This is a genomic window from Halotia branconii CENA392 (assembly GCF_029953635.1).
In the GTDB taxonomy this organism is placed as follows: domain Bacteria; phylum Cyanobacteriota; class Cyanobacteriia; order Cyanobacteriales; family Nostocaceae; genus Halotia; species Halotia branconii.
Map to the genome: position 1 here is coordinate 2249191 of NZ_CP124543.1, position 115343 is coordinate 2364533.

Annotated in this window: 101 protein-coding genes and 1 tRNA gene (1 of these 102 running past the window's edge); 43 read left to right on the forward strand and 59 right to left on the reverse strand. The window is 39.7% G+C overall.

Annotated features, from left to right (window positions below; translation table 11 throughout):
- Positions 1-77 precede the first annotated feature (77 nt).
- The gene (locus QI031_RS09935) at positions 78-1463 is read left to right on the forward strand and encodes a PP2C family protein-serine/threonine phosphatase (protein WP_281485013.1); all 1386 of its coding nucleotides are present in this window, start codon (positions 78-80) and stop codon (positions 1461-1463) included.
- 76 nt (positions 1464-1539) lie between these two features.
- Here QI031_RS09935 and QI031_RS09940 read toward each other — a convergent pair whose 3' ends face one another.
- Positions 1540-2544: a DUF2278 family protein gene (locus QI031_RS09940; RefSeq protein WP_281485014.1), complete on the reverse strand. Its 1005-nt coding sequence runs from the start codon at positions 2542-2544 to the stop codon at positions 1540-1542.
- Positions 2545-3208: 664 nt separating this feature from the next.
- On the opposite strand from QI031_RS09940, the gene ilvC reads away from it, so the two are divergent.
- On the forward strand, positions 3209-4204 hold the full coding sequence (ilvC, locus tag QI031_RS09945) for a ketol-acid reductoisomerase (RefSeq protein WP_281485015.1): 996 nt from the start codon (positions 3209-3211) through the stop codon (positions 4202-4204).
- Between the two features lie 53 nt (positions 4205-4257).
- On the opposite strand, the gene QI031_RS09950 is transcribed toward ilvC, so the two are convergent.
- Positions 4258-5025, reverse strand: a complete 768-nt coding sequence (locus QI031_RS09950; protein WP_281485016.1) for a hypothetical protein — start codon at positions 5023-5025, stop codon at positions 4258-4260.
- Positions 5026-5685: 660 nt separating this feature from the next.
- Between QI031_RS09950 and QI031_RS09955 the strand changes: the two genes are divergently transcribed.
- Complete coding sequence (locus QI031_RS09955; RefSeq protein ID WP_281485017.1) at positions 5686-6783, forward strand: right-handed parallel beta-helix repeat-containing protein; 1098 nt, start codon at positions 5686-5688, stop codon at positions 6781-6783.
- A gap of 39 nt (positions 6784-6822) precedes the next feature.
- On the opposite strand, the gene QI031_RS09960 is transcribed toward QI031_RS09955, so the two are convergent.
- The 14 genes from QI031_RS09960 to QI031_RS10025 form a co-directional block, all read right to left on the reverse strand.
- Positions 6823-9066 carry a GumC family protein gene (locus tag QI031_RS09960; protein ID WP_281485018.1) on the reverse strand — a complete coding sequence of 748 codons (2244 nt, stop codon included), beginning with the start codon at positions 9064-9066 and terminating at the stop codon, positions 6823-6825.
- A 58-nt stretch (positions 9067-9124) separates the two neighbouring features.
- On the reverse strand, positions 9125-10303 hold the full coding sequence (locus QI031_RS09965; protein ID WP_281485019.1) for an endo-1,4-beta-xylanase: 1179 nt from the start codon (positions 10301-10303) through the stop codon (positions 9125-9127).
- Positions 10304-10320: 17 nt separating this feature from the next.
- A complete protein-coding gene (locus QI031_RS09970; RefSeq protein WP_281485020.1) occupies positions 10321-11076 on the reverse strand; it encodes a WecB/TagA/CpsF family glycosyltransferase in 756 nt (251 codons plus the stop codon).
- Positions 11077-11133: 57 nt separating this feature from the next.
- Positions 11134-12216 carry a glycosyltransferase family 4 protein gene (locus QI031_RS09975; RefSeq protein WP_281485021.1) on the reverse strand — a complete coding sequence of 361 codons (1083 nt, stop codon included), beginning with the start codon at positions 12214-12216 and terminating at the stop codon, positions 11134-11136.
- A gap of 81 nt (positions 12217-12297) precedes the next feature.
- Positions 12298-13509: an O-antigen ligase family protein gene (locus tag QI031_RS09980; RefSeq protein WP_281485022.1), complete on the reverse strand. Its 1212-nt coding sequence runs from the start codon at positions 13507-13509 to the stop codon at positions 12298-12300.
- Positions 13510-13599: 90 nt separating this feature from the next.
- Positions 13600-14394 (reverse strand): glycosyltransferase family 2 protein, encoded by a 795-nt coding sequence (locus QI031_RS09985; RefSeq protein ID WP_281485023.1) that lies wholly within the window; start codon positions 14392-14394, stop codon positions 13600-13602.
- 104 nt (positions 14395-14498) lie between these two features.
- The gene (locus QI031_RS09990; protein ID WP_281485024.1) at positions 14499-15482 is read right to left on the reverse strand and encodes a glycosyltransferase family 2 protein; all 984 of its coding nucleotides are present in this window, start codon (positions 15480-15482) and stop codon (positions 14499-14501) included.
- A 51-nt stretch (positions 15483-15533) separates the two neighbouring features.
- Complete coding sequence (locus tag QI031_RS09995; RefSeq protein WP_281485025.1) at positions 15534-16964, reverse strand: oligosaccharide flippase family protein; 1431 nt, start codon at positions 16962-16964, stop codon at positions 15534-15536.
- A gap of 75 nt (positions 16965-17039) precedes the next feature.
- A complete protein-coding gene (locus QI031_RS10000) occupies positions 17040-18008 on the reverse strand; it encodes a glycosyltransferase family 2 protein (protein ID WP_281485026.1) in 969 nt (322 codons plus the stop codon).
- 121 nt (positions 18009-18129) lie between these two features.
- A complete protein-coding gene (locus tag QI031_RS10005) occupies positions 18130-19077 on the reverse strand; it encodes an aldo/keto reductase (protein ID WP_281485981.1) in 948 nt (315 codons plus the stop codon).
- Between the two features lie 39 nt (positions 19078-19116).
- Positions 19117-20793 carry an alkaline phosphatase family protein gene (locus QI031_RS10010; RefSeq protein ID WP_281485027.1) on the reverse strand — a complete coding sequence of 559 codons (1677 nt, stop codon included), beginning with the start codon at positions 20791-20793 and terminating at the stop codon, positions 19117-19119.
- A gap of 78 nt (positions 20794-20871) precedes the next feature.
- Positions 20872-22311 (reverse strand): sugar transferase, encoded by a 1440-nt coding sequence (locus QI031_RS10015; RefSeq protein ID WP_281485028.1) that lies wholly within the window; start codon positions 22309-22311, stop codon positions 20872-20874.
- A gap of 895 nt (positions 22312-23206) precedes the next feature.
- Positions 23207-24625 carry an aldehyde dehydrogenase family protein gene (locus QI031_RS10020; protein ID WP_281485029.1) on the reverse strand — a complete coding sequence of 473 codons (1419 nt, stop codon included), beginning with the start codon at positions 24623-24625 and terminating at the stop codon, positions 23207-23209.
- 25 nt (positions 24626-24650) lie between these two features.
- Positions 24651-25694: a nitrilase-related carbon-nitrogen hydrolase gene (locus QI031_RS10025; RefSeq protein ID WP_281485030.1), complete on the reverse strand. Its 1044-nt coding sequence runs from the start codon at positions 25692-25694 to the stop codon at positions 24651-24653.
- 534 nt (positions 25695-26228) lie between these two features.
- Between QI031_RS10025 and QI031_RS10030 the strand changes: the two genes are divergently transcribed.
- Positions 26229-28637, forward strand: a complete 2409-nt coding sequence (locus tag QI031_RS10030; protein ID WP_281485031.1) for a sialidase family protein — start codon at positions 26229-26231, stop codon at positions 28635-28637.
- Here QI031_RS10030 and QI031_RS10035 read toward each other — a convergent pair.
- From QI031_RS10035 to QI031_RS10050, 4 genes are all read right to left on the reverse strand, one after another.
- Entirely contained in the window at positions 28629-29969 is a 1341-nt protein-coding gene (locus QI031_RS10035) for an oligosaccharide flippase family protein (protein WP_281485032.1), read from the reverse strand. The two genes, QI031_RS10030 and QI031_RS10035, sit on opposite strands and share 9 nt — an antisense overlap.
- 112 nt (positions 29970-30081) lie before the next feature.
- Positions 30082-30420, reverse strand: coding sequence for a hypothetical protein (locus QI031_RS10040; protein ID WP_281485033.1), 339 nt, complete (start codon positions 30418-30420; stop codon positions 30082-30084).
- Between the two features lie 145 nt (positions 30421-30565).
- Positions 30566-31621 (reverse strand): acyltransferase family protein, encoded by a 1056-nt coding sequence (locus tag QI031_RS10045; RefSeq protein ID WP_281485034.1) that lies wholly within the window; start codon positions 31619-31621, stop codon positions 30566-30568.
- Positions 31622-31704: 83 nt separating this feature from the next.
- Positions 31705-32946: a glycosyltransferase family 4 protein gene (locus tag QI031_RS10050; protein WP_281485035.1), complete on the reverse strand. Its 1242-nt coding sequence runs from the start codon at positions 32944-32946 to the stop codon at positions 31705-31707.
- 934 nt (positions 32947-33880) lie between these two features.
- Here QI031_RS10050 and QI031_RS10055 point away from each other — a divergent pair.
- From QI031_RS10055 to QI031_RS10075, 5 genes are all read left to right on the forward strand, one after another.
- Complete coding sequence (locus QI031_RS10055) at positions 33881-34735, forward strand: WecB/TagA/CpsF family glycosyltransferase (RefSeq protein WP_281485036.1); 855 nt, start codon at positions 33881-33883, stop codon at positions 34733-34735.
- A 326-nt stretch (positions 34736-35061) separates the two neighbouring features.
- Positions 35062-37242 carry a GumC family protein gene (locus tag QI031_RS10060; protein ID WP_281485037.1) on the forward strand — a complete coding sequence of 727 codons (2181 nt, stop codon included), beginning with the start codon at positions 35062-35064 and terminating at the stop codon, positions 37240-37242.
- A gap of 54 nt (positions 37243-37296) precedes the next feature.
- Entirely contained in the window at positions 37297-37902 is a 606-nt protein-coding gene (locus tag QI031_RS10065) for a serine O-acetyltransferase (RefSeq protein ID WP_281485038.1), read from the forward strand.
- A 53-nt stretch (positions 37903-37955) separates the two neighbouring features.
- The gene (locus QI031_RS10070) at positions 37956-39179 is read left to right on the forward strand and encodes a glycosyltransferase family 2 protein (RefSeq protein WP_281485039.1); all 1224 of its coding nucleotides are present in this window, start codon (positions 37956-37958) and stop codon (positions 39177-39179) included.
- A 10-nt stretch (positions 39180-39189) separates the two neighbouring features.
- The gene (locus QI031_RS10075; protein WP_281485040.1) at positions 39190-40464 is read left to right on the forward strand and encodes a glycosyltransferase; all 1275 of its coding nucleotides are present in this window, start codon (positions 39190-39192) and stop codon (positions 40462-40464) included.
- A 43-nt stretch (positions 40465-40507) separates the two neighbouring features.
- Here the strand turns inward: QI031_RS10075 and QI031_RS10080 are convergent, their stop codons facing one another.
- Complete coding sequence (locus QI031_RS10080; protein ID WP_281485041.1) at positions 40508-41374, reverse strand: beta-1,6-N-acetylglucosaminyltransferase; 867 nt, start codon at positions 41372-41374, stop codon at positions 40508-40510.
- Between the two features lie 367 nt (positions 41375-41741).
- Between QI031_RS10080 and QI031_RS10085 the strand changes: the two genes are divergently transcribed.
- Positions 41742-42731 (forward strand): O-antigen ligase family protein, encoded by a 990-nt coding sequence (locus QI031_RS10085; protein WP_281485042.1) that lies wholly within the window; start codon positions 41742-41744, stop codon positions 42729-42731.
- 143 nt (positions 42732-42874) lie between these two features.
- Here QI031_RS10085 and QI031_RS10090 read toward each other — a convergent pair whose 3' ends face one another.
- Entirely contained in the window at positions 42875-43930 is a 1056-nt protein-coding gene (locus tag QI031_RS10090; RefSeq protein WP_281485043.1) for an acyltransferase family protein, read from the reverse strand.
- Between the two features lie 456 nt (positions 43931-44386).
- Between QI031_RS10090 and QI031_RS10095 the strand changes: the two genes are divergently transcribed.
- The 3 genes from QI031_RS10095 to QI031_RS10105 all read left to right on the forward strand — a co-directional run bounded on the left by QI031_RS10095 (position 44387) and on the right by QI031_RS10105 (position 48089).
- Entirely contained in the window at positions 44387-45388 is a 1002-nt protein-coding gene (locus tag QI031_RS10095; protein ID WP_281485044.1) for a glycosyltransferase family 2 protein, read from the forward strand.
- Positions 45389-45463: 75 nt separating this feature from the next.
- Entirely contained in the window at positions 45464-46549 is a 1086-nt protein-coding gene (locus QI031_RS10100) for an acyltransferase family protein (protein WP_281485045.1), read from the forward strand.
- A 103-nt stretch (positions 46550-46652) separates the two neighbouring features.
- On the forward strand, positions 46653-48089 hold the full coding sequence (locus tag QI031_RS10105) for a protein kinase domain-containing protein (RefSeq protein WP_281485046.1): 1437 nt from the start codon (positions 46653-46655) through the stop codon (positions 48087-48089).
- Between the two features lie 148 nt (positions 48090-48237).
- Here the strand turns inward: QI031_RS10105 and QI031_RS10110 are convergent, their stop codons facing one another.
- Genes QI031_RS10110 through gyrA form a run of 3 tightly spaced genes read right to left on the reverse strand, consistent with a single transcriptional unit; the run spans position 48238 to position 52814 of the window.
- Entirely contained in the window at positions 48238-48573 is a 336-nt protein-coding gene (locus QI031_RS10110; RefSeq protein WP_281485047.1) for a DUF4870 domain-containing protein, read from the reverse strand.
- 45 nt (positions 48574-48618) lie between these two features.
- The gene (lnt, locus tag QI031_RS10115) at positions 48619-50199 is read right to left on the reverse strand and encodes an apolipoprotein N-acyltransferase (protein WP_281485048.1); all 1581 of its coding nucleotides are present in this window, start codon (positions 50197-50199) and stop codon (positions 48619-48621) included.
- A gap of 17 nt (positions 50200-50216) precedes the next feature.
- A complete protein-coding gene (gyrA, locus tag QI031_RS10120) occupies positions 50217-52814 on the reverse strand; it encodes a DNA topoisomerase (ATP-hydrolyzing) subunit A (protein WP_281485049.1) in 2598 nt (865 codons plus the stop codon).
- 540 nt (positions 52815-53354) lie between these two features.
- On the opposite strand from gyrA, the gene QI031_RS10125 reads away from it, so the two are divergent.
- The 7 genes from QI031_RS10125 (at position 53355) to QI031_RS10155 (ending at position 59521) form a co-directional block, all read left to right on the forward strand.
- On the forward strand, positions 53355-53573 hold the full coding sequence (locus tag QI031_RS10125) for a hypothetical protein (protein ID WP_281485050.1): 219 nt from the start codon (positions 53355-53357) through the stop codon (positions 53571-53573).
- 229 nt (positions 53574-53802) lie between these two features.
- Complete coding sequence (locus tag QI031_RS10130; protein ID WP_281485051.1) at positions 53803-54087, forward strand: helix-turn-helix domain-containing protein; 285 nt, start codon at positions 53803-53805, stop codon at positions 54085-54087.
- 568 nt (positions 54088-54655) lie between these two features.
- On the forward strand, positions 54656-55639 hold the full coding sequence (locus QI031_RS10135) for an alpha-ketoacid dehydrogenase subunit beta (protein WP_281485052.1): 984 nt from the start codon (positions 54656-54658) through the stop codon (positions 55637-55639).
- A gap of 125 nt (positions 55640-55764) precedes the next feature.
- Positions 55765-57180: a protein translocase subunit SecD gene (gene secD / locus QI031_RS10140; protein WP_281485982.1), complete on the forward strand. Its 1416-nt coding sequence runs from the start codon at positions 55765-55767 to the stop codon at positions 57178-57180.
- The gene (secF, locus tag QI031_RS10145) at positions 57177-58172 is read left to right on the forward strand and encodes a protein translocase subunit SecF (RefSeq protein ID WP_281485053.1); all 996 of its coding nucleotides are present in this window, start codon (positions 57177-57179) and stop codon (positions 58170-58172) included. The genes secD and secF overlap by 4 nt, the downstream gene beginning before the upstream one ends.
- A gap of 80 nt (positions 58173-58252) precedes the next feature.
- Positions 58253-58666: a hypothetical protein gene (locus tag QI031_RS10150; protein WP_281485054.1), complete on the forward strand. Its 414-nt coding sequence runs from the start codon at positions 58253-58255 to the stop codon at positions 58664-58666.
- A gap of 372 nt (positions 58667-59038) precedes the next feature.
- Positions 59039-59521 (forward strand): GNAT family N-acetyltransferase, encoded by a 483-nt coding sequence (locus QI031_RS10155; protein ID WP_281485055.1) that lies wholly within the window; start codon positions 59039-59041, stop codon positions 59519-59521.
- Here QI031_RS10155 and QI031_RS10160 read toward each other — a convergent pair.
- From QI031_RS10160 to QI031_RS10185, 6 genes are all read right to left on the reverse strand, one after another.
- Positions 59481-60395, reverse strand: a complete 915-nt coding sequence (locus tag QI031_RS10160) for a sensor histidine kinase (protein ID WP_281485056.1) — start codon at positions 60393-60395, stop codon at positions 59481-59483. The two genes, QI031_RS10155 and QI031_RS10160, sit on opposite strands and share 41 nt — an antisense overlap.
- A 150-nt stretch (positions 60396-60545) precedes the next feature.
- The gene (locus QI031_RS10165; RefSeq protein WP_281485057.1) at positions 60546-61136 is read right to left on the reverse strand and encodes an L-threonylcarbamoyladenylate synthase; all 591 of its coding nucleotides are present in this window, start codon (positions 61134-61136) and stop codon (positions 60546-60548) included.
- 66 nt (positions 61137-61202) lie between these two features.
- A complete protein-coding gene (prmC, locus tag QI031_RS10170) occupies positions 61203-62096 on the reverse strand; it encodes a peptide chain release factor N(5)-glutamine methyltransferase (protein WP_281485058.1) in 894 nt (297 codons plus the stop codon).
- Between the two features lie 19 nt (positions 62097-62115).
- Positions 62116-62925, reverse strand: coding sequence for a Tic22 family protein (locus QI031_RS10175; RefSeq protein WP_281485059.1), 810 nt, complete (start codon positions 62923-62925; stop codon positions 62116-62118).
- A gap of 643 nt (positions 62926-63568) precedes the next feature.
- Positions 63569-63642 (reverse strand) — tRNA-Pro (locus QI031_RS10180).
- A 336-nt stretch (positions 63643-63978) separates the two neighbouring features.
- Positions 63979-64527 carry a GNAT family N-acetyltransferase gene (locus tag QI031_RS10185; RefSeq protein WP_281485983.1) on the reverse strand — a complete coding sequence of 183 codons (549 nt, stop codon included), beginning with the start codon at positions 64525-64527 and terminating at the stop codon, positions 63979-63981.
- A gap of 388 nt (positions 64528-64915) precedes the next feature.
- Between QI031_RS10185 and QI031_RS10190 the strand changes: the two genes are divergently transcribed.
- Both QI031_RS10190 and QI031_RS10195 read left to right on the forward strand, forming a co-directional pair.
- The gene (locus tag QI031_RS10190) at positions 64916-65635 is read left to right on the forward strand and encodes a hypothetical protein (protein WP_012410214.1); all 720 of its coding nucleotides are present in this window, start codon (positions 64916-64918) and stop codon (positions 65633-65635) included.
- 91 nt (positions 65636-65726) lie between these two features.
- On the forward strand, positions 65727-66659 hold the full coding sequence (locus QI031_RS10195; RefSeq protein WP_281485060.1) for an alpha/beta fold hydrolase: 933 nt from the start codon (positions 65727-65729) through the stop codon (positions 66657-66659).
- Positions 66660-66693: 34 nt separating this feature from the next.
- On the opposite strand, the gene tsaD is transcribed toward QI031_RS10195, so the two are convergent.
- On the reverse strand, positions 66694-67740 hold the full coding sequence (tsaD, locus tag QI031_RS10200; protein WP_281485061.1) for a tRNA (adenosine(37)-N6)-threonylcarbamoyltransferase complex transferase subunit TsaD: 1047 nt from the start codon (positions 67738-67740) through the stop codon (positions 66694-66696).
- Between the two features lie 176 nt (positions 67741-67916).
- On the opposite strand from tsaD, the gene QI031_RS10205 reads away from it, so the two are divergent.
- From QI031_RS10205 to QI031_RS10215, 3 genes are all read left to right on the forward strand, one after another.
- Entirely contained in the window at positions 67917-68411 is a 495-nt protein-coding gene (locus QI031_RS10205; protein WP_281485062.1) for a Photosystem I reaction center subunit III, read from the forward strand.
- Between the two features lie 37 nt (positions 68412-68448).
- On the forward strand, positions 68449-68598 hold the full coding sequence (gene psaJ, locus QI031_RS10210) for a photosystem I reaction center subunit IX (RefSeq protein ID WP_281485063.1): 150 nt from the start codon (positions 68449-68451) through the stop codon (positions 68596-68598).
- Positions 68599-68875: 277 nt separating this feature from the next.
- Positions 68876-69397 carry a photosystem I reaction center protein subunit XI gene (locus QI031_RS10215; RefSeq protein ID WP_281485064.1) on the forward strand — a complete coding sequence of 174 codons (522 nt, stop codon included), beginning with the start codon at positions 68876-68878 and terminating at the stop codon, positions 69395-69397.
- 169 nt (positions 69398-69566) lie between these two features.
- On the opposite strand, the gene gmk is transcribed toward QI031_RS10215, so the two are convergent.
- Both gmk and remA read right to left on the reverse strand, forming a co-directional pair.
- Positions 69567-70175: a guanylate kinase gene (gene gmk / locus QI031_RS10220; protein ID WP_281485984.1), complete on the reverse strand. Its 609-nt coding sequence runs from the start codon at positions 70173-70175 to the stop codon at positions 69567-69569.
- Positions 70176-70346: 171 nt separating this feature from the next.
- Entirely contained in the window at positions 70347-70613 is a 267-nt protein-coding gene (gene remA, locus QI031_RS10225) for an extracellular matrix/biofilm regulator RemA (RefSeq protein ID WP_214437244.1), read from the reverse strand.
- Between the two features lie 522 nt (positions 70614-71135).
- On the opposite strand from remA, the gene QI031_RS10230 reads away from it, so the two are divergent.
- Positions 71136-71372, forward strand: coding sequence for a ribbon-helix-helix domain-containing protein (locus QI031_RS10230; RefSeq protein ID WP_281485065.1), 237 nt, complete (start codon positions 71136-71138; stop codon positions 71370-71372).
- A complete protein-coding gene (locus QI031_RS10235; protein WP_281485066.1) occupies positions 71372-71710 on the forward strand; it encodes a type II toxin-antitoxin system PemK/MazF family toxin in 339 nt (112 codons plus the stop codon). The genes QI031_RS10230 and QI031_RS10235 overlap by 1 nt, the downstream gene beginning before the upstream one ends.
- Positions 71711-71777: 67 nt before the next feature.
- On the opposite strand, the gene QI031_RS10240 is transcribed toward QI031_RS10235, so the two are convergent.
- From QI031_RS10240 to hetZ, 3 genes are all read right to left on the reverse strand, one after another.
- On the reverse strand, positions 71778-74081 hold the full coding sequence (locus QI031_RS10240; protein WP_281485067.1) for a transglutaminase TgpA family protein: 2304 nt from the start codon (positions 74079-74081) through the stop codon (positions 71778-71780).
- Between the two features lie 342 nt (positions 74082-74423).
- A complete protein-coding gene (locus QI031_RS10245; protein ID WP_281485068.1) occupies positions 74424-75404 on the reverse strand; it encodes a PatU in 981 nt (326 codons plus the stop codon).
- The gene (gene hetZ / locus QI031_RS10250) at positions 75397-76617 is read right to left on the reverse strand and encodes a heterocyst differentiation protein HetZ (RefSeq protein WP_281485069.1); all 1221 of its coding nucleotides are present in this window, start codon (positions 76615-76617) and stop codon (positions 75397-75399) included. The genes QI031_RS10245 and hetZ overlap by 8 nt, the downstream gene beginning before the upstream one ends.
- A 209-nt stretch (positions 76618-76826) precedes the next feature.
- On the opposite strand from hetZ, the gene QI031_RS10255 reads away from it, so the two are divergent.
- Positions 76827-77300 (forward strand): hypothetical protein, encoded by a 474-nt coding sequence (locus QI031_RS10255; RefSeq protein WP_281485985.1) that lies wholly within the window; start codon positions 76827-76829, stop codon positions 77298-77300.
- An 87-nt stretch (positions 77301-77387) separates the two neighbouring features.
- Here QI031_RS10255 and sds read toward each other — a convergent pair whose 3' ends face one another.
- Entirely contained in the window at positions 77388-78359 is a 972-nt protein-coding gene (gene sds / locus QI031_RS10260; RefSeq protein ID WP_281485070.1) for a solanesyl diphosphate synthase, read from the reverse strand.
- Between the two features lie 1071 nt (positions 78360-79430).
- On the opposite strand from sds, the gene QI031_RS10265 reads away from it, so the two are divergent.
- Positions 79431-79607 (forward strand): hypothetical protein, encoded by a 177-nt coding sequence (locus tag QI031_RS10265; RefSeq protein ID WP_343217849.1) that lies wholly within the window; start codon positions 79431-79433, stop codon positions 79605-79607.
- A 41-nt stretch (positions 79608-79648) separates the two neighbouring features.
- Here QI031_RS10265 and murI read toward each other — a convergent pair whose 3' ends face one another.
- From murI to QI031_RS10290, 5 genes are all read right to left on the reverse strand, one after another.
- Positions 79649-80515 (reverse strand): glutamate racemase, encoded by an 867-nt coding sequence (gene murI, locus QI031_RS10270; protein WP_281485072.1) that lies wholly within the window; start codon positions 80513-80515, stop codon positions 79649-79651.
- A 149-nt stretch (positions 80516-80664) separates the two neighbouring features.
- Positions 80665-82566 (reverse strand): N-acetylmuramoyl-L-alanine amidase, encoded by a 1902-nt coding sequence (locus tag QI031_RS10275; RefSeq protein WP_281485073.1) that lies wholly within the window; start codon positions 82564-82566, stop codon positions 80665-80667.
- Between the two features lie 627 nt (positions 82567-83193).
- On the reverse strand, positions 83194-85071 hold the full coding sequence (locus QI031_RS10280; RefSeq protein ID WP_281485074.1) for an N-acetylmuramoyl-L-alanine amidase: 1878 nt from the start codon (positions 85069-85071) through the stop codon (positions 83194-83196).
- Between the two features lie 644 nt (positions 85072-85715).
- Entirely contained in the window at positions 85716-87191 is a 1476-nt protein-coding gene (locus QI031_RS10285; RefSeq protein WP_281485075.1) for a cation:proton antiporter, read from the reverse strand.
- A 90-nt stretch (positions 87192-87281) separates the two neighbouring features.
- A complete protein-coding gene (locus tag QI031_RS10290) occupies positions 87282-87692 on the reverse strand; it encodes an EVE domain-containing protein (RefSeq protein WP_281485076.1) in 411 nt (136 codons plus the stop codon).
- Between the two features lie 225 nt (positions 87693-87917).
- On the opposite strand from QI031_RS10290, the gene QI031_RS10295 reads away from it, so the two are divergent.
- On the forward strand, positions 87918-88664 hold the full coding sequence (locus QI031_RS10295; protein ID WP_281485077.1) for an SIMPL domain-containing protein: 747 nt from the start codon (positions 87918-87920) through the stop codon (positions 88662-88664).
- Between the two features lie 132 nt (positions 88665-88796).
- Here QI031_RS10295 and QI031_RS10300 read toward each other — a convergent pair whose 3' ends face one another.
- Genes QI031_RS10300 through QI031_RS10305 form a run of 3 tightly spaced genes read right to left on the reverse strand, consistent with a single transcriptional unit; the run spans position 88797 to position 89555 of the window.
- A complete protein-coding gene (locus tag QI031_RS10300; RefSeq protein ID WP_281485078.1) occupies positions 88797-88979 on the reverse strand; it encodes a DUF6887 family protein in 183 nt (60 codons plus the stop codon).
- Complete coding sequence (locus QI031_RS31710) at positions 88960-89148, reverse strand: DUF6888 family protein (protein WP_425526030.1); 189 nt, start codon at positions 89146-89148, stop codon at positions 88960-88962. Before QI031_RS31710 ends, QI031_RS10300 begins: the two co-directional genes overlap by 20 nt.
- Before the next feature lie 44 nt (positions 89149-89192).
- Positions 89193-89555: a single-stranded DNA-binding protein gene (locus QI031_RS10305; RefSeq protein ID WP_281485079.1), complete on the reverse strand. Its 363-nt coding sequence runs from the start codon at positions 89553-89555 to the stop codon at positions 89193-89195.
- Positions 89556-89921: 366 nt separating this feature from the next.
- Here QI031_RS10305 and QI031_RS10310 point away from each other — a divergent pair, with 366 nt between their 5' ends.
- From QI031_RS10310 to ribD, 4 genes are all read left to right on the forward strand, one after another.
- Entirely contained in the window at positions 89922-90929 is a 1008-nt protein-coding gene (locus QI031_RS10310; RefSeq protein WP_281485986.1) for a rod shape-determining protein, read from the forward strand.
- Positions 90930-91023: 94 nt separating this feature from the next.
- Entirely contained in the window at positions 91024-91833 is an 810-nt protein-coding gene (mreC, locus tag QI031_RS10315; protein ID WP_281485080.1) for a rod shape-determining protein MreC, read from the forward strand.
- Between the two features lie 23 nt (positions 91834-91856).
- On the forward strand, positions 91857-92486 hold the full coding sequence (gene mreD / locus QI031_RS10320) for a rod shape-determining protein MreD (protein ID WP_281485081.1): 630 nt from the start codon (positions 91857-91859) through the stop codon (positions 92484-92486).
- 364 nt (positions 92487-92850) lie between these two features.
- On the forward strand, positions 92851-94059 hold the full coding sequence (ribD, locus tag QI031_RS10325) for a bifunctional diaminohydroxyphosphoribosylaminopyrimidine deaminase/5-amino-6-(5-phosphoribosylamino)uracil reductase RibD (protein ID WP_281485082.1): 1209 nt from the start codon (positions 92851-92853) through the stop codon (positions 94057-94059).
- Between the two features lie 63 nt (positions 94060-94122).
- On the opposite strand, the gene QI031_RS10330 is transcribed toward ribD, so the two are convergent.
- The 4 genes from QI031_RS10330 to QI031_RS10345 form a co-directional block, all read right to left on the reverse strand.
- Positions 94123-94338 (reverse strand): hypothetical protein, encoded by a 216-nt coding sequence (locus tag QI031_RS10330; protein WP_281485083.1) that lies wholly within the window; start codon positions 94336-94338, stop codon positions 94123-94125.
- Positions 94339-94539: 201 nt separating this feature from the next.
- Positions 94540-94998 carry a MarR family winged helix-turn-helix transcriptional regulator gene (locus QI031_RS10335; protein ID WP_281485084.1) on the reverse strand — a complete coding sequence of 153 codons (459 nt, stop codon included), beginning with the start codon at positions 94996-94998 and terminating at the stop codon, positions 94540-94542.
- Positions 94999-95143: 145 nt separating this feature from the next.
- On the reverse strand, positions 95144-97783 hold the full coding sequence (locus tag QI031_RS10340; protein WP_281485085.1) for an EAL domain-containing protein: 2640 nt from the start codon (positions 97781-97783) through the stop codon (positions 95144-95146).
- A 634-nt stretch (positions 97784-98417) separates the two neighbouring features.
- A complete protein-coding gene (locus tag QI031_RS10345) occupies positions 98418-100202 on the reverse strand; it encodes a ShlB/FhaC/HecB family hemolysin secretion/activation protein (RefSeq protein ID WP_281485086.1) in 1785 nt (594 codons plus the stop codon).
- A gap of 559 nt (positions 100203-100761) precedes the next feature.
- Here QI031_RS10345 and QI031_RS10350 point away from each other — a divergent pair.
- Together QI031_RS10350 and QI031_RS10355 are read left to right on the forward strand one after the other, a co-directional pair.
- Complete coding sequence (locus tag QI031_RS10350) at positions 100762-101490, forward strand: phosphoribosyltransferase (protein WP_281485087.1); 729 nt, start codon at positions 100762-100764, stop codon at positions 101488-101490.
- 171 nt (positions 101491-101661) lie between these two features.
- Positions 101662-101943 carry a peptidase gene (locus QI031_RS10355; RefSeq protein WP_281485088.1) on the forward strand — a complete coding sequence of 94 codons (282 nt, stop codon included), beginning with the start codon at positions 101662-101664 and terminating at the stop codon, positions 101941-101943.
- Between the two features lie 111 nt (positions 101944-102054).
- Here QI031_RS10355 and hflX read toward each other — a convergent pair whose 3' ends face one another.
- Positions 102055-103800 (reverse strand): GTPase HflX, encoded by a 1746-nt coding sequence (gene hflX, locus QI031_RS10360; protein ID WP_281485987.1) that lies wholly within the window; start codon positions 103798-103800, stop codon positions 102055-102057.
- A 287-nt stretch (positions 103801-104087) separates the two neighbouring features.
- Here hflX and QI031_RS10365 point away from each other — a divergent pair, with 287 nt between their 5' ends.
- Positions 104088-104717: a Uma2 family endonuclease gene (locus tag QI031_RS10365; RefSeq protein WP_281485089.1), complete on the forward strand. Its 630-nt coding sequence runs from the start codon at positions 104088-104090 to the stop codon at positions 104715-104717.
- Here QI031_RS10365 and QI031_RS10370 read toward each other — a convergent pair.
- The 7 genes from QI031_RS10370 to cofG all read right to left on the reverse strand — a co-directional run bounded on the left by QI031_RS10370 (position 104714) and on the right by cofG (position 110090).
- The gene (locus tag QI031_RS10370) at positions 104714-105220 is read right to left on the reverse strand and encodes a PIN domain-containing protein (RefSeq protein WP_281485090.1); all 507 of its coding nucleotides are present in this window, start codon (positions 105218-105220) and stop codon (positions 104714-104716) included. The two genes, QI031_RS10365 and QI031_RS10370, sit on opposite strands and share 4 nt — an antisense overlap.
- Positions 105213-105467 (reverse strand): UPF0175 family protein, encoded by a 255-nt coding sequence (locus QI031_RS10375; protein WP_281485988.1) that lies wholly within the window; start codon positions 105465-105467, stop codon positions 105213-105215. The genes QI031_RS10370 and QI031_RS10375 overlap by 8 nt, the downstream gene beginning before the upstream one ends.
- Before the next feature lie 108 nt (positions 105468-105575).
- Positions 105576-105821 carry a PemK-like protein gene (locus QI031_RS10380; RefSeq protein WP_281485091.1) on the reverse strand — a complete coding sequence of 82 codons (246 nt, stop codon included), beginning with the start codon at positions 105819-105821 and terminating at the stop codon, positions 105576-105578.
- 61 nt (positions 105822-105882) lie between these two features.
- A complete protein-coding gene (locus QI031_RS10385; RefSeq protein ID WP_281485092.1) occupies positions 105883-106104 on the reverse strand; it encodes a hypothetical protein in 222 nt (73 codons plus the stop codon).
- Positions 106094-107485, reverse strand: coding sequence for a tetratricopeptide repeat protein (locus QI031_RS10390; protein WP_281485093.1), 1392 nt, complete (start codon positions 107483-107485; stop codon positions 106094-106096). The genes QI031_RS10385 and QI031_RS10390 overlap by 11 nt, the downstream gene beginning before the upstream one ends.
- An 11-nt stretch (positions 107486-107496) precedes the next feature.
- Entirely contained in the window at positions 107497-108831 is a 1335-nt protein-coding gene (locus tag QI031_RS10395) for a P-loop NTPase family protein (protein WP_281485094.1), read from the reverse strand.
- 266 nt (positions 108832-109097) lie between these two features.
- Positions 109098-110090: a 7,8-didemethyl-8-hydroxy-5-deazariboflavin synthase subunit CofG gene (gene cofG, locus QI031_RS10400; protein ID WP_281485989.1), complete on the reverse strand. Its 993-nt coding sequence runs from the start codon at positions 110088-110090 to the stop codon at positions 109098-109100.
- Between the two features lie 230 nt (positions 110091-110320).
- Here cofG and psbA point away from each other — a divergent pair, with 230 nt between their 5' ends.
- Positions 110321-111403 carry a photosystem II q(b) protein gene (gene psbA, locus QI031_RS10405; RefSeq protein WP_281481119.1) on the forward strand — a complete coding sequence of 361 codons (1083 nt, stop codon included), beginning with the start codon at positions 110321-110323 and terminating at the stop codon, positions 111401-111403.
- A 294-nt stretch (positions 111404-111697) separates the two neighbouring features.
- A complete protein-coding gene (locus tag QI031_RS10410; RefSeq protein WP_281485095.1) occupies positions 111698-112135 on the forward strand; it encodes a DUF6918 family protein in 438 nt (145 codons plus the stop codon).
- 311 nt (positions 112136-112446) lie between these two features.
- Here QI031_RS10410 and QI031_RS10415 read toward each other — a convergent pair whose 3' ends face one another.
- A complete protein-coding gene (locus QI031_RS10415; protein ID WP_281485096.1) occupies positions 112447-113256 on the reverse strand; it encodes a nuclear transport factor 2 family protein in 810 nt (269 codons plus the stop codon).
- Between the two features lie 85 nt (positions 113257-113341).
- On the opposite strand from QI031_RS10415, the gene murG reads away from it, so the two are divergent.
- The 4 genes from murG to QI031_RS10435 all read left to right on the forward strand — a co-directional run.
- The gene (gene murG, locus QI031_RS10420; protein ID WP_281485097.1) at positions 113342-114415 is read left to right on the forward strand and encodes an undecaprenyldiphospho-muramoylpentapeptide beta-N-acetylglucosaminyltransferase; all 1074 of its coding nucleotides are present in this window, start codon (positions 113342-113344) and stop codon (positions 114413-114415) included.
- Positions 114416-114547: 132 nt separating this feature from the next.
- The gene (locus tag QI031_RS10425; protein ID WP_281485098.1) at positions 114548-114838 is read left to right on the forward strand and encodes a nucleotidyltransferase family protein; all 291 of its coding nucleotides are present in this window, start codon (positions 114548-114550) and stop codon (positions 114836-114838) included.
- A complete protein-coding gene (locus QI031_RS10430; RefSeq protein WP_281485099.1) occupies positions 114835-115173 on the forward strand; it encodes a HepT-like ribonuclease domain-containing protein in 339 nt (112 codons plus the stop codon). The genes QI031_RS10425 and QI031_RS10430 overlap by 4 nt, the downstream gene beginning before the upstream one ends.
- A gap of 44 nt (positions 115174-115217) precedes the next feature.
- On the forward strand, positions 115218-115343 hold the start of the coding sequence (locus QI031_RS10435) for a glycosyltransferase family 4 protein (RefSeq protein ID WP_281485100.1). Its footprint extends 1080 nt past the window's final position; only the first 126 of its 1206 coding nucleotides appear in the window; it begins with the start codon at positions 115218-115220; its stop codon lies beyond the right edge, outside the window.

Below are 115343 nucleotides of genomic sequence, written 5' to 3' on the forward strand. Positions count from 1 at the left end.
TGGTTTAGCAATGCCAAAAGCAAAGAGTTTATAAATAATCTATATCTGTTGCTTCTAAGCGCAATAATAACTGTACTGTGTCTCAACTGCCCTCTCAACCCACTGATAGTAATAGTAGTGCCACGACAGATGTCACCCCAGTCGTGGCACTTAAAGAACTTGTGGCGCGGTTGCACCGAGAACAAAATAAAATTCAAGATTTGCTCAGTTCTCTAGGATTTGCCCTCAGAAGTTTTAATAACTTGAATCAGTTTTTAGAGCTGATTCCATTGATGGCAACAAGAGTTACAGATGCAGACGGCAGTGCTTTGTTTCTTTACAAACCTAACGGTCAAGTCAGACTAGAACAGTTACACTGGCAGGACAGTCGCCAGCGAAAGAACATCCGTAAAGCTTTAGAAACAGCTAGTAGTCAAATCATCCTCCCGCACAGTACTGCCCCTTTAGCAACTGCTACAGGGATTTTGGATGACCAAATGCATCAGTATTTGGGACCAGACGTACAAGTATTTGGTACAGCAATTCTGGTCAAACATACGGAGCGAGGGTGGCTTTACGTCTTGAGCCGCGATCCAGAATATAGTTGGACAGATACCAGACAAAAGTTAGTTCGGTTAGTTGCAGATCAAACGGCGGTAGCAATTGAAAACGATGAATTAGCAGTAGAACTCAGAAAGAAAGAACGCTTAGATCAAGAACTAGAAATTGGCGCAGAAATTCAACGGCGACTTTTACCCCGTCAATGTCCCATTATTCCTGGTGCAGTTCTGGCTGCAAGGTGTAAACCTGCAAATCGCGTTGGTGGAGACTACTACGATTTTATTCCTACTAATCACAATCAAATTCAACTTAGCAACAGAATTGCTCAAAAAGTTGGCCGTTGGGGTTTGGTAATTGGGGATGTTATGGGTAAGGGTGTCCCCGCAGGTTTAATTATGACAATGATGCGAGGAATGCTGAAAGGAGAGGTGTTGCATGGTAATTCTCCCGCTGGAATTTTGCAAAACTTGAATCGAGTTATGTATGCGGATTTGGAAAATTCCCACCGTTTTGTCACGTTGTTTTATTCAGAATATAATCCCCAGACACGGATTTTATCCTATAGTAATGCAGCCCATAATCCTCCCTTGTGGTGGCACGCAGCCACAAAAACTATCACCCGGTTGGATACCCTAGGAATGTTGATTGGTTTAGATGCTAATAGCCAATATGAAAATGCCCAGGCACAGTTAGAACCTGGGGATACAATAATTTATTATACAGATGGTCTCACTGATGCGGCTGCGGCTAGTGGCGATCGCTTTGATGAAGAAAACTTCGTTACCGCCTTCAGTGTAGCTTGCAGCTACTACAACGGGCCACAAGAAATTGTAGATTATCTATTTGACCAAGTTCAACAATTCATCGGTAATGGTCAGCAAAATACTGATGATATGACGCTAGTTGTTCTACAAATTCAATAGTTGATTAGCTTTTGATCAAAAGAAGCAGGGGTTTGAAACCCCGACTACATTTGCCTCCTGTTTCTTCGTTGACTAATCAAAACACAATTGTCCAACCTTGCTTTTGAATATCTTGCTTGGTATAAGAAATACCATCAATCTTGATGCCTTTATCATCAAGCAAAGTGATGATCCCACCATTGTTACTTAATTGGATACCGTCTTGACGTAAAGATACTTTTAGAGTTTCACCCGCATTGATAATGTCACTTATAGATTGTTTGTTCTTGGCTCTGTCTGCCAATGCCCAACCATTTAAGTCAATTTTATCTGGTGAGGTGTTAATTAAAGTCACTGTCTCCTTACCTATATCATCTCCTGAAGGATTTACCAAAGCAGCAATAATGCGAACCGCCGAAGTTACCGCAATTGGTGTTACCACATCATCTGTATCTATTCTGTTACCTGTGGTATCATCGGTATGGAATGCTTGGGATTGGAAGGCTAAAAAGATGCCTACCCATTGATTTCGGGTTGGGTAGTGAATCAACAGACCACCATCTTGCCAAACACCGTTATCTTTTTGAAATTGAGCAGCATTACCCTGGTTCATGTGGATGTCATGGATACCGTTACCAGGGAGAAAACCAAAATACTTATCCTTGATATCTTGTTCTGGACCCCACTTTTCACCAAAAGGATAGAGAACTGCATCTGGTGAAGCGATCGCCCGTGCAATGTATAGTTCTAGTAATTCGTTGAGGTCATTATCTGGCCCTGGTACGTTGTACGGCAACGGTTTCATCTGTTGTGGATCAAACAAATTTCCTCGAATGTAGTCTAAAGCTAATCCTCCAGGTTTGCTTGTCAACTCATTGAAGCCGAAATCCAATTCCTGTAGTTCTTTAGTGATTGGATGAGAGAAATTCTCGTCTACAAAGTAAAGCAATTCTGATGGACTTTGCTTTGATTTAACGTTGATAGCGATGCGATGCTTTTGTTTTTCGTCAGTCACAAGCACTTGGTAATGGGGAGATGGTCCCTCACCCAGCTTGCGATTTATAGCCCGACCTTTGAGAACACCGTAATTTTTTAAAGGCATCTACTTCTCCTACAATTTCATGGTGCAAAAGATGACATTAGGGTAATACTTAATATCGGGCGTTGAAAGTTTAATCATCAAAGGTACATAATTTCGTACCTTGGTAGTCAATCGCAAGCGAATTAAATCCTCTGCTGTTTTTTCTAGGGTTTCTTACTGTAAGGTCATAAGCATATCCACAGAGTTGGCATCATACTAACATGACGTTTTTGTGTTGTTTAGTCTGAGAGTACATTTATAAAGCAAGAAAGCGAAGCGGGTATAAAGCCAAGGCTTTCTCCTCTGCACTCTGCAATAATTCCTCTATATTGCAAAATAAGAATTAAGATTATGCAATAATTGCATATTGGGGATGCAAGTAAGTCCGACAGATGCCATTCTCATGAATAGGAATAGAGTCGATGGCATATTACAGATAAATCCCCTGGTGCTTACCAGGGGCTTTTATTTGGAGGTTAAGATGCCACCGCACGATATTTGCCATACTTCTAGTCAATATTTCCATAGTTGAGCTAGCGATCGCTTTCGTTTTTGACAGATGCAAACCCAAATCAAGTCAGACTTTCTTAATTACGAATTACGGTTGTCCTTTGGTTCCTCAATTTGGGGTACAATCAAAAGCCTGCCAATAAATGACGATGCTTGCTGACAGGAGATGCTTCTTATGGCCCGGATGTATTATGACGAAGATGCCAATTTAGACCTTTTGGCGGGAAAAACTATTGCGATTATCGGCTATGGTTCCCAAGGTCATGCCCATGCCCTCAATCTTAAAGATAGTGGTTTGAATGTGATTGTGGGTTTATATCCGGGTAGTAAGTCAGTAGAAAAAGCCACAGCGGCCGGCTTAACTGTGAAAAATGTTGCCGATGCAGCCAATGCGGCTGATTTCATCATGATTTTGTTACCTGATGAAGTGCAAAAAACAATTTACAAAAATGAGATTGAACCAAATCTAGAAGAGGGAAACGTGTTAGCTTTTGCACACGGGTTCAATATTCACTTTGGACAAGTCGTACCACCTGCTAACGTAGATGTAGTGATGGTAGCACCCAAAGGGCCGGGACATCTGGTACGGCGAACTTATGAACAAGGAGAAGGTGTACCAGCGCTGTTTGCAATTTATCAAGATGCTAGCGGTCGGGCGCGCGATCGCGCGATGGCTTATGCTAGAGGTATTGGTGGTACTCGTGCGGGAATTTTAGAGACAACTTTCCGCGAAGAAACTGAAACCGATTTGTTTGGTGAACAAGCAGTATTATGTGGTGGTTTGAGTGCTTTAATCAAAGCAGGATTTGAAACTTTGGTAGAAGCAGGTTATCAACCAGAATTAGCTTATTTTGAATGTCTTCACGAAGTCAAATTAATTGTTGACTTAGTTGTAGAAGGTGGTTTAGCTAAAATGCGCGATAGCATCTCTAATACCGCAGAATACGGCGATTATACCCGTGGTCCGCGGATTGTCAATGACCAAACCAAAGCTGAGATGCAAAAGATTCTCAGTGAAATTCAATCAGGACAATTTGCACGGGAGTTCGTTTTAGAAAATCAATCTGGTAAACCGGGATTTACCGCCATGCGTCGCCAAGAAGCCGAACATCCCATTGAAGAAGTTGGTAAGGATTTACGTGCGATGTTTAGCTGGTTGAAAAAGGTTTAGTTATAATAGATGTTCGGTGAACAGTAAACATTTAACTGAAAACTGTTCACTGATTATTGTGAATTTCTCAAAAATGAATTTATTCTAAAAACTGCATGTCTAATGCTGTTTTCATCACTATATTCTGGATTAATTGGGATATTTTTACCAAATTTCATTATGATTACAGATCGATAAAGCTTAGAATACTTAAACTGTTTTTCTTGAATATCAATACATATAATTTGTTCTAATGGATGTTCTATAATTGTTTGACCACGTAAACCTTTACGTTCTATTAATACTTTATTAAGAGTTTTATAAAAAGTGCAATTGCTGACAGGTGATGTTGCCAAAAAAACGCCAACAGTCATCAGAATTAGCATCAATAAGCTGATAAAAAATATATGGTTACGCTGATTTTGTTGCACTAATAGAGAAGATCGCTGAGAGCTGATAAAATCGTTGATTTGAAAAGCAACTTCCTGGTTTACTTGATAGCTAAGATGTGACAACAAAGCATACTCTCCAAAGGAAGTGACAACTACAACTTGATATGTTTTTCCCCCCTTACTACCGCTTCTTGTGATCATATATGCTTCTTGGGGGTCAAAAATTTTAAGTTTTTCTGCATTTCCCAGTAAATTAAACCGCTTCAATTCACAGTTAATTTGATTTGATGAAAGGCGATCGCAATTTAAACGAGCTGAAGCAGCATCGAAAAATAGACAATAAATCAAAAAACTTAAACAGACTGCAAAAATACTTATCCCACTTAACCATTTTGTGATTGGTCGATGCTGCAATCGCAATCGAGTACGAGTTTCTTCTACAACTTTCATCAATATTTTTGTATAAAATGTCTAGTCTATAAGTCCAGTATTCCCTCCATAGCTCATCTAATTACTTTCCTTTTCCTTATTCTTCTGGTTATATTCTCCCAATAATCGGCAAAATCGGTTGGTGGATAAAGATGTGTCTGCGATGGATGAAAGAAACGAAAATCAGGATTATCTAAGAAGGCGATCGCAGACACAAAATATGAGGTTAAGGTCAATCTGAAGTATAAATACGCTACATAAATAGTTATGAAGAATACATGAAGTTATTATCCTGTTGCTATCTTTTGCATACATAGTTGTTTAGTGTAATCACAGTTGGCACACTTATTTCTTCAAAGTATCTTTGGATGGCGGTGTTCATAAAAGTGTGTTCCTATGTTAGTGAAAAGTGTTGTTTCAAGCTTATCCATCGTATTTTCCTGCGTATTTGTTGGTTATTTTAATGTACAAAAAGCAACTTCAGCGACAAATATTCAGACCGGATCTAACCATGAAGAAGAGATAAAGCATGACTCTAAGCTAATCAGTATTGCAACTCCGACAACATATTATGTTAGTGGTAGCGGGAGTGACAGTAATAGTGGACTCTCTACTTCTTCGCCCTTTAGAACAATTCAAAAGGCAGCAGATCTCACAAACCCTGGGGATAGAGTGCTAATCATGAACGGAGTGTACACAAATGCATACCCTAGTTATGTGGTATACCTAAGTCGCTCTGGAACTAACAACGCCTGGATTAAGTTCCAAGCATATCCGGGACACTCACCCAAAATTAAACACAACGGATGGCATGGAATTTTGATTACCAAGGGAGCATCATATATTGAGATCAAAGGGTTAGAGGTCGAGGGAAACAATGCTAATATCACTCTTGATTATGCTAAGAGTCAGCAATACAACGGTAATAACCCACTGACAAACGGAAACTGCATTAGTATTGATGGACAAAAAACTACTCATTCTCATCACATACGTATCCTGAACAATAAAGTACATAATTGTGGAGGTTCAGGTATTGGTGCAGCCCAAACAGACTATTTGACTATAGATGGAAATGAAGTATTTAATAATGCTTGGTATTCTATCCATGCCAATAGTGGTATTGTGCTTTACCAGAATTGGAACTCTGATACCAACAAGACGGATTATAAAATGTATGTTACTAACAACAAGGTCTACAACAATCGACAATACATTCCCTGGATAGTAAACGGGAAAATAGTAGACGGCAACGGCATCATTGTAGATGATAGTCAAAATACTCAAAACGGTTCAACATTAGGCGCATATCAAGGGAGAACCTTGATTGCTAACAACCTCTCATATAAAAATGGTGGTTCAGGCATTCTTAGTTTTCGCAGCGATCGTATAGATGTTATCAACAACACACTCTACTTGAATAGCCTCAGCCCAGAAATCACCAAGGGGCAACTTGGCGCTGATGAATCTTCTAATGTCATGTTTTTCAATAACATTGTCTATTCTTCCCCTGATAAGAAGGTTAACAGTGCTTGGTTAAGTACAAATGTCACTTATAAAAAAAATATGTACTTCAATAGTTCCAAAATCTATCCTGTGTTCAGTAGTGACATTGTTGCCAACCCCCAGTTTATTAATCCTTCAACAGCTGATTTTCGATTAAAGACTACTAGCCCCGCAATTAATAGTGGCGTTAACTTCATAAAAACAGATTTTCTAAATAATCCTCGTCCTTCTGGTTCAGCTTCTGATATCGGAGCGTACGAGTACCAATTCTAATAACGAGGATACTATGGGGTTGTGTATCAAAAACTGGAATCATAGAGAAGAACTTTTATTTCTTCTAAAATTTTGTAACACAACCTCTTTCCTTGATTCTTGAGAATTGAAATATTTTGAAGAATGGTAAAAATAGTTGCTAGATTCATTTTTGTCAATGATTCCATTTACCACTAAACCTAAGACGTTGTGATTGGCTCTGTTCAACATTTCTTGAACAGCCAATGCACTGCTAGAATCAATTACACCAGGTCGGCTTACCAACAAAATTCCGTCAGACATCTGGCTTAAAGCCAAAGCATCAGCAGTCAAAAGGGCTGGTGGAGCATCAATAATTATAAAATCATACTTAGATGAAAAATCTTCGATTAATGTTGCCATCCGCTTTGAGTCCAGCAAAGCCAATGGATTCGGAGGTCTAACTCCCGCAGTTAATACATCAAGATTATCCATTACTTTGTTGACAGCCATATCAAATTTAGACTGACCTACTAAAATTTCACTCAAACCAGCTATATTTGTAAGTTCCCAAATATGATGCTGTGAAGGAACTCTCATATCTGCGTCAATAAGTAAAACTCGTCGGCCTAATTGAGCGATCGCGGCTGCTAAATTTGCTGAAACTGTAGACTTACCTTCTTTCGGTACAGCACTAGTAATTACTATAGTTTTCAAAACTTTATCAGAACTGAGAAACTTCAAATTAGCTTGAATCATCCGATACATTTCGCTAGTTAAAGAATGAGGTGTATCTCTAACAGCAACTTCTGCAATTGTGGGTTCTACTTGACGATCGCGGGAGCGTAATTTAGCAGCAGTCAAGGGAATACCACCTAGTAATGTATATCCAAATACTTCTCTTATTTCCTTTAATGTTTTGAGAGATTTATCTTTCATTTCTAGGAAGAAAACAGTAGTCGTAGACAAAAAGACACCAAGCATCACTCCTAGAACCACAACGATTAGTTTTTTTCCTGATTCTGGCTTTTGAGGAATTGTCGCCTGAGCTACAATCCTGGCATTGGGTGCATTTCTGTTTTCTGCTACCTGTAGTTCTTGTACCTTTTTTAAAAGAGTTTGATAAGTAGACTCAGCAACTTGTACCTTCCGTTCTAACTCGCGCTGAGTTTGTGTCAACTGAGGAATGATTTGCATCCGTTTTTCGTAAACAGAACGGGAGTTAGATAAAGAAGCAAGTCGATTTGACAAGCCAGAGCGTTGCAATTCTAATTGTAAGTAATTTTGGATTAGTGTTTGTCTAAGTTCTCCAAGCTGCAATAGGCGTTGCGGAACTTGTACTGATGTGCCTACAGTCTGGATAGTTTGCTGTTTTAGAAGTGCTGTTAAATTAGCTTTTCTGGCTTCGAGATTAACGATTACAGGGTTGTTTTCTTGGAAACGGCTGCGATCGCTGGCTAATTGTCGTTCTATTTCTTGAAGTTGTGTGAGAATTTCCTGCACAGCTGGTGACTGACTTAAGGCACTGACTGCGATCGCTTGTTGAGAATTGAGACCGAGTTTCTGACGCAGTTCACTAGTTTGAGCAGTTACATCTTTGAGTTGCGCTCGCACAGTATTAATCTGAGTATTTAAATCTCCGATAGTAGCAACGGCTGAATTAGTTTCTTCAGTTAAATCTGCAATGTTATTCTTCTGTTTAAACACGCGTAATTCTATTTCTGCCTTTTCAACGGCATCTTGAGTTTGTGGCAACTGTTTAGCCATAAATTTCCGCGTTGCTTCTGCCTCAGCCCGATTAGTCAAAATATCATTTTCTAAATAAAGATTCATGATGGTGTTGACTATTGCCGCGGCTTCTTTAGGATTACGGCTTTTATAAGCTAGCTGCAATACATCTGTACCACCAACTATCTTTAAAGTCAGCTTTTTTTGTAAATCTTCAACTTTTAATGCTTCACTTTCGTTATTTTGAAGTTGCAGTTGATCAATAGTGCGCTGCAACAAAGGATGAGAAGAAATTACTTCTACTTGCGTACTGATCGGATTTTGAGTTGCTACCAAGGATCTTAAATCGCCGGGTTCTTCGCCGTCAGAAGTACTAGGCAAGAGGTTAGAACCAACTACTTTAAAGGAGGGAACTCTAAATAGTAGTTTTCCTTCGGCTTCATAGGATGGTTTAAGATATAGCGTTGCTAGAGCACTCAGCGCAACTGTACCCAATAAAATGCTAGTGGCTGGCAGCCATCGCCGTTTTAAGATTAACAAGTAACGACTGAAGTCTAAATCGATAGGTTCTCTAGCTTCTATGGGGTTTGCTGACATAATATTTTAAAGGTTCAAAATTAAAGGTTTTGGGCTTTAAGATTAACTTTATACTAATCTAGCGTTCAGGAGCCTGATCAAAAGATCGGGCGATCGCATTCCAGGCTAACTTGCGTTGCATTTTAGTATCAAAGGGTAAAGGACGTACAGGAGCTTGATCTCGTCTAGGTTGAAATTCACTTAACCAAGTATAGCGATCGCTCAGTCCCCAGTTAATTACAGCGATCACTGCTTGTTCATCCAAAGCTGCGGCAAGATAATCTTCATATAGACCAGCAATAATGCGATCGCGAACCACAATATCTAAAGGTAATTTTTTGTCTTTCACATCCATTTCTGTGATCATAATTTTCAATTCTAAACTAGCTACATCCCTCAGAAACTGTCGTAGCTTTTTAGGATTAAAATTACGATTAGGTGACAAGTGAGCTTGAATGCCAAGGGCATGAATCGGAGTGCCTTGAGACTTTAAACGTTCTAATAACTTTAAAACGGCAGTCCTCTTAGCTTCGTTTTGAGGTGTGTCATAATCTAAACCAAAATCGTTGTAAACTAAAAGCGCTTGTGGATCAGACTCAGCAGCAAGACGAAATGCTAAGTCAATATAATTCGGACCTAAAAGTTTCAGCCACGGAGTTGTTCGCAAACCGTCGGATCTATGATCACTTGTATCAATAGCCTCATTAACAACATCCCAAGAATGAATTTTGCCAGCGTAGCGTTTAACAACAGTTTTAATGTGTCTTTCTAAAAACTGTTTTGCATTTTGCCTATTAACTGTACTCTTAAACCAAGGGGGTAAAGACTCGTGCCATACTAAAGTATGACCTCTCAAAAGCAACCCATGAGTTTTAGCAAAATTAGCCATCCAATCTGCCCTAGTAAAGTCAAAATTATATGGACTAGGACGTAAAGGTTTTTTGCCAACATGCCACTTTAACTCCCATTCCGGGACAAGTACTCTGCACTCGTGCTTTACAATATTTGCAAGTTCTTTATCCGATGACAATTGAGAGTATTGAATAGCTGCTCCGTACATTAATCCTTTAGCAGCAGCACGTTCTTTTAAAGAAAAATTACCAGATATAGAAAACTTCCTATTAGGATTATCAAGTACTTGAATTTGGTGATTAAGAACAATGGTTTTGGAAGTTGTCACAGCACCTACGCCACCAGCAAACATCCCAAAACCTAATTTTATAGCACGCCGTCTAGTTACTAAAAAGTCGTTATTCATTAATAAGTAATTCCTAACTAAAACTTGGATAATCCTAGTTTCTGCTTCAGAACCAGCCACATGAAGAGGGGATTACCAACTATGTAACGTTGCCAAAGGCGTTTGGGTTCTACTATCAAGCGAAATAACCACTCTAATCCATGTTTCTGCATCCAAAGTGGCGCTCGTTGCACCATACCTGAAACTAGTTCAAAACTTACACCAATACCAACGGAAATCGGCACATTTAGTTGTTGGTAGTTAGCATGTATCCATTTCTCTTGTTTGGGAGCGCCTAATCCAACAAAAAGAATATGCGGTGCAGCATCAATAATCTTGGCATTTATCAGTGCTAGTTCTGCGGCATTAGATTCAAACCCATAAGATGGACAATAAGTCCCGACAACTTTCAAATTCGGATACCTAGCTTGAAAAACTTCTGCTGCTTTCTCAGATGCTCCAGGACGACCTCCCAACAAAAATACTTTTAATCCTTTAGAAGCAGCAACTTCGCAAAGCTTTTCAAATAAATCAGTACCATTCACCCGTCCCTTAAGTGGTTTTTGTAAAAACTGCGCTGCCCATAGCAGTGATACACCATCTGGTACTACTAAAAAAGCATTGTTATAAATTTCTTGAAATTTGATATCTTCTTGTAATGTTAAAATATGCTGTGCATTAGGTGTTACAACATATTTGGGTGAACTCCCTATAATTGCATAGTCTACAATTATTTTAACCACTTCTTCAAAGCTATATTTATCAATTTGTACACCTGTAATGTTGACTTTCATATATTTTATTTAATTGGTAGATTAACCTTTGTTGTGCTTCAAATTAACTATATTTAATTACTTGGCATTAGTTGTAATCAGATTTTTAGTAAATAATGCTACTAGCTCAGAACAGTATTTACGGATATCAAAAGGAATTATCGTTTCTCTAGCAGCTTTTCCCAGAAGTAACCTTAAAGCCTCATTTTCAATCAGAGACTGCATTGTATGAGATAGTTGTTCAATATCACCAGGAGTAACTAAAAAACCATTTTTCTTAGAAACTACTAATTCAGGAATTCCTCCCACAGGGGTACTTATGACTGGCAAACTCCAAGCCATTGCTTCTAATATTGCCATTGGTAGACCTTCATTATAGGAAGGTAGTATGAATACATCAGCACTAGCTAAAAGTTCGTTTCTTTTTTCTGAATTTACCCAACCCAAAAAAGTAATGCATTCTACAAGATTAAGACTATCAACTAAATTCTGAGCTTGTTCTAAATCCCCATCTCCTGCCAATATCAAATTTGAGCAGTTTTTTATCGTATCAGGTAATTTGGCAAACGCCTTAATCAAATCAAATGCTCCCTTTCGCTGGCCAACACGTCCACAAAAAAGCAGAGTTACTTTTTTAGTATTCAAACGCTGTGGAGTCTCAATAGGTAGTTCTGTGGGATTGGGCAAAACAAAAACCTTTTGAGGATCTAAACCTATATTGATAACATAATAATCTTTCCAAGTCTTAGACAGAACAATAAAACCCTTGCAATGACGAAATATACTATTCAGCCATTTTTTTGTCCACTTAGGTAAGCTAGAGTAAGTTACATGAAATTCTGCTCCATGTGCATGTATGAATACAGGCTTCTGGAAACTAAATGCAACTAGGGCAATAATCGCTTTTCTTAAAACACTACCGCCATCTGACAAATGAATATATACAATATCAAGTTTATCAAACATCAATTTCGATAACAAGCTTACTAAAGCCTTGATAAATACTATCAATCTATGTGTAATAGAACCTTCATCATGGCTAGTAAAATGCTGAATTTTGATGTGATGAGGAGTATGTTTGAGAATAAGATTTTCAACAGTTGCGATCCCACCATTTTGTTTTAGACTAGCTCCTATCATGGCAATCCGAATTGTATCCATTTTTCACTTTTTTATAGTTTAAATTAACTTGACATTTTAAGCTAAACTTTAAATAATAATTTTGTACAATCATAATTTATTTCAATAATGATTTATTGTGAGACTCTTATGATTTTTATTATTCAATGATGCAGATAGCAAATAAGACAAAGATACATAAATTACCCAACCAAAATCATTTTGCACCATTAGTCCACTCTCACTGAAATTAGATATTGCAAAATATGAGATTAACATACAGGGGAAAAGCACTTCGGGTGTCTTATATTGGCGTACTAACATTAATGAAATTGCTAAATTTCTGATGAATCCAATGGCAAAGATGAATAATCCTATAAAACCAATATTAAGCAAAATATCAATATAACCATTATGTGCATTTGGAGGATGCCAAGGAATAGCTCTCCATACTTCTTCAGAAGCACTGTTCAACCCCCAAAATGCACCATATCCATAGCCTAACCAAGGCCGACGTAATGCCATATCTATTAATAATTCCCACAAATCAGTACGACCAGTGAAAGTTGTATCTTTACCAAAGACTCCTAATATTTCATTTGCATTATCTACAGCCCATAAAGTAGTTATTGATGTTACTAACATCATAAAAGCAATAATAGGCACTATTAAATCATATTGTAACCGCAGGACATTTAAGAGAGAAAATATGATAATCATATCTAAAAAAACTATTATAGCTGCGGAAGATCTCGAAAGAACTAACATGAAAATTGATAAACCTAAAGCTGCCTCCCAAATAAAGTATTTTTTATCAACTTTAAGACATTTTAATAAACAGATGATAGCGCTTAAAACCATCCACTTTCCAAAAGCATTTTTGTGAACGTAAATGCCGCGCCAACTGCCAGCGTGGATACCTGACATGACACCATACTTGGGCAATACTACAGAAAATATAAGACTTACAATTACAATGAGTCCAAACGTGAAGCTAACTATTAATAAATGCTTTTCTAAACTGTTATAGCTAACAGATAAATAAACACCAAATAAGGTTGTTCCTATAAGTGCAACAATACGTGTAAAAGTTATAGTTGGATCAACAGACCATAGGAGAGAAAAAGCTGCAATCCCAGTTAATAAAACAATATTTTGATTTTTAGTTAATACATAAACAGTCTTTTTCCAACGGATAGCTAGGAGAAAAAAAGTAATAACGTAAATTAATATAAATGTTAATTGGACAATGGCAGTATCTCCGGCAGATTCTACTTCTCCCTCACTTACACCACCCTTAACAAGAACAGTCAGTGGACCACCTGTATAAAGCATTAAGGATACCACTGTAAAACCTGTTTCGAGGAATTTGAGAAATTTTCTCACGTAACCTGACTCTCAAGATTAGCGAATTAAATAACGTAACTACAACAAAGGATAAAGATGAAATTCAGCACGAAGTTCATCGGTAAGTTTCTGTTCATTAAACGGGGCAAGAATAAGTTTTTTTATGCCTCGAAAAGCTTCTTTAGGATTACGTTTTAATTTGGCAACAAGTGGTTCCTGCAAGGAAACACTTTCGCCTATTTTATCTCTAACATAAATTGTGCCTGGAAAAGGTAATGGTTGAATAGGCGTTCCGCGTGCTGCTAAATCTCCTTTAGCCAGAGGATGTCCTGATAAAAATCTATCATAACCAGTCAACTGTCCATAGGGCAGTGTTTTCTCTGGAAGAGTCAACAGACGGTAATTGATAATGTTAGAAGTTCCACACACTTTATAAAAGTTTTCTTTCTTAACTATGATTTTGCTGCTTTCCTCTTCATATTCATAACCAGTCTCCATATACCAACCATTACTTTGCTTATTTTGATTAACAAAAGCTGCTAATCGATTACTGATACAGTCATCAGCATCTACACTCATAATGTGTGATGGCTGAAGGTCTTGAGCAGCTAATAGTCCAGCAGCAACTTTTTGTGCTCTATCTTCCATCTTTTCGGTGTAGTCCGAACTAGGAATAGGAAAATTAACTTCTATATATTGAACTTGAGGATGATAAAAATTAATTTGAGGTTTTTCATGGCAGACTACCATAACATGAAACTCTGAAGAGGTTTGATTACAGATAGACTGTAGACATCTTTCAAACATTTTAGATAGTTCTGTCCATGATTTTGCTACTTTAGAACTTTTAATCGGAATAATAAAAACTAACATATTTTCAATGTTTCCTTTGTTGATTGTATGAATCTTTTATTAGAGTAATTAACTGTCAACTATTTAGTCTAGTAAAAGTCTATACTGTAAAATGTAGACAATATTTATTTAGATTTAAAGCGCTTAGCCAAAGCACGAATTTGTTGCCGTAAATCTTGAGGAAGTAACCAAATTACCATATATAGTAGATAATCTATCAGTCTAGGTTTGCCTAATTTTATAGATTCCCGCAATAATATCCAAAAGGCTGACCAGTCTTTTCTAATAGAAGCTTCGTGACTGACAATAGTCATAATGAAGCCTGAATATGCTTTTGATGTAACTAAATGTTGAACTGATCTAATCCATTCTAAAGAGTATTGCCAGTCACCCATATTGCTTAATCGTTGACGGCCAATATCTGAATGCCAGTATGCTGTAGGTTCAGATACAAATTCTATGCCAACATTTTCTAGATTACTAACTTGAAGAAGCCATTCCCAATCCTCATGTTTGTACTTTTTGTTGTTGAAAGGAACTTTTATTAATAGTTCTTTTTTAGTAAAAAAGGTCGAAGTATGCATAAAGCCTTCTCCAGCAAATAGAGAATTGCGTGCAAAAAGATAGTTACTTAAGGGTTCAGCAGGGGCTATTAGTCTTCTTGGCCAGATTAATTCACCTTTTGAGGTCAATGCAATAAAGCGGCTAGATACAACAGGAAGTTTAAACTGTGAATGTTCTGCTAATTCAAGTTGAAGTTTAAGTTTTCGAGGCAACCATTCGTCATCATCATCCAAAAAGGCTATCCATGTGGATTGAGCCTCTCTAACACCAACATTCCTAGCCTCTGAAGCTCCCACATTTTCTAGTAGTTCTATCACTTTCAACCTAGAATCAGCTATTTGGGATAATGACTTAACTGTTTCTTCATCAGGACCATCTATAATTACAATCACTTCAATTGCTTGCAGTGTTTGTGCTAATGCACTTTTCACAGCCCTACTTACAATTTTTGGTCTATTTCTAGTAGGAATAACAACACTAACTATTACATGGTCGTTTGCATTATCCCCGAAAATATTACCGTTTTTTAGTATTTCTGTTTGCATGATTTATTTTTTTGAGAAACTGTAATTTCTACGTAAAATAAAAAATTATATTTATCCTTTATTTAGAAGTTTTGACCAAATAGCTTGGGGACTTCCTAGTTTGTTAATAACAAGTAAGCCAACAATTAAAAGGTAATAAAAACTTGAGATCAATAAGGTTAAAAGAAAATTTAAGTTAATTTTCTGTAATATGAGTAATACAGGTATCATCAGAGTACTAACTAGCAAAGGACGACGAATGATCTGCCATACGTTCAAAGAAAATATGCGAGTATACGTACAGTAAACATATTGGCTAAAACCAGAAATACGCATTAGTAACTCAACTGCTGCTGCACCTACTAATTTAAATTGCGAAATTAATACTACACTTGCTAAACTTCCTAAAATAGTTGTAACTATTACTTCTCTTAAATTAATTTTCTCAAGACCATTTGCTAAAAGTAAAAAAGACAAGGAACGATTAAAAGGCAAGAAAAATAATGTTAAGGCCATAACACTTAGTGCAGTACTTCCCTGAGCAAAGTTAGGATTGTAGAGAAAAATTAATAATTTATTACCAATAATTACTAGTCCTGCCAATAATGGTAATGCGATAATTAGTAATATTTCAATAAAATTTTCAATAATTTGACGCTGGTTTTCCCTTCCTTGATTTACCGCTTTTGATAAGCTAGGAAATACTGCCGTAGCTACACTATTGGCAATAATTAGAAATGGTTGAGTTAACTGTACAATGCCACCATAAATACCAACAAGAAACTCGCTTCCTAGAAGAGATAGAATCAAAATTTGACTTCTACTGTTAACTATAGCTATTCCTTCAATAGCAAAAAATGTTCGTGAAGCTTTAACACTATCCCAAATAAAAGCTTTATCAATTTGCCACTGGGGCTTGACTATACTTGTTAATAAAGCCCATTCAATCACCAAAATTATTGATTCGGAAATCACTAAGACAGTTGATAGAAAATCTACATTATAATAATGTTGCATTGCCCAAATCATCACAATTAGGCGCAGTACATAAATTGGCACAGTAGAAATAGCAATGAGATGCATTTTCTCATGAGCCTGAAAAATTGCCTCTGTAATATTGGAAAGGGAAAAAGGAATTATTGTTAAGCCCATGATATAGCAAACAGCCGATGTCTCAGTACTATAGGGAAGTAAAAATACGACAATGACTAGTGCCACATAACCAATAAGGCTAAATATTAATTGTAAGCATGTCCCACTTGTAAGAAAAATTGGTGTCTTTTGTGGATTGCAGGCCAATTCTCTAGTGAATAAAGTTTTTAGTCCTTGGGAGGCAATACTAACAAAGATAAAATAGTAGCTAAATGCTAGTAAATATTGTCCTAAGGCTTCAGCTCCCAAATAACGGGCTATAGTTGCTGTTAATACAAAAGTACTAACACTTTGTGCTAAACGGTTGGTGATTATTGAAAAAGAGTTGTTTATTAATTTGCGTTTTTCCACGATTAATAGTTAGTTAGTTTAATAAAACAGTCTGATAGTTATAGTTAACGATCGCCAATAAATATTTGTCATTGCTTATACAAGTTTCTGTTTAAAAAAATAATATTTAAAGCGGCGGTTAAAGATTGGCTGAATTTGACCAATTAAATGAATAAAAAAATAAGGGTTACGTAATGCTTGAAACGAAGCTTTTAACCAATTTTTTTGCTTGAGCGGTTCAACAACACTGTAGTAAACTTTGTTTTGCTCAAGTACTTTTATGTTTTGAGATAGAGCTTGAACTAATTGGGGATTATTCTTAACAACGTCTTTATACAAAAAATCTTTAGTAGCAAGACTTAATTGATTCATAAATTTGAGTTTACTTTGTGTAACTAGGGAACCAGGACGAGTACGATAGAAATAGTAGGCTTGGGGGATAAAAATTAAGTAAGCATCTTTAATTAAACATTGCAGCATAAGATGGAAATCTTCGACTCCTTGAAATCTTCGGTCATATTGAATGTTATTTTTTAGCAAAAAATCTCGCTTAAACAAAGGCTTAGATATACCTAGATGTAAACCTTTTTTCCTATAAATATCTGTTTCAACAAAATAAGTTGCATTGATGGGTTTTAGAGCGTTAATCTGCTCTCCACTTTCACCGAGTAAAGTACTCCAAGGAGATTTTTCACCGTCTTGGATAAAATATAAATCATCGATAACGATGTCTGCACTTTGTGTCTGTGCTACTTGTAAAAATTTTTCGATCCGTTCTGGCGCATACCAGTCATCAGAGTCAAGAACTGCGATCCATTTTCCCTTAGCTTCTTCAATAGCACAATTGCGTGTGTGACTAACTCCCTGATTTGGTTGATTCACTAAAACCTTTAATCGAGGGTCAGAGATACTCTTAATTACTTCTAAAGTGGAATCAGTAGAGGCATCATCAACGACAATTACCTCAATATTTTTGATAGTTTGTCCTAAGGCAGATTCTATTGCCTGAGCAATATATTTTTCAGTATTATAGGCAGGAATAATAATAGAAACTTCTGGATTCATATTAGTTAAGCGTGTGTTTTTATAAAGTTAACTTTGTGCTAAAACAGATTATGACAAGTCAAGATGAAAAAAACACTATTGACTTGTCATAAATGGTCAGCTTAATACTCTAAGCTAGAGTTTAGCTGGAGATAAGTAGGCTCTCTAATTGGCGTTTTACCCAGCCCATTCCCCGTCGAGCGACGCTGAGTGTAGCAACAGAATTATTCATCTGTTGTACTTCTTCATCTGATAATTGCACTGATATTGAATTTGCTGAGTCTTCAATGCTGGAAGGCCTTCTGGCTCCAATAATAGGCACTATAGCTGGCGATTTTGCTCGCAGCCAAGCTAAAAGAATACAATATGTTGAAACTCCTTTGGCTGCGGCAAGTTCCTTTAGAATTGCTATGCTATCTAAATCGCTAGTACGCCGCTTGCCAGCAAAACCACCAAGAGGACTCCAAGCTAAGAAAGTCAGTTTTTCTTGTTCGCAGTATTCTAGTACACCGTTAAATTCTGAGTTACGGTGCCAGAGATTGTACTGGTTTTCAACTGCAACAATATCTACTACTTCACGGGCTTGCTTGATTTGGTTAACAGAGAAGTTAGAAACGCCTACAAACCGAATAATTCCCTTTGCTAGTGCTTCTTTTGCAGGAGTTAAAGATTCTTTAATCGAGTATTTGGGATCGGGAGAGTGGTACAACCATAAATCAATAGGCTTGTCTCCACCAAGCGCCTCGAAGCTATCCTGGATGGACTGTCTCAAATAATCTGGATTGCCGTTAACAACCCACTCACCATTAGGTCGTGTAAATCCACCTTTAGTGACTGTAAAGATTCTGCTAGTGTCACCATCATACTGCTGTAAGGCTTGATGAATTAATTTTTCGTTGTGGTGTTTCTCAGATTCATTTAGACAGTAGGCATCGGCCGTATCAATGAGGGTAATGCCAAGAGATAAAGCACGATGAATAGTCTCAATTGCCTGTGACTCTGGAGGCCTCTTACTTAAAGACATTGGCATTCCACCGAGTCCAACAACACTTATTTCAATTCCTGTATCACCTAGTTGCTTGGTTTGCATCATCGTATTTGGTTTTTAATTTACATTTGAAATTAACCCTTAGCACTCGACAGCAAGTGGAGTAGCTGAGTTGGTGATTAGGGGCTTGCCTTCTAAATATTCGGGAATTGGCGCACCCATTAATTTCAAAATAGTTGGTGGTAAGTCAATAATGTCACCTTGTAACAAATCTGTTCCAGGATTGATACCAGGACCTTTAGCCATGAAAAATCCTCGATCCCAATGAGAACCAGCACGGAAATAGGGAACAGGGCCAATTCTGCCAAAGTCTGGGCTGTCTACGACATCTGTCATTTGCTCGTTCCACAGAATAATTAAGTCAGAATCGGGGAGTTGTGGGTCGTTTTCACTTGCCGAACGACGTGTACGGACAACTTTTTTGACAAGAGATTTGCCTGTGCGAGCATCTGTGAGGCGATAGAGAATTTGTGACAATTCCTGGCATACTGTTTCGTACTCATCTGCTGTGACGATTCCATCCCGTTCTCTACCTTTGAGGTTAATACGAATATGACCATCGGCAAAAGCAGGGAGAGCAAAAGCTTTCATTTGTGGCCAGATGGGTTGGAACCACATTGCAGGCATCCAGCCCATTGCTGTTGCTTCAGCTTCTGTTGAGTAAGGAGAACGTAAACCATACTGACTAGACTGAAGAAACTTTTTGTGAGTCCAGGTTTTGAACAGCTTTTTAATGGGGTTAGGTTCATGCAAAGTAACCCAAACATTACCCGGCCAGGAGTTCCTCACGGGCTTTGTGATTATTGGTGGCGGAGTTTCACCTAATTTTCCAGGTGCGATCGCTACTTTTCCTGGGAAACTATAGCGATAAAGGATCTCTGGTAGGAAGGTCTGACTTAACATATCGCTGAAGTTCAGCCCCATGCCATGTGGTGAGAAACACAATACATAAGCATCTTCTGGTGCTTCAGATAAAATTTCTCCAATGGCTCGATCAATATCTTTGTAAGTTTCTAGCACAGGATCACTATCATTTCTTCCACTTAAATGAGGATAAAGTGGATGTTCAGGATCACTGAAAGCATAAAGATCATGACCTGCTGTATGAGGCTCATTGAAATTCGTAATGAATAAATCCCAAGATTCACGGCGCAACAAATCCCGGCAAATAGCCGAATGTCCCTCAATACTCTGCTTAAGTGCTGGTTTTTCCCAGTTAATATAAGCGTTATCCCACCACACTCCATAATCATTGAACAAAATTGGATTTTGTCCGTACTGCTTTGTTATATCTGCAAATACTTCTGGAGGGTCAGAAGCACTAGGTGTATAGGGGTAAGTTCCTCCCCAACCTAAAACTTGAATGCCATTGACGCGATTAGAGAGTTTTGCGTATGGTTGATCAAAAACGGCTACTTTGTAATTCTCTCCTAATGCATAAAAGGGTGGGTATTGTTCGTAGTTGTAGCCACTATCATCTAATTCGCAATAAATTTCATAACTGCCGGGATTGTACTTGACCATATCCCAATTTCCAGTTTTATTTGCTTGCATACCTGTGATAAATGTTGGCCACAATACCTCAGTTGAACTCAGTTCTTCTGGAACTCCGCAATAATTGACTTTGGTTTTGAGATGACCATATATTCCCTGTTTCCGAAGCTGGCTGAAGGTTTGCAGATGTCCAGCATTCATCCATTTTTCTAGCAACATTGAATCTGCTGCATCCAGTCCAATAACTATTACAGGATTTGTCATATTTTGCCAATTGGTTATTCTACATTTTTTGAGATTACGGTTAGTTATTTATTAAGCTAGGCTCATAAATTAAATTTGCTAATAAGCCCCTTCTTTTTTTAAAACTACCATAATCGTTCTCAACAAAATTTTAAAGTCTAGTTTGAGTGACCAATTCTCAATATAGTGAAGATCAAGATTTATTACTTGTTCAAAATCCATAATATTGGAACGACCTGAAACCTGCCAAAGACCTGTAACTCCAGGTAAAACTTCTTGACGAATAAAATGGCGTTCAGAAAATTTATCAACATCTCGAGTAGGTAAAGGACGAGGGCCAACTAAACTCATCTCTCCCAACAAAACATTAAACAGTTGTGGTAACTCGTCTAAACTATAACGGCGGAGAAATTTACCAACTCGCGTAATCCTAGGGTCATCTTTTATTTTGAAAATGATACCATCTTTTGTCTCATTTAAAGCTTCTAATTTTTTCTGTAATTTATCCGCATTAGACACCATAGTACGGAATTTCCATACTTTAAATGGTTTTCCATGTAGACCTATGCGGGTTTGTTTATAAAATATTGCTCCTGGAGAGTCTAGTTTAATAGCTAGAGCGATCGCTATATAAATAGGAAACGAAAATATGAGAAATAAAGCAGTAAAACAAAAATCAAAAACCCGCTTGATCCAAAAATCATTACCTGTAATTATGGGACTATCAAAGCTTAAACAAGTCATTCCTCCTATCTTCTGTAATCCTACGCGTCTATGAATTGGCTTTAATTCCATTGGTAAAATATGTACACTTATACCAGATGTTTGAAAAAGCCAGTATAAAAACATTCGATTCTGGATAGCATCCCAAGCAATAAAGACTTCTGTTATATCTAATTTTTTAAGTGTATCCAAAGTTTTCTGACGACAATATCTATCTAACGATCTAGCATTTGCAGTTCCACGAACAATATAACGCTTTTCTTTTTTAATTAAGTTTACTAAATGTTCAGTATCTTCAGGCTCGCAAATAATAAAAACAGAGTTGCGACCTAATAATTTTTGCTTACGAAAATATTCAAGATTGAAATTTATTATTAATCTACCCGAACAGATAAAAGATATACTCATCAACCAAGACAAGATGAATGTAGAACGTGGAACATCCAAAATAGGCTGATAGAGAAAACAAACAATCAGTATCAATCCGTGGGCAAAACTTAGTGTTTTGATAATACCAAAATAGTCACAACGACTTTTACCTGATTGATAAATACCTTGAAGCGCCAATGCTGCTATTTGAATCATAACTAACATCGGTATATAACTGCTTGGTGTGTTCCAAAGAACATCTACAGAAGAAGCATGATGTTGAGCTAATATCCAAACCAAAGACAGAAGAGTAGAATCCACTAAAGCTAGAGTTATTAATCGTAGCCACCATGATCCTTTTTTGACCCTAACAAATGCAGATGCACGTAAATCAAGAGGGACTTTGTCTAATTGATTATTTGCAATAGTTTTTGTTTGATTGCTCATAGATTTACTAGTAACCTGTATGGTTGCATGTTTGAAGTAATTTTATACAGCGTTCTCTAGCCTATAAAGGTTCATTTTTATAAGCTGAAGCTGAGATTTTGCATACCTCATCTGATCAATAAAAGCTATACAGACAAGATAAATTAATAGCCTTGAAACTTTTTTATCAAAACTGTCTAAGTCCGTAATATCTGCATATTAATCTCAACGCTGTAGCTATAGAGTCTCACTGCTCTTACCGACTCAAAAGCTAATAATCTTTATCATTTTACATACATCAAAAATGAGAATAATTTGTTTTGTGATGTATGTAATATGACATGACGGATTGGCATGATGCTTATACTCACATTGTAAATAAACTAAATTAAACTAGTCAATAAATACACATCTAGTTACATTCCTTTACACAACATGAACATAGTAGTACTTATGAGTTCAAAAGTCATCTAAGTATTTAACATCTTCATGAAAACTTTACACATAATGTATAAAGTATTTAATAATAACTCACAGAATATGCAATGAATGCTATTTGGTAGTTTTAGCATGTTTGTATAACCTTGATAGCTTGCTGCTAGCTGCATTAGAGATTAACTATAGTCAATAAAACATAGCTAAATGACTTAGATAATTCAGTAATAATGTTGTATTTACAAGTATTATATACTACGCAATTTATTTTTAATAAATTTAAAATAACTTCATTAATATTGGTTTGAATATGTGCATATTGTTTAAATCTGTTTATAAATTCCAATTAAAGTATGTAGCGAAAAAATCACTACATTTTAATCTTTTGCAAAAAAATGTATTTTTTATTACATTATATAGAAATTGAAACAATATACATACGGTTAATTTGGAAAACTAATACTGTTTACCAAGTTGCATATTAACCATGATCAAACCACCAAGGATCGCTACTAGAATTGGTCTTAATCAAATAAGCTTTCTTTCGCATGAATCGTTTTAGTGCTGCTGCACCCATGCGCGAACCTCCGATACCGGAGAATTTAAAAGCATTTTTTTCTCCCTCATGCATAATGGCAGTCAGAGCAGCATCATTAATACTAATTGCACCTGCATCTATTTGATTGGCAACTGCTAGTGCTTCTGCTTCTGATTCGGCAAACACCGCAGCACTCAGCCCATAAATAGAGTCATTTGCCAAGTAGACTGCTTCTTCAACTGTGGGAAAAGACATTACTGGCATGATTGGGCCAAAAGTCTCTTCGGTCATGACTTTCATGGAGTGATTAACCTGAGTAATCACTGTGGGACGACACCACCAACCTCCACCTAATTCTTCAACTTTACCGCCGCAGTGAATTACTGCTCCTTTTTCGACTGCATCCAAGATATGGTCACTAATAATTGCTGCTTGTCTTTCGGCAATGATCGGGCCAATTTCTCCACTTTCAACTGTGGGGTAAGCTAGCTGAAGACGGTAAGCTTTGGCTACTAGTTGATGATAAAACTCTTCAAATATCGATTCAGCAACGTAAATTCGCTCAATTGATAAACATGACTGGCCAGTGTTAACGACTGAACCCCACAAAATTGCTGAAGTTGCTAACTCTAAATTAGCAGATTCTAAAACGATCGCAGGGTCTTTTCCTCCTAATTCTAAAAAAGCTGGAATAAACCGTTTAGCTGCGACCTCTGCGACTTTTCGTCCTGTCGCCACACTACCTGTAAAGCAAATTAAATCGACATTTTCAATTAAGTTAGCACCAGTCTCCCCTGCTCCTTCTACAAAACCCAATACATCACGTAATATAGGAACAGTATTAACAGCAGTCATCAGCGGCGCGACAAACCGGGGAGCAATTTCACTGGGTTTAATAATTACAGCACAGCCCGCCAGCAAAGCGGGAATGGCATCAATTGTCGATAGCAACAACGGAAAATTCCACGGGCTAATTACCCCAACTAAAGGATAAGGAACTGATTTTTGTTGTAATGCAATAAAGGGAATGGCCGTATTTTTTGCTGAATCTTGCAGTAACTCTGGCGCTAAACCACACCAACGATCAATGCTGGAGAGGAAAGAGTCTATTTCTAGTAATGAGATTGATAATCTTCCCGTATCATTGACTAAAGCCTCTGTAAGCTGTTCACGCCCAGACAATATGGCTTGTTTCCATTGTTGTATGGCTGCAATTCTAGCTTCTAAACCTATCTGATACCAACGAGTTTGCGCTCTGCGGGCGCGGTTACATTGCTGTGCCAGTAGTTTCGGGGGCGGTGGGATTATTACGTAGTCAAGTTTTCCCGTCCGGGGATTACGGACTTCTATTGGTTTAGTCATTAGTCATTTGTCCCCATTCCCAAATTTAAATTATCCCCAGTTTAGCTAAGCGTTCAATAGTTATTTGTTGTGTTTGGATGAAGTGTTTGCGGTCTACTTCTTGATTCAGCATAGTATTTGCTGGGTAAAATTGTGACTGGCTGTAGCTTTGGGCGTATAATTCAAAACGTTGCCGTGATAGTAAATTATTTAACCCAGGACGACGGCGATCGCGGCGTAAAGCTGCTAAGTCAATTTCTGCAAAAGCTGCCATACTCTCACCTGTAGCTGTCTGTGCTAAAACGATTCCTCGATAATCAATAATTTTAGAACCACCATCAGCAGAAGCAATAGGGATAGAAATATTAGCGATCCCTGCGGTATTAGCCGAAACTACGTAAACCATATTTTCCACGGCACGAGTAATTTTGGCTGCATCTTTAGGTGCTAATGTCTGGCCATATACTTCTGATGTGGAGTGGAGAAAAATTTCTGCTCCTCGCATTGCCAAACACCGCGCTACTTCTGGATACAAAATTTCTTCTGATGCCAAGGCTGCTAAATTACCAATAGCTGTCTTCGCCACCGGGAAAACTCCCTCTAAGCCATAGCAATCAAGATATTTATCCCAGACATCATGGGGTGTGGGAGCAAATAAAGAATTTAACCGTCGATATCGTAAGACAACTGACCCGGAAGGGTCAATTACAAAACTCGTTTGAAAATACAAACCTGGGAAATTAGGATCAAGTTCGTAAGCGTTACCAGCCAAAAATATCTGATACTTTTGAGCAATTTTAGCAAGTGCTTCATACTCAGCCCCATTCATTGATAAACAAGCTTTTTCTGCCCAACCTGCTAAAGAATCTCCCATCGGAAAACCTGTGAGGAAATATTCAGGCAGGACAATTAAACGACAATCTAAACCAATGAAAGCAATACTAGCGGCAATTTGTTGTTCTAGGCGGTTAATAGAGTTTAGCATCAACAAACGAGCTGCTTGGCGATCGCTTGCCTGATTCACTGCATGACATGTTACTTGCAATGCTAATGCACGGAATGAGTTGAAATGATCAGTCTGCTGAATCATTCTAAAGATTGAGCCGATAATGCTACTACATGTAACAATTTACACTAATACAGATGCAAATCTCAATTTTCTGTGTCTCAGGTAATAAGACTAAATGTATAAGATCTTGATTTAATCAAGTTAGTAAAATTCTGAAATGCCCACAGGGTAATACCGCTACGCATAAGACACTCATAAGCTTAACAATACTTATTCTAAATTGTCGCCAATTTGTGCAACGTGGGTTATAAATAAATCTCCAAATATCTAACTTAAGAAGCGATCGCTATTCATGCATCTTGAAATAGCGAAATTTTCGTGACACTAACTGTTTGCTCATCAATTTTGAAGAGTTAATTTGAGTCATCCACTTAGATCTCTAAAGTATATCACTGATTAATCTGCGGAATATAAATTTCAGAGTGCCATAGTATGAATATTGCTTATCACCAAATATTTCCAGCCTATTCAATTAAAAGATTTCGATTGCTACTTTTGTTCGGATTCACAGTATTGTTCTTATTTTTGTTGTCCGTAACAGGAATACTTTCTGTAATGCCTTATCAATCAAGACAGTTGTTTGATTGGCAAAGTGTCAATACTCAAGGTATGGGTTATGTGACAGGGTTAGCGATCGCGCCATCATCGCCTTACGATGTCTATGTTCGCACAGATGTTGGTGGTGCATATCGGTTCACCAACCAAAGTCAACAATGGGTTCCCCTGATGGATATGTTTGATTCCAACTTTTCTGGGGGAGGAATTGGGGTAGAAAGCATCGCCATCGATCCTCAACAACCGCAACGCGTTTATGTAGTAGTCAATCACAATACTGTCACTTTTCAGGATACTGACGGCAAGAAAAAATATAAGTATGCTGGCGAGGTAATGGTTTCTGAAAATAAAGGAGTCAGTTGGCAACCAACAAATTTAGGTGAAAAAAACGTCTACGTTGGCCCCAATCAAGCTTACCGTTCTGATACAGGCGAGAGATTAGCAGTCGATCCCAATCAGTCTGAACTACTTTATTTTGCTTCTCGTAGAAATGGCCTTTGGAAAAAGGATAATCAACAAGTATGGACTCAAGTCTCTAATGGTTTACCCGATCCCAGTAGCTTGCCACAATATAAAAAGCCTGATGGTTCTGACAATCCAGATATACCTGGTTTTACCTTTGTTGAGTTTGACAAAAACAGTGGTAAACCGAACAATCCTACTCAGAAAATCTATGTGGGAGTTCATGGTAGTGGTGTTTGGCACAGTAATAACGGCGGTAAATCTTGGACAAATATTGTCGGTGGGATAGATCCATTACGCAGTGCGATTGCTTCTGATGGAACTTTGTATGTTAGTTTCGGTACATGGGCGGGGGATGGTACACAAACATCTGGTGCAGTCCGCAAATACAAAAACGGTGCATGGACTGATATTAATCCTGACGGGACTAACAGATTCTATTCAGCAGTTACCGTCCAAGCAGACCAACCCAATACAGTTATGGCAATCTCTGATCGCAATGTCTATCGTTCCACCGACGGAGGTATAACCTGGAATCAACAGACTATGTACATGGGTGCTTATGATGCTAATAGTACTGAAGATCATGTAAATTTCTCTGCACCTCCTTATTATCAGTCGTACTCCGCCACAGGTGCAGCAGCAATTGTTATCGATCCCAGTAATCCCAAACAAGTTTGGTGGACAAATGGCTGGGGCGTAGCGCGAACTGATGACATTACAGCTGCTACCCCGACTTATAAATGGCTGATGAAAAATTTGGAGGAACTCGACGCAAACATGGTGCGCGTTCCGCCCAAGCCTAAGGCAAAAGGAGGAGCCGATTTATTAAGTGCCGTACAAGATATGATTGGCTTTCGTTATTTAGACCGCAAACATATACCATGCACCAAGATTAATCCTACAAACATTCCCATCAATCCTGCCTATAAATGGGCAAACCCCGATTGGAAAAATTATCCTACACCATTCCCTCATGTTGCTGGCGCAACAGGTATGGATTATTCCTACAAAAAACCTGATTATGCTGCATTTGTCGGCTTCCATCAATGGCAGGGTTATTGGCCAGTCTATGGTATGACTAAAGATAACGGTCAAACATGGCAGGCCTTTGATTCCATTCCCACAGAGACATTTTGGAAATCAGATAAATCTGGTCAGGAGGAAGCTATGCCAATCGGCGGACAGATAGCCATGTCTCCCACTAATCCGCAAAATATGGTTTGGGCCCCGACTTGGGGATCTTGGCCACACTACACCATAGATGGTGGTAAAACCTGGAAACTGACTAACAACCTAGATCATCCGGCTCCACCCAGTCCTTATGATCCCCAAAACAAAGACCATACACACTACACAGCCCTACCCAAGTCTTGGCCTAATACAATTTCTCCGTGGGTGAATACATATATATTGGCAGCAGATCGTCAAGATCCCCAAGGAAAAACTTTTTACTATTACGACGGTTGGACGTTTTACTACAGCAGAGATGGCGGTGCAAATTGGCAAAAAGGGGCATCGGGAAATTTACCTACATGGCTAATTCGCCCAGCAATCATCCCGAATCCCACAAAAATGGGTGATGTTTGGATGAGCTTTGCTCGCAACCCTGAAGATGTCGATGGCAATAAATTATATCGTTCTACTGATGGCGGCAAAACTTTTAATACTATTGCCTCGGTAGATAGTTGTGAGTTGATTACCTTTGGTAAAGGTTCCTCAAATACCAACCCATATATTTATATCTTCGGTCGTGTTAATGGTGCTACTCAAGACACGATGTACAAATCTGAAGATATGGGGAAAACTTGGATACCGATCAGTAATCCTAATAAATTGCAATTTCCGGGATTGGCTTATATGGAAGGTGATATGCGATCGCCCAATCTGATTTATGCAGCCTTAGCAGGTCGTGGGATTATGGTAGGGGAACTCCCATTAAAATAGCGCCCGAATTGGCAGCCCAAACCCTAGATAATTTCTCATAGCTAGGAATACAGTCAAAATGCCGATAAAAAAAGCAGTAACCTGAATGTCTTGAGTTAAACAAGAGAGTTTTTCTCGCCAAAGCCCATAGAGGTTAACTAAATATAAAGGCAAATCACTCACTGCAATCAAGATTATTGCTCCGACTGTACCAAAATAAAAAAATACTAGAGGTAATCCTAAACCAATGACCACAAACCCAGCTAAATTACTTTGGGCAGTATACAAGGGCTTACCAATTGCCAATAGAGCCGGACTAATAGTGTAAAATAACACGGAAAACCAAATACCACAGGACAAAATTGGCATCATCCAAGTTGCATCTGCATACCTGTTGTCATAAAGTACGCCTATGACTAAATCGCCAACAGTCACTAAAGCTGCTAATGATACTGCAAACCCAATTAACATCAGCCGACGTTGGCGGAGAATCTTCGTCCGCAAACTTGACCTTGGTAAATCAATTTGATTGGAGATTGCCGGAAAAATAACTCTGTGACTAACAGTTTTAATAATTTCGCGAGGTATACCTGCAAGAGTATAAGCTATTGTATAAACTCCTAACAACTTAAATGAAAGTAGTTTAGCCAGAATTAAGCGATCGGCTTGTTCATTTAAAAATGTTAATCCTGTGGCTAGAAATATCCATTTACCGAAAGATATGATTTCTTTAAGTGCATCTTTTTCCCAAGCAAAGCGATTGGAATATTTAGGTATTAACAAATAACTGCCTAACATTCTATATATTGCTCCTGCTACTACTCCAATAGCTAGGGATATAATACTGGGATTTAAGTAGGCTAAAACAAGTAAAGTAGTCAGCGTTAATACTTGTACTATAAGTTCAAATATAGTATATCTACCTAAATTAATCCGCCGATGTAGAGTATGTATGCTAGTGGAACTAAACCCGTCAAACACCGAGGATAACCCTACAATCGGAATTAACCACAGCAGCCGATTATCATTGTAGAAATTTGCCATTGGCCAAGCTAACAGTGAGCAAAAGAGCCAAAGTGTTAAACCACGAATTATGGCTAATGTCCAAGCGGTATCTAAAAAAACTGGCTCATCACCACGTTTATTGTTAACAATACTTTGAGCAATACCAATATCTGAGAATAATTCGATACCAACTCTTAAGGTGTTGGCTACAGCCATTAGACCAAAAAATTCTGGTACTAATAGGCGAGTTAGAATTAAGTTGCTACCAAACCGCAGGACTTGACTACTCCCATAACCTGCTATTGTCCAGACTGCTCCACGGATAGCTAGTTTTTTTAAAGATGTCATAGTTATTTTAAAGTCAGTGGAATAATGCACCTATTTAAGGATATTTAAATCATCCAATAATGTCATTACTAGTGCGTAATACCGTTTCTTTGTGAAGCTGCGCCAAACTTCTTTAATTTCTTATTTCTTGGCGCACTTGGCGCACTTGATAAAGCAGTTCAGTCTTGGGGGTTTCCACCGCACTTGCTACAAGTCGGTGGCACTTCCTACAAGTCGGGGAACCGCAAGGGCGCAGTGCCTTGGGAACCCGCCCAACGCAGTGGTTCCCCATGAGGAACTGCTGTAAAGCCTGCGGCATAGCTTCGCTTAGAACGTAGCGTCTTGTAGAGAACGTCACCCGTAGGGCGGTTTGTCTTTTATTTTTTGCATTCAGTCCTAAGATAATTAGCGCATCTTCATACACAATTGGTATAAGTCCTACTAAAATGTTGCACTCATAAAATCTGTTCAAGGCTAAAGTTAAGTAGTGCGTTAAGTGTAGATTGGACTCAGCAAAGCAAAATCCAAAACTGGTCAGGATGTTGGGTCTCATTCTTCGACCCAACCTACAAATTTTTCGGCATCAATATAATCTTGTCATGCCAGTAATTTACTTTTTATGTAGCAATGCTTCTTCTCTTCAACTTTTTGAGTGTAAACATATATGGAAATTCTAGTTTTGAGCAAATCATAATCAGAGCAATAGGGGCATAAATACCAATCGTCGTTCCTAAAATAAAATGGATAACCGGATCTGTAATCCCAAATATTTTTTGAATCCCAATGCGTAAAATAGATGCGGCAATAGTGTGAGCAACAAAAATTTCTAGAGAAAATATTCCCCAGTTTTTTATAGATGATACAAGATTGAACTTTTCCAGCACAACTGCCAAACTGATTGAAGATCCAATCCCCAATATTGCCAACAGAGGAATTGCAATTAAATTTTCTGCAAATTGTAGTTGAACTGCTAAACCAACTAGAAGGTATCCCCCCAAGATAATCAAGAGCAAAATATAAAGCTTGGTTCGCTCAATCAATGATGTCAAGACATTGCTACCTATAACTGCTCCTAGAGCAAAATAAATCGCATGGCGACGGAATAAATACAACACGCCCCAAGGGCCGAAACTGACATCTAAGACATGTAAACCATAGATTAAAATAGAAAAAACTAAGAAGAAGACTGGAGATAGTTTCAGTTTATTGAATATTCCATAGACTAAGAAAATAGCAAATAAAGTGTACAAAAACCAAAACTGCATGATCGGCTCATAACCAATCTTCAAAATATCGGTAAATGAAGATGGTTTATTAGTGTAACGCGATCCTACAGTTTGAAATATGCCTTGTATTACAGACCAGATAAAATAAGGATAGGCAATTGTATACACCTTATCCAGCATAAAACTGTTTAAAGGTTTAGATAGCGATCGCTGTACAAATAAACCAGAGATAAAAAAGAACAAAGGCATGTGAAAGGCATAAATCCAACTATCAACAAAGTTCAGCAATGTAGTTGGTTGCAATATGGAACTGTTTAACAGTCCTCGAAGAACATGCCCAACCACAACCAGAAAAATGCCGATGCCTTTAGCATAATCAACCCAATACAATCGTCTCTGCATTGAGGTATTTGAAGCAACTGTCTTTAAAAATTCTTCTTGAGTCATAATAATATGTATGTAATCAAAGTTTTGAAGTTATTTAAGCAGATTAACCAAGGTTTTGATTAGTACTGACAACTGATAACTGTTCACTGATTTAATTGTTGTCGGTGTTGAACTTCTAAAGATTTCTGACCATCTCGAAATAGATTGATTAACTTACTCGCTTCTTGCACAACATCATGCATTTGCTTTACAGAGTCATGTCCAGCTTTACCCATTTGCTCAAGTTTATCTGGGGAAAATTGCAGTACTTGATGTATGGCTTCTGCTAAAGCTGTCACTGAACCTGATGGTACAAGCCAGCCATTGACTCCTGGTTTTACCAGTTCAGGAATCCCAGCAATATAGGTACTAACTACTGGACGCTCTAACGCCAAAGCTTCCATAATTACTACAGGTAGTCCTTCTGCAAAACTAGCTAGAATAAAAGCCCTAGAGTTCATAATATATTTTTGAACCTCAGCACCACTAGCCCAACCAGTAATCTTGATGTGCTGTTCCAGACGATATTCTGCAATTAAAGCTTCTATTTCTGGTCTCAAAGAACCATCACCTACTAAAGTTAAATTACACTGCAAACCTTCAGATGCTAGTTGCTTGACTGCTTCTAGTAATAACAATTGTCCTTTTTGTTCACAAAGGCGACCAACGCATACTAAGTTTGGCTCTGATGTAATTGCTGTCGTAGGACTATTTAAAAAATAGTTGTCTACACCACAGCGAACCACATGAATCTTTTTCCACTGTTGATGATTACACCAACGATAAAGCTGACCTCTACTGAAGTCACTAATAGTGACAACAAATGCAGCTCGGTTTATCTTTTCTGTCAGAGATAAACTTATGGGTTGGTCAAATTCCTCTGGGCCATGAACCGTAAAGCTATAGGGAGGCCCACCTATCGCCTGACATAACATTGCGACAGTGGTTGAATTGGTTCCAAAGTGAGCGTGTAGATGAGTAATGTCTGATTTACGCAACCAATTCAGCAAAATACAAGCTTCGGCTAGGTAGATGAGATGATAAAAAACACCTCGATTTGAAGCTTTACCAATTTTGAGAGCTAAAAATAAACCTCTCAGCCAGAGAATTGGGCTGTTTATAGCCACTCTTAATAAGTTAAACAGCAGACCTAACACACCTACACCCAAAACTATTTGAGTTTTTTGTAACTCCAGTTTGTCTTCTGGATCAACCAATTCAGATTCGCACGAGCGAATGGAAAAGCGCGACACTGATAGACCGCTATCTTCAATTGCAGCGATTTCACGTCGGATAAAGCTGTGGCTGACCTTGGGATACTGATTAACTAGATATGCAATTTTCATGTTGATTTTGAATACATTTATTAAGCTTACTGATGATTACAAGGTATTTGAAAATACAACATGGTAATTTTCTCAAGATTTAAAAATATACAAATTATTTGCACGTTAGCTTAAACCAACATAAACCCAACTAAAGTCAAGGAAGCTACACACGCTTAAAGCATTTTCTATTGATAACCTGTTCAGATTTAAATACTGCGTTTACTACTTAATTAAGTAATAAGTACAGCTTTCTGAAACAAATATGACATTAACACAAGACTTTTGCAAAGTATAATCAATAAATATGTGTGAATTTTACTTATAGATACTAAGTTGTTTTTAAAACTTACTGTAAAGATTACTTTCTCAATTATTTTTCAAATGTGCCAGATAAACACTGTTAAAACAAGGTCAGTTAAAGTTTTTAAGTACTTTAGCCAGTAATCTTGAACACAGTATTATCCTTGCTTAAACAGTATAAAAATAATATATATGCAACCGTATACAGAGAAAGACAAAAGATTCAGATTAAAAATGACACTATTTTGAATGGCTAGTGGAATCTTATTAATACAGTAATTTTTGGATAATGAATAATCTCTTTTCAGTACTTCTAGCAAACTTTTATGATTGTTAATAACACAGCCTAACTTTAGTGTTCTTTACAACCTCTTTAAAAATATTTTCAGTATTTACATGTTAATTTTATCTTAGCTTTATATTAATTGTTTGCAATTACCGAAAAAAAAGTTATATTCATCTTGAAGATTAAGTAAATATACACAATTCAACTTAGTTATTTACTAATTTTTCGGTTTCTAGCGTGTGTTTTAACTTAAACTTCGCTTTTGTCAATTGCATATTTTTGGTTATCTGTGAATAAAATTACTGATCTTAGCCAAATCAGTAAAAATTTTTTTACTTAAATTTAGTAATTATTGTGACAGCAGTTATGAGACAAGCTAAGGTGCTAAATATATCCATCAATAACATTACAATGGCTGAGTTGTTAGAAAATTTACGGTATGGCGGTGTTGTATTTACACCTAATGTTAATCACGTTATGCAATTGCAGAAAAATCAAGATTTCTATCATGTCTACAAAGAAGCAGACTATATAGTTTGTGATAGCAAAATCTTGATGTATGCAGCTGATTTTTTGAATATACGAATTAAAGAGAAAATTTCGGGGTCTGATTTATTCCCGGCTTTTTATAAACATTACAAACATGATGAAAACGTCAAGATATTTTTGCTAGGGGGTGAACCAGAATTAGTGAAGACTGCACAACGAAAAATTAACGCCAAGGCTGGTCGGGACATAGTTGTTGCAGCTCACTCACCTTCTTTTGGATTTGAGAAGAACGAAGAAGAATGTCAAAATATTGTCGATATGATTAATTCTTCAGGAGCTACAGTTTTAGCAATTGGTGTAGGCGCTCCTAAACAAGAGATGTGGATCGCTAAATATAGAGGCCAACTCAAGAAAATCAAAACGTTCTTGGCGATTGGCGCAACTATTAATTTTGAGGCGGGAAATTTCCAGCGATCGCCTAAATGGATGAGTGAAGTTGGAATAGAATGGTTACATAGGCTACTAAGTGAACCTCAGAGGCTTTGGAAGAGATATCTTTTTGATGCCATTCCCTTTTTATTGTTAATATTGCAACAAAAATTGCAACTTTATAAAAATCCTTGGTCAATAGCTAAACAGCATCAATACAGTAAAGGGGAGTACAGGACATTTTCCCAAGCTGGAAATAAAAGGGACAATATTAAAGAAGAAGTTCTACAAGAACACATCTAGGCGATGTTTCCAGCAAGCCGCGAAATCATCTACAAAGAGAAATCCGACATACTTAGTTAATATGCTGTAGTCCTTTGTGAAGAGTTTTTAGGAAAATGTAGAAAGTTCTGGTCTATTCCTTAAAAGATTTGCTAAGTTATTAGACATCTTAACAATAGTAATTTTTGCAACATGTAAGTAAAAGTAAAATTAATTTTTCTCTCTACTTTTACCTATAAGCCTTTTCGAGGCTAATGCTGCGAAAAGTTTATATGAGTTAAGTTATTCAAAGTCAAATCTTGTGAATATCTCTAACTACCCATTCATCCACAACTTAAGTAACTTTTATGGAGACTAAAAACTATTCCGAAGAAATAGACGTTCAAAAGTATTGGCTAGTTCTGAAACGCCGCTGGTTAATAATTGCAGGAGTATTTACAGCTTTTACAACATTGGGCGTAGTTAATTTCTTGATTCAACCACCCACATACGAAGCAAATGGTAAGTTGCTATTTGAATTGAACCGAACCTCATCCTTGACCGGAGTTGGAGAAAAAATAGGAGATTTAGAATCAATTGGCTCTAATCCTCTAGATACACAAGCTTTGCTAGTCCAGTCTGTGCCTGTTTTACAAGAGGTAATCGATACCCTCAAGCTCAAAGATAAAAATGGCAATCCCCTTGATACAGAGTCAATTGAAATCAAAGTTGAAACAATCATAGGAACTGATGGACTCAAGGTCTCTTATGTATCTAAAGATCCACAGATTGCTAAAGAAGTAGTTAATCAAGTGATGAAATCTGCTGTTGCTAATAATGTCTTAAATAACCGTTCTCAAGTAATGGCAGCAGGCAAATTTCTAGAGAAACAGTTACCCCAAGCTAAAAAAGAATTAGACCAAGCAGCAGAAGCCTTACGTCAGTTTAGATCTCAAAATCAGATTGTCGATTTGGAAGAAGAGGCGACTGGAACAGTAAAATCTATGCTCGCTATTAATGACGAATTAAATAATACTCGTGCTCAAATAGCAAATTTGAATACGCAAGAACAACAAATACGTCGTCAATTACAATTATCAACAGATCAGGCTTTAGATGTTACCTCGCTTAGTCAAGTATCTGGCGTACAAGAATTGTTAGCTGAACTGCAAAAAGTTCAAACTCAGCTCACAATTCGTCAAGCAAGCTTTACCGATGAAGATCCCAAAGTCATTGATCTGAAAAGTCAAGAAGCTGGGTTGCGAGATTTATTGCAAAAACGTATTGCCGAGTCTTCAGGCTCTCAAACAAGAATTGATCCTGGTAAATTGCAAATAGGTGAAATCAAGCAAAATTTAGCTTCAGAATATATTAAACTCCAATCAGAACGCTTAGGTTTAGAGAGTAAATTACAATCTATAGCTAGCATTAAAAATTCTTATAATCAAAGAGCTTATGCTCTGCCAAATTTAAAGAAAATCCAAGGAGAACTAGAACGAAGATTATCACTAGCGCAGAAAAATTATGAAAACTTTTGGACAAAATATCAAGAGATAAAAGTAGTAGAAAGTCAAACTATTGGAAACGCGCGCATACTGCAATATGCCGAAGTAGGTCACAATCCTTCGGCGCTGAAAAAGAAAGTCCTGCTTTTAGTAGGTGGAGTACTTGGCGGATTACTACTTGGTGTCGCGACTGCCTTTTTGATTGACGTACTTGATAAAAGAGTTAAGACTTCTAAAGAAGCAGAAGAACTTTTCGACAATACTTTGTTGGGGTTAATTCCGGCTTTTAAAATTAAAAATCCATCACAGCGAGAAGCTTTAAGCTTAAAACAAATTTCTCGCCGAATTATTGTGGAAACATCTCCCCAATCAGTAATTCATGAATCATATCAAATGCTTCAGGCAAATCTCAAATTCGTGAGCTTAGATAAAAAAGTTCGGACAATTGTAGTCACAAGTTCTATCCCTGGAGAAGGAAAATCAGAAGTTTCTGCTAATTTAGCAGCAGTAATCGCTCAAACAGGACGAAGAGTACTGTTAGTTGATGCAGATATGCGTCGTCCGTCTCAACATCATCTTTGGGGTTTGGCCAACACTGTAGGTTTAAGTGATGTGATAGTTGGTCATGAGAATCTGTTTGATGCTGTACAAGAAATAACTCCTAATTTATCTGTACTCACGACTGGAGATCTACCACCTAATTCCCTGTCATTGATTGATTCAGAGCCTATGCTCACTCTAATTGATACATTATTCCAGAAGTACGATTACGTCATTTTTGACACTCCTCCCTTAGTTGGAACTGCTGATGCAGCCGTTTTAGGCAAGATGGTAGATGGAGTATTAGTCGTAGTCAGACCTGATGTTGTCGATTCCACGAGTGTTAATGTAGCTAAAGCCTTATTATCGCGTTCTGAAGCCAATATTTTGGGCATTGTTGCTAATGGCGTTAATATCAAGCAAGAAGCACCTAATTACTTTTATTACAACAGTTCACACCCAGAACAAAAGATTGAAAAGGTAATTACTGTGCCATTATCTTAGGTTGATCTGCTTATATAAAATCACTGGCTACTGAAACAGGAACTTAATCAGATTATGAGTACACCATTAGAGTTGAGAGTAGATATTGAGGAAACACAACCGACTACTCTCAGTCTTTGGCAACAAATCAAAGAAGACTGGATTGCTCATGGACGAGATTGGACTAAACCAGGACTTAGAGCAGTAGTGGTTCAGCGTTTTGGAGTCTGGAGGATGAAGGTTCAACCTAAGCTTCTGCGCGCACCTCTCAGTATTCTTTATCGAATGTTATTTCGTAAAGTTCGCAACACTTATGGAATTGAATTACCTTATACTGTGCAACTTGGTCGCCGAGTGATTATTGAACATCAAGGGGCGATTGTAATTCATGGGTACTGTGTAATTGGCGATGATAGCATTATCCGCCAAGGTGTGACTTTAGGAAATCGCTATTTAGATCGGCCGTTAGATGCACCAAAATTAGGTAAAGCTGTCAATGTTGGTGCAGGTGCAAAAATATTTGGCGATATTACTATTGGAGATCATGCAAATATTGGTGCTAACGCTGTAGTTCTCTGTAATGTTCCACCAGGAGCAACAGCAGTTGGCATTCCTGCAAAAATCGTCAATTATTCCCAATCTAATCACCAACTAGAAACTAACGAACTTAGTCAGTTATAGAAGTTGTGTATAACTATAAAAATATTTAAACCAAGGAATTACAGGTATAACTAATGACTATTAATTCATACTTGGTTTTAGGCATTGATGCTGTTCTGATAGTAAGCGCATTAGGTTTACTAGTTCTAAGTATAGTTCTATTTGTAGAATGTATTGCGGCCTTGTTTGCGGTTCCTTCTCAAGTTAGTCAAGACGATTGGCAAAATACAAAAGTTACAGTATTAGTCCCGGCACATAACGAAGAAGTTGTAATTCGTTCAACGCTTTTAGAGATCAAATCACAGTTACAAAAACAGCATCGTTTAGTTGTAATTGCTGATAATTGTCATGATGCAACAGCAGAAATTGCTGGCGCAGTTGGTGCTACAGTGATCGAGCGTCATGATCTTTCGCTTATAGGTAAAGGATACGCTTTAGATTGTGGCTTGCGATTTTTAGAATCAGAGCCACCGGATATTGTTATATTTATTGATGCTGACTGCAAAGTTGAACAAGGTGCAATTGAGCAATTAATTCAGTATGCGATCGCCACAAAGCGACCTGTTCAAGCTACCTACTTAATGTCTAAACCTAGTAGTTCTAATCCGAAAGCATCAGTGTCAGCATTTGCCTTTAAGGTAAAAAATTTAGTTCGTCCTCTGGGGTTGGCGCAACTGAAAATGCCCTGCTTGCTCACTGGTACAGGTATGGCTTTTCCTTGGTCTGTGATTAGTACAGTTGATTTAGCCAACGGTTACATAGTTGAAGACATGAAACTCGGCTTAGATTTGACTATAGCCGGACATATACCCGTATTTTGCCCCCAAGCTAATGTGACTGCACTATTACCACAACAAGCGCAGGCCACTAAAAGTCAAAGAACTCGTTGGGAACATGGCCACTTAAAAAGTTTACTTAGTTACGTTCCTGTGCTGTTGAAGGCATCAATAAAGCAAAAAAGGTTAGATTTGTTAATCAGTGCTTTAGATATGTGTGTGCCACCTCTATCTTTGCTTGTTTTTCTTTGGTTATTGCTGACGGCAGTTTCTTGGGTATTTGGAGTCTTCACAGCACTCTGGATACCAGTAACTTTTTTAGCTACAGCAGGTTTATTTCTACTGATTGCAATTCTGGGAGCTTGGGTTAAGTTTGGGCGTACTGATTTACCTTTACAAGAACTCTTGACTGTTCCTTTTTATGTAATTTGGAAAATCCCTATTTATCTGAAGTTTTTGGTACAACCTCAAAATAAATGGATTCGTACAGAACGCGACTCAGTGAATATTTCAAAGCCTTAATTAATTTTTTATGCAAAAGGAAATTTTATTAGTAATGCCTGTTCCGTTTCGGACAGTAGAAGGGCGTTTAGGATTTGACGATCAAACTTGCGAAGGTTTGGTATGCTGGGCAGAAAATTTTGATCGTGTTGTCATGGCTTGTCCTGTGATGCCAGAAGACATTGCTGCCAACAGTGACACTTCTATGACATGGCAGGCGATCGCTGATTTGTCCTGTGCAGACCGACTAGAATTAGTTCCATTGCCCTACGCTTATAAAATCCCAGACTTTATTAAGCACTATCAAACGATTAGTCAATTATTAAACAAAAAAATTCAAGAATGTCAGTATCTTTGTTTTGCACTTAGCGGAGTTGTGGGAGATTGGGGAGCGATCGCCTGTCTAGAAGCCATCAAGCTTAAACGCCCCTATGCCGTCTGGGCAGATCGTGTTGAATATGAAGTTGTCAGTCGCACTTTATTCAAACAAGAGTCACGCAAGCAAGTACCACTCAAGCGTCTTCTCAAGGAATTATTAATTACGCTGCCGTTGCTCAAACCTTATCAGCGCTACTTGATTCGCCATTCTCAGTTAGGGCTTTTCCAAGGACAGGACTGTTACAGTGCATATTCACCTTTCTGTAAAACCTCTTATTGTGTATACGATATTCACACGAAAAAATCAGATCAAATTGATGCTGCCAGTCTTGATTTGAAAATCAAATCATTATCTAACGAGCAGCCTTTATTGATTTGTTATACAGGACGAGCTGCACAAATGAAAGGCCCCTTTGATTGGCTGCGAGTTATACATTATCTTTGCGAAGCTGGTGTTAACTTCCAAGCAACTTGGCTTGGTGATGGCCCACTTCTTGTTGATATGAAGTCACTCGCTAATGAATTGGGTATTACTGATCGCATCCATTTTGTTGGATTTGTTGATGACCGCAGTCAAATTTTGTCAACGATGAGAAAGCATCATATCTTTTTATTCTGTCACAAAACTCCAGAGTCACCTCGATGTTTAGTTGAGTCTTTAGTTTCTGGTTGTCCTATTGTTGGTTATAGCAGTCCCTATTCTCAAGGACTTTTATCAGAACATCAAGGTGGGGCATTAGTGCCGATGAATAATTGGCAGAAACTAGCCGAGTTAATAGTTGAACTCAACTCAAACCGAGCCAGATTAAGTGAGTTGATTCTAAAAGCTGCATTATCTGGTCAACCCTTTGATGAACAGGCAGTATTTCAACATCGAAGTGATTTAATCAAGCAACACTTATTGCCAGAACTTGTTAGCTCGATCTAAATAATTATGTGACAATAGACTTGCTCGATTCAAGTCTAGGTGATCATTTAGCAGATACTCCTAATATTTTTTGGTCAATTAAATCTAATACATCTTGATCTCTAGTGATATCAAATTTCCTAGCAAATAATTTAGGAGAATTTATCAGCTTATCTAAATAACTTTTATCTAGAATTGCCGGAGGTGTAGGATTCGCGTTTTCCCAGTCAGCATACTTGAGATCGTCATTAACAATATCATTTTTGAACTGAGAATTGGAGACAATGGTCTGAAAGAAGTTTTCATCAGGAATAAATACATATTTAAAGTAGTTAACAAAATTGGGATTGCTAATAATGTAATTGTCAATGTAATGTATACAATCTTTTGAAAGACACCACCATTGAGAGCCACCGTATGGTTGAAGATGCGGTAAAAACTTACGCTTAAGAGTGAGATAAAAATGTTTACCACGAAGACGAAAATGCCAATATTGTACTCTATTTAAAGCTTGATAGCATCCATCTTGATTAGTCCATCTATTCTCAGAATTTAAGGAAAAAGATTCTATGAACTGCTTGCCTTGTGATTTTTCTAAAAACTCTTTTATTTGACTGTTAGTCTTAATTAAATAATCTTGGCCTGATAGGAGAATTGTATAATCAAAATCTATGTTTGTTTTAATTAATTGTCTAATACCTTCTATAGTTGCCTTGACAATATTAAAGTCTCCCCAATAACAACTATGTCTTTTTAAAAAATAAACATTTGAGATGTTCTGAAGTTGCTTTACTAGATGTTTGTATATCTTGTCACTTGTTCTTTTATCAATATGAATAAAAAAAGATGTATTATCATTTTTGAGGCGAAAAATCAAACGTACTAACTGTTCGGGGTTTTTGTGTGCCAAAATTATATAAGCAATCTTCATAGTGATGTGTTTTTTGATTTTTATAGCATAATTTTGAACTAAATTTATCTACTATATTAACAAATTTATATATTTGATTAAACACAAAAACTCAAAAAGCGTTTATACAATAATGATAAATCAATTTTAATCAAACTCTTTATTTTTTATTATGAAAAAATTTCTCACAATTGCTGAAAACTTTTTCGTTGTTTTAAGCTTAACCTTTTTCACAGGAGGCTTAACTGTTCTTGTTCCATACAGCATACTCACATTAATCAGATATTTTACTTGGGTAACTGTAGGGATTGTAATTTGCATTCAGTGGAAGAAATCTCTTTTTATAGTTAGTCGAAATATACTGCTTTGTATATTAACACTAATCATCTTGCTGTCATTTATCTGGTCATTATCTCCAGTATTCACACTTAAAGATTTGCGTGAAGTTTTGCAAATGACCATGTTTGCTTTATATTTTGCCATGCGATTTAGCTTTAAAGAGCAGGTAAAACTAATTGCATGGACATTTACTATAGGAATTTTACTGAGTTTATTTTTTGCCCTCGTAATACCTTCTGTTGGTATACATGGAGCAGATCACCCAGGAGCATGGAAAGGAATCTACGATTATAAAAATACCTTTGGCAGCATGATGGTTTTAAGCTCATTAGCATTTTTTCTGCTGCCCGCCGAAAAACCAATATACCACTTATATAAGTGGACAGGTTTTGGTGCATCGCTAGTGATGATGGTGCTTTCAACTTCCAAGTCTTCTTTGATAATTTCTTTGTTTTTGATATTTATGGTGTGGGCATATCGTAATTTTCAGTGGCAAGGGAAACTTAGCATCGTTTATGTAAATATTGCAGTTTTGGTCATTGGATGTATTGCTACAGTAGGTCTAACAGAATGGGTGTCTATTGTAACTGGTTTAGGGAAAGACCCAACTTTAACTGGACGGACAATTATTTGGGATGTAGCGTTAACTAAACTCCAAGAAAGCCCATTGCTAGGTTTTGGACGTGGTGCGTTTTGGGCTCCAGGAAGTAAGTATGCGATCGCAACTGGTAGAGCAGTAGCAGTTGGTTTTATACCACCTCACGCCCACAATGGTTTCATTGATTTAGCTTTAGATGTGGGCTTGATCGGTTTACTGTTATTTCTAATTAATTTTGCTATCACGTATTTTCGAGCTTTGAACAAGGCTTACGCAGCTAAAAACCCAGAGGATGCTTGGCCTTTAGCCTTTCTGATGTTTTTAGCAATGAATAACATGACGGAGAGTTATCTGCTACGTTTATCTAATATTTATTGGGTTTTATATATAACAATTGCTTTATCTCTAAGCCAAAGAAGTAAAGCTAGCAACTCTAATTAACCAAACAAAAGTTATCTTAATTGTCATATATAAATCTGATTTGATTCTTGAAGTTACTTGTCTAGAAAAGGGAACAGGGAACAAAGAAGAAAAGTATGAGATGTACTGAGTTTTTTTCAAAAATCAAATACTATTCCTATATTTTAGGATAACTTTTTGCGTAGTTGTGCCACTGGAAACTCTATAAATTTGTAAATTGCATAAGCTAATCCAAAAGAAATCAACAAAGCAATTCCTCCTTGGATTGCTTTATGAACTTGGGGTAGATACATGTGAACTGCATAAATAACAGTGTGGTGTACAAGATAAAGTGAATATGAAAGTAGCCCAATAAAGCGCATCCATCCCAAATTTAACCACCGGAATAATCCCCAATTGGGAAAGAGAATAGCGGTAACAAATATTGGATATAAAGCAATTCCTTGAATGGTGTAACGAAAGGTTTCTTGAAATTCAGGAGAGCGATATAAAAAAGAGAAAAGAAGCAAGGCAATTCCTAAAGGGAGAAAAAACAGCTTCCATATTCTGTTAGACCAAGGCTGAGAATCCATCATTGGATTACCATTAACTGCTAAGGCACAGCCAAATAAGATGCCATCTATTCGGGTATCTGATCCATAAAAAGTACGGCTTGAATCTACTCCCAAGCCGTAAATTAGAACACATCGCCACAATAAGACAGCTAAACACAAGCCCCAAAAAATTAACATTTGTTTTTGGGGACTCAAACGCAGCTTACGTAAAGCTAGATAAAGGAATGGAAAAAGCAAATAGAAGTGTTCTTCGACAGCAAGAGACCAATATACGCCACTACCAATAGTGATTCCACCGCCAATAAAGATGAAATAATAGTTAGCATAATGCAGAACTTGAGATAGAAAAGCTGGCAGGTAAATTTGCCCCTCAAGAAATCCTAAAAAAGTTAATGTGACTCCTAATAACAACACAAAGTAAAATGGCGGCCAAATACGTAATGCTCGCCTGAGATAAAAGCTTTTAAAATCAAGATTTTGATAGCGATCATACTCTCGTCGGAGAATAGTTGTAATTAAGTAGCCACTCAGAAAGAAAAAGACTGTTACGCCAAAGCCTCCAGGCACAATCTTACTCAGCCCTGCATGAGCTAAAAAGACAATTAAAAAAGCAACAGTTCTCATCCCATCAAGGGAAGGTATGTAGAATTTTGATGAATCGCTCATTATAAATAAATAATCTTACTCAGTTTTTTTTATTAATTTTCCAAGTCATTTACAGACTATGCCATTTTTAGTAAATCTTAGACAAATCAAAATTAGCAGTATATTTATGGCTGCAAATATACCGACAGAAATTGTTTAACTAATTAAAATTTTACTCGGTATAAAGTTCGTTATTATTATTTTTTCAGGGCAATAGTTTAAATTGTATGTAGATATTGATGAAGATAATATAAAGAAGCTAAATGTGATCACTGATTATCCTGGTCGTATCAGTTAATATAACTAGGAGCAGCTATTTTTTGACCAGAAAATTGAGATATTATTGCATATAGTGTTAAATTTATAGTGAATACTACTTACTTATGAAAAATCGCTAACTGAGAACTTTTCAAACTTAATTTTTATCAACTACTGCTTCATTTGAATGAAATATTGGTGAGTGTGGGAGGTTAAAATTTGCAGCCAGTAGGAATAGTTATTATCGGACGCAACGAAGGCGATCGCCTCAAAGATTGCTTAATTTCAGTGATAGGTGAATCAGTAACAATTGTCTATGTAGATTCTGGATCTACAGATGGAAGTTTAGTACTAGCTAAATCTTTAGGCGTGCATGTAGTAGAGCTGGATTTATTAATTCCTTTTACTGCTGCTCGTGCTAGAAATGCGGGGTTTGAACACTTGTTACAAGTAGAACCAAATATTGAATTTGTTCAGTTTGTAGATGGTGACTGTCGAGTGGTCAAGGGATGGTTAAAACTTGCTATAGATGAGTTTTTGACTCAACCAGATGTTGTAGTAGTGTGTGGCCGACGGCGTGAAGAATTTCCTACTCAGTCTATTTACAATCGCCTGTGTGACATCGAATGGGACACTCCTGTTGGTGAAGCTAAAGCCTGTGGCGGCGATTCAATGATGCGTGTGAAAGCCCTCAAACAGGTTGGAGGATTTAATCCGACTTTAATTGCCGGCGAAGAACCAGAATTGTGTGTGCGGCTGCGTCAGGCAGGTGGCAAAGTTTTACGGATAGATGCAGAAATGACATTACATGATGCTCAAATTACTCATCTGAGTCAATGGTGGAAGCGATCGCAGCGAGCCGGTCATGCGTATGCTGAAGGAGCATGGTTACACGGTGATAGTCCTGAACGCCATTGGCTCAAAGAAAGCCACAGTATTTGGTTGTGGGGTTTAATTTTACCACTCCTAGCTATTACGACTGCATGGTTAACTTGGGGTTTGAGCATCGTTTTTCTAGTGATGCTTTATACGCTATTAATGTATCGCGTATATCAAAGTACCGTGCAACGAGGACTGAAGTTAAAAGATGCGCTTGTTTACTCCTTATCTTGTGTAATAGCGAAATTTCCGCAAGTGCAAGGACAAATCCAATTTCACATTTCCCGGTTGCTTAAACGGCAGCGTACTTTAGTCGAATACAAAAAAGCAACCTCAAATTAAACACTACTTGATTTTGAAATATTTTGTACTGCTAGTTACGGAAGTATCTACAGACTTTTTGTCCAGAGGTAAATCATGAAACAAGGTAGCCCATTGGCACCCCTAACTGAAAAATCTTCTAAAGTCCGTTTTTACTTTCTTGATGCCTTTAGAGGACTCGCTGCATTGTGGGTTGTTCTGTATCATGCTGAGTCGGGCAATCATATCACTCAATTAAGCAAATTTCTACCCGAATGGATTGTACTTGTAGTCTTCAAATGGGGACATCTGGGTGTATCTATATTCTTTGTCTTAAGTGGTTTCGTGATTGCACATTCGTTACGAGCTAAGAAGATTAATCTAGCCTACTTCAGTAATTTTACTTTAGGTAGATTTATCCGGTTGAGTATACCTTATTACGCATCAATCGTTTTAGTTCTCTGCTTGATGGTTATCTCGTCCAAGGTTAAAGGCGAAGTATTAGTACTACCATCTTTAGAAAGTCTGTTAGCGCATCTATTATATCTTCAAGAAATTCTTGGACTAAAGCAGATTAATACTGTCTACTGGACTCTGTGTCTAGAAATGCAGTTTTATGTGATTTTCTGTTTGGTATTAGGTTTATCACAGAAGTTAGATGATTTTAAAAATGTGAACTCTGGTCGAGCATTAATTTTTGTCCCTGTATCTGTGCTTGCTGCTGTGTGTTCACTACAAGTCTTCAACAATCATCTCTGGTCTGCATTGTTTCTGCCCTATTGGTATAGTTTTCTTCTGGGAGCTTTTGCTTATTGGTCATATACCAATGTGTTGAAGCCTGTATATTTCTACTTTTATTGTGCAGTTATAACGTTTATATCTATCAGCGATCACTCATTATTCATGTTTACCTGTGTTATTGTCGCAACTCTGTTTTTAGAAGTTGGACGAACTAATCGTCTGCAAATTTGGCTAAACTGGCGTTGGCTACAATTTATCAGTTTGATCTCGTACAGCCTTTACCTTGTGCATAATCCAATTACTGGTGCGACATTCCTGGCAGGATTTAAACTACTAGGTCATTTTGTTTGGACTGAAGTCTTTTTGTTAATAGTTACTATTATGGCGTGTACTGTCTGTGCTTGGATTATGTGGAAATTGGTAGAACAACCATCCATAGAGCTTAGTAGAAAAGTCAAGTAAGCTAATCTTGATCTGAATCTTGAAGATACACAAAAACTTTAATCTGTTGCAGATGTAATAGGAAGTTACAATACATCTGTTGGCTTGCTAGGCGATCGCTTTTATGTTGGGTCAGTTACTAGACGGACGCTATAAAATTCTTCAAACCTTGGGTTCTGGTGGCTTTAGTCATACCTATATTGCCGAAGATACCAAACTTTACAACACTCGCTGTGTAGTTAAACAACTCAAGCCGCAAGCAACTGACCCCAAGCATTTGCAATTAGCCAGAAGATTATTCGACTCCGAAGCCCAACTTTTGCACGAATTGGGTAATCATAATCAAATACCCCAACTACTGGCTCATTTTGAAGAAAACCAGGAATTTTATTTAGTTCAGCAATTTATCCCAGGTCATCCTTTAAGCCGTGAACTGACACCTGGAAAACGGTGGAGTGAGGCTTATGTCATCGCCTTATTACAAAGTATCCTTGAGCCTTTAGTCTTTGTCCATCAAAATCATGTCATTCACCGAGATATCAAACCTCCTAACTTAATTCGACGGCAATCTGATGGCCAGATTGTCTTGATTGATTTTGGAGCCGTCAAACAGATTGGTACTAGAGTATTGAGTCCTCAAGGACAAACTAGAATGACTGTATGCATTGGCACACCTGGCTATATGCCTAGTGAACAAAGTCAGGGTTGTCCCAAATTAAGTAGCGATATTTATGCGGTAGGTTTGATTTGTATCCAAGCCTTAACAGGATTAATGCCTGACCATTTGAAAGAAGATCCCCAAACTGCTGAGATTATTTGGCGTGACTTAGTATCTGTTGATCCAGAACTGGGTGATGTTTTAGATAAAATGGTACGCTATGACTTCAGGCAGCGATACCAGTCAGCCGCAGAAGCGTTGGCTAGAGTACAAAAGCTGGCAAATACTTATGCATTAACATCACAGTCAGTTACTCGCACATATACACCGATTCTTGAACATAGTCATACTCAACCACCCCTTTTTTCTGTACCGCCCCCAGTTCTACCTCAATACAGTCGAGAAGTTGCTTTTCCAGCTAAACTTTTATCGCCTCTAAAACCATTCGTAATAGACCATTACCTAAGGGTAGGATGGAGCTTTTATTTTCAATGGATATTAGCGAGTGTTTTTGGTTACGCTGGAGGATTTTTTATTGGGTTTGGTCTTCTGGGAAATTTAGGTGAGGTAGCCTCTATTTGTTTTTGTGGATTAGCTGTGGGAGTTAAGCAATGGATAGTGCTACGGCGGAAAGTTTCACAGCCTTCTTGGGAATGGGTTTTGGCAACTACTCTGGCTGTTGTGATTACTTTTTTTCTCAGTGGATTAACTAACCTTAAAGATTTTATTTTTTTACATGGATTTATTATTGGCATTGGGCAATGGTTCGTACTGCGGCGATTAGTTTACCGAGCTGGTTGGTGGATATTAGTGAATGCCATTGGTGGTTGGATTGGTGGAATTATTTCTGGAGTAATGCTGCTGTGGTTGTTACAAAGACCGAAAAGCACGAGCAATCCTTGAGTGATGAAAATTATATTTTATAGAAAGCGGTGAGAAACTCTATCCCTTCATCAGTGGTCAAGGTTGCTCCTCCCGCTGCTTGGGCATTGGACATGGGGAAGAAGTTATATCATGTCTAGTGAAAGACTTTTAAATGCGTAACAGCTTACTATACGAAACGAAAAATTAACGGGTAACGATAGGGTACATGAGGTTGGTTCAGAACATTAACTATGGCAACAATTGGCATGATAATACTGACCACCCATAGCCCAGCCAATAACACAAATCCAATCCCAATAAAAATCAACAAACCAAATATAATCCCATAAATGAAGAGATTAATGTGAAAATTAAGGGATTCTTTAGCGTTTTCTTTAACAATAGGGTCGTTATTGATTAATAAAATCGCTATGGGTATCCCAATCGAGATAACTGTAGAACTAAAAAATATCGCTCCGTGAGATAAAGCAGACAAAAGCTTACTTTGTGGTGAGTTTTCCATAACACAATATTCTCCTTTGTATTTGGCGATCGCTACCTTTGGATTTTATGATCTCAACTCGGTATTGCCATCATTTTGCCAGAAAATATTAACACCCCATCCCAAAGCAGCCAATCCTAACAATAAAGGAGTCAACCAATCACCCCAACGCACATACAAAGTTTGTGTTTGCCGTCGATAAATAGTTTCGGCGTGAGTTTCATAAGTATTATATCCAGATATCCACAAGGTTTTGCCGTGAGGATTTACAAAAGCTGAATATCCTGTATTAGTTGCCCGCACTGTCCATCTATCAGTTTCTATCGCCCGCATAATATCTTGGGCGTGGTGTTGCAAGGGCATGGGCGTACTGTAATGGGCATCATTAGAAGAACTGAGGATAAATTGCCCACCATTTGCAGCTTGACGGCGAAATACTTCAGGAAATGCCGATTCATAACAAATACCAACGATCGCCCGTCCAAATGGCGTATCAAACACTTGATTTGCTAAACCTGGAACTTGGTGTTCATCTAAAGGCGACAAGCGCTGAACTATACCACCCAAAATGTTTTCAAAGGGAATATATTCGCCTAAGGGTACTAGTTTGGCTTTATCGTAACGGCTGGTAATTTCACCTTTATCTGTAACATTAAATAAGCTGTTGGTATAACTGCGTCCTCGTTCTCCAAAAGCCCCAATCCAGGCAACTACATTTTTTTCCTGTACTGCTGAGACGAAAGAAGTTGAAAGCAAGTCGTGCTGAAAAAAAGGCAAAGCCCCCTCTGGGGTGAGAACTGCATTTACACCTTGATCTACTAAAGTTAAATACCCATTGGTATAACCTGTCAGGGCGCGACGCAAACCTTCGGGGATGAGTTTAATTTTATTAGGGATATTACCTTGAATAATTCCTACTTTTAAGGCGGCGGCTGGTGGTTCAGCGATAGGACGAATATATAAAATTAAGCCAATAAGATGGCAAATGATAAATATACCACTGGCGATCGCTAAATATTTATTTCTGTGTTGACGATTGATCCAAGCTTCGGCAACTAAGCCATTGACAGCTGCGATCGCGGCTGTCACAGTATTAGGGCCAGAAAGTTGACCAAGGTGTAAAATTACCAGATCATGCGGTGACTGAGTATAAGCCAAAGAACTCCACCACAAAGGGCCAGCACTCCACAGACTTTCTAAACCACACCAAACAGCTGTACCAATTAAAACACGTAACCACGGTTTTTGCTGGGCAAGACGAGCCATCACAGTTGCCCAAATAGCAACGAATATTCCTCCCCAAAGGCTAACGAACGCCCAACAAAACAGGGTAATTGCCAAACTCGGCCACCAAGGAACACCCAACCAAGTCATCGGATGAATGCCAGTAATCCAAGATAAGGCGACACCGTGGTAGCCAATACCCCAAGCTGAAGCAATTAAAAATGAAGACTTTTCTCCAGAATTTTTAATTTTTAATTTTTCATTTTTAATTATGAAAACCCACAGAGGGGCTAAGGCAATCCACCCTAAAAACCATGCGCCAACTGGGGCTACGGTTAGCCCCATTACAACCCCACTTAAGAAGGATAAAGTGTAAAGGCTAAAAACTGAAAACCGCTTTTTGTCGGATACTTCATATTTCATCCTTCACCTTTGATCCTTTATTCTGCTTCTTCTGTTTCTGCTTCTGCTTCACTAGCAGCATCGGGAGGAACTATGGCCACCCCTGTAATTGCGTCATCTTCGTCGAGACGTTGCACTCTTACCCCAGTAGCCGATCGCGACTGTACCGAAATTGCATTCACTGCTTGACGAATGATAATACCGCGATTTGTCACCATCATGATCTCGTCGTCATTGTTGACAATACCCAGGGTAGCTAATTTGTCTTTGGTTTTGCGGTTTTTAAATTTGGTGGCCATTAAACCTTGACCGGCGCGATTTTGCAGTCTAAATTGAGCAACTGGTACGCGTTTGCCGTAACCTCCCATTGTGATTACTAATACCCAAGGGCCGACATTACCGTTGCTTGGTATTTCTGTAACTTCTTCGTTAATTTCGATTTCTTCGGTTTCAACTTCTTCAATTTCCACTTCATCTGGATTCAAGGTGTCCAAAATGGCTGCTGGAAGAATATCCATCCCTACCAATTCATCACCCTTTTTCAGTTTCATTGATTTCACTCCACGAGTAGCCCTACTTAAAGGACGTAGTTGTTCGTGGGTACATCTAAAGTGAATCGCCATACCCAGACGAGAACCAACGATTATGCTGTCTTCAACTCTGGCGCGTCGCACCCAGCGCAGTTGATCGCCTTCTTCTAAAGAAATAGCAATTAAGCCATTTGCCCGAATATGACTAAAGGCTGCTAATTCGGTTTTTTTGATATTGCCGCCTTTGGTGAGCATAACTAAATATTCATCGCTGCTAAACTCACTGACTGGGACAATGGAGGTGATTTTTTCGGCTCTGGGAATGGGTAGCATTTGCACAATGGGCGTACCGCGACTGGTACGGGAACCCACGGGGATTTGGTAAGCTTTGAGGCAGTACACTACACCGCGATCGCTAAAGAATAAAACGCTGTCATGATCGCAGCAAGTCAAGAAATGTTCAACGGTGTCATCAATTTTGACCTTGGCTGCGGCTTTCCCTCTAGTGGCACGGTTTTGAGCCTCGAAGGTATTAACGGGCATCCGTTTGATGTAACCTTGCTCTGTAAGAAGAATGATCGCCTTTTCATTGGCAATCAAGTCACGTTCATCAATTTCTCCTTCTGCATGGGTGATGACTGTGCGTCTAGGAGTAGCAAAGCTTGTTTTGATTTGGGCGATTTCGGTTTCAATAATTTCTAGCACCCGTTCTCGCCGTGCCAAAATATCTTGTAAATCAGCGATTTGTGTTTGTAAATCCTCGTGTTCTTGGCGAATTTTGTCTGCTTCTAAAGCAGTTAACCGCCGTAATTGCATCTGTAAAATGGCATCGGCTTGTACTTCTGAAAGCCCGTAATTTGTGATCAATTCGCCTTTAGCTGTGGGGGCATCCGGTGCATGACGAATTAAGGTAATAATCACATCTAAATGAGATAAAGCAATTAATAACCCTTGCAAAAGATGGTCGCGTTCTTCAGCTTTTCGCAGTTCGTAGCGGGTACGTCTGGCAATAGATTCGATGCGAAAATCGAGGAATACTTCTAAGAATTGTTTGAGGGTGAGGATTTGGGGTTCACCATTCACTAAAGCCAACATGTTAGCCCCAAAGTTGGCTTGCAGTGGGGTTTGTTTATAAAGGTTGTTTAGTACTACACGGGGATAGGCATCGCGCTTAAGTTCGATGACGATTCTCATGCCGTCGCGATCGCTTTCATCCCGAATATCTGCAATTCCCTCAATCCGCTTGTCATTCACCAACTCGGCGATTTTTTCAATCAGCGCTGCTTTGTTGGTTTGGTAGGGCAATTCGGTAATAATAATTGCTTCTCTTTCTGGCCGTCCCCGCTGTTCAATAGTTTCAATATTGGCAACACCGCGCATGGTAATCGAACCACGCCCAGTAGTATAAGCTTCTCTAATTGATGCCGTTCCTAGAATCTGCGCCCCAGTGGGAAAGTCTGGCCCTTGGACATACTGCATTAACTCCAAGTTGGTGATTTCTGGATTGTGAATTAGTGCCACTAAGCCATCAATCAATTCGCCTAAGTTGTGGGGAGGGATATTAGTCGCCATACCCACGGCAATCCCCGAAGATCCATTTAGCAGCAGTTGGGGAATCCGTGATGGTAAAACTGTAGGTTCTTGTTGAGAACCGTCGAAGTTATCAGCAAAGTCTACGGTTTCTGATTCGATGTCTTGCAGTAGGGCGGCACTGGTTAAAGCCTGTAAGCGGCATTCTGTGTATCGCATTGCCGCTGGCGGATCGTTGTCTACTGAACCGAAGTTACCATGCCCATTAATTAGGGGCGATCGCATCGAAAAATCCTGCGCCATCCGCACTAACGCATCGTATACTGCCGTATCGCCGTGGGGGTGATATTTACCCAGCACTTCCCCGACTACACGGGCGCATTTCCGAAAAGGTCGATCTGCGCTTAAACCCAACTCGTGCATAGCGTAGAGGATGCGGCGATGCACAGGTTTTAGACCATCCCTGGCATCTGGCAGCGCCCGACCCACTATTACACTCATGGCGTATTCGAGATAAGATCGGGACATTTCGTTCCGCAGATCTGTTGGGATAATCCTCTCCTGTGAGAATGTCATAACCTAGAAAACTCCAAAAAATGTAGATTGTAGCCCTTACAGTTGACAAAGCGCCAAATTATTCCAAATTTTCCTTGAATAATTGCCATATTTTGATACAATTCTAACATAATACTGTCTTTTTTTGCTAGGTCAGTTAACTCAGATATCTTGCCAAAACTCTTGTCAAAAAAGAGTTAATGATTGTCGCTTTATTTGCAGTCAAAATTTCAAACATAAATTATTAATTTAAAATTTAAACTCTAGTATCTAGTGTTGAGTTTGATTTGTAGCAGAGGTCTTTATTTGGTGGCACTATTTAATTTTCTATTGAATAACTTTAATGGAACATCAAATATTTAATCTTATCTTTTTGGATATTAAATACTATTTAATTTAATAGAACGTTTTATTACTAAGGAAGTTATCATTTTTCCTAATATATTTAATAGGTTGTACAAATGATTGAAGGTTATTTGAAAATAGTAATTTAAGTCGCAAGATAGTGTTAATGTTTCTACGTCATCCCTTAAGCTTAGGCTATGAATTGGAAAAGTATTGATGAATAAGGAAATAAATCCCAACCAAGCAGAAAAAATAAATTCTGAAAGCGACGCATCACAATTAAGTCCGGAGGTAGTTGACAAAATCAAACATCCTCTAAAAATGGATGACGTGATCCGGCAACAATCACTAGCAGAACGTAGAAGTAACCCAACTTTAGTACCAGAAATGTTAGAAGAACCAAGCGATGCAATGCTTGATATTACTAAAGAATAGTGACGTAAGTCCTAAATAATGAACAGTTATCAGTGATGTATTTGGGTTGAAATTCCCGACTGCTCACCAGTGGTAGGCTTCATCTGATAACTGATTTAATCAGCCTTGTTTGCAAGAGAAGGCTGCGATCGCTTATAAAGGAATATAGTTAACAATTTTTTTTGCAATTGATATTGCTATCAGTTGATTTAATAAATTACTTATAAACTTTTCAAGGGGAGCATGAGATATGGATATGCAAGTCCTGAGAGAGCGTGCTGGACTTAGCCGTGCAGAGGTTGCCTTCAGACTTGCAATCAGTGAAACCAGTGTTCGTAACTGGGAAGCTGGACGCACTGAACCCACAATGACACCAAAAAAATATTTAGATGCTTTGCGCCTGTTTAAATGTACACCTGAAGAATTGGCAGCCGCAAGCGAAAAATCAATTAATCAGCGGCATAAACGTAAACCAGGAAGGCCTAAACGCTATCCAGATAACCAAGTCACTCAGTTAAGCTCATCCTCAAGGTGAAATAAAAAACTTCACGCCAACTTGCGGGATGAAGTTTTCAGACATAGGGAATTTGTACTGAGTTGAGCCTGAGCGCAGTCGTAAAGCCTGCGGCATAAGCTACGCTTAGCGCGCAGTGTCTTTGATAGGAGAAGGGCGCAGCCGAAGTAGCTTGTCTAAGTGTTCACTGATTTAACCACTAATGAAGGGATAAAGTTTTCTGCCGCTTTCAATAAAGTATGGGACGTTTGTTGTTTCCCCAGAATGCTACTGGATGATTTAACGATACTTCGTTGATTTGACTAAATCTTAAGCTGCTCTTAAATTGATAGTCACCTATATTGAATAAATTAATCGTGCAGTTATTGGCAATTTGGGAATAGCTTTAACTTCAGTTAGCACAAGCGATAGGGAAAACACCTAGAAACAGGAAAAAGCTGATGAATTTTTAGTTGTTAGCTATTTATTCTGGCTCTGTAACTAAAGTAGTAAATCTCTAACTAGTGCGATCGCTCACCATATTTGCCACTGCGGCGCGATAAGATTCTAAAACAATAGTCGTACTCAAATAGTCGTACTAAAGGTCTAAATGGCAGAAACACTATTTTTCAACGCTCTGCGGGAAGCCATTGATGAAGAAATGGCGCGTGATTCGAGTGTATTCGTTCTTGGTGAAGACGTAGGACACTATGGCGGTTCCTACAAAGTTACCAAAGACCTATACCAAAAGTATGGCGAACTCCGAGTTCTAGACACCCCCATCGCAGAAAACAGCTTTACTGGCATAGCAGTGGGAGCAGCTATGACTGGGTTGCGACCAATAATTGAAGGCATGAACATGGGCTTTTTGCTGCTTGCCTTTAACCAAATATCTAATAATGCTGGCATGTTGCGTTACACTTCCGGCGGTAACTTTAAAATTCCAATGGTGATTCGCGGCCCTGGAGGCGTGGGCAGACAGCTAGGGGCAGAACATTCCCAAAGGTTAGAAGCCTACTTTCAAGCCGTTCCTGGGTTAAAGATTGTAGCTTGTTCTACACCTTACAACGCCAAAGGACTGCTAAAAGCCGCTATCCGTGACGACAATCCAGTATTGTTTTTTGAACATGTTCTACTTTACAACTTAAAAGAAGACCTACCAGAACAAGAATATTTGCTGCCCTTAGATCAAGCCGAAGTTGTGCGTCAAGGTAAAGATGTCACAATTCTCACCTACTCACGGATGCGCCATCACGTATTACAAGCCGTCAAAACTTTAGAAAAACAAGGTTATGATCCAGAAGTAATTGATTTAATATCACTCAAACCCTTAGACTTTGATACCATCGGCGCATCCATACGCAAAACCCATAAAGTGATTATTGTGGAAGAATGTATGAGAACTGGTGGTATTGGTGCAGAATTAACCGCCTCAATTAATGATCGCTTGTTTGATGAACTAGATGCTCCGGTACTGCGGCTTTCTTCCCAAGATATCCCCACCCCTTATAACGGCAACCTGGAAAGACTAACAATTGTCCAACCAGAGCAAATAGTGGAAGCTGTAGAAAAAATGGCAGCCTTGCGAGTCTAAAACTTAAAAGTTAAGAATTAGGAGGAGAAATCGTTACTCCTAATTCTTAATTTATAACTCTTAACTAATACTCATAACTCCTAAAAAGAACGCTATTATAGCCTTTGTCAGTTGCGAGTTATGGTATGCAAAGACAGCGATCGCTATTAGCCTTGATTTTAGTCCTGCTCATCGCCGCTATTGTGGTGATTGCGAAAATTCCTGTACCTCTAGGATTGGACTTGCGCGGAGGCTCACAGCTTACAATTCAGGTGAAACCAGCACCAGGAATGAAGGAAATCACTGAACGAGATTTAGAAGGCGTTCAGAAAGTTGTCGAAGGACGAATTAATGGTCTCGGCGTTTCTGAACCAGTGATCCAAACTGTGGGTAAAGACAAAATCTTAGTACAATTGCCAGGAGTCAACGATCCAGAGCAAGCCGAACGAGTACTCGGTGGTACAGCACAGTTAGAATTTCGTCTACAAAAGATCGGTACAGAAACTCAACTATTTGCTTTTCAATCATCACGAGCCGAATTGAAAGCCAAGCAAGCAGAGTTGAAAAACAGTAACGATCAAGCAGCAATTACTAAAAATCAAGAAGAATTACAAAAAAACAACCAAGCGATCGCCGAGTTATTTGAAAGTACCAATCCACCATTAAATGGGCAATACCTCAAAGATGCCTATGGTGAACCCACTCAAGGCAATAATTGGAATGTTGCTATTCGCTTTGAGCCAAAGGGTGGTGAACTGTTTGCTCAATTGACAAAAAACCTTGCAGGTACTGGGCGTAGTATTGGTATTTTTCTCGACAATGAATTGATTAGCGCTCCCGTAGTCGGCCCAGAATTTGCCGCTACTGGGATTACTGGAGGCGCTGCTGTAATTACAGGTCGATTTACCCCCCAAGAAGCTAACGATTTAGGCGTACAGTTACGTGGTGGCGCGTTACCCGTACCAGTGGAAATTGCCGAGATTCGGACTGTGGGGGCAACTTTAGGTAAAGACAGCATTACTAGTAGTATCTACGCTGGTGCTGGTGGTTTAGCTTTAGTCCTAATATTCATGGTGGTGTATTATAGACTACCAGGATTAATTGCGGATGTAGCACTTTTGGTTTACGCTATATTGACCTGGGCTAGCTTTGCTTTGTTAGGTGTTACCCTAACTTTGCCAGGAATTGCTGGTTTTATTCTTAGTATTGGCATGGCAGTAGATGCGAATGTGCTAATTTTTGAACGGACGCGAGAAGAATTGCGGGCAGGCAAATCTTTATATCGTTCTGTAGAATCTGGTTTTTACCGAGCATTTTCTAGCATTTTAGATGGCAATGTGACTACAGTTATTGCTTGTGCGGCTCTGTTTGGGCTGGGGGCTGGTTTAGTGAAGGGCTTTGCCTTAACCTTAGCTTTAGGGGTAGCAGTCAGTATGTTTACGGCAATTACCTGTAGTCGCACATTATTGTTTTTAGCAATTTCCATTCCCTCATTGAAGAAGATAGAACTCTTCTGTCCTAAACTGCCAGTGTCGAATAATCAGGCAGAGGTAGCTAGATGAAACTAAGTATTAATAAATCGCGATCGCTGTGGTGGGCTATTTCTGGTGTAATCATTCTTATTGGAATCATCTCAATGGTGATTTCTTGGCAAAACCCAGAAATTAAAGCCCCTTTACGTCCTAGTTTGGATTTTGTCGGTGGTACACGAGTACAGTTGGAGCGAGATTGTACTCAACCGGGTAACTGTGATCAGCCAATTGATATCAATGTCGTTAGGGAAGTAGCTAAAGAACAAGGATTAGGTGACAGCAGCATCCAAATTGTGGCTGACAAAGATACAGGTTTACAAAATGGTGTATTAATTCGTACAAAAAACTTAGAGGTTGAGCAGCGTACCAAGTTGCAAAATGCCCTCAGCGAAAAAATCGGTACTTTTGATCAACAAAAAAACCAAATAGACAGCGTTGGCCCTACCTTGGGGCGAGAGTTATTTACCTCTGGTGTCATTGCGTTAGTTGTTGCTTTTGCAGGCATCATTCTATACTTGAGTTTCCGCTTTCAATTGGACTACGCTGTATTTGCGATCATTGCTTTATTTCACGACGTTTTGATCACCGCAGGTATTTTTTCTATTTTAGGTTTGGTACTTGGTATTGAAGTAGATAGCCTCTTTATTGTGGCTTTGTTGACGATTACAGGTTTCTCAGTCAACGACACAGTGGTAATTTATGATCGCATTCGAGAAACTATTAAAACCAACCCTAACCGCCCAATTGCTGAAATTGTCGATGATGCAGTCAACCAAACTTTGGGACGGTCTATCAATACGACCTTAACCACAATGCTGCCATTGTTTGCGATCTTTATATTGGGTGGCGAAACCCTCAAAAACTTTGCTTTAGCACTAATTGTTGGCTTTACAGCGGGGGCTTATTCGAGTATTTTCATCGCCAGTACTCTTTTAACTTGGTGGCGAGAACGTAAAGGTCAATCTACACTGGTAGCGAGTACTGAGGCAATGGATACATCCGCTAGTTCCCAGGACAGTTAACAGTAAACAGTGAACAGTTAACAGTGATAACTGATAACTGATAACTGGTAACTACCCATGCCCTGCGATTTTATTGCTTTATGGATCAACCGGAACAACCATCAATTTTTAGCAACAATACCGAGAATACCGACCCATCTTTTGCTCAACAAGTACAAAGACTACACCAATTGACTGTTTACGGTCGTTGGCTATTTGTGGGCTGTCTATGGCTGACTATTGCACCTCTTTGTTTGTGGGATTTACGTACAGAAATTGCTCTTTGGCAGCAATATTTTACCTGGGTAGCAGTGCGCTACGGACTCTTCTACCATCCACTCTCTACCCTTGGTTTAGCGTTTTGTATTGGTATGACCGTGGCTGTTTTAGTATGGCAAAGCCGCAATATTCTCGTAGGCTTACCACAACCGGAAAAGGAACGCTTAGAAAAACAAGTTTGTCGGATACGCCAACAGGGAGTAACTCATCCTCTATGGAAATGGATTTGTCAATAAGGAATGTAGATAAATACTATCTAGAACTTACGCAATAACTCTTTGAAAGTCCTATTTCTCTGTGTTCTCAGCGTCCTCTACGGTTAGATTTTCCGTTGCCTGTGCGTAAGTCCTGATATCAATGAAATACACTACTCTAGTACTCTGTCAAGATAATTTTGCTGGGTTAATGTGAAAAAGTCCAGTTCTTTTCTCCCCCTGCTTCCCCTGCTTCCCCTGCCTGCCTCCACCTGTCATTTTTGGGTTGACAGACCACTAGTCCCTAGCCCCCAGTCCCTAGCCTCTTTTCATAACTAAAGCGTATTGCAAACAACCGAGAAGCGCTATATAACTTAACAATAGAGATGACACTGCCAAATTGGGGTGCAAGACATGAACTCTCTTCAGATTCAATTTCGTGAACAGATTTGCGATCGCCACTCTCAAATAGATCTTTATCAACTCCAAGAATTGTTCAATATTTCAGCTTTCTGGGCAAAAGGACGTAGTATTGAAGATTTAGGTATAGCTGTTGCCAACAGCGACCCAGTGATTTTTGTTTGCAATGGAGAGCAACTGATTGGCTTTGCCAGAGCAACCTCTGATGGCATTTATCGTGCCACAATTTGGGATGTTGTTATCCACCCAAAATACCGTGGCACTGGCTTAGGCAGTAAGTTAATAAAAACCATTTTGAATCATCCCCGTCTCAAGTGTGTTGAGCGTGTGTATGTCATGACCACTTGTCAACAAGGATTTTACGAAAAAATCGGTTTCCAGCCCAATAGCAGCACCACAATGGTATTACACAGACAATCTAAACTTGATTCGGTAACTACTGAGGAAGTTCAGCTTCAGGAATCAATAGTGGGATAGACACTTGCAGCCTAGCAAATTGCTCAAATTGTTCAGGAGATGGCATGAGTGCCAGTTTTCCACCCATCACTTCTAACAGAGTTTGATTAAGTAAGAACTGCATTCCTACCGAAAGACTATCATTATCTTGTTCAGGATGAAGAGGTTTGTCTTCAGACTTGAGCAAATCAATCGACTCACTTTTATATAAAGCGTGAATAGGCACATCCAGACAAATGTAAACAATTTGATTTTCAGGTGAAGTGCTACTAGAAATATGGATACTGCCTTCTTCCATTTGAGTAAGGGCAGTATCTATTAAATTTATTAATATTTGGCGTAGCCAACGTTGGTCTACCAAAACATAGATTTCTGGCTCAGGAAGTAACACCCGCAAAGGAAAATTGCGGTTCGCCGCCAGCATATAAGTTAGTTGATTAACTTCTTGTAAAACTGCGGCTAAGGAATGCGGCTGAAGATCTAATTTATTAGTGCCGTGTTCTGTTCTAGCAACACTGAGAATTTCATCGATTAAATGTAGCAACTTCAACGCCCGTTCATGGGCTTGGGCAATAAATTCTCGCTCCTCTGCCGGATTTTCGCACAAATCTGACAAAATTAACTGATGTAAACCAATCAAACCGTTAAGAGGCGATCGCAATTCGTGGGTAGTCCGTGCCAAAAAACCAGCTTTAAACTGACCCATTTCCTGTGCCATTTGGTACGCTAGTTGCGTTTGCTTGATTTGTTGCAGCAGTTCTGGCGTATGGTGTTGATCTTCTGGCACTGTTGGGGATAAGTCAGAGGCAGTGCTTGTAGAACGCGCAAATAATTGACGCAAACCCACCCCCGCTATTAATCCCACTCCTAGATAGATCCAGTTACTCCAATTCATAGTTTGGCCATAATTAACTTGTTAGTTGACCATAAAGGTACAAAACAAAGTTCCGGATTTCTCAATTCATCCGTTTTTATCTCTAGTCTCGGCTAAAAAGCAAGTCAATACCAAGAAAATAACAATATTTACTTATTTTGATTTAGCAGTTTATAAGTCTAATCTGACTGCACCCTGTCGCAAAATTTGCCAATTTATTCCCGTCCATTTAGCAACAGTGGAAGGTACACCGATTCCTAGGGTTTCACCTTGACATTCTGTAGTTGCCAGAGTCGTGACTTCAGGAAATTGAGCCTCAATTTCTGTCAAACTTTGTAAAGGCGGTTGTCCTGAAAAATTGGCACTAGTCGTAGCCAGAGCGCCTGTTTGCGCCAAAATAGTTTGGGCGATCGCATTATCAGGAACTCGTATACCAATTGTAGTTGGGTCAGCAGGATTTATTTGTGGCGGTAAGCGATCGCTTGCTGGCAGCACCAAGGTCAACCCTCCTGGCCAATATTTCCTGGCTGCTTCCTGCCAAATTTGGTAATCATTCTCGCTACCTTGAACATAAGACCATAAGTCTTCTGCACAAGCTGCCATTAAAATCAAAGGTTTATCCTGACTCCGCTTTTTAGCTGTAAAAATTAATCCTGCTTTTTCTGGTAAAGCTGCCAATGCAGGAACAGTATCTGTGGGAAAGCTAACTAAAAAGCCAGCGCGTGCGCTAGCTATCAGATCTTTTAAGGATACTTGGGTCATGTTTACACAATTAGCAGTTAAGAGCTAAGAGCTAGAAGTAATTTCCTAACTCCTAACTCATCAGTTCTAATTTCTGTAAGCAAGTGCAAAGCGTTCAATTCCTGCTAAATCAGCGTGGATTTGAATATTGCAATAACTGCCTTGATTTTGCAACATTTCTCGCACCGTATCTGCTTGTCCCGCCATCATTTCAATTAGCCACACACCACCAGTTCGCAAATAACCGGGTGAGGTCTCTATGAGATGGCGGATGCAATCAAGGCCATCAGCACCACCATCCAGCGCTAAATGTGGTTCATGTTTAACTACTTCCGGTTGCAGGGTAGCGATGGTGCTTGTAGGAATATAAGGTGGGTTAGACACCATACCACTAAATTCACCTTTGAGGGGTGCTAGTGGTTCCCACCAGTTACCTTGATAAAATCTCACTCGTTCAGCAAGTCCCAGATTGTGGGCGTTTTCCTGAGCAATTTTCAAGGCTTCTAGACTGCAATCAACGGCATGAATTGTAGACTCTGGCAAAGCATCTGCTAATCCTAAAGCAATTACGCCACTGCCAGTCCCCAAGTCTGCCCAGTGTCCTGCCTGTGAAGGTGCAGCTGCCACTGCTAAATCAATCAAGCACTCTGTTTCTGGTCTGGGGATCAAAACTGCACTCGATACCGCGATTTTAAAGTGTCGCCAAGGTGTCACTTTGGCAATGTACTGTATTGGTAAGCGATCGCGCAACCGACGCTGCCATAGATCATCTAACTCTTCTAGAGATAACTTGATTTGAATTTGAGGCCAGTCTTTGAAAGACTCCAAACGCAGTGCTAAACGGTCTAACCTCGCAACTTCCAGGAGAAGCCAATCAACCTCAGTTAATGGAACATCAGTTGCAGCTACCGTATGGATTGCCTTTTTATACCACTGCCAAAGTTGTAAACCGGAAACTACCTTTGGCTGTGTATTGGTCATGTCTTAACCTGAAGAAAACCTATTTTTTTGGTGCAGCAGATGGAGCAGGGGTCTTGGGCGCGTTATTTCCAGGCAGTGTCTTAATATATTCTCTAGATTCTTGAGACGGCACTAAAACTACTTGTTTGAGCCAATCGTCGTTTTTGTCCTGTAATGTCTTAATAACTCCGTCTACGTCTATGACTTGAATATCAGCCTTAGGAAACTTTGGCTTCACCTGACTTAATAAACCTTGTGCATCTTGCTTGCTTAAAAACAGAGGAATTAATTGTTCCTTGCCAGAGTTCAATTTAATTGGCACGTATCCCTGATCTGGTGCAAATCTGACAGCAAAAATAGGCACACTCTTAAATTGCTCTACCTTTTGACCGCTTTGGCGTAACAAATCCATTGCCCCTTTAATTTCCTGTTCTACAGGTTTAAAAGCAAATAAAAGACGGTCTGGCTGGTTCTTGCTTTGTTGTAGTTGCTGATAAATCACCCCTAGAGGTAATGCTGTCACCTGTAGGCTTTTTACCATTTCTTCCATCTTCGGATCTTTGCCTTTAGCATTCCGCAGCTCAGTAATAAAAGCCTGAGCTTCTTGTCTGCTTAAATAAACACCTGTCACAGAACCACCAGGTTTTTTACCGTTTTGAGTTTCTGGTAAGGGGCGACTCAATGGTAAACCTTTCTCATTGGTAATCACATATACAGGTACAGAGTCTAATTTCTCTTTTATTTGCTGTTCTGACAATGCCAACACTGGAGCATTTCCTACAAAAACTGTTCCCAGCAAAGTACTCCCAACCAAGCCTAATGTTGCTCCCCAGCGAACCAATGCTTTCATAACAAATCCTCGCATCATATAGTTCAATTAAGTCAGACAAGTTGTTGGATTTGCACAGCTCCAACTGGCTAGTTTTAGTTATATAGCAATCCGTCTGATATGTGAAAACTTCATGTTTGTCGTTAAATACTAACAGCTGAGTGCCAAGACCTAGTCTTTTTAAACTTGAGAGAATTGCGATGTTATCTTTGTCACCAATTGCAGTACTAAATTGTGTTTTTCTCAAGTTAGCCTTGTTATTGACTGCGTAATATTGTAGATGCTTATTGTATTTTGCTCTCAAGGAGAAAAAAAATTCCCCAACTGTTGAAGCGATCAATGCCATTTTACTGTCTTTCTCAAAGAGAGTGACGTAACCACATAATTAATCGTTCCACCTGTGACTGGATTTAAAAATTGCCAGATATGCAATCTAAGTACAGAAGTTCCTTCCTTTAGGAGGAGATTTTGCTTGTTCATCTTCAAAGCACAGTCTAGTGCCAGAATAGCCAAAATGGCATTCTTGGATAAACTTACAATTTAAACGTAGATTGTACCAAAAAATTTCCAATAAATACCGAGTTTAGTTAAGAGCAAAATTTGATGTTCTAAATTATGTATATACAAAAAATCCCACAAAAAACGTGGGTACATAATCTATTAATCGGGATGACAGGATTTGAACCTGCGGCATCCTGCTCCCAAAGCAGGCGCGCTACCAAGCTGCGCTACATCCCGGATAAATTAATTCTACTTTGCGATGGTTTACCAAAGGTGGTATTTCTCACAGAAGCTATTTAATTATATCAGATTTTAGAAATATTTACTAATTTTCTAACATACAATTAATTACTTCACTATCACTATCTAAAATTGTGCTGCTGGATAGGTGGGCTATGTAGGATTATAAGGGTTTAGTTCCCTGAGCCTGCTTGGCTATCACTATTTAAAATTGTGCTGCTGGATGGGTGGGCTATGTAGGGAAACATGTTCGCTATCACCAGATTTACTCCCAATTTATCAGATTAGCTAAGTTTTTTTAACAGCGACCTACTCTTTATTTATATACAAAATTTAGTGGGGATACCAAAACATACCTTTGATGCCTTCGGGGTCTGACATGAAACCCATACTTCTGTAGAAATCTACAACATGGGGATCAGCAAAAAGAGTAACGTTGCTAATTTCTTCACTTCTGAGTTTTTTGAGTACATATTTCATCAATGCCTTTCCCAGTCCTTTACTTTGAAAATCTGGGTGAACTACCACATCCCAAATAGTGGCATTAAAAGCATGATCTGAAGTAGCACGGGCAAAACCAATGAGCCGTCTTTGGTTTCCTCGCACCTGCCACATGGAGGCTACCAAAAAACTATGCTCTATGGCTTTTTTCACTTTTCTCAAAGGACGACGCGACCAGCCAACTGCATCACAGAGTTCTTCTAGTTCATACAGATCAAGATCTCGCTCGGTACTAAAAACAATGCGAGCCTCTTTAGATGAAGTTTCGCTAATGTTATTGGGGCTATTGCCCACAGATGCTGCTGTATGCTCTTCAAAGGAAGTAGTCTTACTTGTCGTTAAAGATTCAGGAGTACTAAACCAAGTTTTCCAAAAACCCATGCCAACGTGGTTCGGGTAGTATAACTGAATTGGTTGCCACTCTATTTGAGTGGTTGATTCACGTCTTACAAAAGCTACTACCATTCAAATTACCCTTACACTTAAATTTCTTCAGGTGTTTTTGGGATTCCCGATGGCAACAGCATTCGCAGCGTGTTTCACACCAATCATTTTCAACTTTAGCATTTTGTTGTAAAGCCTAGGAGAAATTCCCCAAAAGACGAAAATATGAGAGTCAATTATATATGGGGCATTGGGCATTGGGCATGGGAAAAAATTTAATCCCTAGTCCTTAGTCCCTATTCCCTTCCCTAGTCCCTAATTCTCAGTTCTCAGTCCTCAGTCTCCAGTTCGCTGGTGACGAAAGCAAGCGAGTCTTACCCCAACGATGGCTTCTGGTTTAAAATCTTCGACACTGGAACTTTTAAAGCGCTTTAATCGAGCGTTTCCCCAGTTTTATGAGCAGTTTGTAAGTAGTGAGATTCAACTACAAAATCTACGGCTAGCCTATCGGCTCTATAAAACCAGACGCGCTGTTATAGAGTTAAAGCCGGAAGGAAGCAAAAGTGCTTTACACTTTGCTTACCGCAATCAGTCGTTTCTCCTGAGTGATATTTTTGGTGTGCTGGCGGCTTATGGGCTGACTATTCACGGTCTGAGCCTGTATGGTCAGATTCGACCGCCAATGTTGGTTTTTATCAAACTATTAGTATCTCGTGGCAGTAAAGCCTTAACTGAGAAAACCGCAGAAAATGTCTGCCGCGCTATTCGTGAGGCTTTAGGAGGGCGGTTTGAAGTAGAAGAAATGCTGGCAGTAGAATTTAACCTTGATACTGGCTTAGAACAAGTACAGACAGAGTTTTATGTTGACCCAGTATTTCATCTCCCAGCTCTGGTGATTGAAGCGGATAATCAACCAGGGTTGTTTTATAAAGTAATGTACGCCATTTGGCAAGAAGATTTGCTAGTAGTCAATGCCAATTTGTTGGTTTGGCGTGGGCGTACACGTCTTATTCTCTATTTATTAGGGCCGAATGAAAGCTTGATTCCTGAGTATTTGGGACACAAAATTGCTGAAGGAGTGCGTCAAAGGCTTTTGGGTAAATGATCTAAAGGATGAAGTATAAAAAAATTCAGTATTTATCCTTTTTAAATTCCATATTTTAGTCTTACCCCTTCTTAAGGGTACGATATTAAGTATGGCAACCATTGAAATCCTAGGCGTTCCACACGCATACGAGCTTACGGCTCCCACCTCCTGCCCTCACGCTTTAGTATTTATTCATGGCTGGTTAAATAGCCGTGGATACTGGCAACCTGTGATTTCCCGCCTATCAACTGATTTGCAGTGCCTATCGTATGATTTGCGTGGTTTTGGTGAATCTCAATCATTGCCAGAAACTGATTCTAATCGGACACAAACTTCTTTTGACTTAACTGTCAAATTTGGTAGTGCGCTTAACTCATCCGTTGATTCTCTTTATACTCCGGCTGCATACGCTCAAGATTTGGTAACTCTTCTGCAACAGCTAAATATTCACAGTGCTTGGCTGATTGGGCACTCCTTAGGAGGCACGATCGCTTTGTGGACAGCAACTCAAATGCCAGAGTGTATAAAAGGGGTGATCTGTATTAACGCAGGTGGTGGCATTTATCTTAAAGAAGCTTTTGAGCAATTTCGGGCAATGGGGCAGCGATTTTTACAACTGCGTCCACGCTGGTTATCTCAGATGCCTCTGATTGATTTGTTATTTACCAAAGCCAGTGTAGCTCGTCCTTTGGAGCGCTATTGGGCGCGTCAGCGAGTGATTGATTTCGTCGTAGCTGACCCGGAGGCTTCTTTGGGAACATTGTTAGACTCTACAACCGAGGAAGAAGTCAACCGTTTACCTCAACTTGTGTCTCAACTTCAACAGCCAGTTTATTTTTTGGCTGGTGCTAACGATAAAGTCATGGAACCCAAATATGTCCGCCATTTGGCTAGCTTTCATCGACTGTTTCAATACTCTGGAGACAATGTAATCGAAATTCCTGATTGTGGACACTTGGCAATGTTAGAGCAGCCAGAGGCGGTTGCTAGTCACATACTGTCGATAGTTAGTGTTCAAGAGTCAGTGGTTAGTGGTCAGTAGTCAGTGGTCAGGGGCGTACGAATTACTTTGGATGTCAATTAGATTGATATAACTTCATCACCTGAGTCAGAGCTAATCGAGATTCAACGCCTAGGGTGATGGGAGATGTATGACCGAGGGATAAATGATCAGCGGCGGCACAGGCAATCATGGCGGCATTATCAGTACAGTATTTTAGGGGAGGAAACAAGACACGTAAATTATGCTTGGCAGCGGCAACTTGTAAGTTTTTTCTCAGACCGCTGTTAGCCGCTACTCCTCCACCCACAGCAATGGTGTTGAGATTATAATCTAGGGCACAGGCGATCGCTCTTTTAGTTAGCGATCGCGCTACTGTTTCTTGGAAGCTAGCCGCTACATCTGCTACTGGCACTTGTCCACCATCTTTTTCTAACCGCTCTACTAAACGCAGCACCGCTGTCTTCAAACCACTAAAACTTGCATCGTAGGGATGATATCCTCCACCGGGTAGTGAAACTTTACCTTCTGGCAAGGCAAAGGCTTGGGAATTACCTGCTTGTGCTAAATGATCAATTATTGGCCCGCCAGGATAACCTAGCTTTAACAACCGGGCTACTTTATCAAAAGCTTCACCTGCCGCATCATCACGGGTTTGGCCTAAAGTTTTGTAATCACCACAGTTTTTAACGTAAATCAAGCTTGTATGTCCGCCTGAAACCAGTAAGCTAAGAAAAGGGGGATCTAAAGTTGTCTCACTCAAGTAAGTCGCGTAAATGTGACCTTCAAGGTGGTGAACTCCTAAAAATGGTTTGTTGTGTAAAATTGCCAGGGTTTTTGCTGCCGTTAAGCCTACTAAAAGCGCTCCCACCAGTCCAGGGGCACAAGTGGCAGCAATTCCATCAATTTGCCCCCAGTTTAATTGTGCTTGCTCCATTGCTTGGGCGATCGCCCAATTGATCGTTTCTAAATGCTGGCGAGATGCCACTTCTGGCACTACTCCACCATATTGCTGATGCACTGGAATTTGTGAAGCAACAATACTACTGCAAACTTGACGATTATTAACAATTGCGACGGCAGTTTCATCACAGCTGGTTTCTATTGCTAAAACGATTGCCATTCTAGGGTTTTGCCAACTAAGGACTTGTTTGAGAAGCTTTAACTTTTATTTACTTAAACTTTACTCGATTCCCACGCAAGAGTATGATGACTTGCTAGTTATGTAAATAAAGATTGTACAAGCCGCTTCGTTTTGTACAAGAAACTTTGTGTTTTGTAATAAAAGGAAACAACTCCATGCGACGATTGTTTGCTTTGATTTTAGGGATTTGTCTTTGGTGCAATTTTGCTCCCCCCGCACAAGCGCTAGGAGCTAACCTTGTACCCTGTCAAGACTCTCCCGCTTTTCAAGAGCTAGCAAAAAATGCCCGTAATACCACCGCTGATCCCCAATCAGGGAGAAAGCGGTTTGAGCGTTATTCTCAGGCGCTATGCGGTCCTGAGGGTTATCCTCACTTGATTGTTGATGGTCGTCTTGACCGCGCTGGCGACTTCCTCATCCCCAGTATTCTCTTTTTATATATTACAGGTTGGATTGGTTGGGTAGGCCGTTCCTACTTGCAAGCAATTAAAAAGCAATCAGATACCGAACAAAAAGAAATCCAAATCGATCTTGGTTTGGCACTATCGATCATTTCCACAGGCTTTGCTTGGCCTGCGGCTGCACTTAAAGAGTTCTTGTCGGGTGAGTTAACAGCTAAAGATTCCGAAATCCCTGTTTCTCCCCGCTAATTCATCTTAACTGATTCATTTTTTGGAGACTAAATTCATGGCGGACAAAGGCGACCAATCATCTTATTTGGTTAAATTTATTTCCACAGCGCCAGTAGCAGCTACTATATGGCTGACAATTACAGCAGGTATTTTGATTGAGTTCAACCGTTTTTTCCCAGACCTACTTTTCCATCCACTTCCATAGGTAGAAAATAGGATTTTAAAGATAGTTGAATTAATTGTCTTTTGCCTAAAATTGACTGGTTAGTTGACTCAGCCTAATTAGGTGAAACTATCACTTAATTAGGTGATAAAAATAATTTTTTGAAACTCGTAATGCTTAAAACAGTTAACGAGTTTCATTTTTTTGAAAGCTGCTAAATTAATTTTTCTAAACTTATGAGCTAAAAGGTAACTTGATCCACAAATATTACTAATATAAAAATGCCACCATTCTAATCTTAGAGGGAAACATAAAAATTATGGCGCAAGCAGTAGATGCATCCAAAGATCTCCCCAGCGATCCTAGAAATCGGGAGGTTGTTACTTCAGCAGGACGTGATCCTCAGCAAGGCAACCTAGAGACCCCGGTTAATTCTTCTCCCTTAGTCAAGTGGTTCATTAATAACTTACCCGCTTATCGCCCAGGCCTGAATCCTTCTAGACGTGGGCTAGAAGTTGGCATGGCTCATGGCTATTTGCTGTTTGGCCCCTTTGCTAAATTGGGGCCTCTGCGGAATACAGTTAATGCCAACTTAGCTGGTGTATTATCAGCAATCGGTTTAGTTATAGTTCTCACCGCTTGTCTATCCTTGTACGCTAATAGCAATCCTCCTAAAGCACTTGCTAGTGTTACAGTACCGAATCCTCCAGTAGATGCTTTTAACTCCAAAGAAAGCTGGAATCACTTTGCTAGTTCTTTCTTAATTGGTGGTATTGGTGGAGCAGTAGTCGCGTATTTGTTGACTAGCAATTTGGGAATTATTCAAGGACTATTTGGCTAATTAAACTTCTGTTTTCTGTTAATTGGGCATAGGGTATTAGTAATTAATAATTTTTTACTATTCATTGATACCTTATGCCTAATTATTTATAATACTTAAGTTATTGACAATTAAGCAAATTGGCTATATTTTCATTAACTTGATTATAAAAACGGCTTGATTGTGGTTTTCAGGAATTGGAATTAAATAAAGCTGTTTCTATCGCATTGAGAGCAGTTTCAAAATTATCATTGACAACTTTAATATCAAACTCACCTGCTGCTTTCACTTCTTCTTTGGCACGGCATAGACGACGGGCGATCGCTTCTTCAGAATCTTGACCACGACCGCGTATCCGTTTCTCTAATTCATCAAAGTCAGGCGGTAGAATAAAAATGCTGAGAACATGAGGAAAAAAAGTACGGATTTGTCTTGCCCCTTCTAGTTCGATTTCTAGCACTACCAACTTGCCTGAGCGAACTTGATTAAGTACAGTTTCACGGAGAGTACCGTAATAGTTACCAGCAAATTCCGCCCATTCTAAAAATTCGCCTTTAGCAATCAACTGTTCAAACTTGCTGCGACTAATAAAGTAATAATTTTTGCCTTCGATTTCTCCTGGACGGGGAGAACGAGTAGTTACAGATACGGAATAATACAATTGGGGATGGCGCTGCAACAGCGATCGCATTAAAGTGCCTTTACCAACCCCACTAGGCCCAGTTAAAACAATTAACCTGCCTGGAGACTGGTCTTCTTGGGTATTAGCACAACTCTGGATAGGTAAAGCTTGCATTATCCGTTCAATCTGCGAATTAATCAATAAATGTTGTTCATTAGCCTTTATATTTCGTTGCAAAAATTAAATTTAACTAACGAATTTGTAGCACGAGTGACAGAAAACTAGTCTAATTCACATAGTACTGCGGATATGGTGCAAATAAAACTAGGGCTATTAACTTACCCCTAATCAATTATCTACAACATGATGCTCGCGGGAAATCACAAAGCGATTCGCAACCGTTTCAGGCTGAATCGCCGACAGGATAACGTGGCTGGAATCCGTAATAATTACAGCCCTAGTCCGACGACCATAAGTTGCGTCAACTAGCTGGTTTTTATCCCGCGCCTCGGTAATAATCCGCTTAATCGGGGCAGATTCTGGACTAACGATCGCAACTACTCGGTTAGCAGATACTATGTTGCCGAAACCGATATTAATTAACTGTATTTCCATATAAAATTAACACCACGTATGGTGCGCGAAGCTGGTAAGGAAGTTATTTCCATGTTATCCCCAAAAAATTGGAGTTACAACGCTTTAGGTATAGCCAGCCTTAGTTTTTAAATAGCAGATGCTTTTTTTAGCTGTTTATTAGCCAAAACACCTTTAAATATTCCTAAAGACACATGCATAAGTATAATAAGCAAGCTAATCAGCAATTAAAAATATCAGATGTATCAGACTACAAATATGTATTATTATATTACAATTTATTGGATAGCGATCGCTACCTTGGATTCATGCCACTTTAGTAGTTGCTGAGTGAATTGCAGTGCCGTCAGTTGGTGTAAATATGATCTATTAAGGTTTGTATCTCTAATCTTCAGGAAATTTGATGCAGACGCAAAGTTGGTAAGACTTACGCACAAACTTTTATTACTCATAAAAAAATATAGACTTATTGTACGAAATATTTTGAAATTTGGTATAACTAAGGTATAACCCAAAAGTGTAGTAGTAACAACAAAAGTACCTATGAAAACTGCAATTTCGCTTCCAGATTTAGTTTTTGAAGAGGCAGAAGCACTAGCTAGAGAGTTAGGTATATCACGCAGCGAACTTTACACAAAAGCTTTGAAAATATATTTACGGAAATACAACCGTAATCAGATCTTAAACAAACTGAATCAAGTTTATTCTCAAGAGTCATCTGAACTAGATCCAATATTTGCAAAGTTGCAATTTGTGTCTTTATGCCGTGAGGATTGGTAGTGTATCGCGGAGAAATTTGGTGGGCAAACTTGCCTGATCCACTTGGTTCAGAACCTGGATATCGCCGTCCTATTTTGATAGTTCAAGATGATATTTTTAATCAAAGTCGTATTAGCACCGTAATTGTGGTAGTTATTACCTCTAACATTCAGTTAGCAAAAGCGCCAGGTAATGTGTTGTTACTACGTGAAGCTACAGGTTTATCCAAAGATTCTGTAGCTAATGTTTCTCAAATTTTGACTGTTGACAAAACGTTTTTAGTAGAGCGTTTTGGAGTATTACCAGAATATCTACAAGAAGAAGTAGACGAAGGACTGCGAACTATATTATACCTTTAGCTACACAATGCTACTTTTATTGAAATCAAAAAGGTTGCCCAATAAACAACCTTTGTATGTAAAAAAATTATTTAACAGTCTTTTTTAGAGTTTGCCAACTTTGTTGCAATTGCTTCAAGTTAGGCGTATGACCACCATAACGCCAACCCACATAAGCTTGACAAATTTCATCTATTACCTGAGCAGTGGCTGGAGTATGATGCTGATATGATACATTGGCATACTCTAAGGGTGTTTGTGCTGGATGTTTACCTAAACCTTTTTGAGCTGTCCATTGCAGCATTTGTTGATAAAGGCCTTCCATTGGTGGTAATTTACCCAACCAACGGCGATCGCGCCACTCTCGCCACTGATTTAACCCCAGCCAACCCAAGAAAGCTATTGTAGTTGTCAAGACTAAGCCAGTCAATACACCAAACCAACCTTGAGTGAATAAAGCGAAAAACCAAGCGATCGCCCGACTCACATAGCTAAATATTGTCCCAAACACATTATTCAGTAAACCTGTAACTGGGGAAGGTAGCCAGCCAGCCACCCAGCGCCAAAATTGCCGCAAGACACTAAAAGTTTGAGTATCTTCAATTGAGGGAGGAATCAAAGGATGGTTGGGAATTGGGTCAAAAGCAAACCAGCCATGTTTGGGAAAGTATACTTCTGTCATTGCGTAAGCGTCTGTATTACGGACAACATACATCCCCGTAAATGGATTAAATTCCCCAGCACCAAACCCTGCCACTAACCGTGCTGGGATGCCAATAGAACGTAGCATTACTGTGAGAACCGTCGAGAAGTGGTCTGGATATCCCCCCTTATACTTGAACAAAAACGCTTCTACTAAGTCATCTTTTTCCTCTAAATAAGGCAGATCTAAGGGATTTTGAGGAATAGAATAGTTTTGCTTGAGGTACTGAGTTAGATAAAGAGCCTTTTCGTAAGGTGAATCTAAGGTTTTTAAAGATTTTCCCACCCGTTCACGGTTATAGTTGGCAAGAATTTCTTTAGTACGTTCCTTGACTTTTTTCTCAATTTCGGGAGGAACTTGCAGGTAATAATCGGTAATTTTTTTTAAATAATTAGTAGAAGCCTTTCCTAAAGCAGCGCGATCGCGGTATGGTACTTTGGAAATAATTGTGTAGGTAAGATCTTGGGATAATCCGACAGGTGCGCGTAACCCATCTTCTTGATCAATGGCAATTATAGGTGTGGGAAAGTAAACTTCTTGAGGAAAAGTCATCGCTGGAATCAGGTTAGGCAAATCTGAAACCATCGTGTAAGTTTGCACAACATCTCTAGTTTTACCAATGATATCAGGTGTAGCTACATAAATTTGGTAAGACCAAGGCAATCGCTTGATAGTTCTCACCTTTTCATTGCGGGAAATTTCCCAACCTTTACCTGTATAACGGTCAAATGCCAATACTCGCCAAAAACCCTCAGCTTGCGATCGCACCCGCATTACTACTTTGGGTTTCATCTCTCCGCGCAAGTTTTGGTTAATCTGGCTATTAAAACCGTAATAAGAACCGTTATCTAAGCGTCCTGGCTCACCTGTTGTTTGGTTTTGTCCTAGACTATTGCTACTACTACCTTGATTATTAGCATTGCCTTGACGAACATAACCAGGATTGATAATACTGCGACCTGTAAAACTACCTTTGACCTCAATCGGCGAACTTACAGGAAAAGTCCGCAGTTGATAACCAGGAAATCGAGGTAAAACAGCAAAAATCCCTAGCCCTAAACCGACAACTAAACTAAAAAGTAAAAAATAAACAGGTATACGTGAAGATAATTTAATTTCTTTTGACTTTTGACTGGCTACTGTTGACTTTTGCAGTCCCAGTTGCGAACGGTAATTTAATCCTAAAGTTGGTAGGGCGATCGCTAAAAATAATAACAGCACTGGTGCAAAAGCTAAAGTTTGGCTTAGTGTTGCTGCTACACCCAATAAAATTATGCCTATAACTATAGAATAGCCCAAGTCTTTGCGACGAGGCATATCAAAACTGTGGAGTATTTGTAGTTGAATTAATAACTCTGCCAATGCCAGCCGTGTATCGTTCAATTCTCCCAACAATCGCCCAAAAAAAGCACCCAGTGCAATTAACATGCCGATGGCGATGCAGAATTTAACGGTGACATTAGCATGGCGACGACGGTAGTAACTCCAAATTGCGCCAACAATACTTGGTGGTATTGCCCAAATACTAGATGTCGTTTCAGTGGCAATATCTGTGGCCACAATGCCGATAATTACCAACGCTAGCACTAGCACACGCAAGGAAATAGTATCTTCCGCTTCTTTAAAAGGCGAACCTTGGGTATTTTGTCGCCAAACATGACCCATAGATAGAGGCCAAAACCGGTTCATCCTGGATAATTTAAACATTGAGAGTGTAAGCAACCTGATGATGTAGATGCCATGACACAATGCTGGGGATGTCAACTGACTACCCTGCTTTTTCAGACTCTATTTTTCAGGAAGTCCCTCTTCAAAAAACAGGAACTCCCCGAAGGAGGCCTTTGGGAGTCTAAGTATCTGGTACATTATGTCTTTTTAATTGTTGTTGATCGTAGAAACCCTAATGGCCGTTTGCAAAAAAGTAGAAACCCTAATGATCGGTTATTAAAAAAAGCTCAGGTGCAAAACCAAGAAAATCATCTTAATTTGTCGGCGTGGATCAATTTAGAATGCTAGCGGTGGATATAGTGGCTAGATCATCGGATTAATCACAAACACCAATGGCTGTGCGTCTAGTTCTGGAAACTCAACTTCTAGAGTATAAGTCGGGTTTAGTTGTTGGCAGTGTAATTCTACACTTAAGTTTCCTGAACCAGAAGATTTTGCTGTAGCTTTGCTACCGCTGCCTTGCAGTTTCAAAATACCTTTAGTAGGCAAATCACTATGAACATGTAACTGTGTCCACTGACCTTGAGATACATATTCTACTCTCAAGGTGAGAAGACCCGCACTAGTTAGCCATTGTCTCTCAACTACTGGATGGGATGGCGATACTGGTAAAGTTAAATTCTCTAACAGTTGTTTAGCAGCCAGCAGCGACAATGCCATTTGTTGACGCGGTTGTAAATCAAAGTAATCGCTCTGAATACTAGGCATCATAGCCAGGGTATCCACAGATCGATAGGTGCTTCTTAGCACCAATCCAGCTATATTATTGAGTGTTTGAGATTCACTAGGGAAAAAGCCTTCAACTACTTGAACTAACTTTGCCCCTAATGGCAGTGAAGATGTTATCAGCGTTTGGCACTGTTCTAGTAATTCCCGGAAAACGTTCTCCGGTAAGGAAATGGGTAGGTTCAGCTTTGAGCGCTGTGCCATCCATCCCCCAGCATTACTAAGTACTAGCGATCGCTCTTCAATACAATCTGGATACTCGACTATTTGTGATTCCCAGGGGAATAACGGCGGGTGGTTCTCGGTTTGGATTTGTAACCGACGCTTGAGGACGGCTTGAAAACGTTCTTGCACAGTAGGAATTTCTCCCAATTGAAAGGTTTGGGGGGTTCCTCCCAATTTTGGCTGACTACTTTTTGATGTAGCTGCTTGCTTGAGAGGGTTATCCACCCCGTCAACTTCCTCACAATCTACCAAGTTCTGCTCGTGAGTATTGATATTATCTACCAACAACCAATCAAGCAAATGGTCTTGTAAGGATTCTGAGTCACTATTCATGAGTAGATGCACCTGATCCGGACACTAAGGAGTTACGAATTTCCCAAGCTTGTTCAAGAATTTTAAACCATCGTTTTTGGAGTTGGGCTGTCGATAGTCCTAAAGTCTTGGCAATTTTTTCGTCTGGCTGTCCTTGTTGCTTTAAATCCAGAAGCGATCGCTGTTTATCGTCTAGCTGTGCTGTGTATACTTGCCATTGCTGAGGAGTTAAGCCCAAATTGGTATTTAGTGAAGCTTCTAACCATTCATGGACTAATTCCCAGCGATGCAACAAAGCAAAACGAATTAAATGATATTTGAAGCGCTGTTGTAAGTAATCTCGCTGACGAGGAGTTAAACCTAAAACTGACTCAATTTCCTGTGTAGATAAATCCTGGAGGCGGAGGGAAAAATAGTCAGCACAATCAGATTGTTGCCGTTGTTCGAGATAATCCATTAATTCTGTAACTACAACCGAACGCAAAGTATCTTCTTCTGGTTCAGGTGCTGCTTGCGTTGCCATTGTTGAGCGCAACTGCTGTACTGCTGGCTCTTCCCAAGAACCGTCAGAGTCGTTGCTGCTACCTTCTGCGGCTTGTTCAATATCTACGTTGGTTTCTGGGGGCTGCTGTTGGGAGAAGGTTTGAGCGCGCAAAATAATCAACTGTTGCTGACGACCTGGTAAAGGAATCCGCCGCTTACCATAGCGTTCGGTGAATGCCATGTACTCTGACAATTCCAGGAGAGTTTGGGGGCGATAAGTCAAGCCAAGTTGGCTTTCCCGCCGGAAAGCGTTTAAGGCTTCTAGATAAAAACCTTGCAGGAAATCTTCAATAATCGTCAATCGCCCTTGATAGCTCAATTGGCGCTGAGGAGGATTAATGTAACGATAAATAATCGCACTGAGAGTACTGTGCAGTTCTACTCTGCCCCGATTTGAACCTAACTGATAGTATCTCAGACACTGTTGTAGTCGATGCCGAGCCAAAGTCATGGCTGAGTTTTGGATCGCACCAGAAGCCTGGATACGTTTACTTTCACTACAAATCCGGCTTACTTCAGTGGTAATTCGTGTCGCTACATCGTGGCAATTCTGGGCTGAAGCTTTAGTTGCTTGTTGAAGCTCCTGGAATAGAAGTTGAAATATCACCTCCACGCCGATAGAATTTTCTCCCTGAACTGTTGGGGTTGGAATTGTTGTGTTTGGAATTGTTGCGGTTGCGGCTGAATTCATAGTCTTGGTTTTCAAAAGACCCTAAAATGTTTAAATACAACCTGTACGACCGTAGGTATTGGCTTTTTGGGTTTTACGTATAAGCTAAACGCAGAGGCCAATCCTGCGTTTAGGATATGGCTTAATTTTATTGTTCCCAATTCTGATGGGATTGTTCACACTTAGCTTTTATGTTATTGCCATTACCTAGGAGTCGTTTACAAGTCATTATGGATTTAGAAAGACAAATTCAATTGCTGATTGACAATGCACCCCAGGATGGTATTACACCAAATCTTGTCACAGCAATTTCTCCTGTGCTGAGTGCGATCGCTCAAAGATTACGCCATTCCCAATACTATATTCTCCAAAATTCGGAGTCAGAGTGGGTGCTAACTACATTGAGTAACCGTGCAAATCCAGGATTGGAAAAACATGTGATTTACGCTTTTTCTACCATACAGGATGTTTCCCTAATTCCATCTGCTGGGCTTGACCCTCAAATCGTCGCGAAACCTCTTCCTGTTACCCACATTTTGTTCCAATTGGTGGCATTAGAACCCGTAGATAGTATCGTTTTTTTGGAAACGCCGGGTCAGACCACTCATACCGTTGAAGTGAAGCGAGATGAATTGCAAAAACTCATGCAACAACAGGTAAAGCAACAGCAAAAGCTTAAACAAGTTCCACCTGATATTGCATAAATAAATTTAGGAGTTGGGATTTATTAGATACAATCAAAAATCCCAACTCCAAATTTCAAAATTTTAAATTTAAAATCTAAAATTATTTTAGTAAAGCCGACTTAATACATACTCAGTCATATTCATTAATGCCTGATGTGATTCCGAGGGTGGAAGAACTGCTAGATGTTCAGCAGCTGACTTTGCATGTTGAGCCGCTAATTCCCTAGCCTGCTGTACACCTTGACTATCTTGGATTAGCCCTAACGCTTGCTCCAAGTCTCCTTCTTGGGCAAATTCTCTCTCAATCAGCACTTCCAGATAAGGTTTTTCCTTTAAGGCGAATAAAACAGGTGCAGTAAAATTGCCACTTTTAAGATCAGACCCCACTGGTTTACCTAAAGTATCTTCTGTGCTGGTAAAATCGAGAATATCATCCACAATCTGGAATGCTAGACCTAAATGACGACCATAGTTGTACAAATGTTCAGCAGTTTCTAAAGAAACTTCACTGAGTAAGCCAGCTGCTTTAGAACTATTGGCAATTAACGAGGCTGTCTTGTAATAGCTCTTTTTGAGATAAGTTTCAACTGAAATGCTAGCATCAAAACGATTCATGCCTTGTTGAATTTCTCCAGTGGCCAAATCCATGATGACTTCTGAGAGTAGTTTTACCACCTCCAAATTATCTAGATTGGCCAAATACCACGATGATTGGGCAAAAAGAAAATCTCCTGCTAATATAGCAATCCGATTGCCAAATAAACTGTGAACGGTAGGAACGCCTCGCCGCATTTCTGATTCATCTACTACATCGTCATGCACCAAGCTGGCGGTGTGAATCATTTCTGTGATTTCTGCTAAACGACGGTGACGTGGCGTAATATCTTGTTCTAGCATTGTGGCCCGCGATATCAGCAGAACAATAGCTGGTCTGATCCGTTTTCCCCCAGCTCCGAATAAATGTTCGGCAGCTGTAAAAAGAATGGGGTGGCGATTTCCAACTAGCTGTTTTAAGTTTTCTGCTAGTAATTGCAGGTCTGCTTCCACAGGGTTAAACATGGAGATGGCTGGGGTCATGGATGGGCGGACTCTGACTTAGGTTACGAAAGTTTACATATCCTATACTCATTTTAAGATAACCCTGTGCCGACGCAAAGTTTTGATTAGATAATACTCACTTGCTTACCATTACAGACCTGAAAGTGTATGTAGCGGCTTTAATCTGATAGTACCCTAAGTATTTTCCGTAGATTACTTAGTTGATCAAGATAAAATATACTAATAAGTCTTCTCTTGAATTCCATACAATAAACCTATTTTCCATTTTTGAGAGCAACTTCTTTTGAGAAAAAGATATTATAAGTAATATTAAGCACACCGCCTCAGGATTTCACTTTTTTCTAGATGATTAGCTTTGACACACTGGCTATCTTGAAATGAATACTAAGCTTGATTAGTCTGAGATTTAGCAATCTAAAAATTTTCAAATTTAGCTCCAAAGTCGGCTTAAAATTCCGGGCTGTTGTGTTACGCTAAAATATAGGAATTTTAAATTTTTCGAGTATTCATCCTCCAAAAATAAATTACTATTAAGTAATTTTACTTATGCGGGGTTGGGGGTTTAAGATGACTCTTCGCTATATACCGAAATTAAAAAGTCGCTATTAAGTGATTTTGCTTTTAAGGGGTTATGGGGTTGCGAGTCTAAAACAACTAACTGCCATGCAAATCGGAATTGAGGAAGTAATTTCTCCGATTTAGTTATGGCAAACAAGCTTCTGAGAATAGAGCTATGCAATGTCCTTAGGGATACTTGCTAAGAGTCTTGAGTATGCGTTTAGCATCAAGGCCACTCTTGCTTATAGAGGTGAGTATAAAAATAATGCAGACTAGGTAAACTGCTGAGGAGTGTAGTTGAAAAATGCTATTTGGCAATTTTTTAACTGCTGTAGTGTATAGTCTGCAAAAAATTTAATTCAATAACTAGCTCATTAACCATAGAGAATCATAACTCTAAGGGGCAATTTAGTGTAGCCAGACATAGCCATCAAGCAAGTACTTGTTTGGCTAAGATTCTATTCGTTTGATGAAATTTCATATTCTTTTAAAGAAAGTGCTGGGAGAACGATGATTTACGGAAATATGCCTATGATGATTTTTATTCTAGCTGCTGGATATTTGTTCGCAGTTTATCTGTTGTTGGCCTTAGCAAAACGAACTGGACGAAAACCGACTCCTAAAAGTTTTACTGGGACAACTCAAGAAAAATATTCGCAGGATGTAGCAGTAACATCACAAGTAACTGAAGTTGTCAATAGTCAATAGTTTTAGAAGTTTTTAACTACTGACTATTGATTAGATAAGTCTCAAGAAACTTGGGAGGCTACGATATCAGTAAAGTCTACGACCTCAACCATTGGAGTACAGCCTAACCATTGTACTCCAGATTGAGCAAATTGTTGTGGACAACCACTGACGACGAAGCGAGTCGGTAGTGGGGGGTGGGTATTGTTTAAGCTAAGCAGTTCAAGTTTTTGGGCGCAAGCTGCCACAGTATGAACAGCTGGGTCAACTAATTTAACTTGAGAAGGAAGAAGCGATCGCAATACTGGTGCAAGGTGGGGATAATGAGTACAACCGTAGACTAAAGTATCAATTTCTTGCTGTAATAAAGGCTCCAGATAAGAACGCGCGACTTCGGTAGTATAAGGGTCGTGAATGCGGTTTTGCTCAATCAGTGGTACAAATTCAGGACAACCGACTTGCCAAACTTGGGCATTTGGATCAATTTCTAAAATAGCGTGTCGATAGGCATTGCTCTTGGCTGTGGCTGGAGTAGCAATTACACCAATTCGCTTTCCTTTTTGTACTGCTGCTTTTGCCCCTGGCAGGATGACTCCCATAATTGGGATGCTAAATTCCTCGCGCACTGTTTCTAGTGCTAAGGCAGAGCTGGTGTTACAAGCCATAATCACCATTTTTACACCCTGCTGTTGCAGCCAAACGATAATTTCGCGCACAAACTGTAAAATTTCTGTTTGTGAACGAATGCCATAGGGAAGTCTGGCTGTATCTCCAAAATAGACAATTGATTCGTTGGGTAGCTGCCGATAAAGTTGTCGCAATACTGTTAAGCCACCCACACCACTGTCAAAAACGCCGATTGGGGCGCGTTGAGGTTCTTGGTCAGAGAAATTGTAAAGATTACCGTCAAAGAAAGAAGATGAATACACAGGCGGATATTAATTTAAGTTATTGGATTTAAAATACAGAATCTAGCAGACATTTTGTTAACTGACCACTAAATTCTGTATACAACAGCAATCTCAATACCACCTCTTTGAATTAGTAATTTGTACTATAACTTTACTTGGCTGTATTTTTATCTTTGCTTTAAATACTTAAGAATACCAGAAGCGATCGCCTCGGCCATCCGATTTTGGTATTCTGAAGTTGCCAAGCGGGGATTATCTTCCCGACCAGTCATATAACCTGTTTCCACTAAAATCGACGGCATAGAACTTTTTCTAAGAACGTAAAATCTGGCTTTGCGCGTTCCTCGGTCTTTAATAGTACCAATATTCTGAAGAATACTTTTGCGGACTGTTTCAGCCAGAGCATAACCACTCTCGTAATAATAAACTTCTAACCCATTGACATCAGGGCGACTATCAACCGAATTAGCGTGGATGCTGACAAATAAAGTCGCATTCACTCGCTCAGCAATATCTACTCGCCCTTGAAGTTCTACAAAATAGTCAGAATCCCTTGTAAGTACTGCTTGTACGCCATTTTGCTCTAAGATGGATGCTACTCTTTTGCCTATTGGCAAAATGACATTCTTTTCTAACAGACCACCTAAACCCGGAGCGCCGGAGTCTTTACCTCCATGTCCTGGGTCAATAACTACTAGCAATTTCCCTCTAGGAACTGGTGCTGGTCGAGACACAGGACGAGGGTTTTCTATATTTTGGTCTGGTAGTTGAGCTTGGTTGGGTGGAGATAGGGGCGGCAAAGCAACTGGGGGTGTTATCTGACGAGAGCGCTGTAATTGCAGAGCCAGCAGTTGGTCACCGACTTGGTTAAGTTCCCCAATTTGTACACCTGCCGCTGGCTGAACTAAAATAACAACTGTATTAGGTTCTTGTGATTGCAGACGCACCCGCAGAATAGGGCTATTAGCATCAAAAGCGGGACCTGTAACTCTGGGAGATAACTTAGCATTATCGATAACAATACGATATAAACCAGAGGATCTATCCCAACCACTTTTAGCAGATAAGGTCTGGTCAGCTCTTATCAGCAGTTGGCTACCATTATTGCCAGTCAATTCCACAGACTGAATAGTTGCTGGTGAATCAGTAGCAGATGCTATGGGGTTAGAGTCATTATCTCTAGGTAATGTGCCAGTGGCACGATTGGGAAGAACTACAAACCCGCCTACACTGCTTGTACTTGCTCGCCAGTCTGGACTATTTTTGTCCACCTGTAATGTCATGCGAACAGTCGGCTGTCTGTTTTGTAGTTGAGTGAATTGAATGCGGCTTACACCATAGCGATTAACCGACAAATCCTGTTGCTCTAGATTGGGTGATAAAGATGCACCCGAAATATCAACATTAATTGTCTTTTTGTCCCCACTGCGGTTTACCTGAATCTGAGGATTACCACCATTGGTACGGACAAAAAAACCATCACCTGTAACTCGTAAGTTTTCAATTTGAGTCACAGATGCTGCGGTTTTAGAGACTGTTTGTTGATTAGTAGCTGGCGTGATCGGCTTAGTTCTCACCACATTGTAAATACTTCTGGGTGAGAGTGCTGAGGCAGATGACCTTTCAGGGATTTGTGGTGGATTGGATGATGCTATTTCTGGGGATGAAGCCGCACCTTCAGTTTTTGGGGTTGGTAATTGTACCATCCAGCGACTCGCCGTCATCCCGACAAATTTCACTTGGTTGGGGTCAATAGTATAACCGGGAGAAAGTTCAACGACTATGCGCGTTGTTTGCGGGTCAAATTGTCCTACACGAATATTACGAATCGCTCCGCCTATTTGTTGCGTTAACTGCGATCGCCCGAATATAGTACCCGGTAAATCAATTACTAGACGTGTAGGGTTAAAAATAAGTTGTGCTTGGGGTTGAACAGCCCCGGAAGTATTGATTTCTAGACGATTTTGATTGCTATCAAAACGCCAAGATTCCAGTTGCGCGGACATTGCCGGCGACGATAGTAAGAAGATAGATCCAATAGTACCGGGTACTAACCAGTGTAATTTCACAATATTTTCTCCTGATTCGAGTTCATGGGAACCGTTAATATTTCCACATATTGGTAAATCCTCACACCGTCACCGAGCAAACATTAGCTTTGATACAGCAAAATAATTTTTTGCTGGTAATAGGGGCATAGCTAATGGCGTAAAATCTTAGCACGCTCCTGTAATTTTGCCATGCTGTAATGACATAAAAAATTCTGACCACACAACATTTAGATCACACCAAACAAAAGCTAATCAGAATTAACTGCACACAGTCAACCCCAGTCAATGACACTTAGGCTCAAGTGGGGATTAGTGTTGAGTTGTTTAGATTGGCTGTAGTTGATGCACCACTAGAAAAACTACCACTACTATCAACTTTTGTAGTAAAGCTGGTGACAGCTACACACTGATATTGTTCCCAATATTTATGGTTATTTATGCCGAGTGGTAAAGATGAGATTAATTACTATTGCACGGATTTTCATCCGTGTCAGTCATGTAAGTTCTATCTTTGCTAGAAATGCTAGTGTAATCACTGTCATCAAAAACATTAAATTAACGTGAGTCTCCAAAAGAAACTCACGTTAATTGAAATAAAAGTAAGCAACAGTAGAATTTTTGTCTTAATTCCAGTCCCAAAATTACCTATTTTCGTTTGAGGTACTGGAGGATACCACGAGCGATCGCTTCTGCCATTTTATTTTGGTGAGCTTGAGTTTTTAAGTTAGCAGCATCCTCTCGACCAGTTAAGTAACCTGTTTCTACAAGAATAGAGGGCATAGAACTTTTTCTGAGGACATAAAATCTAGCTCGCCGCACTCCCCTATCTTTAATATTCACACTTTGAAGAATATTTTTATGGACAATGCGAGCTAAACTTAGACCGCTATCGTAATAATACGTTTCCAAGCCACTAACATCTGGACGACCTAAACCAAGGGAATTAGCATGAATACTCACAAATAGATCGGCATTAGCTTGTTCTGCCATTTTGACTCTTCCTGGTAAACTGACAAAATAGTCAGAGTCGCGTGTCATTTTTACTTGCACGCCATTTTGCTGCAAAATCTCTGCTACTTTTTTACCAATTGGCAAAATGATTCGTTTCTCTTGCACTCCCCCAATCCCGACTGCTCCAGAGTCTTTACCACCGTGTCCGGGGTCAATCATCACTACTACTCGTCCTCTAGGAATTGGACGCGGCTGTGGTTGAGTTGGTACAGCTGGCTGGATTCTATCTGTTGGAACTGGTAATTGTCCTTGGAGTGGAGGTAAAGGAGGCGTTCTTGGGGCAATAACAACTCGACGAGAACCTTGTAATTGTAGAGCTAACAGCTGGTCGCCGATTTGATTGAGTTTGCCAATTTGCACTCCTGCTGCTGGTTGTACCAAGACAATCACAGTATTTGATTCTTGTTTTTGCAGACGTACCCGCAGAATCGGACTTTTGGCATTAAAAGTAGGACCTGTAACCTTGGGAGCTAATTTAGCATTAGTAATTGCAATGCGGAATAGACCAGAAGATCTATCCCATCCACTGGTAGCAGATACAGGTTGGTCAGATCTAATGAGTAATTGTGTACCATTATTAGCCAGTTCTACAGCCTCAATAGTTGCTGGTGAATTGTTGGCAGATGGTCTATCGGAAACAATGGAGATTTTTGGCTGTTCTGTTCGTGAGTCGTTCTGATTATTACTAGGTAATCTGACTACACGACTAGGCAAAACTACCAAACCATCAGCACTACTTTGAGTTACCCGCCAATCTGGACTATTTTTATCTACTCGCCAAGTCATGCGAACAGCACCTGGTCGGGTTCGCAATTGAGTAAATCCAATACTATTCACACCATATTTGTTAATGGATATCTCACTTTGTTGCGCCAACTGTGATGATAAAGTTGCGCCAGAAATATCCATGAAAATAGTAGCGCGATCGCTGCTGCGATTTACTTTCACTTGTGGCTTACCGCCATTGGTATGAATGAAAAATCCATCCCCGGTTACTTGTAATTTCTCAATTTGAGTTGTCCCTTTGACAGCGCTAACAATATTATTAGAAAACTCCGGTTGGCGATCGGAGTCAACAGTCACCACATTGTAAACATTTTTGGGAGAAGACTCTGCTTGCTCTGCTTTTGGAGTTGGTAATTGTACCGTCCAACGACTTGCTGTGATGCCAACAAATTTGACTTGTTTGGGGTCGAGAGTATAGCCAGGAGAAAGTTCGACAACTATACGCGTTGTTTGTGGATCAAACTGCCCCACACGAACATTACGAATCGCCCCACCTACCTGTTGCGTTAACTGTGGTCGCCCAAAGATAGTGCCTGGTAAATCAATTACTAAACGTGTAGGGTTGAAAACAAGTTGTGCTTGAGGTTGAACAGCCCCCGAAGTATTAATCTCCAGGCGATTTTGATTACTATCAAAACGCCAAGATTCTAGTTTCGCTGCTACAGCAGGCGATGATAATAAGAAGATAGTTCCAATAGTACTGGGTAGTAACCAGTGTAATTTCACAGTCTTTTCTCCTGATTCACGTTCATGGGGCCGTCAATATTTCAACATATTGGTAAATCGTCACACCATCATTACCTAATCTTAAAGATCTGATATTTTTTTGACTTCTATGCTGTTATCAAGATGCAATTAACTGTGTAAAACTCTCCGATGCCTTCTTATTCTGTTTTACTATCAGTGCATAAAAATTATGTCCGAACAGCATCAAATTTGACAAAAATCGCCAGAATTAACTGCACTCAGTCAACTTCAGGTGGTGATACTTGAATTAGCCAAATATTAGTGTTGAATTGTTTGATTGTCGGCAATTGATATCCTATGTAAAAAATTCAACTACTTTTAAATGATGGGACAAAATTTGCAGTTATTACTTCCTCATTACAAAAAAAATGTCGAAATGAGGACTAGAAAATGAGGTATAACTGGCAACAAATAACATTCCAAATGCTAGTAGTAATGAGACAAAAACTAACTTAGAGGAGAGGACGGAAATTTGAGGATAGAAGTTTCCATTGACTAAGAAAGGGATGGTTATTGAGTTGTAATAAAAATTTTCCTTGTTTCAAACCCCTAAATCCTAGTACAGTATGACGGAAGAAGCAGGGGAGCATAGTCGAAACACTGCCCTTCTGCCTCTTCTTTGACTAATTCTCTAGAGAATCCGGCGTGGTTTCTCGACTACTAATATCATTTGAGTCTGATACCGACTGAGGTGATTCTATTGCTACCGCTGTTCCAGAGACACTATCTAAGATTAGTTTCTCTGAGTCTGCGACCGAAGTTTTTGGGTCGGGAAATACGAAACGTAATAGGGGAGGAGCTAAAAAGGTGGTTAGGATAACCATCATGATAATTGCCGCCCCTAGTGGTTTAGAGAGAGCGCCACTGGCAGCACCAACACCAGCAAACACTAAGCCGACTTCACCTCTAGGAATCATCCCTACACCGATCGCTAAACGGTTAATTTCAGGTTGGCCAAACACACTGAAACCTGTGATCACTTTACCGAGAATAGCTACGATAATCAGGAAAGTTGCCATAATCAGTCCTTCCTGGTTACTAGGAATTGCTGGATTTAACACTCCTAAATCGGTTTTTGCTCCTACAGTCACAAAGAAAATCGGCACTAGCATATCGGCAATCGGACAAATCTGCCTTTGTAGATCTTTGCGTTTATCAGTTTCCTCTAGAACTAAGCCTGCGGCAAAAGCTCCCAAAATTGCTTCTAACTGGATTACAGCAGCAATATATGCCATCACAAAGGCGAAAATGAATGCTGGTATTACCAACTCACCCCGTGTTTTGAGTTTATTAGCGATCGCCACAAAGGTTTTATTGAAAATATTACCTAGGACGATCGCACCCAAAAGAAAGCTACTGGCACTGATAATTAAATAAATTACTTTGCCTACATCTACAGCACCATCTTTAGCTAGGCTGGCAACTACAGCTAAAACGATGATTCCTAGCACATCATCAATGACGGCAGCACCCAGAATAATCTGCCCTTCTTTAGAATTGAGTCGTCCCAATTCTGTCAACACTTTGGAAGTAATCCCAATACTAGTAGCAGTCAAAGCTGCCCCAGCAAAAATTGCGGGTACAGCATCAATACCAAACAAAGTCATCAAACCTACAGTACCAGCAGTAAAAGGCACTATTACCCCTATTACTGCGACGACAACGGCTTGAGCGCCGACTGCCATGAGGTCTTTTAAGTTTGATTCCAAACCAATTTCAAACAACAGGATGATCACACCCAGTTCTGCCAAAACAGAAACGACCTCTGATTGTGCCTCAAATACCGCTGGAGTCGCTTCAGGCGTTAAACCAGCAGTAGTTTGGAGGAAAGTCATGATCATCGAGCTAGAACTGTCTGCACCACCTTCTGGAAACACTAACAGATGTAAAACGGAAGTACCAACTACCACACCGCCTACAAGTTCACCTAAGACAGGAGGTAAACCTACTCGGTTAGATAACTCCCCGCCAACTTTGCTAGCAAGGTAAATTACCACTAAGCTCAGTAGCACTGCTTCTACTACCATTGAAGCGTCTGCGGCTTCTGTTGTGCTGGCCAGCAGAGGAAAAGAGAAGTTAATTACACCTAAAAACTGCATTTTTTCTGTGAAAATCCTTCTCTTTATTTTTACTCTTTTCTGGAAATAATTATAAAACCGTTATCTCAGCACTACTGACAGCAGCACTAATTAATTTGTATTTGTCAACTTCAATAAGTATTGCCAATAAAGCTCAGACACTGGAACTACGGAAAGCCTAGGCAATCTTAGCAAGTCAAAATCTCTAAATTTGCCATCTTGCTTAATTTGCCCTAGATTGATCGGCTGAAAAACTTTTCGTACTGCCCGCACATCTACAACAACTCGTTTAATTTCATTTAATACTGGATCAACATAAGGTTGACTGACTATCTCTGCTACACCGATAATTTGCCGTTCTTTGCCTGTGTGATAAATCAATGCTAAATCACCGGGAAGCATTGTACGTAAATGTTTGAGAGCTAGAGCATTGTTAACTCCATCCCAAACTGTACTGCCATCCCGTTCTAAATCAAAGTAGGAATAATTTTTTGGTTCAGTTTTCAGCAGCCAATATGCCATCACAAAATCTCTACAAGTTTTGGTGTAATTTTTTTAGTTTCCAAAAATGTAACCATTGCAACTTTTTACTATGGCAATGACAAAGTAGGAACATACAAATCGTATCAATCAATCGCCTTTGAGTTGTGTAAATCTCGTGGTAGCTGTTGACTATTAATAGTTGGCAGTTAACTGATGATTGCTAGATACGTTTTATTTAATATTTTTGAGAGGAGTGCAAATCTTATGTACCGAGCCGCTTTATCCGGTTCTCAGTTTCACGTTGGGAATTTTTGGAAAACTTTACCGTTAGCCTTGGTTTTATTGGTAACTTTTGTTCAGCCTGGGTTAGCCCAAGAACAAGAGAAGTTGTGGCGAACTCTTACAGTCAGTGGTCGTGGTATGGAAACAATTCCGACAACTTTGTCGGAAGTTAATTTAGGAGTTGAAGTTCAAGGTAAAACTGCCCAAGAAGTCCAGCAAGAGGCAGCCCGCAGGTCATCGGCTGTAGTAGCTTTACTGAAAAACCGGAATGTAGAAAAGTTACAAACTACAGGTATTCGTTTAAACCCAGTTTATAGCTACAAAGATAATGTGCAGCGGATTACTGGATATGCAGCTACTAATACCGTAAGTTTTCGTATTGCTACCGATAAAGCTGGCACATTATTAGATGAAGCCGTGAAAGCAGGTGCAACTCAAATTAATGGTATTAATTTTATCGCCACTGACGAAGCGATCGCGGCTGCTCAAAAACAAGCACTCAAAGAAGCCACCCAAGATGCTCGACAACAAGCAGATGCCGTTTTCAGCGCTCTTGGTTTCCAACCCAAAGAGGTAGTAAGTATTAAAGTTGATAATGCTAGTTCACCTCCACCACCTGTGTTATACCGTGCTGAAACTGCCAAGTTAGATAATCAAAATACTTCCACGCCTGTAATCGGAGGTGAACAGCAAGTTGAAGCATCGGTGACGCTGCAAATTAGTTACTAATCAAGAGTCAGTTGTCAGTTGTCAGTAGCAAACGAAAAATAACGAACAACTGACTACTTGGTGTTTTATGGCAGAATATAAAGCTTTGTGCTGCAAACACAAGGCTTTATCAAAAATTTGGTCTTGGTGGTCTCACTCTTGATGTGATTGCGGTCTGCGTATTACATTAGGCAGCTGTTCTGGAGAGTCTAGCTTGATTCCATTTGCTTCAACTCGGTTAGCTAAAGCATTGATGGCATTTTGATCGTCTCGGTGTTGCAGAACGTAGGTTCGTAGTTGCTTTGTAGTCATCGCCTCATAATTCGGGCTGGTCATAACTTAATTTTCCTTGCTTATTAATAATAATTACTGACTCTTCACCCGCAATAACTACTATTCTCGCGTCTCTATAATCAAGCGTTACAAGATAAATCGGCAAGTACATTTTTGTTAACCAGCAACAAGCTATGTAAACAGTCCTTAACTGTTGTGGCGTTGGTTTAATCTGTTTATTCTTTTATTTTCACCTCATAGTTGACAGTTAAACAATTAAAAATGATCTGAGGACATATCTGCCATCCCGCCATCTCCATCTTGCTTTGAACCCAATAACTGTAATTGGTCTACTAAAATAACTGGTGAAGAACGGTTGGCTCCGGTTTGGCGATCGCTCCAGGTATCTAACTTCAAAGAACCTTTAACGGCAATTTGTTTGCCTTTACGTACATAGTTACCAGCCACTTCTGCCGTTTTGCCCCATAGTTCCAAATTGAACCAGTCGGTATGTTCTCCCTCTTTAGTACGTCGATTCACGGCCAATGTCAATCTACACTTAACACTACCAGACTCGAAATATTTAATATCTGGGTCGCCGCCGACACGACCAATGAGAGTGACAATATTGATGCTCATCTGAGTTACCTTTTAGTACATACGTACTTACTTGTCTTGATTTTCATCATAGCGAATTGTGAACCTATTGAAAATGTGTTAAAAACTGAACAACCTAATCGGGTATAAAAAGATAGAAAATGACAGAGGTAAACTGAAAAACTGTACGGATATACTGAAGTAGCCAAAGAAGATTAAAAACGTAGAGACCTGAGACCTAGCAAGAACTGCTATAAGTTTAAAAAACCGCCTAACTGGCTGGACTCAGGCTAAAAAACGTAATAAAATCCAGCACAATTAACTCTCATAGTTGTAGTCAAAAAATATCGCAAATAAGGGGCGTAGAGACGCGTGGGTCTTTTTCGGAACTTTCGCTCATCGTGGGATATGGGTATCGACCTCGGTACAGCCAATACCCTTGTTTATGTATCTGGTAAAGGTATTGTACTCCAAGAGCCTTCTGTAGTTGCTATCGATCAAAATGAGAAAGTAGCACTGGCTGTGGGAGAAGAAGCCAAAAAAATGCTTGGTCGCACACCTGATAATGTAATTGCCCTCCGCCCCTTGCGCGATGGTGTAATTGCTGACTTCGATACAGCCGAGTTGATGCTGAAAAGCTTTATCCATCGTGTAAATGAGGGTAGATCTTTAGTTTTACCCCGAATTGTCATTGGCATTCCCAGTGGTGTTACAGGGGTAGAAAGGCGAGCTGTGATGGATGCAGCAGGTCAAGCTGGGGCTAGAGAAGTGTGTTTAATTGATGAGCCTGTAGCAGCGGCAATTGGAGCAGGTCTACCAGTTATTGAACCAACTGGTAACATGATTATCGATATTGGTGGAGGTACAACAGAAGTTGCAGTACTGAGTCTCCAAGGTACTGTGCTAAGTGAGTCAGTACGGGTTGCGGGAGATGAACTTACAGATTCGATTATCCAGTATATGAAGAAAGTTCATAACTTGGTAATTGGGGAACGGACTGCGGAAGATATCAAAATTCGCCTTGGCTCTGCTTATCCTAGCAATGATGATGGAGATCTGATGATGGAAGTTCGAGGTTTACACTTGCTTTCTGGTCTTCCAAGAACCGTTACTATTAAAGGGCCAGAAATTCGTGAAAGTATGTTGGAACCGTTATCAGTCATCATCGAAGCTGTGAAACGGACATTGGAACGCACTCCTCCGGAACTGGCATCTGACATTATTGATAGAGGCATTATGCTGGCTGGTGGTGGTGCTTTGCTTAAAGGCATAGATACCCTGATTAGCCATGAGACGGGAATTGTCACACACATTGCTGCTGATCCTCTTAGTTGTGTTGTGCTGGGAACAGGTCGTGTGTTAGAAAACTTTAAACAGCTAGAACGAGTTATCAGCTGGCGTTCTCGCAATATGTAGAAAAAAATATGAGATATTGGGTTCTATTTGCCTATTATTTGGGTTCTATATAAACAGAATCCAATATCTTCTGAAATTATATAAATAGGTATAGATGGTTACTTTACGTCGTTGGTGGGATCGCAAAGGATTACAAATTGGGTTACTCGCTTTAATACTAGGTAGTACTTGGATACTGCGACAAACCCAAGGGCAACTGCTGATGGAAGTTTACCAAGTAATGACCCGTCCATTACAAATGTTGCAGACAGGACCAAGTCCAGAAGAACGTCTCAAAGATGCTCGGTTTTTAGAGTTGCAAACACGCATAGCAGATCTGGAAAGTCAAAATAAAAAGCTCCAAGATTTATTAGGCTATGTTGAAAAACAGCCACTCTCAGCGCGCCCAATTCCAGGACGGGTAGTGGGACGCAGTGCTGACCATTGGTGGCAACAAGTGACTATCAATCGTGGCTCTAATATGGGTATTCAAGAAGGCTTCGTGGTCAAGGCTGATGGTGGATTAGTAGGTTTGGTAGAGAGTGTAACTCCTAATACTAGCCGCGTTCTATTAATTAGTGACCTCAAAAGTCAAGTAGGTGTAACCATTAGCCGCACCTCAGCCAAGGGAGTTTTGCGAGGAGATTCTTCTGCAGAAGCTGTACTGGAATTTTATGAAAAAGTTCCCAATGTCAAAGTAGGAGATTTAGTTTCTACATCTACTTATAGTCAGAAATTTCCAGCCGGCTTGGCAGTAGGACGGGTAAAGTCCTTAGATTTAAAGAAACTCCCGGTATCGGTGGCAAAAGTTGACCTTTTCCCGCCTATAAGGTCGCTAGATTGGGTGGCTATATATCCAAAGCCGACAAATCAAGAAATGGAAAAGCAAGAATCACCAAACCAGGAAATTCAAAAGTCTAATTAGATTCTCAAAAATATTGCAAAACAATGAAGATGCCTTCATTTAGTGGCAGCAGTCAGAAAAAGCCACAGTCGTCAAAGCGAAAATTTAAATTCCCTAACAAGCCTCTATCTCATTGGCATCCTGGTATGCGCCAGTTACTAGATTGGACGGTGACGGTTGGATCAGTAATGTTATGCATAATATTATTACCAACTCGCCTTCCCGGTATGGAATTACTAGGAATTGGCCCAAATTGGCTATTAATTTGGGTGGTAGCTTGGAGTGTTAAGCGTACAGTTTTAGAAGGATTACTCGCAGGTATAGTTTTGGGAATGCTTCAAGATGCGATGACATCTTATAACCCAACTCATGCCATAACCCTAGGACTGGTAGGACTTTTAACTGGTCTGACTCAGAAGCAGCGTTTTATTCAAGAAGATTTTATTTCTATTGCCTTGATTGTCTTTGTCATGGCAATTTTGGCAGAAACTGTCTTTGGGTTACAGTTGAGTTTAATAGGCGATCGCCAAGTAGAATACATTTGGGCATACTACCAACGAGTAGCTTTAGCTTCTGCTATTCTCAGCAGTCTTTGGGCTCCTGTGGTTTATTATCCCTTGAATCGCTGGTGGCAAAAGATGAGATTATTAGAGCAACAGTCAATTAAAGGCTGAAATTTGAAGTATTAAGGATGAAATCTTACCCAAAGATCAATCTAGGGGTTAGAAATAAATTTTTATCCTTCATCTTTTCTTTGAGTGCGGAGTGTGGACAGCTTAGATTTGCCAAAGGTGTCAAGCTTCGGTAAATCTTGGTAGGAGTGAGGAGTGAGAGTTCAAGGTTTATGCCTTAGCCCTCACTCCTAAATTTTTCTGGAATTTGAGCAAGCCTAGGCAATATTGATTCAAGCTAGAGTTAATACAAATGAACAATAGCGTCTGGATATTACTGTTTAACTATCACGTTCAAAGCGCGTAGAAGCTCTGCTTCTTGTCTACAGACATCGCGTGCAAAATATTTACAGTATTGCCCAAAATTATGGATAACTTCCCAGTGCTTGCTCAAGCAGATGCATCTTTACCAAATTACACTCAGGAAAATCGGCTCTTGGTGCAATCAGCAGTTAAATCTGATGCACTAGCAGAGGAAAAGGTAGGCAGTGACTTTGACTACCGCATGATGCAGCGGTGTTTAGAACTTGCCCGCCGTGCCTTGGGACGCACTTCACCCAATCCCCTAGTGGGAGCAGTAATTGTCAAAGACGGTGAGATTGTCGGGGAAGGATTTCATCCCCGTGCAGGTGAACCTCATGCAGAAGTTTTTGCCCTCAAAGCCGCAGGCGATTTAGCTCGTGGTGCTACAGTCTATGTCAGTTTAGAACCTTGTAATCATTATGGACGTACTCCCCCTTGTTCAGAAGGATTAATAGCAGCTGGTGTCGCTAAAGTGGTAGTGGGCATGGTTGATCCTAATCCCCTAGTAGCTGGTGGTGGCATTGCCCGTTTAAGGGCAGCTGGGGTAGAAGTATTAGTGGGAGTAGAAGCAGAAGCCTGTCAGCGATTAAATGAAGCTTTTGCTCATCGCATTCTCTACAAACAACCTTTGGGCATTCTCAAATATGCCATGACTTTAGATGGCAAAATTGCTACTACCTCCGGTCACAGCGCTTGGGTAACAAACCAAGATGCCCGTAGCGAAGTTCATCAACTGCGGGCAGCCTGCGATGCAATAATCGTTGGTGGTAATACGGTACGACAAGATAATCCCTACTTAACTAGCCATCAGGTGGAGGCGCATAATCCCCTACGGGTGGTAATGAGTCGTCATCTCAACTTACCTGAAGATGCCCGCGTGTGGAACACTGCGGCAGCTCCTACGTTGGTGTTAACAGAGTTAGGAAGCTCACCCGATTTTCAAAAGTTTTTGCTGGCACAAGGGGTGGAAGTAGTTGAATTGACATCACTGACACCAGAAGCAGCAATGACAGACTTGTATGAACGGGGTTTTTGTAGCGTATTGTGGGAGTGTGGGGGTACGTTAGCTGCCAGTGCGATTGCTCAAGGGGCAGTGCAAAAAATTCTGGCCTTTATTGCTCCGAAAATCATTGGTGGTAGTGATGCTCCTACGCCTGTAGGTGACTTAGGTTTGACCACAATGACTGAAGCGTTGTCTTTAGAACGCGTTCGTTGGCGTGTGGTCGGTTCCGATTGCTTAGTTGAAGGTTATTTACCCCAAAAAAACCAATAGTCTCAAAGTCTCAAGTCAGTAGTCCACGGTCAATAGTAACTAATAACTGTTGACTGTGGACTGTTAATACTGGCGTTCACAAGCAAGATCACGGATGAGAGTGAGCCGAGATGCAATGTAATCACTGAGAAAATCGGTTTCGTGGGGATCTAAGAACGCTTGCGTTGTGGTTTGTTTTACTAACCATTGCACCAAGCTAGCATCGTCCATCTGCAAGAGGGTCTTGGTTTGGGAATTTTCAACCACAGACCAAAGCTGACGCAGAATTTTGGGAGTCATTAGACCTCAAGTTAATCATTAGCTTAGCTGTTCCCAGATTACACAATTCTGGTGGCAGCTTGCGACCAAAAGTACAAGCCAAGACAAGTATTATTAAAAACTTAATATGAGGATTTATAACTTTATGAAGATTAAGAATTGGACAACTTCATTGAGAAATTAACAAAAATTACTAAATAAGATTTTTGTAATTTATGTAATTTATGTATGCTCGAAGACATTTTTTAATAGAGCTAGTCCTTCTTCAATTTGAGAGATTTCCTCGGCTGTTAGACCTTGAAGTAAGTCGGCAATATGAGAGCGAGTATAATCAAGGGATTGCTGAAGATGATGCTTACCCTCGTTAGTCAGATTGAGGACTATTCGTCGTCGCTCTTGGGGATGATGTAAACGTTGTACCAAGTTGCGTTGTACTAGTCGCTCTATTGTTGCTGATGCCGTGGCGGGAGTGACACCTAAATGCTCTGCTAAGCCAGATAATGAAGCACCAGGATTGCGGTTAATAAATGCCAGCGATCGCAACTGAGGTACAGATAGAAAAGCGGTATTATGGGTACGCATCTTAGAGCGGATAAACCTCATCACTAATGGGATTGTATCCATTACTTTAGCGGCACATTCTTCGGAAGTTGTACCTTGAGAGGTTTTACCGAGCTTCATGGTAGAATTTTTCTCCTAAACACTTTGCTACCCGTAGATAACATCGTCCACAGGTGAGGGCAAGCTTATTAATGGTAGCAACAGAATTGTATAGCAGCCGAAACTAATAATCAGAGCTATTTCATTCCTCAAAAGCGATTTACCTTCAAACACTCTTGAATCTTTGACTTTGGAGGGTTTCTGTAGCTTTATCAGCAGAAAGCGGTTTGTGGAATAGATAACCTTGCATATCCTCGCAATGAATAGATTTTAAGAAATCTAACTCCTCTTGCTTTTCTACCCCTTCAGCAGTCAGTTTTAATCCTAAAGTTCGCGCCAAGCTAACGATCGCTGTGACAATATGAGCTACTTTGACATCCGTTGTTAATTCTTTAATAAAAGACCGATCAATTTTGAGATTGTGGAGTGGTAATAGTTGCAGACGTGAAAGAGAAGAATGACCTGTACCAAAATCATCGATAGCAAGGTGAACACCCATTTTCTCCAAATCCAGCAATACAGTTCTGGTAAACTCTAAATCCTCAATGGCTGTTGTTTCTGTGATTTCTAACTCTAAAAATTGTGGCTCTAAACCTGTTTCTTGTAAAATTTTGGCTACAATTTCCGCAAGTTTGGGTTGACGAAACTGCTTAGGGGAAAGATTGACAGCGATTATGATTGGAGGTAGTCCCGCTTGTTGCCAAGCTCGATTTTGAATACAAGCTGTCCGTAACACCCATTCACCAATGGGTATAATTAATCCAGTTTCCTCAGCAAGGGGGATAAAAGTATTAGGTGCTACTAATCCCATTTCAGGATGTTGCCAACGCAACAAAGCTTCCATGCCAGTAATTTGCCCTGTAGCAATATTGACTTGAGGCTGGTAATACACTGTAAACTCTCCCCGTTCTAAGGCACAGCGCAAGCTTTTCTCAAGATTCAAAAGCTCAGGAGTTTTGGTACTGAGAGTTGTGGTGTAGTACTGATAATTATTTCTCCCTTGATCTTTGGCATAATACAGAGCAGAATCCGCATGTTGAATTAGGGTTTCGGCATCAGGACTATGTTCATCTAGTAAGGCAATGCCTAAACTTCCACTCACGTAGAGTTCATGCCCGTCAAGATTAAAGACATTTTCTAAAGACTCTAAGATTCTCCAAGCTACTTGGGTTACTTCATCGAGACAAGTCACGCGGGTTAGGAGGATAGTAAACTCATCTCCTCCCCAACGAGCAACAGTATCTCCACTTCTGAGGCAGTCTTTCAATCTTTGAGCTACGTTTTGTAACAATCGATCTCCTAAGGTGTGTCCTAAAGTGTCATTGATAACTTTGAAACGATCTAAATCAAGGAACATCACCGCTAAACTTTCCTGACTACGTACTGCGCTGGGTAAGGCTTTAGCTAATAGTTCATTAAATAGCAGGCGATTTGGCAATCCAGTCAGCAGATCATGGAGGGCTTGGTAACGAATCTTTTCCTCTACTTGCTGACGCTGTTGAGCGCCACTGATACTAGCCGCCATCGTTAAAAGTGTAGATTCTTCGTGACGTGACCAGTAACGTTCTTGTGAGCAATCTGCCAAACCAAGATATCCCCAAAATTGATCATTTAACCGTAGGGGTACTAAAAGCAGGGATTGAATACTTTCTCGGCAGAGGAGTTCTTGTTCGGCTAAGGGAAACTCTCGTGTGAGTCCACTAATAATCTGACCGTTAGAAAGAGCATCGCACCAACGAGCTAATTCTAAAGACTGATAAGGCTGGTTTTGCCAGTACTGGGCTGAAGGCTCAAGGTGGGAGCGTGTCCACTCAAATTGGAGACTTACTGCTATCTCCCCTGTCACTGGATGAGGATGGTTTTTGAAGAGATAGACCCGATCTGCTTGGGCTGCTTCACCCAATACAGTTAAAGCTCTTTCCATACCAGTTTCGTAATTCATTTCTACTAGCAAATAATTGGCAGCTTCAGCAACTGCCTGTAACAAGCGATCGCGTTGCTGTAAATCGGCTTCGGCTTGCTTTTGCTTTGTAATATCTCTAACAATAAAAGTTCTAATTAAGTCGCTTTCAGGAAGGAAATGAATAGATTGTTCAAATACTTCTTGACCAACTTGCACCTCCCGCACAAAAGGATTTATTTTTTGATTCTTAATTGCATTTAGTAGACCTGTCAACATAGGATGCTGCTTTCCGTCTTTCCTGATTTCAGGAAATTTGAGAGTTGCGGCGGGATTGAGGTAAGTTACGTTTCCTTCTAAATCTGTCTCGATAATTGGATTGGGAATGAGTTCAGGGAAAGAAGCTAAGCGGGCTAAGGCAGTCTCGCTAGCAGCTTCAAAATTACGATCAAAAACTAGAGTTTGAAAGGGATTTGCAGAATGAGCTTGTTCTGATAAGAAACTAGCTAGGTCTTCCGCTGCACAAGATTTAGAAAATGCTTGTTCTGGAATATTAGAAATAGCATAATATTTAGCATGAGCTTGATTATCACCAAATACGATAATATCTCCATGTTTGAGATTGTGAGAAAAGCATTTAGTGCCATTCACAAACAAGCCATTAGTACTTCCTTTCCCCTTAAAATTACCATCAATAATTTGAAAACCATACTGGTCAGTTTCTGGAATAGATATACGTAATAGAATTGCATGTTGTCTTGATACTGACCGAGAACGGAGAACTATAGCGTTTCTAGAATCCCGTCCCAGAGAATAAGTAGTCTCTTGCAACAGGATAGTTCGTTGCCCTTGCAAATCCTGGACAACCAAAAGATGGCGTATTTTTTCCTGCTCGTTTTCTGCCATCACTCTCCCTCAAACTTTCATGACTTTAAATGTGCCATCAAAAAGTATTACTCAAACAAATCCTAACTTTCAGTTTCCATTTTTTGAAAAAGCTATTTTTTTCAGATCAAATAAAATTTGTAAGGTTTTAATCTTGTTGGAAACAACTAGATTAAGTGTCTAGAAGGATATATTTGCCAACCAGTTTAGCAATCAAAGAATCCTAGACTTATCCTCTGCTCTTGGTCAGAGTTAGAAAATCTAGAACTTTTGGTCACTATACCCTAATTTAATTTTTTCTTAAATGTCTAGAATAAATTCTATTAGCTAAGATAATACATAGTAAAAATGCGGATTTTTCACTGATATAGAAGGTAATCAATAAAAAATCGGAACTATATTTTATTAAGCTAATCAATATGTCAATTTCTAATTTAAATATTGGTAAATGTACTGATAGAACAATATTCTTTGTAAAGATTTTTTAAATAAATACTTTTCAGTTTTTTGTTTGTATTTTGCGAATCATGTCAGTTAAGACTGTTACAGAATTATTTTCAATAATGAAATAATTTTTAAAAATTTAAATGCCGATTTATTGACTTAAAACACTGTTGGTAAATGAGCAATTAGCCAATAAGCAAATTTTTAGACTTTAAAATGGATTATAGAGTATGGAAAAGTACAGTCCATCTTCTTGTAACGTTTTTCCCTGTGATTGAACAGATATTAAAGGAATGCCCCAATCTATACGGGCGCTGAAGCGATCGCCTTGTGACCAGCGCAAGCCAAAACCTAAAGAAGCAAGAGTGTTAGGGTCGGGATTGTCTTGACTTGAACTATTCCAGGCAATACCGAAATCAATAAAAGGAGCGACCTGCAACACACTATCTGTTTGGGGTGAGCGGAAAATTGGTATTTGAATTTCAGCAGAGGCAAAAGTGCCATTATCCGTTAGCAATAAATCTTGACGGTAACCTCTAACACTGTCTAGCCCACCTATGCCGAACTGTTCTAAAGGCAAAAGCGTTCTAGATGCCAGTTGCATATTTGTACGAAGTAGCAATATGGTATCAGGAGCTAATAGACGTGCCCATTGTGCTTGTCCTTGCCATGCAAAGAAGCGGCTGTCTGGAGCTTTAGAGTTAATTGTGGCATCAAAAGCTCCTATACCTAGATTGAACTGAGAACGCAAAGCAATCACTTCACGACTATTACGAGATGTCCATTCTTGAAAAAAACGTAACGCAGATATACGTGTGCGTCCTTGTGTATCGGCTCCTGGTGAAATTTCATTATTTAATTCTGGAAAAGATAAAGAAGATACTTTACTCTCACGTCGAGAGGCTGTTAGACCGAGAGCAAATTCCTGCGTAGGAGTTTGGATTACTGGCTGGCGGAATGTCAGTTCGTAATAGCGAGAAGAAGATTCAATATCTAGGATGTCGAAAGAATCTTCGATGACATTGCTTGATGCAGTGCCAAAGTTGAAAGAAATCGTTCCATTGTAAGGATTTATAGGCAAAGTATAGCTAGTATCAAAAACGTTGCTACCATCAGTATTAGTGTAAGCTAGACTTAAACCATCTCCTAATCCTAGTAAGTTAGCTTCACTGACTTGTAATCGACGACGAAAGCTACCCACGCTAGGCGATCGCCCATTATCCAAAGCTATTTGAGTACTAAAAGATCGCGCCTCTTTAATCTTGACTTGTAGCACACTCTCCTCTGGACGCGACCCTGCTGACAAATCAGCAGATAGATTTTGAATTAAAGGATTAAGTTGTAACAATTGCAGTGCTTCTAACAATCGTTCCCGATTTAGCGGTGCTGATGTCGCTATTGCTAGACGACTACGTACATAATTAGAGTTGAGTCGTTGAGTGCCAGTTATTTGGATATCTTCTAACTTACCTTCAACTACTTGGATTTTAATTACACCAGACTTAATTGTTTGAGGTGGAATATAAGCGCCAGAGGTAATGTAGCCCTTTTTAATGTATAAATCAGTAATTTTAGAACGAGCTTGAAAAACTTCAGCCAGAGAAATAGGTTTTTTGGTAAATTCAGCAGTGACTTGGGCTAATTCTTCAGGATTGAATACTGTACTACCAATAACCTCAAACTTTTCTACAGTGATAGTTTGGGGAGTTTTTTCTGGTAATTGCTGCTCAGGTGTAGCTGATGGTGCAGAGGGTGGTAGTAGTTCTACTGGTGGAGGGAGTTGCTGTGGTAGTTGGGGCGATGGCAATGGCGAAGGTACAGATGGTTGAACATCTTGCGGTGGTGGAAGTTGCTGTGACAAGATGAAATCGCTATTGGGTGATTGTGTAGTATTAGCTTGGACTTTTAAAGGTCTAGTAATTGAAGTGCTGGTTAACACAAATATACTCACCTGTAAACAGGACACTGCAAAGTTTGTAGAGTATTTATCGAGCATGGCACTGGATTGGTTTTTGCTAAAAATTAAGGGATATATGGAAACTGTTTCAAAAAGTATTGACCTAAATAAGTTGCAGATGCAGACAATATCTACGGTCAGCTACGCTAATGTACTGATGAATAACTGAATAATAAAAGTATTAGCTAAGACTCCAGCCAAATCAATAATTCATCCATTAGGTAGATTAATCGATTGGGTATGTCGCCTCGCTAGTCAGAGGACAGATAATGTTTAGGTTTCTATGATCAATTCATTAACATAAAGCTCAAAACGCAGTAGCAAGGAACCATTATTGCTTAGCGTCAGTAACCATAGCAAGTTATGCAAAGAGTTAGTCAAACAGAAGGCGTAGAACTGCCGAATACTGTTCATTATGCTCGTGTAGTTGTATAGATATTGAGTGAAGCAATTAGCTTAGCAAGGTCAATGATATTCGTTTTCAACTTAGACCAGACTATGATTCATTATTTGAGGCAGGAAGCCAAGAAAAAATGTACGCTAATACTTAAAAACTGATTTTCTGAGACAAAAAACAATTAGGTAGGAGCTTAACACCATGCTATTTCAAGACCGGACAGCAGCAGGTCAATTCTTAGCAAGGCAGTTAGCAGATTATGCTAACCGTCCAGATGTGCTAGTGTTAGCTCTACCTAGGGGTGGTGTTCCTGTGGCATTTGAAGTTGCCAAAGCATTAAATGCTAATTTAGATGTGCTTGTGGTTCGCAAGCTAGGCGTACCCAATGACAAAGAATTGGCAATGGGAGCGTTAGCGATCGCGCAACATTTCGTTGGCACAACCTCTCGTCATGAAAAGAAGCTACCTAAAACGGAAATCGCATCCACTGGTGTACGGGTACTCAATCAAGATATTGTGCATCAGCTAAATATTTCTGATGAGATAATAAACAGCATCGTCGTCCAAGAACAACGAGAGCTAGAGCGACGGGAACAGCTTTATCGAGATAATCGCCCTTTCCCAGATTTACAGGCACGTACTGTCATATTAGTAGATGATGGTTTAGCCACAGGTGCAACAATGAGGGCTGCGGTGATGGCAGTGCGTCAGCAGCAACCTGCTAGTATTGTCGTTGCTGTGCCAGTCGCTGCGCTCGAAACTTACCAAGAACTGAAAAGTAAGGTAGAAAATATTGTCTGTGCTGCCACACCCAACCCTTTTTATAGTGTTGGTCGCTGGTACGAAATCTTTCCACAAACTACAGATGATGAAGTCCGCAGCTTACTTCACAAAAGTTACAAAAAACTATCAACCATTGTTCCTGAGTAAATAACGCCAAAATTGGCGTTGGGGAATTTGGTTTTTTCAGATTGCTGATTTAAATTTAGACCAGAATTTAAACTCATCCCACCCCTTTAAGGCGCGGGATGAGCTTAATAATTTTGATCTAAAAGTGCTGTAAAACTGATAACCTAAAACTTACTTATTGGGGAAGAGTTTATGAGTCGGATGTTTCGACGATACCACCGGCAGATTGCGATCGTCTTATGTCTGCCTTTATTTTTAACTGTATTAACCGGTATGGGCTTTACTATTGCTCACGAATGGTTACACCAAAACGAGTTAGGTGAATTTCTACTTGGATTGCACACATTAGAAATTTTGCATTTAGAAGGAATTTATCCGATTTTGAATGGTTTAGGATTAATCGGCTTATTGATTACTGGTTTAAGCATGACAGGTCTATTTAGTCAACGTCGAAACCAAAATAATCAAGGATAAATTTGCTAAGGATATCTTGTTTAACTCTCCTCTGCTTTTTCTATCCCATGCCCTACGCCCCATACCCAAAAACCACGCCTACAAAAAGCGTGGTTTTTAATTTTCACTGTGTTACTGAGAATCAACTGCATATTGAATCAGCTGGGCAAGACGCTGACGTAGGGTTTCTAATCCTAAACGTTCGCTGGATGAAATAAATACCGCTAGGGGAAACTCTTCACGAGCTAAAGCTAGTGTCTCACTATCTGCTTGATCAATCTTGTTGAAAGCAACCAAGGCTGGGCCAGGGGTAACTGGCATTTGGGCTAAAATTTCCCTAACTGAGCGAATATGGCTCAACCAAGCCGGATGAGACAAATCTACTAAATGTAATAAAGCATCAGCTTCTGTGACTTCCTCCAAAGTGGCGCGGAAAGCATCCATTAATGATGCAGGTAGTTCATGGATGAACCCGACTGTATCTGTAATCAGAATCTCTTGATGTTCACCAGTTTCTGCTTTGGGAATCACTAAGCGTCGCGTGGTGGGGTCAAGAGTAGCAAACAACTGGTCGGCTGTGTAAACTTCAGCGTTAGTCAGAGCATTTAATAATGTAGACTTACCAGCGTTAGTGTAACCAACCAAAGCAATTGAAGGAACTTCTTGATGTTGCCGTCGTTGGCGTAACCGCGAACGATGTGCTTGCAATTGATTTACTTCTTTTTGCAGTCGGGAAATGCGCTGCCCAATGGCACGGCGTTCTGTTTCTAGTTTGGTTTCACCAGGACCGCGTGTGCCAATACCACCACCTAGTCGGGACATGGTTCGACCTCTACCAGTCAGTCGTGGCTGCATGTACTCTAACTGTGCTAGTTCTACTTGTAATTTACCAGCACGAGATTGAGCGCGTTGAGCAAAGATATCCAAAATTACTTCGGTGCGGTCAACTACCCTAACACCAATCTGTGCCTCTAAGTTGCGGACTTGAGACGGTGAAAGGTCGCGGTCAAAGACGACGAGATTAACTCCTAAAGTTTGAGCAGTTAAAGCAACTTCTTGGACTTTGCCTTCACCAACTACTGTTTGAGGATGAATGCGCGATCGCTTTTGTTGTACTGTTCGTAATACATCTCCGCCAGCAGTGTCTACCAAGCTTGCCAATTCTAGTAGGGTGTCTTGGAATCTTTGTAAAGTCAACTCATTGGTCATTACTCCCACAATTAGCACGCGATCGTGGTCAGCATCTACTTCTTGAGCGATAAATTCTCGCTGGAACTCTTGTTCAAGTCCTTCTACCAAATCGAGAAAGTCTTGCTGTGCCAGCATGTCTAAGCTCAGAGGCGGTGATATATGCCAATTGGGAGTTTGGACTTGAGTTTCTCCTAATTTCAAGGCAGCAAGACTAGTCATCAAAGCACGAGAATCTTGGGGTGTTAGATGAGCTAAATAAGCTTCTTTGACATACCCAGCAGCACCGCCTCCCCGTCGTGTAAATCCCGTTCCGGTAATATTCATGACTACCAGAGCATCTAAACGTTGCAGTGCCATCGCTGTCAGTGCCGATTCATTCGGCGGTTCTGGCTTGAGATGGGTAGAGATACAACGAATACCGCTGAGTCGTTCTGCACCATAACGGGGCAGTTCCAGCGGTGGAATTTGCGTTTGACGCGGTGTGCCTACCCCCACACGAATCACTTGACCACGACGGTTGAGGTAGGCACACACAGGCTGATTTAGTTCTGTGCTAATTGCTGCCAGACGCTGGGAAAACTCAGGCGTGGTGATGCGATCGCCTGGTATGCGCTGGTGGTACAGTCGCTGTAGTTGTTTCAGCTGACTGGACTTGAGACCTTGCAGATTTCCAAAGATAGTTTCTATAGGCGTTTATGACCAGTAAATGGCCCCCCGAAATCCTTATTTGTCTATTTTACAACAGGGTTTAAGCTCTAAACTCTGTCTTTTGAGGGATGATATCTCAATTTATGTCCGCAGAGCGTCTTTTTGACCAAGCCCCTTGGTGGCAGGAACAAACAAGAGGGAATCAAGTAAAGAATAAAGAGAAGAGTTAACCATGAAAAAAAGGATACAGAACAACTTCTTCTGTTGCTCATTCCCTGTTCCCTTTTAAGTTATTTTGATAGTAATAACCCAAACTCAATCGAGCAATGGTAACAACACGCGCCACTTCAGAACAAAGGGTTGTATTGAGAAATATCAGCTGGCAGACTTTTGAAACAATGCTAGCGGATATGGGAGAGGATAGACCCTCTTTAATGGCTTATGACCAAGGAACGCTGGAAATTATGACTCCACTGATGCCTCATGAGCATTGGAAATGTTTAATTGAACGTCTAATTTTTGTGCTGGGGGAAGAATTAAATTTAGAGATATTCCCTACAGGTTCTACAACATTTAAACGGGAAGATTTACGGCGTGGTTTAGAGCCAGATAGTAGCTATTATATTCAAAATGAAGCACTGGTGAGAAACAAATCAGGAATTAATTTGAATACAGATCCAGCACCAGATTTAATAGTAGAAATAGACTTGACTAGTTCTTCGCTGAATAAGTTTGATATTTATGCGTCTTTGGGTGTTGCGGAACTTTGGCATTATGACGAAGGAGTGCTGTATATTTACCAGCTACAAGAAGGAAGATATATAGAGTGTAATAATTCACCTACTTTTAACAATTTGCCTTTAATTGAAACTCCGCAATTTTTAGAAGAAAGTCAACGAATTGGAGTGATGAGTATGACAAAGAATTTTCGCAATTGGATTAAGGGAAAAATCTAAGTATCTACTTCACCAGCTTGTTGCAGTGCAACATTAATCAGGGTTTCACTTAGCCTAATTCCACGATCAATCATCCTGCCAATTACGTGTCTAATGTAAATAGGGTCTCCTTCTCGCTTCGCGCACAGCAAAATACCGATAGTACCTGTAATAGAAAGACCATTTAATCTAGCAACTCGTCTACCCGCAGTTTCATCAATACAAACTGTGTGAATATTTTCATTGAGCGCCAGTTGGATAACAGAAGCTTCTCCTAAATCGAGAGAATTGAGTAAGAATGGAGAAATATTATTTAAGGGTGTTTGTAATTTTTGTAGCCAAATTGCATCCTCAAATTCACTTATAGCAAATCCGCTTGCACCTCCAGCAAGTATTTCTTGACAAACTTCAAAGGGAACTAAAACCTGAGTATACAAAGATTGTAGTATTCTTAAATGTCCTACTGCCGCTATTATAGAAATAAGTGGTGCTGTATTGATAACGATTATATTGGTATCAGGCATTTTCTAAATCAGATATAACTTCTTCTTCTGTTAAATCAATCATTGCCACATGATAACGGTGTAAATTAAATAAAAAATTTACCCTATTTATACCTGCTAACTGTGCAGCTAAACCAGAAGAAATACGTTTCATTTCAAATAATTTTACTGCCATCGCCATTTTTGCTTCTTGTTCAAATTGTTCTCGCGTTTGTTGTAAGGCATCCGGTAAAGTTTCTGGGTAGTCAATTTTAAGTTGTGACATAATTAGATGAGTTAACTTTGTAAATGAATATTTATAATAATATTTTTAAGCGGCGATCGCTTGTAGTTTCAGTTGGGCAAACCAAGGATGATCGCTATTAATTTAAGCTGCTTAAAACTGAGGCTTAATATACAAATCCCATAATTCCTTTAAGCGCTTTGCATCTGATTGAGAAATTTGTCCTATTTTAGCCAGCAATAGAGACTTTTCTAGGCAGTCTAATCGAGACAAACGTACGGTTGAAACTACACGTAAGCTACTTATAGCCCAATCATTTAGAATGATATCAGTTTGTGTGCGTGGTTTGGCAGATGTAACTACTGCTGCGACAAAATCATCTCCATCTATCCACAACACAAGTATAGGGCGCTTTTTAAAACCTTTACCGCTGGTGAATGGAATATCTGCTAACTAAAACTCACCGGCTTGGATAGTCGTCATAAAGTCCTTCGTCTTCTGGTGCGTAGCCGTTCAAAAAAGCATTATGGCTGCGAGTGCTTTCGGATTCTTCCGCTTTTTGTTGGATGGTGATTACCCAGCGTCCTGTAGTAATATTTTCGAGTATTGATTCTGGAAAATTTAATTTTTCTCCAGGCTTGAGTTCAATCTCATAAGTTAGAGTAGTCAGTTTATTTTCCATAACTGTTAGTTAGGTTTTTCATAACTTGAAAGCGCTCATTTTTGTGAAGATTACCAAAATCTGAATTATATTTTGCTTTTTCTCGATATTTTTTAGGACTCATAGTTATTGCATGTTGTAGGTTTTCAATTGCCAATTGTCCAAGACCTTGTAAGGCAAAGCAACAAGCCTTATAGTAATAAACTCCAGCGCAGCATTCAGGTTTGATTGTAGTAGCTTTATCATAACTGACGAGCGCTTGTTCATAATTACCTAGGTTATAAAATGCCATGCCACGAGCGCCCCAAATTTCGATATCGTTATTATTAATTTTTAGCGCTTGGTCATAGCTGACAATTGCATCTTCGTAACGACCTAATTCACTAAACGATAGTCCCCGATGATACCAAGTCCAACAGTCATTAGGATTGAATGCAATAACTTTGTCATAATTAGTGATTGCCTCTTCATAGCGCCCTAATTTACGTAGTGCTTCACCTTTCTTATACCAAGACGAATAGTTCTCTGGTTTTAACTTAATAACTTTGTCATAACTGATGATTGCTTCTTCGTATCTTTGTACTTTAAACAGCGCGTCTCCCCGATTATGCCAAGCTTGGTAGTAATTAGCTTTAATTGTTAATGATTGGTCATAGGAGGCGATAGCCTGTTTGTAATTTTGTTCTGCAAACTGTAAGTTTCCCAACTCTAACAGTAAGTGAAACTGACTACTAGGTGAATTATAATTTTCATCTATTAATTCCTGAATTATTAGTATTTCTTGAGTTCTTTGTACTGGCGTTAGAGTGAGATATTTTTCATAATCTCCATCTTGAAGTATACGTAGTGATTCTTGCTCTAGGGTTTCTGAATCTATAGGAAAGTCAAACAACCCTGAACGCCAATCAAAAAAGTCTGGGGCGCGTTGAATAAAATATTTAATAGCAAATAAAGGTAACAAAAAAACAAAACAAATATGAAAGTTATCTCTAAAACGTTCTCGCTGTTGATTGAGGTTAATTAAAACAGATGGTACACCTTTCCAACTATATGAATAGATATCTCTACTATTCCAACCTGTTAAGGCTTTACATTCTTCATACTCATAAAATGAATGCTCTAATCCTGTAATAAATAAGATATTTATTTGTTCTTTATTAGATAAATTATCAATTATTTCATATAAATTATCAACAGCTTGGTTTAATCGCAAAACTTCAATATTTCTATTAGTAATTTCTTTTTTCACTTTGCCAATTATCTGCTCACCTTCAGCAGGGGAACATCGGGCAAATAATAAACTAAAGCCTTCTGTAAATTTCAGAGTCCGAACTAAGGCTCGATATTCTTCATCTGGGTCTGGTGGTAAATCTTGATCCCAATCGCTCAACTCTAGTTTCATAAATCTGCATCTCACTCAGGAGCAAATTGTTGATTAAAAGCATCTTGAAATTCTTTAATGCCTTTAATTAAAGGATGAATATCATACCAACATTGAATTTGTTCGTCAGCATCACGATAGCGATATTCTAAAATACAGCGGTTAAATAATAAGTTACGATGCCGTTCATCATTTTCTATTTGCTTAAAATGATAAACTTTTGCTAGTGCTAGCCATTCATCGGCATAAACTGTATTACGGTAGGTAATTCTCGTTTCACTAATTGAACGTTGTAAAACTTTTTTAGAAATGGGCAGAGTATCAGTGTATTTAATCGCTTCCTTCATTAATAATAGCAAATTCCGCACGTGACCCCCACTCATCAGGCATAGTTGCTGTAAAGTTTCCGGCTGCTCAAACATATCTGTAATCGAAAGATTCGAGTCAACACGACTAATTCGTTTTTGTAATACTTCTTTGACTTTATCGATTCCTCGTTGATAGCTTTGATTATCTGGAGTTTGCACCATAATCATCGGCAAAACTTGAGCATCACTACCATAGATATCTCGTAAATCTGTAGCGCGGTTAGAATACACTAGCGAAATTGGTACTGTATAAATTAAATGACAATCTAAAGCTTTGAGTTGTTCGCTACGGTCTAAAAAAATATGCTCGTGATTGCTACGTCCATCTTCTTGAGTTATGGGTACAATCCGGTCAAGATTATCAGCGATAACTACTAATTGAGAATATCCATCAGGTAAGCGTTTTTTGGCATCTTCAATAAACTGATTTAAGGCTGCAATTAAAGTTGTAGTATGGGGGTCAACTCGCTCACGAATTTTGTGGCGCAGAGTAGGTTCAGTTCTTAAATTAGCTGTAATTTTGGCAAATAAAGGGATTTCTTTCTCTACACTCAGACCTTCTAAAGATACGTTAGGAATCACATCTTTTAAATCATGCCATCTATCTTTTAACCATGTCAGCAAAGGTTCAGGATTAGCGTTATCTTTTAATGCTTCTAATAAACATCGCGTACAAGCTAAAAGAATATCTGTATATTGGGCATCTTCGGGTTCGATATCTTCTTTATCGGCAGCAAAATAAACCACAAAGCAGCCTTGGTCATCTAAATATTTTTGCAGACGTAGCAATTCTGTGGATTTACCTGCACCACGATGACCTGCATAAAGTTGACAGGTTATTCTATCTGAATACAAAATTTCTCTACCTACCTCTACCAGAATGTCACCATCTCCCCGCACCTCTTTACAATCGACGTAAGCAGGATCTCCGGCGGGTAAAGGTCGAAATGGGTCAAAAGTATTATATATCTGCTTTAAAAGGGCAAAATTTTGTTGCATAGTTAGAGTTTCCCTGTGTAGCGCCATATTATACTAAATCCGCTGGAATTAGTACGATAGTTGTCAGTGGTCAGTTGTCAGATGCGTAGGTTGGGTTAAGCGCAGCGCAACCCAACATGGATGAAGTTGTTGGGTTTCCTTACGTCAACCCAACCTACACATTTTGATTTTTTAGCTTAACTGAACCGTATTGAGTAGGGAACATGTTGTGTCCTTACCCCCTATTTTTGTAAAAAAGAAACTGGGATTAAAACAGTGAACAGTTATCAAGTGGCTTTTGATTGATAACTGATAACTGTTAAAGTTTCTCGCCATTGTTTCACTGCTGTTGGCAATTCCCCTGATAACCAATGATCAAATTGCGGATAAATTGGTAAACGCGCTACCAATTCCCACCCCGCAGGTTGTAAAATTTCTCTCAAAGCCTGTTCCTGAACATGAGGATAATCGGGGTTTACTTCGTCTTTTGGGCTGATTCCGCCTAAATCTCTCGCGCCGGCTTCTAAACAAGCGAGTAACCATTGGTCATCTTTAACTAAATTCGGCGGAATTTGAATTGTAATATCTGGCGGTAAAATCTGACGTGCTTTAGCAATAAGTTCTGGTAGTTGATAGAGGTCAAATGCAGGTGCATCAAAGGTTTGCTGAGTTCCCGGACTGTGGGGTTGCAAAATTACTTCTTGGATGTGATGGTAACGCTGATGCAAGTCAGTTATGGCTGCTAATGTTTCCCACCAATCACTTTCTGTTTCCCCAATTCCCAAAAGTAAGCCTGTTGTGAAGGGAATCTGCAACTCTCCTGCCCATTTTAATTGTTGCAGTCTAAGTTCTGGTAACTTACTCGGTGCATGGCGATGGACTGTATTTAACAATGCTGGGGTTAGCTGTTCCAGCATCAAACCCATTGAAACATTGACATGCTTCAGCTTTTGCATTTCTGCAAAACTCAGTGGCCCGACATTGGTGTGTGGTAACAATCCCATAGCTAATGCTAACTCGCACAAATCGTAAATCCGCTGAAACCACTGCTGACGCTTTGGTGAATGGGGATGCACTTCACCACTGAGGATGAGAATTTCACAAACTTTCTGGTTTAGCAGTTGTTTGAAGATGCTTTGCGCTGTTGATAAACTCATCCAAGGATTTTGATTGGGTTCGGTGCGAAAGTTGCAGTAAGTGCAGCGATTAAAGCACTCATAAGTCGGAACAATTGTATAAGCAGGGCTATATGTAACAGTGCAAGTATCAGAGATGAGCATAAGTAGTCGGCGTAAATAATTATTGTTGGGTTCAAGCATAGGGCATTGGTAAATTCTTACTCATGCCTCGTACTTCAGCTTTAAAGTGAAACGATATGAGCTTTATACAGGGTTACTAAAAAAATTTTTTCTCAAAATACTTTACAAATCGCAATATATTTCGTAACATAAGTTTACAGGCACAAACAAAGAGCCTGATACATACATAAAACAATCGCAATCATAAAAACATGACTACAACCTTACAACAGCGCTCCAGCGCCAACGTATGGGAGCAATTCTGTAATTGGATCACCAACACCAACAACCGTATATATATTGGTTGGTTCGGCGTACTAATGATTCCCGCCTTGCTAGCTGCCACCACCTGCTTCATCATCGCCTTCATCGCCGCACCTCCAGTAGACATCGATGGCATCCGCGAACCAGTAGCAGGTTCCTTGATTTACGGCAACAACATCATCTCCGGTGCAGTTGTGCCTTCCTCTAACGCTATCGGCTTACACTTCTACCCCATTTGGGAAGCAGCATCCTTAGACGAATGGCTTTACAACGGTGGCCCTTACCAATTGATAGTCTTCCACTTCCTAATCGGCGTATTCTGCTACTTAGGTCGTGAATGGGAACTATCCTACCGCTTAGGAATGCGTCCTTGGATTTGCCTAGCCTTCTCTGCCCCAGTAGCAGCAGCAACCGCAGTCTTCTTGGTATATCCCATCGGACAAGGTTCATTCTCTGACGGTATGCCCTTGGGTATCTCCGGAACCTTCAACTTCATGATTGTCTTCCAAGCAGAACACAACATCTTAATGCACCCCTTCCACATGCTAGGTGTAGCTGGTGTATTCGGTGGTTCCTTGTTCTCTGCAATGCACGGTTCACTAGTAACATCTTCCTTGGTTCGTGAAACAACCGAAACCGAGTCACAAAACTACGGTTACAAGTTCGGTCAAGAAGAAGAAACCTACAACATCGTCGCTGCTCACGGTTACTTCGGTCGTCTCATCTTCCAATACGCATCTTTCAACAACAGCCGTTCACTGCACTTCTTCCTAGCTGCTTGGCCTGTGATTGGTATCTGGTTCACAGCGTTGGGTGTAAGCACAATGGCTTTCAACCTCAACGGTTTCAATTTCAACCAGTCTGTGATTGACTCTCAAGGTCGCGTTATCGCTACCTGGGCTGATGTAATCAACCGCGCTAACTTGGGTATGGAAGTAATGCACGAGCGTAACGCTCACAACTTCCCCTTAGACTTGGCTGCTGGTGATGTTGCTCCTGTTGCTTTAACTGCACCTGCTATTAACGGTTAATCAGTAATTAGGTCAAATAAAATCAAAGGCGCTCTCCAAAAGGAGGGCGCTTTTTGAATAAGATGTCAGCAAAAGTTAGAATTACTGAAATTAAGTAAGATTTAACTAATCGCTAGGTAGTTAAAGACTTTAAAGCCTCTTACCTACCATATATTGGCATTCTATTTGCTTATTGATACATAGAACTAAGTATATGAAAATTCTTTAGCTCTGATACCATTTTCTGTAATTTCCTACTCGCTAGGAAAATAATTGAATAGGAATTAAGTAATTTGATATCTAAGGAGGAGTGAAATGGGACTTAGTGACGGACTCTCGAACCCCAAAAAGAAAGCAATGGTCGTTGATGATTGCTGCAACATGATAGAAGCGCAACTTGCTTCCAAGTCAGGTTTCAGCGGTGTCGCCTTGAAAACCGCTTTTGCGGCTCTTAAAGGGGTTAAACCAGGGTATATTAGTTACGTCGTCGAGCAGATTTTGCCACAGTGTTTTGTAGCGATTGATCCCATTTGGAATGAGGGTGTGGAGAAGGGTGACCCCGTTGAGCATCTTGCTACAAACCGTTCTCGTACTGCGGACGCGTTACTCAGCGTTACTGATGCCAGGGCTAAAAACGTGAAGCGCCAAATCGTGCGCGGAACCTATGAAAAACTCCGCGGCTCAGCCAAACAACATGTAGAGGAGGCAGTTCCAGACTTAGCGAAGGTAGTCGATAAGTACACCAAGGTTTAATCAACAAAGAAGAGTACTTTTAGGTAATATTTGTATATCTGTAATAAAAAGTGAGATGAAATCATTGCGATCGCAGTCATTTCATCTCACTTCAACTTTTAATCGGATTTTAGCCAATTTTGCCTGTAATCTAACTTCTTGGTAAAGGGACTTATCGCCGCAGGGAGCAGGGAGCAGGGGAGCAGAGGCAGGGGGGCAGGGAGCAGGGAGAAAAGGAGAAAGAGGAATTTTTCTTTATCCCCCTTGCACCCCGCACCCTGCTCCAATTTCTCTTCTCCATGCCCCATGCCCAATGCCCCATGCCCAATGCCCTATTTCACCACTTGCAAACGCTGAGTGACCATTGTCATGCCATCACCTCGAAGAATTACCGCAGAAATCCACTGACTACCAGGGGTGGAGGGTGCGCGTCCTGTTTTAAACAATCCGCCAGATGTCAGTAATTGCAAATCTACAGAGGTGGGATTAAGATATTTGCTGGCTTGGACAGGTTCTTCTAAGGCTGTTCCCAGCAGAAAATCCTCACCCAGGGGTTCTTTAACGATCGCATCAAAGCTATACTGTTGTCCTATTTTCACTTGCTGTGGCAAATTAATATCGACTTGAGGCGGCTTTTTCCCAGAGGTAAGTTGTGTGCGTTCGGATAAAATGTCTTGGCGGACAATTTTTGCACCTGTGATCCGCTGACGAGATTTAATTGTGGCATTGAGAGCCATATTATTACTATTAGCAGAAGGTAAACCAGTGATGTTAGTTACTGTTTCGGCAATAATGGCATTGCCTTCTGATTTCCAAGATTGTAGCTGTGTACTATATCGTAACTGTGGATATCGCTTCCACAATGTCATGAGGGATTTTTCTAAAGTCTGACGGTTTAATCCATCCCCACTACTAAAAGTAGGAGCATAAAATTGCATTACCCCCTTGACATTGCTTTGAGTTGCTGCTGTATCGATTCGCATCAACAGATTTTTCAGTTCCGCTGGGGCATTATCGGGTGTAGCAGCTTGAACCTGTGGTAAATTACTGGTTACACCAAATGTCAGTAAGGACAAAACTAACCAGATGCTAGGAGAAAATTTTCGTTGGCGTTTGCGTAATAAAGCAATAATGTTAGTCATTTGGTAAGAGTTTACTGATTTAAGTACAGAAGGTCAGGAAATTGTTTTATCTTAGTTAAGCTAGGCGCTAAACGGTAGAGGTTTGATGGCAAACGCACCGATAAAATTACTCATAGCTGCCAGTGGTACTGGTGGACACTTGTTTCCGGCGATCGCACTGGCGCAAAAACTGCCAGACTATGAAATTGAATGGTTAGGCGTACCCAATCGCCTAGAAACTCAACTTGTGCCCAAACAATATCCCTTGAATACTATTGCAGTTGAAGGGTTTCAGCAAGGGTTCGGATTTGCGTCTCTAAAGGTCTTGGGTAAACTCACTGGTTCGATTATAGAAGTCAGACGAATATTGCAGCAGGGAAAGTTTCAAGGAGTACTGACCACGGGTGGCTATATTGCCGGGCCAGCAGTCATTGCAGCCCGTTCTCTCGGCTTACCTGTAATTTTCCACGAATCTAATGCTTTGCCTGGAAAAGTCACTCGCTTTTTTGGTCCTTGGTGTACGGCGATGGCGCTAGGATTTGCAGAAGCTGCTCAATATTTGCCCCGTGCTAAAAATGTCTGTGTGGGTACTCCCGTTAGGTCACAATTTTTGGATCAAATTAGTCATGCATCGCTAGATTTAGCTATACCTGATAATGTTCCTTTAATTGTCGTTTTTGGTGGTAGTCAAGGCGCTGTAGCTGTCAATCAGTTAGTGCGTGAATCGGCTCCGGCTTGGTTTGATGCGGGTGCTTATGTAGTACATTTAACAGGCGATCGCGATCCTGATGCAGGTAGTCTCAAACACCCGCAATATCTAGAGTTACCCTTTTACGACAATATGGCGGTACTGTTACAACGAGCAGCGATCGCAATTAGTCGTTCTGGTGCTGGTAGTTTGACAGAATTGGCAGTTTGTGGAGTACCAGCAATATTAATTCCTTATCCTTTTGCTGCCGAAGATCATCAATCTTACAATGCCGATGTATTTACAAAAGCTGGTGCAGCATTGACGTTTAAGCAATCAGAATTAACAGCTCAAAAGTTACAAAGCCAAGTATTAGATTTATTGCAATCACCAGCAGAATTAACCAAAATGGGGGAAAATGCTCAAGCGATCGCTGTTCCTGATAGTGCTGAAAAGTTAGCCTCTTTGGTGCGTGAAGTGGTGGAAACCTAAAATGCGCGTTCTCTTCCTTCATGGTAATTTCCTGGCTAAATATCGCCATATCGCTATTAAACGAATTAACGTTTTCTATTGAAAGTGCCAGACTAGAGGTAGAAACTTGCCGCAATATTCAGGGATTAGGTTATGGGAATTAAGGAATTATTGCTACCATTTCGAGAAGAAATATTAAAAATTGCTGCTAAATATGGAGCATATAATGTGCGGGTATTTGGTTCAGTTGCTAGAGGAGAAGCAACACCCGATAGTGATGTAGATTTTTTGGTAGAACTTGAGCCAGGACGCAATTTGTTAGACCGTATTGCTTTAATCCAAGATTTGGAAGAGTTACTAAACCGTAAAATCGATGTAGCAAAGCCTAATAATTTACATGAATTAATTAGAGAAAGAGTATTAAGTGAAGCTGTGACACTATGAGAGATGAAAGGCTTTATTTACTGGATATTGCGGAATGTATTGAAAGAATAGAAGAATACACCCGCGATGGTAAAGAAACTTTTATCCAAACAAAGATGATTCAAGATGCTGTGGTTAGAAATTTTGAGATTATTGGCGAAGCAGCTAAAAGAGTATCTCAGGATTTAAGACAAAGGTATCCTAATGTGCAATGGAAACGGATAGCTGGATTTAGAGATGTATTAATTCACGACTATGTATGCGTAGATTATGATGATGTTTGGGGAATAGTTGAGCGTGATTTGCCAGATTTGAAAGCAAATATTCAAACGATTATGCAAGATTTAGGTATTTAATAAGCTGTTAAGCTCTTTGGTGCGTGAAGTGATGGAAAGCTAAAATGCGTGTTCTCTTTCTTCATTCTAATTTTCCGGCTCAGTATCGCCATGTTGCCCTCGCTTTAGCTCAAAATCCGAACAATCAGGTAGTTTTTGGCACTAAAAATAGAGATGTAAATTTACCAGGC

Coding starts and splice junctions, on each gene's coding strand:
- QI031_RS09940 (WP_281485014.1), bottom strand. CDS start 2,544: ATGCCTTTAAAAAATTACGGTGTTCTCAAAGGTCGGGCTATAAATCGC.
- ilvC (WP_281485015.1), top strand. CDS start 3,209: ATGGCCCGGATGTATTATGACGAAGATGCCAATTTAGACCTTTTGGCG.
- QI031_RS09950 (WP_281485016.1), bottom strand. CDS start 5,025: ATGAAAGTTGTAGAAGAAACTCGTACTCGATTGCGATTGCAGCATCGA.
- QI031_RS09955 (WP_281485017.1), top strand. CDS start 5,686: ATGAACGGAGTGTACACAAATGCATACCCTAGTTATGTGGTATACCTA.
- QI031_RS09960 (WP_281485018.1), bottom strand. CDS start 9,066: ATGTCAGCAAACCCCATAGAAGCTAGAGAACCTATCGATTTAGACTTC.
- QI031_RS09965 (WP_281485019.1), bottom strand. CDS start 10,303: ATGAATAACGACTTTTTAGTAACTAGACGGCGTGCTATAAAATTAGGT.
- QI031_RS09970 (WP_281485020.1), bottom strand. CDS start 11,076: ATGAAAGTCAACATTACAGGTGTACAAATTGATAAATATAGCTTTGAA.
- QI031_RS09975 (WP_281485021.1), bottom strand. CDS start 12,216: ATGGATACAATTCGGATTGCCATGATAGGAGCTAGTCTAAAACAAAAT.
- QI031_RS09980 (WP_281485022.1), bottom strand. CDS start 13,509: ATGCTTTATACAGGTGGTCCACTGACTGTTCTTGTTAAGGGTGGTGTA.
- QI031_RS09985 (WP_281485023.1), bottom strand. CDS start 14,394: ATGTTAGTTTTTATTATTCCGATTAAAAGTTCTAAAGTAGCAAAATCA.
- QI031_RS09990 (WP_281485024.1), bottom strand. CDS start 15,482: ATGCAAACAGAAATACTAAAAAACGGTAATATTTTCGGGGATAATGCA.
- QI031_RS10000 (WP_281485026.1), bottom strand. CDS start 18,008: ATGAATCCAGAAGTTTCTATTATTATTCCTGCCTATAATACTGAAAAA.
- QI031_RS10005 (WP_281485981.1), bottom strand. CDS start 19,077: ATGCAAACCAAGCAACTAGGTGATACAGGAATTGAAATAAGTGTTGTT.
- QI031_RS10010 (WP_281485027.1), bottom strand. CDS start 20,793: ATGACAAATCCTGTAATAGTTATTGGACTGGATGCAGCAGATTCAATG.
- QI031_RS10015 (WP_281485028.1), bottom strand. CDS start 22,311: ATGAGCAATCAAACAAAAACTATTGCAAATAATCAATTAGACAAAGTC.
- QI031_RS10020 (WP_281485029.1), bottom strand. CDS start 24,625: ATGACTAAACCAATAGAAGTCCGTAATCCCCGGACGGGAAAACTTGAC.
- QI031_RS10025 (WP_281485030.1), bottom strand. CDS start 25,694: ATGATTCAGCAGACTGATCATTTCAACTCATTCCGTGCATTAGCATTG.
- QI031_RS10030 (WP_281485031.1), top strand. CDS start 26,229: ATGCCTTATCAATCAAGACAGTTGTTTGATTGGCAAAGTGTCAATACT.
- QI031_RS10035 (WP_281485032.1), bottom strand. CDS start 29,969: ATGACATCTTTAAAAAAACTAGCTATCCGTGGAGCAGTCTGGACAATA.
- QI031_RS10045 (WP_281485034.1), bottom strand. CDS start 31,621: ATGACTCAAGAAGAATTTTTAAAGACAGTTGCTTCAAATACCTCAATG.
- QI031_RS10050 (WP_281485035.1), bottom strand. CDS start 32,946: ATGAAAATTGCATATCTAGTTAATCAGTATCCCAAGGTCAGCCACAGC.
- QI031_RS10055 (WP_281485036.1), top strand. CDS start 33,881: ATGAGACAAGCTAAGGTGCTAAATATATCCATCAATAACATTACAATG.
- QI031_RS10060 (WP_281485037.1), top strand. CDS start 35,062: ATGGAGACTAAAAACTATTCCGAAGAAATAGACGTTCAAAAGTATTGG.
- QI031_RS10065 (WP_281485038.1), top strand. CDS start 37,297: ATGAGTACACCATTAGAGTTGAGAGTAGATATTGAGGAAACACAACCG.
- QI031_RS10070 (WP_281485039.1), top strand. CDS start 37,956: ATGACTATTAATTCATACTTGGTTTTAGGCATTGATGCTGTTCTGATA.
- QI031_RS10075 (WP_281485040.1), top strand. CDS start 39,190: ATGCAAAAGGAAATTTTATTAGTAATGCCTGTTCCGTTTCGGACAGTA.
- QI031_RS10080 (WP_281485041.1), bottom strand. CDS start 41,374: ATGAAGATTGCTTATATAATTTTGGCACACAAAAACCCCGAACAGTTA.
- QI031_RS10090 (WP_281485043.1), bottom strand. CDS start 43,930: ATGAGCGATTCATCAAAATTCTACATACCTTCCCTTGATGGGATGAGA.
- QI031_RS10100 (WP_281485045.1), top strand. CDS start 45,464: ATGAAACAAGGTAGCCCATTGGCACCCCTAACTGAAAAATCTTCTAAA.
- QI031_RS10105 (WP_281485046.1), top strand. CDS start 46,653: ATGTTGGGTCAGTTACTAGACGGACGCTATAAAATTCTTCAAACCTTG.
- QI031_RS10110 (WP_281485047.1), bottom strand. CDS start 48,573: ATGGAAAACTCACCACAAAGTAAGCTTTTGTCTGCTTTATCTCACGGA.
- lnt (WP_281485048.1), bottom strand. CDS start 50,199: ATGAAATATGAAGTATCCGACAAAAAGCGGTTTTCAGTTTTTAGCCTT.
- gyrA (WP_281485049.1), bottom strand. CDS start 52,814: ATGACATTCTCACAGGAGAGGATTATCCCAACAGATCTGCGGAACGAA.
- QI031_RS10125 (WP_281485050.1), top strand. CDS start 53,355: ATGAATAAGGAAATAAATCCCAACCAAGCAGAAAAAATAAATTCTGAA.
- QI031_RS10130 (WP_281485051.1), top strand. CDS start 53,803: ATGGATATGCAAGTCCTGAGAGAGCGTGCTGGACTTAGCCGTGCAGAG.
- QI031_RS10135 (WP_281485052.1), top strand. CDS start 54,656: ATGGCAGAAACACTATTTTTCAACGCTCTGCGGGAAGCCATTGATGAA.
- secD (WP_281485982.1), top strand. CDS start 55,765: ATGCAAAGACAGCGATCGCTATTAGCCTTGATTTTAGTCCTGCTCATC.
- secF (WP_281485053.1), top strand. CDS start 57,177: ATGAAACTAAGTATTAATAAATCGCGATCGCTGTGGTGGGCTATTTCT.
- QI031_RS10150 (WP_281485054.1), top strand. CDS start 58,253: ATGGATCAACCGGAACAACCATCAATTTTTAGCAACAATACCGAGAAT.
- QI031_RS10155 (WP_281485055.1), top strand. CDS start 59,039: ATGAACTCTCTTCAGATTCAATTTCGTGAACAGATTTGCGATCGCCAC.
- QI031_RS10160 (WP_281485056.1), bottom strand. CDS start 60,395: ATGAATTGGAGTAACTGGATCTATCTAGGAGTGGGATTAATAGCGGGG.
- QI031_RS10165 (WP_281485057.1), bottom strand. CDS start 61,136: ATGACCCAAGTATCCTTAAAAGATCTGATAGCTAGCGCACGCGCTGGC.
- prmC (WP_281485058.1), bottom strand. CDS start 62,096: ATGACCAATACACAGCCAAAGGTAGTTTCCGGTTTACAACTTTGGCAG.
- QI031_RS10175 (WP_281485059.1), bottom strand. CDS start 62,925: ATGAAAGCATTGGTTCGCTGGGGAGCAACATTAGGCTTGGTTGGGAGT.
- QI031_RS10185 (WP_281485983.1), bottom strand. CDS start 64,527: ATGGGTTTTTGGAAAACTTGGTTTAGTACTCCTGAATCTTTAACGACA.
- QI031_RS10190 (WP_012410214.1), top strand. CDS start 64,916: ATGGCTTCTGGTTTAAAATCTTCGACACTGGAACTTTTAAAGCGCTTT.
- QI031_RS10195 (WP_281485060.1), top strand. CDS start 65,727: ATGGCAACCATTGAAATCCTAGGCGTTCCACACGCATACGAGCTTACG.
- tsaD (WP_281485061.1), bottom strand. CDS start 67,740: ATGGCAATCGTTTTAGCAATAGAAACCAGCTGTGATGAAACTGCCGTC.
- QI031_RS10205 (WP_281485062.1), top strand. CDS start 67,917: ATGCGACGATTGTTTGCTTTGATTTTAGGGATTTGTCTTTGGTGCAAT.
- psaJ (WP_281485063.1), top strand. CDS start 68,449: ATGGCGGACAAAGGCGACCAATCATCTTATTTGGTTAAATTTATTTCC.
- QI031_RS10215 (WP_281485064.1), top strand. CDS start 68,876: ATGGCGCAAGCAGTAGATGCATCCAAAGATCTCCCCAGCGATCCTAGA.
- remA (WP_214437244.1), bottom strand. CDS start 70,613: ATGGAAATACAGTTAATTAATATCGGTTTCGGCAACATAGTATCTGCT.
- QI031_RS10230 (WP_281485065.1), top strand. CDS start 71,136: ATGAAAACTGCAATTTCGCTTCCAGATTTAGTTTTTGAAGAGGCAGAA.
- QI031_RS10240 (WP_281485067.1), bottom strand. CDS start 74,081: ATGAACCGGTTTTGGCCTCTATCTATGGGTCATGTTTGGCGACAAAAT.
- QI031_RS10245 (WP_281485068.1), bottom strand. CDS start 75,404: ATGAATAGTGACTCAGAATCCTTACAAGACCATTTGCTTGATTGGTTG.
- hetZ (WP_281485069.1), bottom strand. CDS start 76,617: ATGAATTCAGCCGCAACCGCAACAATTCCAAACACAACAATTCCAACC.
- QI031_RS10255 (WP_281485985.1), top strand. CDS start 76,827: ATGGATTTAGAAAGACAAATTCAATTGCTGATTGACAATGCACCCCAG.
- sds (WP_281485070.1), bottom strand. CDS start 78,359: ATGACCCCAGCCATCTCCATGTTTAACCCTGTGGAAGCAGACCTGCAA.
- QI031_RS10265 (WP_343217849.1), top strand. CDS start 79,431: ATGATGATTTTTATTCTAGCTGCTGGATATTTGTTCGCAGTTTATCTG.
- QI031_RS10285 (WP_281485075.1), bottom strand. CDS start 87,191: ATGCAGTTTTTAGGTGTAATTAACTTCTCTTTTCCTCTGCTGGCCAGC.
- QI031_RS10290 (WP_281485076.1), bottom strand. CDS start 87,692: ATGGCATATTGGCTGCTGAAAACTGAACCAAAAAATTATTCCTACTTT.
- QI031_RS10295 (WP_281485077.1), top strand. CDS start 87,918: ATGTACCGAGCCGCTTTATCCGGTTCTCAGTTTCACGTTGGGAATTTT.
- QI031_RS10300 (WP_281485078.1), bottom strand. CDS start 88,979: ATGACCAGCCCGAATTATGAGGCGATGACTACAAAGCAACTACGAACC.
- QI031_RS10305 (WP_281485079.1), bottom strand. CDS start 89,555: ATGAGCATCAATATTGTCACTCTCATTGGTCGTGTCGGCGGCGACCCA.
- QI031_RS10310 (WP_281485986.1), top strand. CDS start 89,922: ATGGGTATCGACCTCGGTACAGCCAATACCCTTGTTTATGTATCTGGT.
- mreC (WP_281485080.1), top strand. CDS start 91,024: ATGGTTACTTTACGTCGTTGGTGGGATCGCAAAGGATTACAAATTGGG.
- mreD (WP_281485081.1), top strand. CDS start 91,857: ATGAAGATGCCTTCATTTAGTGGCAGCAGTCAGAAAAAGCCACAGTCG.
- ribD (WP_281485082.1), top strand. CDS start 92,851: ATGGATAACTTCCCAGTGCTTGCTCAAGCAGATGCATCTTTACCAAAT.
- QI031_RS10330 (WP_281485083.1), bottom strand. CDS start 94,338: ATGACTCCCAAAATTCTGCGTCAGCTTTGGTCTGTGGTTGAAAATTCC.
- QI031_RS10335 (WP_281485084.1), bottom strand. CDS start 94,998: ATGAAGCTCGGTAAAACCTCTCAAGGTACAACTTCCGAAGAATGTGCC.
- QI031_RS10340 (WP_281485085.1), bottom strand. CDS start 97,783: ATGGCAGAAAACGAGCAGGAAAAAATACGCCATCTTTTGGTTGTCCAG.
- QI031_RS10345 (WP_281485086.1), bottom strand. CDS start 100,202: ATGCTCGATAAATACTCTACAAACTTTGCAGTGTCCTGTTTACAGGTG.
- QI031_RS10350 (WP_281485087.1), top strand. CDS start 100,762: ATGCTATTTCAAGACCGGACAGCAGCAGGTCAATTCTTAGCAAGGCAG.
- QI031_RS10355 (WP_281485088.1), top strand. CDS start 101,662: ATGAGTCGGATGTTTCGACGATACCACCGGCAGATTGCGATCGTCTTA.
- QI031_RS10365 (WP_281485089.1), top strand. CDS start 104,088: ATGGTAACAACACGCGCCACTTCAGAACAAAGGGTTGTATTGAGAAAT.
- QI031_RS10370 (WP_281485090.1), bottom strand. CDS start 105,220: ATGCCTGATACCAATATAATCGTTATCAATACAGCACCACTTATTTCT.
- QI031_RS10385 (WP_281485092.1), bottom strand. CDS start 106,104: ATGGAAAATAAACTGACTACTCTAACTTATGAGATTGAACTCAAGCCT.
- QI031_RS10390 (WP_281485093.1), bottom strand. CDS start 107,485: ATGAAACTAGAGTTGAGCGATTGGGATCAAGATTTACCACCAGACCCA.
- QI031_RS10395 (WP_281485094.1), bottom strand. CDS start 108,831: ATGCAACAAAATTTTGCCCTTTTAAAGCAGATATATAATACTTTTGAC.
- cofG (WP_281485989.1), bottom strand. CDS start 110,090: ATGCTCATCTCTGATACTTGCACTGTTACATATAGCCCTGCTTATACA.
- psbA (WP_281481119.1), top strand. CDS start 110,321: ATGACTACAACCTTACAACAGCGCTCCAGCGCCAACGTATGGGAGCAA.
- QI031_RS10410 (WP_281485095.1), top strand. CDS start 111,698: ATGGGACTTAGTGACGGACTCTCGAACCCCAAAAAGAAAGCAATGGTC.
- QI031_RS10415 (WP_281485096.1), bottom strand. CDS start 113,256: ATGACTAACATTATTGCTTTATTACGCAAACGCCAACGAAAATTTTCT.
- murG (WP_281485097.1), top strand. CDS start 113,342: ATGGCAAACGCACCGATAAAATTACTCATAGCTGCCAGTGGTACTGGT.
- QI031_RS10425 (WP_281485098.1), top strand. CDS start 114,548: ATGGGAATTAAGGAATTATTGCTACCATTTCGAGAAGAAATATTAAAA.
- QI031_RS10430 (WP_281485099.1), top strand. CDS start 114,835: ATGAGAGATGAAAGGCTTTATTTACTGGATATTGCGGAATGTATTGAA.